Annotated in this window: 103 protein-coding genes and 1 tRNA gene (2 of these 104 running past the window's edge); 47 read left to right on the top strand and 57 right to left on the bottom strand. The window is 66.1% G+C overall.

The genetic code is table 11. From position 1 onward, the window contains the following. The 14 genes from nuoG to AB4Y42_RS28390 all read right to left on the bottom strand — a co-directional run. Positions 1 to 2323 carry the 5' portion of an NADH-quinone oxidoreductase subunit NuoG gene (gene nuoG / locus AB4Y42_RS28455; protein ID WP_368690839.1) on the bottom strand. Its footprint begins 11 nt before the window's first position, so 2323 of the gene's 2334 nt are visible here — the first part of the coding sequence; it begins with the start codon at positions 2321 to 2323; its stop codon lies beyond the left edge, outside the window. A 113-nt stretch (positions 2324 to 2436) separates the two neighbouring features. Continuing rightward, positions 2437 to 3765: an NADH-quinone oxidoreductase subunit NuoF gene (nuoF, locus tag AB4Y42_RS28450; RefSeq protein WP_266230547.1), complete on the bottom strand. Its 1329-nt coding sequence runs from the start codon at positions 3763 to 3765 to the stop codon at positions 2437 to 2439. Further along, a complete protein-coding gene (gene nuoE, locus AB4Y42_RS28445) occupies positions 3762 to 4247 on the bottom strand; it encodes an NADH-quinone oxidoreductase subunit NuoE (RefSeq protein WP_368690840.1) in 486 nt (161 codons plus the stop codon). The genes nuoF and nuoE overlap by 4 nt, the downstream gene beginning before the upstream one ends. Before the next feature lie 129 nt (positions 4248 to 4376). Next, positions 4377 to 5630, bottom strand: coding sequence for an NADH-quinone oxidoreductase subunit D (locus AB4Y42_RS28440; protein ID WP_133182092.1), 1254 nt, complete (start codon positions 5628 to 5630; stop codon positions 4377 to 4379). Between the two features lie 9 nt (positions 5631 to 5639). Beyond that, positions 5640 to 6245: an NADH-quinone oxidoreductase subunit C gene (locus AB4Y42_RS28435; RefSeq protein WP_069265281.1), complete on the bottom strand. Its 606-nt coding sequence runs from the start codon at positions 6243 to 6245 to the stop codon at positions 5640 to 5642. Positions 6246 to 6267: 22 nt separating this feature from the next. Beyond that, on the bottom strand, positions 6268 to 6747 hold the full coding sequence (locus AB4Y42_RS28430; protein WP_027819582.1) for an NADH-quinone oxidoreductase subunit B family protein: 480 nt from the start codon (positions 6745 to 6747) through the stop codon (positions 6268 to 6270). Positions 6748 to 6819: 72 nt separating this feature from the next. Further along, complete coding sequence (locus AB4Y42_RS28425; protein ID WP_028205678.1) at positions 6820 to 7179, bottom strand: NADH-quinone oxidoreductase subunit A; 360 nt, start codon at positions 7177 to 7179, stop codon at positions 6820 to 6822. Positions 7180 to 7343: 164 nt separating this feature from the next. Further along, a tRNA-Leu gene (locus AB4Y42_RS28420) sits at positions 7344 to 7428 on the bottom strand. 110 nt (positions 7429 to 7538) lie between these two features. Then, complete coding sequence (gene secG, locus AB4Y42_RS28415) at positions 7539 to 7943, bottom strand: preprotein translocase subunit SecG (protein WP_133182086.1); 405 nt, start codon at positions 7941 to 7943, stop codon at positions 7539 to 7541. Positions 7944 to 8044: 101 nt separating this feature from the next. Continuing rightward, on the bottom strand, positions 8045 to 8827 hold the full coding sequence (gene tpiA, locus AB4Y42_RS28410; protein ID WP_368695990.1) for a triose-phosphate isomerase: 783 nt from the start codon (positions 8825 to 8827) through the stop codon (positions 8045 to 8047). Positions 8828 to 8980: 153 nt separating this feature from the next. Beyond that, entirely contained in the window at positions 8981 to 9997 is a 1017-nt protein-coding gene (locus tag AB4Y42_RS28405; RefSeq protein WP_368696005.1) for an NAD(P)H-quinone oxidoreductase, read from the bottom strand. Between the two features lie 145 nt (positions 9998 to 10142). Next, positions 10143 to 12290, bottom strand: a complete 2148-nt coding sequence (pnp, locus tag AB4Y42_RS28400) for a polyribonucleotide nucleotidyltransferase (RefSeq protein ID WP_201693548.1) — start codon at positions 12288 to 12290, stop codon at positions 10143 to 10145. A gap of 365 nt (positions 12291 to 12655) precedes the next feature. After that, positions 12656 to 12925, bottom strand: a complete 270-nt coding sequence (rpsO, locus tag AB4Y42_RS28395; protein ID WP_133182080.1) for a 30S ribosomal protein S15 — start codon at positions 12923 to 12925, stop codon at positions 12656 to 12658. Positions 12926 to 13079: 154 nt separating this feature from the next. Continuing rightward, on the bottom strand, positions 13080 to 14372 hold the full coding sequence (locus tag AB4Y42_RS28390; protein WP_368690843.1) for a branched-chain amino acid ABC transporter substrate-binding protein: 1293 nt from the start codon (positions 14370 to 14372) through the stop codon (positions 13080 to 13082). A gap of 231 nt (positions 14373 to 14603) precedes the next feature. Here AB4Y42_RS28390 and AB4Y42_RS28385 point away from each other — a divergent pair, with 231 nt between their 5' ends. After that, the gene (locus AB4Y42_RS28385) at positions 14604 to 15119 is read left to right on the top strand and encodes a hypothetical protein (RefSeq protein WP_368690985.1); all 516 of its coding nucleotides are present in this window, start codon (positions 14604 to 14606) and stop codon (positions 15117 to 15119) included. A gap of 111 nt (positions 15120 to 15230) precedes the next feature. Here AB4Y42_RS28385 and AB4Y42_RS28380 read toward each other — a convergent pair whose 3' ends face one another. The 6 genes from AB4Y42_RS28380 to AB4Y42_RS28355 all read right to left on the bottom strand — a co-directional run bounded on the left by AB4Y42_RS28380 (position 15231) and on the right by AB4Y42_RS28355 (position 22344). Next, a complete protein-coding gene (locus AB4Y42_RS28380; RefSeq protein ID WP_133182076.1) occupies positions 15231 to 16784 on the bottom strand; it encodes a 2-isopropylmalate synthase in 1554 nt (517 codons plus the stop codon). A gap of 342 nt (positions 16785 to 17126) precedes the next feature. Beyond that, positions 17127 to 18002 carry a CDP-diacylglycerol--serine O-phosphatidyltransferase gene (pssA, locus tag AB4Y42_RS28375; protein ID WP_042271776.1) on the bottom strand — a complete coding sequence of 292 codons (876 nt, stop codon included), beginning with the start codon at positions 18000 to 18002 and terminating at the stop codon, positions 17127 to 17129. 12 nt (positions 18003 to 18014) lie between these two features. Then, on the bottom strand, positions 18015 to 18668 hold the full coding sequence (locus AB4Y42_RS28370; RefSeq protein WP_028205688.1) for a phosphatidylserine decarboxylase: 654 nt from the start codon (positions 18666 to 18668) through the stop codon (positions 18015 to 18017). Positions 18669 to 18816: 148 nt separating this feature from the next. Beyond that, positions 18817 to 19833 carry a ketol-acid reductoisomerase gene (ilvC, locus tag AB4Y42_RS28365; RefSeq protein ID WP_028205689.1) on the bottom strand — a complete coding sequence of 339 codons (1017 nt, stop codon included), beginning with the start codon at positions 19831 to 19833 and terminating at the stop codon, positions 18817 to 18819. Between the two features lie 116 nt (positions 19834 to 19949). Then, complete coding sequence (gene ilvN, locus AB4Y42_RS28360) at positions 19950 to 20441, bottom strand: acetolactate synthase small subunit (RefSeq protein WP_027795483.1); 492 nt, start codon at positions 20439 to 20441, stop codon at positions 19950 to 19952. Positions 20442 to 20568: 127 nt separating this feature from the next. After that, a complete protein-coding gene (locus AB4Y42_RS28355) occupies positions 20569 to 22344 on the bottom strand; it encodes an acetolactate synthase 3 catalytic subunit (protein WP_368690986.1) in 1776 nt (591 codons plus the stop codon). Positions 22345 to 22742: 398 nt separating this feature from the next. On the opposite strand from AB4Y42_RS28355, the gene AB4Y42_RS28350 reads away from it, so the two are divergent. The 10 genes from AB4Y42_RS28350 (at position 22743) to AB4Y42_RS28305 (ending at position 30621) form a co-directional block, all read left to right on the top strand. Beyond that, positions 22743 to 23306, top strand: a complete 564-nt coding sequence (locus AB4Y42_RS28350; RefSeq protein ID WP_133182074.1) for an RNA polymerase sigma factor — start codon at positions 22743 to 22745, stop codon at positions 23304 to 23306. Continuing rightward, on the top strand, positions 23303 to 23731 hold the full coding sequence (locus tag AB4Y42_RS28345; RefSeq protein WP_028205693.1) for a DUF3619 family protein: 429 nt from the start codon (positions 23303 to 23305) through the stop codon (positions 23729 to 23731). The genes AB4Y42_RS28350 and AB4Y42_RS28345 overlap by 4 nt, the downstream gene beginning before the upstream one ends. A gap of 26 nt (positions 23732 to 23757) precedes the next feature. Beyond that, positions 23758 to 24585, top strand: a complete 828-nt coding sequence (locus AB4Y42_RS28340) for a DUF3106 domain-containing protein (protein WP_368695989.1) — start codon at positions 23758 to 23760, stop codon at positions 24583 to 24585. A gap of 84 nt (positions 24586 to 24669) precedes the next feature. Then, a complete protein-coding gene (locus AB4Y42_RS28335) occupies positions 24670 to 25254 on the top strand; it encodes an RDD family protein (protein WP_368690845.1) in 585 nt (194 codons plus the stop codon). A 143-nt stretch (positions 25255 to 25397) separates the two neighbouring features. Next, the gene (locus AB4Y42_RS28330) at positions 25398 to 26357 is read left to right on the top strand and encodes a UDP-2,3-diacylglucosamine diphosphatase (RefSeq protein WP_368690846.1); all 960 of its coding nucleotides are present in this window, start codon (positions 25398 to 25400) and stop codon (positions 26355 to 26357) included. A gap of 70 nt (positions 26358 to 26427) precedes the next feature. Next, positions 26428 to 27459 (top strand): glycosyltransferase family 4 protein, encoded by a 1032-nt coding sequence (locus AB4Y42_RS28325; protein ID WP_368690847.1) that lies wholly within the window; start codon positions 26428 to 26430, stop codon positions 27457 to 27459. A 116-nt stretch (positions 27460 to 27575) separates the two neighbouring features. Beyond that, positions 27576 to 28283, top strand: coding sequence for a diacylglycerol kinase (locus AB4Y42_RS28320; protein ID WP_368690848.1), 708 nt, complete (start codon positions 27576 to 27578; stop codon positions 28281 to 28283). Positions 28284 to 28478: 195 nt separating this feature from the next. Then, positions 28479 to 29201: a TetR/AcrR family transcriptional regulator gene (locus AB4Y42_RS28315; RefSeq protein WP_028205698.1), complete on the top strand. Its 723-nt coding sequence runs from the start codon at positions 28479 to 28481 to the stop codon at positions 29199 to 29201. Between the two features lie 13 nt (positions 29202 to 29214). Beyond that, positions 29215 to 29799 (top strand): TIGR00730 family Rossman fold protein, encoded by a 585-nt coding sequence (locus tag AB4Y42_RS28310; RefSeq protein ID WP_368690849.1) that lies wholly within the window; start codon positions 29215 to 29217, stop codon positions 29797 to 29799. Positions 29800 to 29874: 75 nt separating this feature from the next. Continuing rightward, positions 29875 to 30621, top strand: coding sequence for an SDR family oxidoreductase (locus AB4Y42_RS28305; RefSeq protein WP_368690850.1), 747 nt, complete (start codon positions 29875 to 29877; stop codon positions 30619 to 30621). Positions 30622 to 30640: 19 nt separating this feature from the next. On the opposite strand, the gene AB4Y42_RS28300 is transcribed toward AB4Y42_RS28305, so the two are convergent. From AB4Y42_RS28300 to AB4Y42_RS28225, 16 genes are all read right to left on the bottom strand, one after another. After that, entirely contained in the window at positions 30641 to 31228 is a 588-nt protein-coding gene (locus AB4Y42_RS28300) for a DUF924 family protein (RefSeq protein ID WP_368695988.1), read from the bottom strand. After that, the gene (locus AB4Y42_RS28295; protein WP_368695987.1) at positions 31225 to 31962 is read right to left on the bottom strand and encodes an alanyl-tRNA editing protein; all 738 of its coding nucleotides are present in this window, start codon (positions 31960 to 31962) and stop codon (positions 31225 to 31227) included. The genes AB4Y42_RS28300 and AB4Y42_RS28295 overlap by 4 nt, the downstream gene beginning before the upstream one ends. 170 nt (positions 31963 to 32132) lie before the next feature. After that, on the bottom strand, positions 32133 to 32543 hold the full coding sequence (locus AB4Y42_RS28290; protein WP_069265299.1) for a group II truncated hemoglobin: 411 nt from the start codon (positions 32541 to 32543) through the stop codon (positions 32133 to 32135). Positions 32544 to 32639: 96 nt separating this feature from the next. Next, positions 32640 to 35189: an ABC transporter permease gene (locus AB4Y42_RS28285; protein ID WP_368696004.1), complete on the bottom strand. Its 2550-nt coding sequence runs from the start codon at positions 35187 to 35189 to the stop codon at positions 32640 to 32642. A gap of 188 nt (positions 35190 to 35377) precedes the next feature. Further along, positions 35378 to 35992: a DUF4126 domain-containing protein gene (locus AB4Y42_RS28280; RefSeq protein ID WP_368690853.1), complete on the bottom strand. Its 615-nt coding sequence runs from the start codon at positions 35990 to 35992 to the stop codon at positions 35378 to 35380. 210 nt (positions 35993 to 36202) lie between these two features. Beyond that, complete coding sequence (gene sugE, locus AB4Y42_RS28275) at positions 36203 to 36523, bottom strand: quaternary ammonium compound efflux SMR transporter SugE (RefSeq protein WP_028205705.1); 321 nt, start codon at positions 36521 to 36523, stop codon at positions 36203 to 36205. A gap of 128 nt (positions 36524 to 36651) precedes the next feature. Next, entirely contained in the window at positions 36652 to 37350 is a 699-nt protein-coding gene (gene kdpE / locus AB4Y42_RS28270; protein ID WP_028205706.1) for a two-component system response regulator KdpE, read from the bottom strand. Further along, the gene (locus tag AB4Y42_RS28265) at positions 37343 to 40285 is read right to left on the bottom strand and encodes a DUF4118 domain-containing protein (RefSeq protein WP_368695986.1); all 2943 of its coding nucleotides are present in this window, start codon (positions 40283 to 40285) and stop codon (positions 37343 to 37345) included. Before AB4Y42_RS28265 ends, kdpE begins: the two co-directional genes overlap by 8 nt. Before the next feature lie 132 nt (positions 40286 to 40417). After that, positions 40418 to 40996 carry a potassium-transporting ATPase subunit KdpC gene (gene kdpC, locus AB4Y42_RS28260; RefSeq protein ID WP_368695985.1) on the bottom strand — a complete coding sequence of 193 codons (579 nt, stop codon included), beginning with the start codon at positions 40994 to 40996 and terminating at the stop codon, positions 40418 to 40420. A 40-nt stretch (positions 40997 to 41036) separates the two neighbouring features. Continuing rightward, entirely contained in the window at positions 41037 to 43121 is a 2085-nt protein-coding gene (gene kdpB / locus AB4Y42_RS28255) for a potassium-transporting ATPase subunit KdpB (protein WP_133182050.1), read from the bottom strand. Between the two features lie 32 nt (positions 43122 to 43153). Further along, entirely contained in the window at positions 43154 to 44959 is a 1806-nt protein-coding gene (kdpA, locus tag AB4Y42_RS28250; protein ID WP_368690857.1) for a potassium-transporting ATPase subunit KdpA, read from the bottom strand. Next, positions 44956 to 45048: a K(+)-transporting ATPase subunit F gene (gene kdpF, locus AB4Y42_RS28245; protein ID WP_027819619.1), complete on the bottom strand. Its 93-nt coding sequence runs from the start codon at positions 45046 to 45048 to the stop codon at positions 44956 to 44958. The genes kdpA and kdpF overlap by 4 nt, the downstream gene beginning before the upstream one ends. Next, positions 45045 to 45167 carry a potassium ABC transporter ATPase gene (locus AB4Y42_RS28240; RefSeq protein WP_069265305.1) on the bottom strand — a complete coding sequence of 41 codons (123 nt, stop codon included), beginning with the start codon at positions 45165 to 45167 and terminating at the stop codon, positions 45045 to 45047. Before AB4Y42_RS28240 ends, kdpF begins: the two co-directional genes overlap by 4 nt. Positions 45168 to 45432: 265 nt before the next feature. Continuing rightward, the gene (locus AB4Y42_RS28235; RefSeq protein WP_368695984.1) at positions 45433 to 46407 is read right to left on the bottom strand and encodes a quinone oxidoreductase; all 975 of its coding nucleotides are present in this window, start codon (positions 46405 to 46407) and stop codon (positions 45433 to 45435) included. Between the two features lie 57 nt (positions 46408 to 46464). Further along, positions 46465 to 46854 carry a methylglyoxal synthase gene (locus AB4Y42_RS28230; protein ID WP_321929849.1) on the bottom strand — a complete coding sequence of 130 codons (390 nt, stop codon included), beginning with the start codon at positions 46852 to 46854 and terminating at the stop codon, positions 46465 to 46467. 105 nt (positions 46855 to 46959) lie between these two features. Then, entirely contained in the window at positions 46960 to 47739 is a 780-nt protein-coding gene (locus AB4Y42_RS28225) for an SDR family oxidoreductase (protein WP_368690859.1), read from the bottom strand. A 371-nt stretch (positions 47740 to 48110) separates the two neighbouring features. Here AB4Y42_RS28225 and upp point away from each other — a divergent pair, with 371 nt between their 5' ends. From upp to mnmH, 10 genes are all read left to right on the top strand, one after another. Continuing rightward, positions 48111 to 48761 carry a uracil phosphoribosyltransferase gene (gene upp / locus AB4Y42_RS28220; RefSeq protein WP_342921021.1) on the top strand — a complete coding sequence of 217 codons (651 nt, stop codon included), beginning with the start codon at positions 48111 to 48113 and terminating at the stop codon, positions 48759 to 48761. A 372-nt stretch (positions 48762 to 49133) separates the two neighbouring features. Next, positions 49134 to 49862, top strand: coding sequence for a YebC/PmpR family DNA-binding transcriptional regulator (locus AB4Y42_RS28215; protein WP_069265309.1), 729 nt, complete (start codon positions 49134 to 49136; stop codon positions 49860 to 49862). Positions 49863 to 49985: 123 nt separating this feature from the next. Beyond that, positions 49986 to 51260 (top strand): phosphoribosylamine--glycine ligase, encoded by a 1275-nt coding sequence (gene purD / locus AB4Y42_RS28210; RefSeq protein WP_368695983.1) that lies wholly within the window; start codon positions 49986 to 49988, stop codon positions 51258 to 51260. Between the two features lie 312 nt (positions 51261 to 51572). Next, the gene (hemF, locus tag AB4Y42_RS28205) at positions 51573 to 52508 is read left to right on the top strand and encodes an oxygen-dependent coproporphyrinogen oxidase (protein ID WP_368690861.1); all 936 of its coding nucleotides are present in this window, start codon (positions 51573 to 51575) and stop codon (positions 52506 to 52508) included. A 4-nt stretch (positions 52509 to 52512) separates the two neighbouring features. Continuing rightward, positions 52513 to 53244, top strand: a complete 732-nt coding sequence (locus tag AB4Y42_RS28200) for a nicotinate-nucleotide adenylyltransferase (RefSeq protein ID WP_368695982.1) — start codon at positions 52513 to 52515, stop codon at positions 53242 to 53244. 2 nt (positions 53245 to 53246) lie between these two features. Beyond that, positions 53247 to 53714, top strand: coding sequence for a ribosome silencing factor (rsfS, locus tag AB4Y42_RS28195; protein ID WP_368690863.1), 468 nt, complete (start codon positions 53247 to 53249; stop codon positions 53712 to 53714). A 36-nt stretch (positions 53715 to 53750) separates the two neighbouring features. Continuing rightward, positions 53751 to 54221 (top strand): 23S rRNA (pseudouridine(1915)-N(3))-methyltransferase RlmH, encoded by a 471-nt coding sequence (gene rlmH / locus AB4Y42_RS28190; protein ID WP_368690864.1) that lies wholly within the window; start codon positions 53751 to 53753, stop codon positions 54219 to 54221. 136 nt (positions 54222 to 54357) lie between these two features. Then, positions 54358 to 54981, top strand: a complete 624-nt coding sequence (locus AB4Y42_RS28185; protein ID WP_368690865.1) for a nucleoside triphosphate pyrophosphatase — start codon at positions 54358 to 54360, stop codon at positions 54979 to 54981. Positions 54982 to 54989: 8 nt separating this feature from the next. Continuing rightward, complete coding sequence (gene rng / locus AB4Y42_RS28180; protein WP_368690866.1) at positions 54990 to 56459, top strand: ribonuclease G; 1470 nt, start codon at positions 54990 to 54992, stop codon at positions 56457 to 56459. 36 nt (positions 56460 to 56495) lie between these two features. Continuing rightward, complete coding sequence (gene mnmH / locus AB4Y42_RS28175; RefSeq protein ID WP_368695981.1) at positions 56496 to 57596, top strand: tRNA 2-selenouridine(34) synthase MnmH; 1101 nt, start codon at positions 56496 to 56498, stop codon at positions 57594 to 57596. Between the two features lie 50 nt (positions 57597 to 57646). Here mnmH and AB4Y42_RS28170 read toward each other — a convergent pair whose 3' ends face one another. Next, a complete protein-coding gene (locus tag AB4Y42_RS28170) occupies positions 57647 to 57964 on the bottom strand; it encodes a DUF4148 domain-containing protein (RefSeq protein ID WP_324160048.1) in 318 nt (105 codons plus the stop codon). Between the two features lie 178 nt (positions 57965 to 58142). Then, positions 58143 to 59069, bottom strand: a complete 927-nt coding sequence (locus AB4Y42_RS28165; RefSeq protein WP_368690868.1) for a glycosyltransferase family 2 protein — start codon at positions 59067 to 59069, stop codon at positions 58143 to 58145. 377 nt (positions 59070 to 59446) lie between these two features. Here AB4Y42_RS28165 and AB4Y42_RS28160 point away from each other — a divergent pair, with 377 nt between their 5' ends. Continuing rightward, positions 59447 to 60529 (top strand): glycosyltransferase family 9 protein, encoded by a 1083-nt coding sequence (locus AB4Y42_RS28160; RefSeq protein ID WP_368695980.1) that lies wholly within the window; start codon positions 59447 to 59449, stop codon positions 60527 to 60529. A 92-nt stretch (positions 60530 to 60621) separates the two neighbouring features. On the opposite strand, the gene msbA is transcribed toward AB4Y42_RS28160, so the two are convergent. Then, complete coding sequence (gene msbA / locus AB4Y42_RS28155; RefSeq protein ID WP_368695979.1) at positions 60622 to 62406, bottom strand: lipid A export permease/ATP-binding protein MsbA; 1785 nt, start codon at positions 62404 to 62406, stop codon at positions 60622 to 60624. A 280-nt stretch (positions 62407 to 62686) separates the two neighbouring features. On the opposite strand from msbA, the gene AB4Y42_RS28150 reads away from it, so the two are divergent. Both AB4Y42_RS28150 and AB4Y42_RS28145 read left to right on the top strand, forming a co-directional pair. Then, positions 62687 to 63502, top strand: a complete 816-nt coding sequence (locus tag AB4Y42_RS28150) for a glycosyltransferase family 2 protein (RefSeq protein ID WP_368695978.1) — start codon at positions 62687 to 62689, stop codon at positions 63500 to 63502. Continuing rightward, the gene (locus AB4Y42_RS28145; RefSeq protein ID WP_368690872.1) at positions 63499 to 64332 is read left to right on the top strand and encodes a glycosyltransferase family 2 protein; all 834 of its coding nucleotides are present in this window, start codon (positions 63499 to 63501) and stop codon (positions 64330 to 64332) included. The genes AB4Y42_RS28150 and AB4Y42_RS28145 overlap by 4 nt, the downstream gene beginning before the upstream one ends. A gap of 91 nt (positions 64333 to 64423) precedes the next feature. Here AB4Y42_RS28145 and dnaE read toward each other — a convergent pair whose 3' ends face one another. Further along, a complete protein-coding gene (gene dnaE / locus AB4Y42_RS28140) occupies positions 64424 to 67981 on the bottom strand; it encodes a DNA polymerase III subunit alpha (RefSeq protein WP_368695977.1) in 3558 nt (1185 codons plus the stop codon). A 285-nt stretch (positions 67982 to 68266) separates the two neighbouring features. On the opposite strand from dnaE, the gene AB4Y42_RS28135 reads away from it, so the two are divergent. Beyond that, positions 68267 to 69148, top strand: a complete 882-nt coding sequence (locus AB4Y42_RS28135; protein ID WP_368695976.1) for a sulfurtransferase — start codon at positions 68267 to 68269, stop codon at positions 69146 to 69148. 9 nt (positions 69149 to 69157) lie between these two features. After that, on the top strand, positions 69158 to 70108 hold the full coding sequence (gene gluQRS / locus AB4Y42_RS28130; protein WP_368695975.1) for a tRNA glutamyl-Q(34) synthetase GluQRS: 951 nt from the start codon (positions 69158 to 69160) through the stop codon (positions 70106 to 70108). A gap of 70 nt (positions 70109 to 70178) precedes the next feature. Here the strand turns inward: gluQRS and AB4Y42_RS28125 are convergent, their stop codons facing one another. The 5 genes from AB4Y42_RS28125 to purT form a co-directional block, all read right to left on the bottom strand. Beyond that, entirely contained in the window at positions 70179 to 71666 is a 1488-nt protein-coding gene (locus AB4Y42_RS28125) for a DEAD/DEAH box helicase (RefSeq protein WP_368690876.1), read from the bottom strand. A gap of 578 nt (positions 71667 to 72244) precedes the next feature. Further along, entirely contained in the window at positions 72245 to 73681 is a 1437-nt protein-coding gene (locus tag AB4Y42_RS28120) for an aldehyde dehydrogenase family protein (protein WP_368690877.1), read from the bottom strand. Positions 73682 to 73705: 24 nt separating this feature from the next. Continuing rightward, positions 73706 to 75352, bottom strand: a complete 1647-nt coding sequence (locus AB4Y42_RS28115) for an acetolactate synthase large subunit (RefSeq protein ID WP_368695974.1) — start codon at positions 75350 to 75352, stop codon at positions 73706 to 73708. A 115-nt stretch (positions 75353 to 75467) separates the two neighbouring features. Beyond that, positions 75468 to 75863: an MliC family protein gene (locus AB4Y42_RS28110; RefSeq protein WP_368690879.1), complete on the bottom strand. Its 396-nt coding sequence runs from the start codon at positions 75861 to 75863 to the stop codon at positions 75468 to 75470. A gap of 61 nt (positions 75864 to 75924) precedes the next feature. Next, positions 75925 to 77148 carry a formate-dependent phosphoribosylglycinamide formyltransferase gene (gene purT, locus AB4Y42_RS28105; protein WP_368695973.1) on the bottom strand — a complete coding sequence of 408 codons (1224 nt, stop codon included), beginning with the start codon at positions 77146 to 77148 and terminating at the stop codon, positions 75925 to 75927. A gap of 45 nt (positions 77149 to 77193) precedes the next feature. Between purT and AB4Y42_RS28100 the strand changes: the two genes are divergently transcribed. The 3 genes from AB4Y42_RS28100 to AB4Y42_RS28090 all read left to right on the top strand — a co-directional run bounded on the left by AB4Y42_RS28100 (position 77194) and on the right by AB4Y42_RS28090 (position 82496). Continuing rightward, positions 77194 to 77349, top strand: coding sequence for a hypothetical protein (locus AB4Y42_RS28100; protein WP_368690881.1), 156 nt, complete (start codon positions 77194 to 77196; stop codon positions 77347 to 77349). A 31-nt stretch (positions 77350 to 77380) separates the two neighbouring features. Beyond that, positions 77381 to 78004 (top strand): META domain-containing protein, encoded by a 624-nt coding sequence (locus AB4Y42_RS28095; protein WP_368696003.1) that lies wholly within the window; start codon positions 77381 to 77383, stop codon positions 78002 to 78004. Between the two features lie 211 nt (positions 78005 to 78215). Then, a complete protein-coding gene (locus AB4Y42_RS28090) occupies positions 78216 to 82496 on the top strand; it encodes a DNA translocase FtsK (protein WP_368695972.1) in 4281 nt (1426 codons plus the stop codon). Positions 82497 to 82539: 43 nt separating this feature from the next. On the opposite strand, the gene AB4Y42_RS28085 is transcribed toward AB4Y42_RS28090, so the two are convergent. Next, on the bottom strand, positions 82540 to 83838 hold the full coding sequence (locus AB4Y42_RS28085; protein ID WP_368695971.1) for a lactonase family protein: 1299 nt from the start codon (positions 83836 to 83838) through the stop codon (positions 82540 to 82542). Positions 83839 to 84070: 232 nt separating this feature from the next. Between AB4Y42_RS28085 and AB4Y42_RS28080 the strand changes: the two genes are divergently transcribed. The 3 genes from AB4Y42_RS28080 to AB4Y42_RS28070 all read left to right on the top strand — a co-directional run bounded on the left by AB4Y42_RS28080 (position 84071) and on the right by AB4Y42_RS28070 (position 87873). Then, positions 84071 to 84220 carry a DUF3096 domain-containing protein gene (locus tag AB4Y42_RS28080; protein WP_081771773.1) on the top strand — a complete coding sequence of 50 codons (150 nt, stop codon included), beginning with the start codon at positions 84071 to 84073 and terminating at the stop codon, positions 84218 to 84220. Between the two features lie 176 nt (positions 84221 to 84396). Further along, complete coding sequence (locus AB4Y42_RS28075) at positions 84397 to 86259, top strand: glycoside hydrolase family 15 protein (RefSeq protein ID WP_368690884.1); 1863 nt, start codon at positions 84397 to 84399, stop codon at positions 86257 to 86259. 306 nt (positions 86260 to 86565) lie between these two features. After that, positions 86566 to 87873: a polyhydroxyalkanoate depolymerase gene (locus AB4Y42_RS28070; RefSeq protein WP_368695970.1), complete on the top strand. Its 1308-nt coding sequence runs from the start codon at positions 86566 to 86568 to the stop codon at positions 87871 to 87873. A gap of 131 nt (positions 87874 to 88004) precedes the next feature. Here the strand turns inward: AB4Y42_RS28070 and AB4Y42_RS28065 are convergent, their stop codons facing one another. Continuing rightward, on the bottom strand, positions 88005 to 88637 hold the full coding sequence (locus tag AB4Y42_RS28065) for a TetR family transcriptional regulator (RefSeq protein ID WP_069265354.1): 633 nt from the start codon (positions 88635 to 88637) through the stop codon (positions 88005 to 88007). A gap of 443 nt (positions 88638 to 89080) precedes the next feature. On the opposite strand from AB4Y42_RS28065, the gene rsxB reads away from it, so the two are divergent. From rsxB to AB4Y42_RS28050, 3 genes are all read left to right on the top strand, one after another. Continuing rightward, positions 89081 to 89926: an electron transport complex subunit RsxB gene (rsxB, locus tag AB4Y42_RS28060; RefSeq protein ID WP_368695969.1), complete on the top strand. Its 846-nt coding sequence runs from the start codon at positions 89081 to 89083 to the stop codon at positions 89924 to 89926. A 35-nt stretch (positions 89927 to 89961) separates the two neighbouring features. Continuing rightward, positions 89962 to 90606, top strand: coding sequence for an endonuclease III (gene nth, locus AB4Y42_RS28055; RefSeq protein WP_368695968.1), 645 nt, complete (start codon positions 89962 to 89964; stop codon positions 90604 to 90606). A 93-nt stretch (positions 90607 to 90699) separates the two neighbouring features. After that, entirely contained in the window at positions 90700 to 91134 is a 435-nt protein-coding gene (locus tag AB4Y42_RS28050; RefSeq protein WP_324141311.1) for a DUF1841 family protein, read from the top strand. 129 nt (positions 91135 to 91263) lie between these two features. Here the strand turns inward: AB4Y42_RS28050 and AB4Y42_RS28045 are convergent, their stop codons facing one another. Both AB4Y42_RS28045 and AB4Y42_RS28040 read right to left on the bottom strand, forming a co-directional pair. Continuing rightward, on the bottom strand, positions 91264 to 91638 hold the full coding sequence (locus AB4Y42_RS28045; RefSeq protein ID WP_368696002.1) for a cytochrome c: 375 nt from the start codon (positions 91636 to 91638) through the stop codon (positions 91264 to 91266). Positions 91639 to 91677: 39 nt separating this feature from the next. Further along, on the bottom strand, positions 91678 to 92043 hold the full coding sequence (locus AB4Y42_RS28040) for a c-type cytochrome (RefSeq protein WP_158757323.1): 366 nt from the start codon (positions 92041 to 92043) through the stop codon (positions 91678 to 91680). A gap of 419 nt (positions 92044 to 92462) precedes the next feature. Here AB4Y42_RS28040 and AB4Y42_RS28035 point away from each other — a divergent pair, with 419 nt between their 5' ends. The 5 genes from AB4Y42_RS28035 (at position 92463) to AB4Y42_RS28015 (ending at position 97827) form a co-directional block, all read left to right on the top strand. Continuing rightward, complete coding sequence (locus AB4Y42_RS28035) at positions 92463 to 93314, top strand: MoxR family ATPase (RefSeq protein ID WP_324159749.1); 852 nt, start codon at positions 92463 to 92465, stop codon at positions 93312 to 93314. A 34-nt stretch (positions 93315 to 93348) separates the two neighbouring features. Beyond that, positions 93349 to 94521 carry a VWA domain-containing protein gene (locus AB4Y42_RS28030; protein WP_368695967.1) on the top strand — a complete coding sequence of 391 codons (1173 nt, stop codon included), beginning with the start codon at positions 93349 to 93351 and terminating at the stop codon, positions 94519 to 94521. Positions 94522 to 94634: 113 nt separating this feature from the next. Further along, entirely contained in the window at positions 94635 to 95861 is a 1227-nt protein-coding gene (locus AB4Y42_RS28025) for a benzoate/H(+) symporter BenE family transporter (protein WP_368695966.1), read from the top strand. 306 nt (positions 95862 to 96167) lie between these two features. Then, positions 96168 to 97127 carry a transaldolase gene (tal, locus tag AB4Y42_RS28020; protein ID WP_368695965.1) on the top strand — a complete coding sequence of 320 codons (960 nt, stop codon included), beginning with the start codon at positions 96168 to 96170 and terminating at the stop codon, positions 97125 to 97127. A gap of 274 nt (positions 97128 to 97401) precedes the next feature. Continuing rightward, the gene (locus AB4Y42_RS28015) at positions 97402 to 97827 is read left to right on the top strand and encodes a VOC family protein (protein WP_368695964.1); all 426 of its coding nucleotides are present in this window, start codon (positions 97402 to 97404) and stop codon (positions 97825 to 97827) included. Positions 97828 to 97863: 36 nt separating this feature from the next. On the opposite strand, the gene AB4Y42_RS28010 is transcribed toward AB4Y42_RS28015, so the two are convergent. The 4 genes from AB4Y42_RS28010 to AB4Y42_RS27995 form a co-directional block, all read right to left on the bottom strand. Then, positions 97864 to 98979, bottom strand: coding sequence for an FUSC family protein (locus AB4Y42_RS28010; protein ID WP_368696001.1), 1116 nt, complete (start codon positions 98977 to 98979; stop codon positions 97864 to 97866). 217 nt (positions 98980 to 99196) lie between these two features. Beyond that, positions 99197 to 100747, bottom strand: coding sequence for a monocarboxylate uptake permease MctP (gene mctP, locus AB4Y42_RS28005; RefSeq protein WP_368690890.1), 1551 nt, complete (start codon positions 100745 to 100747; stop codon positions 99197 to 99199). Further along, positions 100744 to 100980, bottom strand: a complete 237-nt coding sequence (locus AB4Y42_RS28000; RefSeq protein ID WP_133181977.1) for a DUF3311 domain-containing protein — start codon at positions 100978 to 100980, stop codon at positions 100744 to 100746. The genes mctP and AB4Y42_RS28000 overlap by 4 nt, the downstream gene beginning before the upstream one ends. A gap of 322 nt (positions 100981 to 101302) precedes the next feature. Next, complete coding sequence (locus tag AB4Y42_RS27995; protein ID WP_368690891.1) at positions 101303 to 102241, bottom strand: spermidine synthase; 939 nt, start codon at positions 102239 to 102241, stop codon at positions 101303 to 101305. A 483-nt stretch (positions 102242 to 102724) separates the two neighbouring features. On the opposite strand from AB4Y42_RS27995, the gene AB4Y42_RS27990 reads away from it, so the two are divergent. Together AB4Y42_RS27990 and AB4Y42_RS27985 are read left to right on the top strand one after the other, a co-directional pair. Then, the gene (locus AB4Y42_RS27990; protein ID WP_368690892.1) at positions 102725 to 103258 is read left to right on the top strand and encodes a hypothetical protein; all 534 of its coding nucleotides are present in this window, start codon (positions 102725 to 102727) and stop codon (positions 103256 to 103258) included. Between the two features lie 31 nt (positions 103259 to 103289). Continuing rightward, the gene (locus AB4Y42_RS27985) at positions 103290 to 103877 is read left to right on the top strand and encodes a hypothetical protein (RefSeq protein WP_069265370.1); all 588 of its coding nucleotides are present in this window, start codon (positions 103290 to 103292) and stop codon (positions 103875 to 103877) included. A gap of 69 nt (positions 103878 to 103946) precedes the next feature. On the opposite strand, the gene AB4Y42_RS27980 is transcribed toward AB4Y42_RS27985, so the two are convergent. From AB4Y42_RS27980 to AB4Y42_RS27965, 4 genes are all read right to left on the bottom strand, one after another. Continuing rightward, the gene (locus AB4Y42_RS27980) at positions 103947 to 104447 is read right to left on the bottom strand and encodes a DNA-deoxyinosine glycosylase (RefSeq protein ID WP_368695963.1); all 501 of its coding nucleotides are present in this window, start codon (positions 104445 to 104447) and stop codon (positions 103947 to 103949) included. A 19-nt stretch (positions 104448 to 104466) separates the two neighbouring features. Then, the gene (locus AB4Y42_RS27975) at positions 104467 to 105123 is read right to left on the bottom strand and encodes a chorismate lyase (RefSeq protein WP_368695962.1); all 657 of its coding nucleotides are present in this window, start codon (positions 105121 to 105123) and stop codon (positions 104467 to 104469) included. A 113-nt stretch (positions 105124 to 105236) separates the two neighbouring features. Further along, positions 105237 to 107150: a molecular chaperone HtpG gene (gene htpG, locus AB4Y42_RS27970; RefSeq protein ID WP_368695961.1), complete on the bottom strand. Its 1914-nt coding sequence runs from the start codon at positions 107148 to 107150 to the stop codon at positions 105237 to 105239. Positions 107151 to 107286: 136 nt separating this feature from the next. Then, the gene (locus tag AB4Y42_RS27965; RefSeq protein ID WP_368695960.1) at positions 107287 to 108783 is read right to left on the bottom strand and encodes a PLP-dependent aminotransferase family protein; all 1497 of its coding nucleotides are present in this window, start codon (positions 108781 to 108783) and stop codon (positions 107287 to 107289) included. 194 nt (positions 108784 to 108977) lie between these two features. On the opposite strand from AB4Y42_RS27965, the gene AB4Y42_RS27960 reads away from it, so the two are divergent. From AB4Y42_RS27960 to AB4Y42_RS27940, 5 genes are all read left to right on the top strand, one after another. Continuing rightward, complete coding sequence (locus tag AB4Y42_RS27960) at positions 108978 to 109679, top strand: VOC family protein (RefSeq protein ID WP_368695959.1); 702 nt, start codon at positions 108978 to 108980, stop codon at positions 109677 to 109679. Positions 109680 to 109701: 22 nt separating this feature from the next. Then, positions 109702 to 110607, top strand: coding sequence for a DMT family transporter (locus AB4Y42_RS27955; RefSeq protein ID WP_368695958.1), 906 nt, complete (start codon positions 109702 to 109704; stop codon positions 110605 to 110607). Positions 110608 to 110716: 109 nt separating this feature from the next. Then, positions 110717 to 111916 (top strand): PLP-dependent aminotransferase family protein, encoded by a 1200-nt coding sequence (locus AB4Y42_RS27950; protein WP_069265376.1) that lies wholly within the window; start codon positions 110717 to 110719, stop codon positions 111914 to 111916. 72 nt (positions 111917 to 111988) lie between these two features. After that, positions 111989 to 112453 carry a RidA family protein gene (locus AB4Y42_RS27945; RefSeq protein WP_069265377.1) on the top strand — a complete coding sequence of 155 codons (465 nt, stop codon included), beginning with the start codon at positions 111989 to 111991 and terminating at the stop codon, positions 112451 to 112453. A gap of 133 nt (positions 112454 to 112586) precedes the next feature. Next, on the top strand, positions 112587 to 113215 hold the 5' portion of the coding sequence (locus AB4Y42_RS27940; protein WP_368695957.1) for a PhzF family phenazine biosynthesis protein. It continues 250 nt past the right edge of the window; only the first 629 of its 879 coding nucleotides appear in the window; its start codon is at positions 112587 to 112589; its stop codon lies beyond the right edge, outside the window.

Below are 113215 nucleotides of genomic sequence, written 5' to 3'. Positions count from 1 at the left end.
CCACCAGCAGTTCACCGAACAGGCTGCCGAGTTGCGCACCGGCCGGCGTCGCCGCCGACACGCGCACCACCGTCGGCGCAAGATTCGCATCGCGCGTCGCAGGCGCCGTCACCGACAGATCGCCCTGGCGCACGCGCACGGCGTCGCCTTCCTTCAGGCCGAGCTGGTCGAAGTATGCCGCCGGCAGACCGATCGCGTTCGCCACGCGGGCAGCCATGGTGAGCTGCAGCGCCTCGCCGCGGCGCACGATTTGATCGGCGTGGTAGATCGGCACGTCGGCGATACGTTCGAAGCGGCCTTCCGCGGCCTTCGCGAGGCTGCCGCGCGCAACCGCAGCGCCGGCCTTGTTCGACAGACGGCCTTCGAAGCTGCCGTCGCCCATCGCCTTGCGGCGCACTTCTTCGGCGGTGTCGTATTCGAAACCCTTGGCGCCCAGCAGCGTGCCGAGCACGCGCAAGACCTTCCATGCCGGACGCGTGTCGCCGAGCGGGCGCACGACGCCGTTGAAGGTCTGGGACGTCCCTTCGGCGTTGATGAAGGTGCCCGACGTTTCCGTGTACGGCGCGATGGGCAGCAGCACGTCCGCGTAGTCGAGTCCCGTCTTGTACGGCGAAAACACGGCGACCATTTCGGCCTGCGCGAGCGCGGCGCGCGCGGCGGCCGGGTTGGCCGTATCGAATTCCGGCTCGACGTTGAAGAGCAGATAGCCCTTGCGCGGCTGCTCGAACGCTTCGCGTGCGTTCAGGCCGTCGCGGCCCGGCAGTGCGCCGGCGATATGCGCGCCGACCGTGTTGGCCGCTTCCGTGAGGAAGCCAAGCGTCGCGCCCGTCGTTTCGGCGATGAACTGCGCGGCGGCGTGCAGGCGCGAGAACTCCGGATGCTGGACCGCGGCGTTGCCGAGCAGCACGTAGCGGCGTTCGCCGTTCGCCAGCGACGCGGCGACCTGCTTCGCGGCTTCCGTGGCCTGTGCGCCTGCGAAGCCTTCCGGCACCGCGACACCCTTCGCTTCCGCGACAGCCGCCGCGATCGAAGCGAGTTCGTCGAGCCATGCCGAAGGCGCGGCAACGATGCGCTGTGCGTTCGGGATCAGCGAGCCGTCAGCGGTGGCCTGCAGGAAGCTGACCTGTGCGCCGCCCTTCGCGGCCTGGCGCAGACGCGCGGCGAACAGCGCGTGGTCGCGGCGCAGGAACGAGCCGATCACGAATGCCGAATCGGCATACGAGAGTTCGGCGATCTTCGTGCCGAGCCACGGCGCGCCTTCGAGCGGCGCCGAGAAGTCGCTCTGGCGCAGACGGAAGTCGACGTTCGGCGTGCCGATCGCGTCCGCGAACTGCTTCGCGAGATAGAGTTCTTCGAGCGTGCTGTGCGGGCTCGCGAGCAGCGCGAGCTGGTTCTCGCCATGCTCGTCGCAAATGCCCTTGATGCCCTTCACGACGTATTCGAGCGCGGTCTGCCAGTCGGTCTCGATCCACTCGCCGCCCTGCTTGATCATCGGGCGCGTGAGACGGTCTTCGCTGTTCAGGCCTTCGTACGAGAAGCGGTCCTTGTCCGAGATCCAGCATTCGTTGATGGCTTCGTTCTCGAACGGCAGCACGCGCATCACGCGGTTGTTCTTCACCTGCACGACGAGGTTCGCACCCGTTGCGTCGTGCGGGCTCACCGACTTGCGGCGCGACAGTTCCCACGTCCGCGCCGAGAAGCGGAACGGCTTGCTCGTGAGCGCGCCGACCGGGCACAGGTCGATCATGTTGCCCGAGAGTTCCGAATCGACCGTCTTGCCGACGAACGAGGTGATTTCCGAGTGCTCGCCGCGGCCGAGCATGCCGAGCTCCATCACGCCGGCGATTTCGTCGCCGAAGCGCACGCAGCGCGTGCAGTGGATGCAGCGCGACATCTCTTCCATCGAGATGAGCGGACCGACGTTCTTGTGGAACACCACGCGCTTTTCTTCGCTGTAGCGCGAGGCGGACTTGCCGTAACCGACGGCCAGATCCTGAAGCTGGCATTCGCCGCCCTGATCGCAGATCGGGCAGTCGAGCGGGTGGTTGATCAGCAGGAATTCCATCACGGCTTGCTGACCCTGCACGGCCTTGTCCGACATGGTGCGCACGATCATGCCTTGCGACACCGGCGTCGCGCACGCGGGCACGGCCTTCGGCATCTTCTCGACATCGACGAGACACATCCGGCAGTTGGCCGCGATGGAGAGCTTCTTGTGATAGCAGAAGTGCGGGATGTACGTGTCCACGCGCTGAGCAGCCTGGATCACCATGCTGCCCTCGGGCACCTGCACCTTCTTGCCGTCTATTTCAAGTTCAACCATGATGGTTAATCGTCCCTAACCTGTTACCGCTCAATTTCACAGCGGGATTCCCCGTCACTGCGCCGTTGCGTCGTGCTACGCGGTTCGCGCACAACATGCTGTCTCTTCGCCTGTCAGGCGGCCACCGTTTCCGAGGCCGCGTGCGAGCCGGCATGACCGCCGACGAGACAACGCTTGTTGTGCACGTGATATTCGAATTCGTCCCAGTAATGCTTGAGCATGCCGCGCACCGGCATGGCCGCCGCGTCGCCGAGCGCGCAGATCGTGCGGCCCATGATGTTGCCCGCCACCGAGTTCAGCAGGTCCAGGTCTTCCTGGCGGCCTTCGCCGTGCTCGATGCGGTTCACCACGCGATACAGCCAGCCCGTGCCTTCGCGGCACGGCGTGCACTGGCCGCACGACTCTTCGTAATAGAAGTACGAGAGACGCAGCAGCGAGCGCACCATGCAGCGCGTTTCGTCCATGACGATGACGGCGCCCGAGCCGAGCATCGAGCCCTGCTTGGCGATGGAGTCATAGTCCATGTCGGTCTGCATCATCAGGTCGCCCGGAATGACCGGCGCCGACGAACCGCCCGGAATCACAGCCTTCAGCTTCTTGCCGCCGCGCACGCCGCCGGCCAGCTCCATGAGCTTCGCGAACGGAGTGCCGAGCGGGATCTCGTAGTTGCCCGGACGCTCCACGTCGCCCGAGATCGAGAAGATCTTCGTGCCGCCGTTGTTCGGCTTGCCGAGTTCCATGTACGTCTGCGGACCGACGCTCAGCAGGAACGGGACGGCTGCGAACGTCTCGGTGTTGTTGATCGTGGTGGGCTTGCCGTACACGCCGAAGCTCGCCGGGAAAGGCGGCTTGAAGCGCGGCTGACCCTTCTTGCCTTCGAGCGACTCGAGCAGCGCGGTTTCCTCGCCGCAGATGTACGCGCCATAGCCATGGTGCGCGTGCAGCTGGAACGAGAAGTCCGTGCCGAGAATGTTGTCGCCGAGGTAGCCCGCCTGGCGCGCCTCTTCCAGCGCAGCCTCGAAGCGGCGATACACCTCGAAAATCTCGCCGTGGATGTAGTTGTAGCCCACGGTGATGCCCATCGCGTACGCGCCGATGGCCATGCCTTCGATCACGCTATGCGGATTCCAGCGCAGGATGTCGCGGTCCTTGAACGTGCCGGGCTCGCCCTCGTCCGAGTTGCAGACGAGATACTTCTGCCCCGGGAACTGACGCGGCATGAAGCTCCACTTCAGGCCGGTCGGGAAGCCCGCGCCGCCGCGGCCGCGCAGACCGCTCGCCTTCACGTCGGCGATCACCTGCTCGGGCGGAATCTTTTCTTCGAGAATACGGCGCAGCTGCTTGTAGCCGCCGCGCGCGACGTAGTCTTCGAGATGCCAGTTCTCGCCGTTGAGGCCCGCGAGAATCAGCGGTTTGATGTGACGGTCGTGCAACGAAGTCATTTCGAAAGCTCCTCGAGCAGCTGGTCGATCTTCTCGCGGCTCATGAAGCTGCACATGCGGTGATTGTTCACGAGCATCACCGGTGCATCGCCGCACGCGCCCATGCACTCACCTTCTTTCAAGGTGAACTTGCCGTCGGGCGTGGTTTCGCCGAAGTCGATTCCGAGCTTCTGCTTCAGGTATTCGGCGGCGCTCTCCGAGCCGCCATCCGGGCCGAGCTGGCACGGCAGATTCGTGCAGAGCGTGATCTTGTGCTTGCCGACCGGCGTGGTCTCGAACATCGTGTAGAACGTGGCCACTTCCTGGACCGCGACAGGTGGCATGCCGATATAGTCGGCCACGTACTGCATGATTTCGGGAGACAGCCAGCCATGCTCTTCCTGAGCAACGGCCAAAGCCGCCATCACGGCGGACTGTCGCTGATCGGCGGGGTACTTAGTCAACGCGCGATCGATTTCTTTCAGGCCTTCAGCTGAGATCATTTTCAGACACGACTCTTTCAATTCCTACCGAACGAAAACCTGCCGCGCGTTCTCATACATTCGCTGCGACAGACGTGGCGTTCCATGCTGCGTGCGCCCGGGACCGGGCGTACCTTACTGCGCGCCGCCCTAGCGGTCGATTTCACCGAACACGATGTCCTGCGTGCCGATGATCGTGACCGCGTCGGCAATCATGTGGCCGCGCGCCATTTCATCGAGCGCGGACAGGTGGGCGTAACCCGGCGCACGGATCTTCAGACGATACGGCTTGTTCGCGCCATCTGACACCAGGTAGATGCCGAATTCACCCTTCGGATGTTCGACGGCAGCGTACGCCTCGCCTTCGGGCACATGGAAGCCTTCCGTGAAGAGCTTGAAGTGGTGAATCAGCTCTTCCATGTTCGACTTCATGTTCACGCGCGAAGGCGGCGCAACCTTGTGATTGTCGATCATCACGGGGCCGGGATTCTTGCGCAGCCACTCAATGCACTGTTTCGCGATGCGAGTGGACTGGCGCATTTCTTCGACGCGAACGAGATAACGGTCGTAGCAGTCGCCGTTCACGCCCACCGGAATGTCGAAGTCCATCTGGTCATAGACTTCGTACGGCTGCTTCTTGCGCAGGTCCCACTCGATGCCCGAACCGCGCAGCATCGCGCCCGTCAGGCCGAGCTGCATGGCGCGCTCGGGGCTCACCACGCCGATGCCGACCAGACGCTGCTTCCAGATACGGTTGTCGGTGAGCAACGTTTCGTACTCGTCGACGCAACCTGGGAAGCGCGTGAAGAAGTCGTCGATGAAGTCCAGCACCGAGCCCTGGCGCGCCTCGTTCATGCGGGCGAGCGCCTTCTCGTTGTGAATCTTCGACGCCTTGTATTGCGGCATGGCGTCAGGCAGATCGCGGTACACGCCGCCCGGACGGTAGTAAGCCGCGTGCATGCGCGCACCCGAGACCGCCTCGTAGACGTCCATCAGGTCTTCGCGCTCGCGGAACGCGTAGAGGAACACCGCCATCGCGCCGACGTCGAGCGCGTGCGAGCCGATCCACATGAGGTGGTTCAGCACGCGCGTGACTTCGTCGAACAGCACGCGGATGTACTTCGCGCGGATCGGCACTTCAATGCCGAGCAGCTTTTCGATGGCGAGCACATAGCCGTGCTCGTTGACCATCATCGACACGTAGTCGAGACGGTCCATGTACGGCACCGACTGAATGAACGTCTTGCTCTCGGCGAGCTTTTCGGTCGCGCGATGCAGCAGGCCGATGTGCGGATCGGCGCGCTGGATCACTTCGCCGTCGAGCTCGAGCACGAGGCGCAGCACACCGTGCGCTGCCGGGTGCTGCGGACCGAAGTTGAGCGTGTAGTTCTTGATCTCTGACATGCGACCCTCTTAGTGTTTCTTCAGACCGCCGTAGCGATCTTCGCGGATCACACGCGGCGTGATCTCGCGCGGCTCGATCGTGACGGGCTGGTAGACCACGCGCTTCTGCTCCGGGTCGTAACGCATTTCGACATAGCCCGAAACCGGGAAGTCCTTGCGGAACGGATGGCCGATGAAACCGTAGTCGGTCAGGATGCGGCGCAGGTCGGGGTGGCCTTCGAAGACGATGCCGAACAGGTCGAACGCTTCGCGCTCGTACCAGTTGGCCGAATTCCAGATCTCGACGAGCGAGGGCACGATCGGCACTTCGTCGTCCGGCGCGAACACGCGCAGACGCACGCGCCAGTTGTTCGCGAGCGACAGCAGATGCGACACCGCGGCGAAGCGCGGGCCTTCCCAGGCGCCGTCACCGAAGGTCTGATAGTCGACGCCGCACAGATCGACCAGTTGCTCGAAGCGCAGCGAGGGATTGTCGCGCAGCTCCTTGGCCACCGCGAGGGACTCGCCCGCCTTGACGACCAGCGTCAGCTCGCCGAGCGCCTCGGTGAGGCTGACGATGCGCGCGCCGAGGGCCGCTTCGAGGTTCGCTTTCAGGGTCTCGAGTTTGCTTGCCATATTGTGGGGAGGCTCGCGGCCTTTATTGACGGGCGATGGTGCTGGTGCGGCGAATCTTCGCCTGCAACTGGATCACCCCGTAGACCAGGGCTTCCGCTGTCGGCGGGCATCCCGGCACATAGACGTCGACCGGCACGATGCGATCACAACCGCGCACGACCGAATACGAATAGTGGTAGTAGCCGCCGCCGTTGGCGCACGACCCCATCGAAATGACCCAGCGCGGCTCGGCCATCTGGTCGTAGACCTTGCGCAGCGCCGGCGCCATCTTGTTGCAGAGCGTGCCGGCGACGATCATGACGTCCGACTGACGCGGGCTCGGACGGAACACCACGCCGAAACGGTCAAGGTCATAACGGGCCGCGCCCGCGTGCATCATCTCGACCGCGCAACACGCCAGACCGAACGTCATCGGCCACAGCGAGCCAGTGCGCGTCCAGTTGATCAGCTTGTCAGCCGTGGTGGTGACAAACCCTTCCTTCAAGACCCCTTCGATACTCATGTGCTTTCCACTCCAGACGGACAGCCCACAGTTTCCCCGCAGTGCCGCCCATACAATCCGGCGATTAACCCATTATTCCCAGTCGAGACCACCCTTCTTCCAGATGTAGGCAAAGCCCAGCAGGAATTCGAGCAGAAACAGCATCATCGACAGGAAGCCCGGCCAGCCGATATCGCGCAGGGCCACGCCCCACGGAAACAGGAACGCCGTTTCGAGGTCGAAGATGATGAAAAGGATGGCGACCAGGTAGTAGCGTACGTCGAACTTCATTCGGGCGTCTTCGAAGGCTTCGAAGCCGCATTCGTACGGCGAATTCTTTTCGCTGTCTGGCCGGTTGGGACCGAGGACCTTGCCGATTGTCACTAGCGCTATGCCCAGACCAACACCCACGAGGAGGAACAGAAGGACGGGGAAATAGGCAGCGAGGTTCAAGGCTATCCTCTATATCGGTTGGTTCTGAGGTTCCGCTGGAACTTGCATCGCTCCGCGGGAATCACTTCACGTACTTCGCGCTGCGAACAGAAGACGAACACGACGTAAGAAGCAAAAATGCCAGCCGAAGCTGAAGCAAGCGGCTGGCATTTTTTAGATAACATTGGTGCCGACGGCGAGACTCGAACTCGCACAGCTTTCGCCACTACCCCCTCAAGATAGCGTGTCTACCAATTTCACCACGTCGGCACTACATGCAATCCGGGACAACAAAATCTTGCAACCCGCGAATCGCTTCAAGACTTAGATTCTAACTTGTTTCCGTTCGTTGTTCAACGCACAAAACAAGTTTTTCAATCTTATTTCGGCACGTCGTTGCCAGGTTGCGAGGCTGCTGCAGCCGGCGAAGCCGCCGCCGGAGCGGATGCGCCAGGAGCAGATGCAACCGGCGCCGAAGCTGCCGGCGCCGAGGCTACGACCGGGGCTGGAACCGAAGCGCCAAGCACGCCCGCCGAAGGCTTCGCATGATACGACCCCAGGTAAGTTAACGCAAGGGTGGAGCAGAAAAACACCGTTGCGAGAACTGCGGTAGTGCGCGAAAGGAAGTTCGCGGAACCACTCGCGCCGAACAGGCTGCCCGACGCGCCGCTGCCGAATGCGGCGCCCATGTCCGCGCCTTTGCCGTGCTGCAGCAAGACGAGGCCGATCACCCCGAGCGCCGACAGAAGCTGGACGACGATAATCAACGTTTTCAAATACAGCATCACACTCACCTGAGTCCTGGTTGAACGCCCGCCCCTCCCGGAGCAGACGCATAAGCAGCCCGCACGACGCGTTTTAGTTCGAATGCTTCGTGCGCAAGCCTTTAGCTCGCGACGCTGGCGCCCGCAGCAGCGGCCACGCAGATCGCGAGGAAATCACCCTCTTTCAGCGACGCACCGCCGATCAGGCCGCCGTCGATGTCGGCCTGACGGAAGAGCTCCGCCGCATTTTCCGGCTTCACGCTGCCGCCGTAGAGCAGCGGCACGTCCGCCACTTGCGCGCCCTTGGCTGCGAGGCGCGCGCGCAGGAACGCATGCACCTGCTGAGCCTGCTCCGAGCTTGCGCTCTTGCCGGTGCCGATCGCCCAGACCGGCTCGTAAGCGACGACGATACGCGCCGCCTCTTCGGCCGACAGCGCGGCCAGCACGGCATCGATCTGAGAGCCGACCACGCGCTCGGTCGCGCCCGACTCGCGTTCTTCGAGCGTCTCACCCACGCAGACGATCGGCGTGAGACCCGCCGCAAGCGCGCGCTGCGCCTTCACAGCGACGCATTCGGAGCTCTCGCCGTGGTAAGCGCGGCGCTCCGAGTGACCAACGATCGCAAACGTGGCCTCGAAGTCGGCAACCATGCCTGCCGCGACTTCGCCCGTATAGGCGCCCTGCTCGTGCGCCGAAATGTCTTGCGCGCCCCACTGAACCCGGCTGCCGCCGAGCAGCGCCTGCGCCTGCGCGAGATACGCGAACGGCACACACACACCCACGTGCACATCCCGGGGCAGCGCCTGCGCGCCGCGCGCAACGCCTTCTAGCAGTGCCGCATTGGCCGCGAGGCGGCCATGCATCTTCCAGTTACCGACTACGAGCTTCGATCGTTGTTTCGTCATTGTTCCGGTTGCTGTTAAAAGCGGACGCAAAACACATAATTTTACTGCGTGGAAACCAGGCGGGTCAAACCGCCCCGCCCGGGATGCACAAAAACATGCGAAAAAAAATCCCGAAAAATCAAGCACGAGCGGATCGCTCGTGCCGATGCGCCGTCAGGCCGCGCTGCTCCAGTCGAGCATGATCTTGCCGATATGCTCGCTGCTTTCCATCAGCGCATGGGCTTCGGCGGCCTGCACGGCGGGAAATACGCGAAACACGACCGGCTTGATGCGACCCTCTTCTATGAGGGGCCAGACCTTCGCCTTGAGCTCCTGAGCGATCTGGGCCTTGAACTCGACGGAACGCGCGCGCAGCGTCGAACCGGTCACCGTGAGGCGGCGGCGCAGGATCTCGCCCATGTTGAGTTCGGCCTTGGAGCCGCCGAGCGTCGCGATGAGCACGATGCGGCCACCGGTCGCCAGCGCGGAAAGCTCGCGCGCCACATAGCCGCCGGCCACCATGTCGAGGATCACGTCCACGCCGCGGTCGTTCGTGAGCGCCTTCACGACCTCGACGAAATCGCTGCTGCGGTAGTTGATGGCGCGGTCGGCGCCGAGCGCCTCGCAGGCGTGGCACTTGTCGTCCGAGCCCGCGGTGGCGAACACGCGGAAACCAAGGGCATGCGCGATCTGGATCGCCGTCACGCCGATGCCGCTCGAGCCACCCTGCACGAGCAGCGTCTCGTTCTCGCCGCCCTCGCCCTGGCCGAGGTAGGCGCGCTGGAACACGTTGCTCCAGACCGTGAAGAACGTTTCGGGCAGCGAGGCCGCCTCGACATCGGTGAGCCCCTGCGGCACCGGCAGGCATTGCCCGAGCGGCGCGACCGCGTACTCGGCGTAACCGCCGCCCGCGATCAGCGCGCACACGCGATCGCCGATCTTCAGCCCAAACGGATTGTTCTTCTCTTCGATCGAGCCGCCGACGATCTCGCCCGCCACCTCGAGCCCCGGCAGATCGGAAATACCCGGCGGCGGCGCATACGAGCCCTTGCGCTGGAATACGTCGGGACGGTTCACGCCCGAGGCGCTCACCTTGATCAGCACTTCGCCGGCCTTCGGCTCGGGAGTTGGCCGTTCGGCCAGCTTGAGCACGTCCGGCGCACCGAATTCCGTAATCTCGACTGCCTTCATCTCGCGTCTCCTCAGCGCTTCGCGCCCCGTCTGGATGGCGGTGCGCACGCGACAGGATTGACGCATGCGCACTGCCATTCACCCTCATTGTCATAAAAAACGGCCGGCGCGTTTTGCACGCTGCCGGCCGTTGGAGCTTACCGCTTTACTGCTGCGGCTCGCCTTGCGGTGCGCCGCCATTGGCCTGCTCGTTGAGCAGCGCCTTGGCGGACAGGCGCACGCGGCCCTTCTCGTCCGTCTGGATGACCTTGACCTTCACGACCTGGCCTTCCTTCAGATAGTCGTTGATGTCCTTGATGCGCTCGTTGGCGATCTCGGAGATGTGCAGCAGACCATCCTTGCCCGGCAGCAGGTTCACGATCGCGCCGAAGTCCAGCAGCTTGAGGACCGCGCCTTCGTACACCTGGCCCACTTCGATTTCGGCCGTGATGTTTTCGATGCGCTTCTTCGCTTCGGCCATGCCTTCGCTCGACGTCGAAGCGATGGTCACGACGCCGTCGTCGGAGATGTCGATCGTCGTGCCGGTTTCTTCCGTCAGCGCGCGGATCACCGAACCGCCCTTGCCGATCACGTCACGGATCTTTTCCGGGTTGATCTTGATGGTGATCATGCGCGGAGCGTACGCCGACAGTTCGGTGTTCACGCCCGACACCGCCGAAGTCATCTTGCCGAGGATGTGCATGCGGCCTTCCTTCGCTTGCGCGAGCGCGACCTGCATGATTTCCTTGGTGATACCCTGGATCTTGATGTCCATCTGCAGCGCGGTCACGCCAGCTTCCGTACCCGCAACCTTGAAGTCCATGTCGCCGAGGTGATCTTCGTCGCCGAGGATGTCGGTCAGCACGGCGAACTTGTTGCCTTCGAGGATCAGGCCCATCGCGATGCCGGCGACGTGCGCCTTCATCGGCACGCCGGCGTCCATCAGCGCGAGGCAGCCGCCGCACACCGAAGCCATCGACGACGAACCGTTCGACTCGGTGATTTCCGAAACGACGCGGATCGAGTAGCCGAACTCTTCGGCGCTCGGCAGGCATGCGACCAGCGCGCGCTTGGCGAGACGGCCGTGGCCGATTTCACGGCGCTTGGGCGAGCCAACACGGCCCGTTTCGCCGGTCGCGAACGGGGGCATGTTGTAGTGGAGCATGAAGCGGTCGCGGTACTCGCCTTCGAGCGCGTCGATGATCTGCTCGTCGCCCTTGGTGCCGAGCGTCGCGACGACCAGTGCCTGCGTTTCGCCGCGCGTGAAGAGCGCCGAACCGTGGGTGCGCGGCAGCACGCCCGTGCGGATCTCGATCGGGCGCACCGTGCGCGTGTCGCGGCCGTCGATACGCGGCTCGCCGTTCAGGATCTGCGAACGGACGATCTTCGCTTCGAGGTCGAACACGATGTTGCCGACCGTGGCCTTGTCGGCCGCCGTCGTGCCGGCCGCAGCCGCTTCTTCTTCGAGCTTGGCCGACGTCGCTGCGTAGACTTCCTTCAGCTTGGTCGAACGCTGCTGCTTGTCGCGCAGTTGATACGCGGCGAGCAGGTTGTCGTTGGCGATGGCCGTGACGCGTGCGATGAGCGCTTCGTCCTTCGGCGCCGGCGTCCAGTCCCACTCCGGCTTGCCGCCGTCGCGCACCAGTTCGTGGATCGCGTCGATGGCCGTTTGCATCTGCTCGTGGCCGAACACGACGGCGCCGAGCATCACGTCTTCCGGCAGCTGGTCGGCTTCCGATTCCACCATCAGCACGGCGCGCTCGGTACCGGCCACGACGAGGTCGAGGCGCGATTCCTTGATCTGCGCGCGCGTCGGGTTGAGCACGTACTCGTTGTTGATGTAGGCGACGCGTGCGGCGCCCACCGGGCCGTTGAACGGCAGGCCCGAGATCGCGAGAGCCGCCGACGCGCCGATCAGCGCGGGGATGTCAGCGGGGACTTCCGGGTTGATCGACAGGACGTGGATCACGACCTGGACTTCGTTGTAATAGCCTTCCGGGAAAAGCGGGCGCAGCGGACGGTCAATCAGGCGCGAGATCAGCGTCTCGCCTTCCGACGGACGGCCTTCGCGGCGGAAGAAGCCGCCCGGGATCTTGCCGGCCGAATAGGTCTTTTCGATGTAGTCGACGGTGAGCGGGAAGAAGTCCTGACCCGGTTTGGCGGTCTTCGCGCCGACGACGGTCGCGAGCACGACGGTGTCTTCGACGTCGACGATGACAGCACCGCTGGCCTGACGGGCGATCTCACCCGTTTCGAGGCGCACGTTGTGCTGGCCCCATTTGAATTCCTTCACGACTTTATTGAACATGGTCATGGTCACTCACTCCTTACTCATTTGTTATGCGCCGCCCGCACACGCGGACGATGCGGCAAGACAGGCTCCGGCACCGCGCAGGAAGAGGAGTGTTATGCCATTCCAGCGGATCGCGAGGTTGCAAAACGGTTGCAGTGCGGCTGTGACGCATCGCCGCGTACGATCTGCTGGAATGACACAAAGCTCTGCCCCGAGGCCCGGCCCTGCTGCTTGTACTGCTGGTGCTACGTGGTGATGCCTTGTGTTTCCGACCGGTGTTTCTTGCATCGAAGCGGCCTGAAAAGCAGCATGAAGCGCACCGTTCAAAAAACAAAATGCCTGCATCAGTGGAACTGACACAGGCATCTTTGCGGAAGACCTTCCGATTACTTACGCAGACCCAGCTTCTCGATCAGCGCGCGGTAACGATCAGCATCCTTGCCCTTCAGGTAGTCGAGCAGCTTACGGCGGCGGCTCACCATGCGCAGCAGACCGCGGCGGCTGTGGTGGTCCTTCGCGTGCGACTTGAAGTGGCCAGTCAGTTCGTTGATACGCGACGTCAGGAGTGCAACCTGAACTTCGGGCGATCCCGTGTCGTTGGTGCCGCGCGCGAATTGCGCGACGACGTCGGACTTCTTGATATCTGCTACGGACATTTTGCTTTTCCTTTAAAACAAACGAGCGGTCACGGAAGAAAGGCCGTGCCGTGGCTTGGTTCTGACTGCGTGATTGTCTTGCCGCAGGTTCGCGACAAGGGGCGTATTGTAGCACAGCCCCGATTTGCCGCGAAACCGCTTGTAAGGGACGCTGTCAAGGCCGCTTCATCTGGCAGACCGTGGCGGGCACGGTCTGCTGCGCGGGCAGCGCCAGCACCGTGCGAAAGCCGTAGCCGGAACCCTCGTTGTCGTTGCGCACGCCGGGCGTGCCCTGCCTGTCCATCTCCATGACGTAAAGGGGCTGGATCACCTGGTGGTCGTCGGCGCGCATCCACATGGGGTGGAAGCCATTGTCGAAGCGCATGCCCTCCAGCGCGTTCGCGACCGCCGCGGGGTCGGCCGTGCCCGCCTTCGTCATGGCCTGAGCGAGCATCTCCACCATCATCGACATGCGGAGCACCGGGTAGTCGTCCTTCGCTGCCGGATAGCGTGCCCGGAAGGACTTGTACCACGCGTCGGAAGCCGCACCGCCCGCGTTCGGATGCCAGTCGGCCACGGCGATCACGCGCTTCACGCCCGCGTCGCCCAGCGCCGCCGGCGCGCCGAGGCTGTTGCCGTAGAAGGTGTAGAACTTCGCGTCGAGGCCCTGCTCGCGTGCAGCCTTCACGAGCAGCGTGAGGTCATTGCCCCAGTTTCCCGTGATGACGGCGTCGGCGCCCGCGGCGCGAATCTTGGCGATATACGGCGCGAAGTCCTTCACGCGGCCAATGGGGTGGAACTCGTCGCCGACGATGGCGATGTCCGGACGGTCCTTCGCCAGCGCGGCGCGGGCGAGCGTGCTCACATCGTGGCCGAAGCTGTAGTCCTGGTTGAGCAGATAGACCTTCTTCACCGACTTGTCCGCGGCGATCACGTCCGCGAGCGCGTCCATGCGCATGCCCGCGTGCGCGTCGAAGCGGAAATGCCAGAAGCTGCAATTCGCGTTGGTGAGCGCGGGGTCGTCGGCGGAATAGTTGAGGAAGAGCTCGCGGTTCTGCGGATCGCGCGTGGCCTGGCGATCGACCGCCGACTCGAGCGCAGCCGCCACCGCCGAGCTGTTGCCCTGCATGACATAGCCGATGTGGCGGTCCTGCGCCATGCGCAGTTGCACGAGCGCCGCCTCGGGGCTGCCCTTGCTGTCGAGCGTCACCAGTTCGAGCGGATGCGCCCCGTCACGCAGCACGACGCCGCCGCGCGCATTGACGCGCTCCACGCCGAAGCGCAGATTGCGCTCGACGGCCGCGCCCGCGTCCGCGAACGGGCCGGACATGCCTTCGATGAGCGCGAGCTGGATCGGCTTGCCGGTCGGCACCTCATCCGCCTGTGCGCCGGTTGCGGCCGCAAGGCCTGCCGCCAGCGCCGTCATGGCGACCATGATCGCCGCCGCACGCGCCATGCGTGCCGTCATGCGCTTATCTCTCATTGTTTGATGCCAGCCCGATTGTCATTCGAAGCGCGGATCATAGGCCGCGAGACGGGGCGACGGCAAGGCCGCGATCCACCGCGTGCCCGGACAGGCCCGCCCCGCGAGCGCCTCGCGCCGTGTCAAAATAAGGGTTCCACATTCACGGCGGTCATTGAAACCTTGCCATCGGGGGACATCATGTTCACGCGCCTCTCAACCTCGCTCGCAACGCCCATGCGCCTCGCCTCGCGCCGCCTGCGTCTCGGGCTCCTCGCGGGCGTGGGCGCACTCGCGCTCGCCGGCTGCGCCCAGCCGTGGCAACAATTCCATGCAGGCGACGACGCGCAGTCCGTGATCGCCCGCTTCGGCCCGCCGGCCGAAACCTACGACTTGCCCGACGGCGGCAAGCGCCTGATGTGGCCGACCCAGCCGATGGGCGAAGTCACCACGGCCGCCGACATCGACGCGAGTGGCAAGGTCGTGAACGTGCGCCAGGTGCTGCAGCCCAACGAGTTCTATCGCGCGGAAATCGGCAAATGGACGCGCGCCGACGTGCTCGTGAACTTCGGCCGCCCGGTCGAAACCTCCTACTTCCCGCTGATGAAGAAGGAAGCGTGGACCTACCGCTACCTCGAAGACAACGTCTGGTACATGCTCTACAGCTTCTACTTCGACGACCAGGGCATTCTGCGGCTCACGCAGAAGACGCCCGATCCGCTGCACGATCCGGATCGCCGCAGCCTGTTCTGATTGTTTTGATCGCGCCCCTGGCGCAGCAAAAAACAAAACCCCCGCGCTCTCGCGAGCCGGGGGTTTTTGATAGCCTGGCGATGCGAGCGAGGCAAGATGCCTCGCCACCGCTTACACCGCTTCGGAGCGCTGCGGATTGACCTTGTCGCCCGAGTAGAGCTTGTTGAGCGCCGAGATATATGCCTTCGCCGAAGCGGCGACGATATCCGGATCGGTGCCCACGCCGTTGACGATGCGGCCGGCCTTCGAGAGACGCACCGTCACTTCGCCCTGCGCCTGGGTGCCCGTCGTGATCGCGTTCACCGAGTACAGCAACAGCTCCGAGCCGCTGCCCACTTCGGTTTCGATCGCGTTGAGCGTGGCGTCCACCGGGCCGTTGCCCGCGGCTTCGCCGGTCACTTCCTTGCCGTCGGCCGAGAACACGACGCGCGCGTGCGGACGCTCACCCGTCTCCGAATGCTGCGCGAGCGAGATGAACTTGAAGTGCTCCTGGTCCTGCGCCTGCGCCGACTCTTCCGTGACGATCGCGATGATGTCTTCGTCGAAAATTTCCGACTTGCGGTCGGCCAGTTCCTTGAAGCGCGCGAACGCGTTGTTCAGTTCGCCTTCGCTGTCGAGCTGGATGCCCAGTTCCTGCAGGCGCTGCTTGAACGCGTTGCGGCCCGAGAGCTTGCCGAGCACGATCTTGTTCGCGCTCCAGCCCACGTCTTCCGCGCGCATGATCTCGTAGGTGTCGCGCGCCTTGAGCACGCCGTCCTGGTGGATGCCCGAAGCGTGCGCAAACGCGTTGGCGCCGACCACGGCCTTGTTCGGCTGCACGACGAAACCGGTGATCTGCGAAACGAGCTTCGAAGCCGGCACGATCTGCGTGGTGTCGATGCCGAGATCGAGACCGAAGTAGTCCTTGCGGGTCTTGACCGCCATCACGATTTCTTCGAGCGACGTGTTGCCCGCGCGCTCGCCGAGACCGTTGATCGTGCACTCCACCTGACGCGCGCCGCCGATCTGGACGCCGGCCAGCGAGTTCGCCACGGCCATGCCGAGGTCGTTGTGGCAGTGCACCGAGAACACGGCCTTGTCCGAGTTCGGAATGCGCTCGCGCAGCGTCTTCACGAGGTTGCCGTACAGCTCGGGAATGCCGTAGCCGACCGTATCGGCGATGTTGATCGTGGTCGCGCCTTCGTTGATCACGGCTTCGAGCACGCGGCACAGGAAGTCCATGTCCGAGCGGCTGCCGTCTTCCGGCGAGAACTCCACGTCGTTCGTGAACTTGCGCGCGAAGCGCACGGCCAGCTTCGCCTGCTCGAGCACCTGCTCGGGCGACATGCGCAGCTTCTTCTCCATGTGCAGCGCCGAGGTGGCGATGAACGTGTGGATGCGGAAGTGGTCGGCGGGCTTGAGCGCGTCGGCGGCGCGCTGGATGTCCTTGTCGTTCGCGCGGGCGAGCGAGCAGATCGTGCTGTCCTTCACCATGCCGGCGATCGTGTGGATCGCGTCGAAGTCGCCGTTCGAGCTGGCTGCGAAGCCGGCTTCGATGATGTCGACCTTCATGCGCTCGAGCTGCTTCGCGATGCGGATTTTCTCTTCCTTCGTCATCGACGCACCGGGCGACTGCTCGCCGTCACGCAACGTCGTATCGAAGATGATGAGCTTGTCTGCTGCCATTTCGGGTCTCCAGGGGGACTTGTTCAGTGTCTAAAACGGATTTTGGGTGTTCGCGCCACCGATGGCGACGCTGACAATGAACGAGGCTTACGGAGGGCGAGCGAGATCAGCGCGGCAGGCGCGCTAGCGCTAGCGTGCTTAGTCGCGCGCCGGCTTGAAGGGAGAAGAGGGGGAACTGGATGGTGTCCATGCCGCCGACTATAGCCGGAATCCGCCGATAGCGCAATTGGAGGCAACCGACGTGGACGGCCGGTATAGGCAGACCAGCGTTGGCGCCCGCCAAAAGAAAAAGGGCCGCGCTCGCGCGCAGCCCCTTTTTTGCAGCACTCCCCCACCCGCGCCCTACCGCTCGCGCGGCGACGAACGCGCCGGGTTCGAGCGTCCGCGCACGGCTTGGTACGCCCAGAACACATAGCCCGAGAGGCCGTAGAGCACGAACAGGCCGAACAGCATCAACGGCGGATCGGACGACACGAGCACGAACGCCACCACCACGAGCAGCGTGGCCGCGAACGGCACGCGATGGCGCACGTCGAGCGCCTTGCCGCTGTAGAACGGCGCGTTGGACACCATCGTCACGCCCGCGTAGATCGTCAGCACGAAGGCCACCCACGGCAGCCACGAGAGCTTCACGGGCACGCGGTTGTCGGTGGCGAGCCAGACGAAGCCGGCGATGAGCGCGGCCGCAGCCGGGCTCGGCAGGCCCTGGAAGAAGCGCTTGTCCACCACGCCGATGTTCGTGTTGAAGCGCGCAAGACGCAGCGCCGCGCCCGAACAGTAGACGAAAGCCGCGAGCCAGCCCCAGCGCCCGAGATCCTTGAGCACCCACTCGTACATCACGAGCGCGGGCGCCACACCGAACGACACCATGTCCGAGAGGCTGTCGAACTGCTCGCCGAACGCACTTTGCGAGTGCGTCATGCGCGCCACGCGCCCGTCCATGCCGTCGAGCACCATCGCCACGAAAATGGCGATGGCCGCCACCTCGAAGCGCACGTTCATGGCCTGCACGACCGCGAAGAAGCCGCAGAAGAGCGCCGCCGTGGTGAACGCGTTGGGCAGCAGGTAGATGCCGCGCTTCTTCAGGAACTCCTGGCGCGCCGCGCGCCGGTTCGCGGCGACGCCCATCGGCTCCTGCACGGCCTTGTTGCGCCGGAACGGCCGCGGCAGCGGCGCGCCGGCGGGGTTACGGGGTCGACGCTGTTTGAATCCGGCCATCGCAGCCCTCCTTTATGCCGATTGGGTCGGCAGTTCGGCGAGGATCGTCGACGAGGCGGAAACCTTCTCGCCGATCGACACGCGCGGGCGGCTGCCCACGGGCAGGTAGACGTCGACGCGCGAGCCGAAGCGGATGAAGCCATAGCGCTGGCCGCGCGACAGCGGCTCACCGGCACGCACGTAGCAGAGAATGCGGCGCGCGATCAGGCCCGCGATCTGCACCGAGGTGACGGTCGTGCCGTCGGCCATCGTCAGGACCACGGCGTTGCGCTCGTTCTCGGTCGAAGCCTTGTCGATGGCGGCGTTCAGGTACGCGCCCGGGAAGTACTCGACCTTGGCGACGGCGCCGTCCACGGGCGAGCGTTGCGAGTGCACGTTGAAGACGTTCATGAACACGCTGATCTTGAGCGCTTCACGGTTTGCATACGGGTCGTGCGCGGTTTCCACGGCAACGATGCGGCCGTCCGCCGGGCACAGGACGGCGTTGGCCTGGCTCGGAATCGGGCGCGGCGGATCGCGGAAAAACTGGACGACGAAGATCAGGATCAGCCAGAAGGGCCATGCGAGTCCGAAGCCTGCGACCGCATGGATCAAGAGCGCCACGACGGCCGCAATGGCGATGAACGGCCAGCCTTCGCGCGCGATGATCGGATGAGGGTAATTCATGGTGGCTTCGCTGTTATTTTAAAAACCGTAGGATAGCAAAAGCCGCCCAGGGTTCATCCCACCTGGGCGGCTTTTTCGGGTCTGACTCAGGTCAAACTGATCAGTGCTGGCATAAAACCGTGCACGCGATCAGATTGATACCGTCAGATTAGTTCTTCGACTGGTCGACGAGCTTGTTCGCGGCGATCCACGGCATCATCGCGCGCAGCTTCGCACCGACCACTTCGATCTGGTGCTCGGCGCCGAGGCGGCGGCGCGATTGCAGCGTCGGTGCGCCGGCCTTGTTTTCCAGGATGAAGCTCTTGGCGTATTCGCCGGTCTGGATGTCCTTCAGGACTTCCTTCATGACCTTCTTCGTCTCGGCCGTGATGACGCGCGGGCCCGTCACGTACTCGCCGTACTCGGCGTTGTTCGAGATCGAGTAGTTCATGTTGGCGATGCCGCCTTCATAGATCAGGTCGACGATCAGCTTCAGTTCGTGCAGGCACTCGAAGTAAGCCATTTCCGGCGCGTAGCCTGCTTCGACCAGCGTTTCGAAGCCAGCCTTGATCAGGTCGACCGTACCGCCGCACAGCACGGCTTGTTCGCCGAACAGGTCGGTTTCGGTTTCTTCGCGGAAGTTCGTTTCGATGATGCCGGCACGGCCGCCGCCGTTCGCTGCTGCGTACGACAGAGCGATGTCACGCGCTGCGCCCGACTTGTCCTGGTGGACAGCGATCAGGTGGGGCACGCCGCCGCCTTGCGAGTACGTGCCGCGAACCGTGTGGCCCGGCGCCTTCGGGGCGATCATGATGACGTCCAGATCCGCGCGCGGGATCACCTGGCCGTAGTGCACGTTGAAGCCGTGGGCGAACGCGAGCGCTGCGCCGTTCTTGATGTTCGCGTGGACTTCCTTCGCGTAGACATCGGCGATCTGCTCGTCGGGCAGGAGCATCATGACGACGTCGGCGTTCTTCACCGCTTCGGCCACTTCCTTGACCTGCAGGCCGGCGTTCTCAGCCTTGCTCCACGATGCGCCGTTCTTGCGCAGACCGACCGTGACGTTCACGCCGCTGTCCTTCAGGTTCAGCGCGTGTGCGTGGCCTTGCGAGCCGTAACCGATGATCGTGACCTGCTTGCCCTTGATGAGGGAGAGATCGGCGTCCTTGTCGTAGAAAACTTTCATGTTGGTTCCTTGGCGAGAGTCTGGTGAATTTCGGTACTGCTATTAGCTTTTGCTGCACCGGATGCGATTGAGGACGCATCCGGTCAGGTTCCGGTGCAAGATCGACTGTGGTCGGGTCACACCTTCAGAATGCGCTCTCCGCGCCCAATGCCCGAGCCGCCCGTACGGACGGTTTCGAGAATCGCGGTCGCATCGATCGCTTCGATGAACGCGTCGAGCTTGTCGCTCGCGCCCGTCAGTTCGATCGTGTAGGTCTTTTCGGTGACGTCGATGATACGGCCGCGGAAAATATCCGCCATCCGCTTCATCTCCTCACGTTCCTTGCCGACCGCCCTTACCTTGATCAGCATCAGCTCGCGCTCGATGTGGGCGCCCTCGGTAAGGTCGACCACTTTCACCACCTCGATCAGGCGGTTCAGATGCTTCGTGATCTGTTCGATCACGTCGTCCGAGCCAATGGAAACGATGGTCATGCGCGACAGCGAACGGTCTTCGGTCGGCGCCACCGTCAAGGTTTCAATGTTGTAGCCGCGTGCCGAGAAGAGGCCGACCACGCGCGAGAGCGCGCCCGGCTCGTTTTCCAGCAGAACGGAAATAATGTGTCTCATGATGTGATCCGCGATTTATCCAGTTTTCGCATTTGGCAGATGCGGCTGCCGCCCTTCCCCGCGAACCCGCGCGCCCCTTGTGTGGACGCGCGCCGCGCGAGGTCGGAACGGCGCCGTGCAAATACCGTTACAGGTCTTCCGAGCCGAGCAGCATCTCGGTGATGCCCTTGCCGGCCTGTACCATCGGCCAGACGTTTTCGGAAGGGTCGGTCTGGAAATCGAGGAACACCGTGCGGTCCTTCAAACGCAGCGCTTCCTTGAGCGCCGGCTCGACGTCCGCCGTCTTTTCGATCCGCATGCCGACGTGGCCGTACGCTTCGGCGAGCTTCACGAAGTCAGGCAGCGCATCCATATAGGAATGCGAATAGCGCTTGCTGTATTCGATCTGCTGCCACTGGCGGACCATGCCGAGATAGCGGTTGTTCAGCGAAATGATCTTCACGGGCGTGTCGTACTGCTTGCAGGTCGACAGCTCCTGAATACACATCTGGATCGAGCCTTCGCCCGTAATGCAGAGCACGTCGTCGTCCGGGTGCGCCATCTTCACGCCCATCGCCGCCGGCAGGCCGAAGCCCATAGTGCCGAGGCCGCCGGAGTTGATCCAGCGGCGCGGCTGGTTGAAGCGGTAGAACTGCGCGGCCCACATCTGGTGCTGGCCCACGTCCGAGCACACGAACGCGTTGCCGCCCGTGAGTTCCCACGCCTTCTCCACCACGTACTGCGGCTTGATGATCTCGCTCGAACGGTCGAACTTCAGGCAGTTCTTCTCGCGCCAGCCTTCGATGTCCTTCCACCAGTCGGCGAGCGCGGCCGTATCCGGGCCGTGTTCGGCGTGCTGAAGCTGCTCGATGAGCTCCTTGAGCACTTCCTTCACGTCGCCGACGATGGGGATATCGACCTTCACGCGCTTCGAGATGGACGACGGATCGATGTCGATGTGGATGATCTTGCGCGGACGCGAGGCGAAGTGCGCCGGGTCGCCGATCACACGGTCGTCGAAGCGCGCGCCGATCGCGATCAGCACGTCGCAGTGCTGCATCGCCATGTTGGCTTCGTAGGTGCCGTGCATGCCGAGCATGCCGAGGAACTTGCGGTCGCTCGCGCGGTAGCCGCCCAGACCCATCAGCGTGTTCGTGACCGGGTAGCCGAGCAGGTCGGCGAACTGGTTCAGTTCGCGCGACGCATCCGCGAGGATGATGCCGCCGCCGGTATAGATATACGGACGCCTGGCCGAGAGGAGCAGCGACACCGCCTTGCGGATCTGCCCCGAATGGCCCTTGGTGACCGGATTGTACGAACGCAGCGCGACGTTTTTGATCGGTTCATACGTGCACGGCGTCTTCGACACATCCTTCGGAATGTCGATCAGCACGGGGCCGGGACGGCCGGTGCGCGCAATGTAAAAGGCTTTCTTGACGGTAGCGGCGAGGTCGCGCACGTCCTTCACGAGGAAGTTGTGCTTCACGCAGGGACGCGTGATGCCGACCGTATCGCACTCCTGGAAGGCGTCTTGACCAATCGCGGCGGTAGGCACCTGGCCGCTGATGATCACCATCGGGATCGAGTCCATGTAGGCCGTCGCGATGCCCGTCACCGCATTGGTGACGCCAGGCCCCGAGGTCACGAGACACACGCCGACGTTGCCGGTCGAACGCGCGTAGGCGTCGGCCGCGTGCACGGCTGCCTGTTCGTGGCGCACGAGAACGTGCTGAATCTTGTCCTGCTTGTACAGCTCGTCGTAAATGTAGAGCACCGAGCCGCCGGGATAGCCCCAGATGAATTCGACCTGCTCGTCCGCGAGCGCCTTCATCAGCACGGTTCCGCCGATGGAGGTATGAGCTTGAGGGTCAGATTCTTGCGAAGGGGGGACCGACGTGGAGAATTCCGCGCTGGGCATGTTCATCATTGACCTTTCGAATTTTCGGCAAAAAATTGATCGGGTGCTCTCTGCCGGGCTTGTGGCTCGGGTTCAAGCGGCGCGTCCAGTTGACAGATGAGCTTCTTGGGCCACATCCGAATTGAGACAAGTCACTTATGTTGCGAACCGTCGAAGATAGCGGCTCGATGCCTTTCGGTCAAGCAATTATTAGGAAAGCGGGCACGAACGTTGCGACAGCGCGCACGCCTCGCGGCGCCGGCCAAGGGCAGGCAGGCAAGCCACCAGGGCCGGCGCCTCCATGATGCGAAGCATTCTCACGGCCTTTCCGCTACCCTGTTGGCGCGAAAATTTGCTAGGATCCGCGAGTTTTACGACATTTTTCGAACGATTACGCGTACGCTGGCGGCGGCGCCCTGCAACGGATGGCATCAGACAAGGAACTCGCCGACTTTCTGGCGGGCGTCGAAAGACGCGCGTTCAAGCAGACGGTCTACGCCGTAAGGGACGACGACGCCTCGCTCGACATCGTGCAGGACGCGATGATCAAGCTCGCGGAAAAATACGGAGACCGCCCGGCCGCAGAACTTCCCCTGCTCTTTCAGCGTATTTTGCAAAATACGATGCACGACTATTTTCGTCGGCAGAAAGTACGCAATACATGGGTGAGCCTGTTTTCGTCGCTCGGCAATTCCGAAGACGAGGAGTTCGACCCCCTCGAGACCTTCGAGGCCGAGCAGGGCACGGCTGGCGCCGAGAGCAGCGAGCAGCAGATCGAGCGCGCCCAGGTGCTCCAGATGATCGACGACGAAATCCAGAAATTACCGGCACGTCAACGGGAGGCGTTTCTGATGCGTTACTGGGAGGATATGGATGTCGCCGAGACTGCCGCCGCAATGGGCTGCTCCGAAGGCAGCGTGAAAACGCACTGCTCTCGGGCCACCCACACGCTGGCTCAAGCGCTCAAGGCCAAAGGAATCACCCTATGAGCTCCGCCCTCGAAAATAAAGAACTGGCGTTCGTGCGGGAAATGCGTCGTGCGCTCGACGAGAGCGCCGCCAACCTGCCCGCTGCTACCACCGCGCGACTCGCCGCCGCACGCAAGACCGCACTCGCCCAGAAAAAGGCCGAGGTCGTGCTCGTGCGCGCCCCGGCGCTCGCCGCGGCCGGCGTCGGCAGTCTGTCCGGCGCCCCCACGCACCGGCCCGCGCGGCGCCGTTCGGCACTTGCGCGCTTCGCGCTCGCCTGGCCGCTCGCGGCACTCGTGGCGGGCCTCTTTGCCATCGCGTACTTCGAAGATCAGCAACGCACCGCTGAACTCGCCGATATCGACGCGGCCATGCTGAGCGACGACCTGCCGCTCACGGCCTACCTCGATCACGGGTTCAACGCGTATCTGACGCGCGCGCACTAAGGAAATCTGAGCAGGAGACTGACGGGGTGAGTTACAAGCGCGGCCTGGCCGTTGTCATTGGATGTGTGGTCGCGGCAGTCGTGTCGTATGTGGCGACCTACCCGCGCTTTCATCCCGAGCCCACTGGTGAAAACACCGCTGGCGCGCCCGCGCAGGTGAAAGCGCCCGCGGTCGATAATTCGGTCACGACCACGTTCGCGCCGTTGCCGGGCCAGTCCAATCCGCTCGCGTGGGCGCATCTGAGCGATGCGCAGCACGCCGCGCTCGCGCCGTTCGCCGTCGAATGGGACCGCTTCAGCGACGAGCGCAAGCGCAAATGGCTGAAGATCGCCGCCCGTTACCCGAAAATGTCGCCCGAAGCGCAGAAGCGCCTGCATGAGCGCATGGCGGAATGGGTCGGCATGACGCCGGAGCAACGGCGTGTCGCGCGCGAAAACTACCAGGTATCCAAGGAATTGCCGGCGCAGGCGCGCCAGCGCGCCTGGAAGGCTTACCAGCAACTCCCCGAAGAACAGAAAGAACGCCTTGCCCAGAGCGAGCACAAGCGCCGGCCCACCGTCGTGAGCGCCCCGCCCAGCGGCAACAAGAGCGAGATTCGCGATATCCAGCGCCTCGTCAACGAGCGCGATCACCGCGGCCTGCCACATGCGCCCGCAGGCGTCACCGGGGCATCGGGCGCGGCTGGCGCGAGCAGCACGGGCTCGGGTCTCGCACCCGCCTCGCCTGGCGCGCCGAGCGAGCCGGCCGTGGCTTCGTCGTTTGCGGCGGGCATTCCCGCCGCCGGCAGCTTCGTGCCGGCCACGCCCATCCCTGTCTCGCCCGCCGAAGCCCCCGCGGCGTTCAAGGGCTCCTGAAGCCTCTACCAAGGCGCTCGCAGCCCCCCCTCGTTAACCCCGCCGCGGCGTTGCGGTCACTTCGCCGCGCGCGTGTTCGAGGTTATGCTTGGGACGTCCCGTCCCCGAACTGACGCCATCGTGTCCGAAAGCGCCCAAGCCGCCGCCCTGCCGTCTGCCGCCGTCTTCCCGGTTGAACCTGCGCCCGTTTCGATTCGCCGCCGCCTCGCCGCATTCGTCTACGAAAGCGTGCTGCTGTTCGGCGTCGTCTTCGCCGCCGGGCTCGCGTTCAGCCTCGTCCTGCAGCAGCGCAACGGCTACACGCATCACAACGCGATGGCGGCCTGGATCATCTTTGTGGTCGGCGCATACTTCGTCGGCTTCTGGCACAAGGGCGGCCAAACGCTGCCGATGAAGACCTGGCGCCTGCGTGTGGTCGGCCCGGACGGCGGGCCGCCCACGCTCGCGCGAGCGACGCTGCGCTACCTCGCCGCGTGGCTCTGGTTCCTGCCGCCGCTCGTGCTGCATTCGCCGCTCGAACTTTCGATTCCGCACACGCTTGCGCTCGTTGCCTGCTGGTTCGTGACCTGGGCCGCGAGCGCCCGCTTCTCCCACGACCGCCAGTTCCTTCACGACCGCATAGCGGGCACGCGCATTGTCGCAATCGCGCCACAGGGCGCGAAGGCGTAGCCGCCGCACGACATCCCCCGCCGCGCCGGAAAAGCGGCTGCACGGTGCCCCCTGGGACTGCGTAACGAGACCTTCTCGTGACTGTCATGTTGCCGTCACGGCGGCATGGCGCAATGCGCGTATTACAACCTGCCGCGCGCGCCATGGCCCAAAAGACGTCAGCGACCCCCCTGTTCCGGCAGACCACCGGACGAGGCACCGACTCCGCCACGTTCCACCCCTCTCCCGGCGGAGCCACCTTTCCCGTCCCGCCCCTGCCGCCCTCGTCGATCGACGACGCCCCCACCACCGGCTCCCACGACGACGACCATCCCGATCCCACCCGCTACCGCACGATCTGGCTCTCCGATATCCATCTCGGCACGGGCGGCTGCCAGGCGTCGTATCTGCTCGATTTTCTGCGCCACAACGAGTCGGAGTATCTGTACCTCGTGGGCGACATCATCGACGGCTGGCAGTTGAAGAAGGGCTGGTACTGGCCCCAGGCGCACAACGACGTCGTGCAAAAGGTGCTGCGCAAGGCGCGCAAGGGCACCCAGGTCATCTACATCCCGGGCAACCACGACGAGAGCGCGCGCCAGTTCTGCAATCTCGCGTTCGGTGACATCCACGTGCGCGAGGAAGCCTTTCACACGACGCTCACCGGCAAGCGCCTGTGGGTCGTGCACGGCGATCTCTTCGACGGCGTGATCCAGCACGCCAAGTGGCTCGCCTATCTCGGCGACTCGGCCTACACGCTGATCCTCCTGCTCAACCGCTGGTTCAACCGCGTGCGCGCGAAGCTCGGCTTCCAGTACTGGTCGCTCTCGCAGTACCTCAAGCATCAGGTCAAGAACGCGGTGAACTTCATCTCCTCGTTCGAGCGCGTGATGACCGACGAAGCGCGCCGCCGCGGCTGCGACGGCGTGGTCTGCGGCCACATCCACAAGGCCGAGATCCGCGACATCGACGGCATCCTGTACTGCAACGACGGCGACTGGGTGGAGAGCCTGTCCGCGCTCGTCGAGACGTTCGAGGGCGAGTTGCGCATCGTCTACTGGACCGTGAAGCGCGCGCCGGAAGCGCAGGTCTCGACGCGCAAGGCGCGCGTGAGCGCCGCCTGAGTGTCGACTGATACCGCTACGCAGCAACTGCCATAACCGCACTACCGAACGACGAGAGGGCCGACGACCGATGAAAGTAATGATCGTGACCGATGCATGGGAGCCGCAGGTCAACGGCGTAGTTCGAACGCTGAAGAACACGACGCGCGAACTCATCGCGCTCGGGCATCAAGTGGAACTGCTCACGCCGCTGGAGTTCCGCACGATACCGTGCCCCACCTACCCGGAAATCAAGCTCTCGCTGTTTCCCAGGCGCCATCTGAAGGAACGCATCAGCGCGTTCGGGCCCGATGCGATCCACATCGCGACCGAAGGTCCGCTCGGACTCGCCGCACGCCGCTATGCGATCGACCACGACCTGCCGTTCACGACCGCATATCACACGCGCTTTCCCGAGTACGTGCAGGCGCGCTTCGGCATTCCGCTCGCGGCGACCTACCGTTTCCTGCGCTGGTTCCACAAGCCTTCGCTCGCGGTGATGGCGCCCACGCCCGTCGTGAAGACCGACCTCGAGAAGTTCGGCTTCACGAACGTCGTGCTGTGGACGCGCGGCGTGGACCTCGACATCTTCCGGCCGATGGATTCCAAGGTGCTCAACACGGCGCGTCCCATCTTCCTGTATGTGGGGCGCGTAGCCGTGGAGAAGAACGTCGAGGCGTTTCTCAAGCTCGATCTGCCTGGCTCGAAATGGGTGTGCGGCGAAGGCCCGGCGCTCGCCGAGCTGAAGTCGCGCTATCCCCAGGCGAATTACCTGGGTGTCCTGAGCCAGCCCGAGCTCGCGAAGGTCTACGCCGCCGCCGACGTATTCGTGTTCCCGAGCCGCACCGACACCTTCGGTCTCGTGCTGCTCGAAGCGCTCGCATGCGGCACGCCGGTGGCCGCCTACCCGGTGACGGGCCCGATCGATGTACTGGGCACGGGCGGCGCGGGCTCGATGAACGAAGACCTGCGCGAAGCGTGCCTCGAAGCGTTGAAGATCGACCGCGCCGAGGCGCGCGCCTGGGCCGAGCGCTTCTCGTGGCGTGCGGCCTCCGAGCAATTCGCGGCGCATCTCAAGCCGCGCTCGCGCGCGACGATGGAGCCGTCCAGCGCCGCTGCCTGAGCGCGAGACCGGCTATGGTGCGCGCTTCGACTGTCCGCGAGCGCGCCGGGGACACGGACGGCCCCGGCGCAACCGTCTCACACGCGTGCGATACTGGGGTTCTACCTGGCACCACCATGACGCCACGTCCTCCGTTACCGCCGCATAGCGCCCAGGGCGCACGCAGTCCCAATGCGCCAGCCAGCCAGCGTGCCGGCGGCTCTACGCGCGCCGCACGCGCCGCCGAAGCGCTCGATCCGCGCGCGAGCGCTGCCGCCGCTGCGGCACCTGGCGTTGCGCCGCCAGCCGCACCCGCGTCGGCGAGCGAGCCCGCCAAGCCCACTGCACCCATTGGGTCGCGCGCGGCCGCACCGGAACCGCCCGAGCCGCCGCATCTGCACGAACCGCTCGGCCCCGACGATCCGCTCGCCCCGCTGCCCTTCAACCCCTACAAGGGCAACCGCGGCATCACCCGCGCCTGGAAAGCGCTCAAGTACTCGATCAAGGGCTTTCGCGCCGCCATCCGCGAGGAAAGCGCGTTTCGCCAGGAACTCACGCTCTCGGCCATCCTCGTGCCGATCGGCGTGTTCATTCCGGTCGAACCTGTCGAGCGCGTGCTGCTGCTTGGCTCGGTGATCCTCGTGCTGATCGTCGAGCTGCTCAATTCGAGCATCGAGAACGCGGTGGACCGCATCGGCCTCGAGCGCAACGAGCTCTCGGGCCGCGCCAAGGACCTGGGCAGCGCGGCGGTTACGCTCGCCTTGCTGCTCTGCGTCCTGACCTGGGGGCTGATTCTCGTACCCCGTTTCGGCCCGTTGCTGCTGCACGGAATCGGCGTACTCTAGCGCCACGCGCCCCCCAGTCAGGGGGGCCTCGCCACGCTCCCCGGCATCTGACAGGCGCAAGCTGTCGGTGCGCGCGGGCCGTCGGTTTATAATCGAACGACAGTCTTATAAACGACCAACCGCGTCCGGGCCGCGCGCACCGCAACATACGAGCGGGCGCCTGAGCCCGGCACTGCATTTTCAGGGCCGGACGACATGGATGCCAAACCTCCCCGCCGTACACGCGAACGGATTCTCGAGCTGTCGCTGAAGCTGTTCAACGAGATCGGCGAGCCGAACGTCACCACGACGACCATCGCCGAGGAAATGGAGATCAGTCCAGGCAACCTGTACTACCACTTCCGCAACAAAGACGACATCATCAACAGCATCTTCAGCCAGTTCGAGCAGGAGATCGAAAAGCGTCTGCGCTTCCCCGAGGACCATCGCGCCACCATCGACGAGATGTGGGCGTACCTGCAGTACATGGTCGACTTCACGTGGCGCTACCGCTTTCTCTATCGCGACCTGAACGACCTGCTCGCGCGCAACCGCACGCTGGAGATGCACTTCAAGCAGATCATCAGCCACAAGGTGCACTTCGCGAAGCAGTTCTGCGAGCAGCTCATGGAAGACGGCGACATGGTCGCCACGCCCGCCGAGATCGACGTGATCTCCACCAATATCGGTGTGATCGCCACCTACTGGCTCTCGTACCAGTTCGTGATGAATCCGCGCAAGTACAACGACCAGGAAGCGATTCGCGACGAGCTGCACCAGGTCAGCGTGCAGATCGTCTCGCTGATGGCGCCGTATCTGCGCGGCCGCGCGCGCGAGCTGTTCGACGATCTCGTCTCGGGCAAGCTCGCCAAACGCGAGTTCTACGACTATCTGCCGCCGCGCGAAGGTGCGGGCGCCGCGAAGGACAACCGCGAATAAAGGCCAAAGCCGAATGAAAGCAGTCTGCGTATATTGCGGCTCCTCGCCCGGAGCCAATCCGGTTTACACCGAAGCCGCACAGGCATTCGGCCGCGCGCTCGTCGCCTCGAACCTCGCGCTCGTCTATGGCGGCGGCAAGGTCGGCCTGATGGGCGTGATCGCCGACACCGTGATGGAGGGCGGCGGCCGCGCCATCGGCGTGATCCCCAAGCTGCTGGTGGACAAGGAAGTGGGCCATGTGGGCCTGACCGAGCTGCACGTCGTGCCCGACATGCACCACCGCAAGAAGATGATGGCCGACCTCTCCGACGCCTTCGTCGCGATGCCGGGCGGCGCGGGCACGCTCGAAGAGCTGTTCGAGGTCTATACGTGGGCGCAGCTCGGCTATCACCGCAAGCCGGTGGGCGTGTTGAACATCGGCGGCTTCTACGATCCGCTCATGGCGCTGCTCGATCACACAGTGCGCGAAGGCTTCATGCGTCAGACCTACCGCGACATGCTGCAAACCGACGGCGATCCCGTGGCGCTGATCGCCAGGCTCAAGCGTTACCACGCGCCCGAGAAGGACAAGTGGGCGGACTTGCGCGAGAACGTCTGACCCGGCCGCCGCGCACCGTTCGCCCGACGATCCGCAGTCACCACGCGCAGTTACCTTCATGACGAGTCCATCGCGATGAGCAAGGTTGTCCTGATCACCGGCGCAAGCCGCGGCATCGGCCGCGCGACGGCGCGTCTGCTTGGCGCACACGGCTGGACCGTGGGCGTCAACTATCTGCACAACGAACCGGCCGCCGACGAAACCGCCGCCGAAGTGGGCCGCGCAGGCGGCCACGCGCGCGTGCTGCGCGGCGACGTCGCGAGCGAGGCGGACGTCGTCGCGATGTTCGACGCGCTCGAATCGGCCTATGGCCGCATCGACGCGCTTGTGAACAACGCGGGCATCGTGGCGCCCGGCAGCCCGGTCGCCGACATGAGCGCCGAGCGTCTGAAGCGCATGTTCGACGTGAACGTGTACGGTGCGTTTCTGTGCGCACGCGAAGCGGCGCGGCGCATGTCGAAGGATCGCGGCGGCGACGGCGGCTCGATCGTCAATGTCTCTTCGGCTGCCGCGCGCCTTGGCTCGCCCAACGAATATGTGGACTATGCGTCGTCGAAAGGCGCGGTCGACACGATGACGATCGGGCTCGCCAAGGAACTCGGTCCGCAGGGCGTGCGCGTGAACGCGGTGCGCCCCGGCCTCATCGACACCGAAATCCACGCGAGCGGCGGCCGCCCCGATCGCGCGGCCGTGCTCGGCGCGCAAACGCCGCTCGGCCGGCCCGGCAGCGCCGACGAAGTCGCACAAACGATCGTGTGGTTGCTGAGCGACGCGGCCTCGTATGTCACAGGCGCCCTGCTCGACGTGAGCGGCGGACGCTGAGCCCGCGCGCCGGACCCGGCTAGAACGACGAACCCCGCTCGCGCAAGAATGCGGCTTCTTCGTCGGTGGAATCGCGGCCCAGTTGTGCGTTGCGATGTGGATAGCGCCCAAAGCGCTCGATGATCTGCGCGTGGCGCACCGCGTAATCGTAGTAGCCCTTCCCTTCGGGATCCTTCGCCAGTTCGCCGAACAGACGCAACGATTCGTGCTGCGCTTCGGCGCTTTCGGCGTGTTCGAACGGCAGATACGCGAAGGAGCGGTGCTGCAGCGTGGGCAGGCGCTGATCTGCGCCGCTCGCCACCATCATGCGTGCGATGCCGAGCGCCTTGTCGTCCGCGGAGAATGCGCGCGGCGTGCCGCGGTGGCAGTTGCGCGAGAACTGGTCGAGCACGATCAGAAGCGCGAGCGCGCCTTCGGGCGTCTCGCACCATGTGTCGAGTTCGCCCGCACACGCGGCGTCGAGCAGCGCGCCGAAGCGTTCGCGCAGTTTGGCGTCGAACGCGGCGCTCTTGCGGAACCACATCTTGCGCTCGCGGCCGAACTCCTCCGAACCCGGCGCGCCGAACCAGAAGTCGAGCACCTCGCGCGCACGCGCGTCGAGAGTCATGACGCCAGTTCCAGCACGAGACGCCGCGTGCGCGCGCTCTTCTTCTCGAGCTTCGCCACGCGCAGCGCGCCGATCTCCTGCGTGCTGCGCACGTGCGTGCCGCCGCAGGGTTGCAGATCGACGTTATCGATACGCAAGAGCCGCACACGGCCCAGGCCGATAGGCGGCTTCATGCTCATCGTGCGCACGAGTTCTGGGCGTTGCGCCATTTCCTCGTCGGTGATCCATTCGGTCGCCACCGCGTGCGCGCCCGACACGAGCTCGGCGAGCCGCGCCTCCACCATCTCGCGCTCGATCGGCTCGACGGTCGCGAAATCGAGGCGCGCATAGTCGGCCGTGATGCTGCAGCCGTCCACCGGATATGGCAGCACCGCGCACATCAAATGGCTCGCCGTATGCAGGCGCATGTGCCGGTGACGGCGCGTCCAGTCGATCTCGGCGCGCACGCGCTCGCCCGCGGCGAGACGCGCGAGCAGCGAGTCCTGGCCGGGCGCGGGAACGTGGAGCGCGTCGTCGGGCGTCGCGCCTTCGAACTTCGCCTTGCGCGTGTCGGCGATCTCGATGCGCGTGCCGTCAGCGAGCACCAGCGCGCCGGCGTCGCCGGCCTGGCCGCCGCCGAGCGGATAGAACACGGTCTGGTCGAGCCGCACGCCGTCCTCGCCAACGGCAAGCACGGTCGCTTCGCACTGCGTGAGATAGGCGTCTTCGCGAAAGAGCGCGCGGGTGGTCGTCATCGTGGGTGTCTCCTTGTTTGCGTACGGCGGGCCGCGTGAAGCCGGCCGCCCGCCAAAGGCCCATTATGGCCGCGAGGCGAAACGCCCCGCCGGACGGCCGCGATGCGTGAGCGCCTGACTGTACCGGCCCGCGGACCGGAACAATCCCGCGCCGTGACTCGGGCAGTCAATCAGCCCGGATGATTGCGCATCCAGTCGGCGGTATCGAAGAACGAGTGCAGCAGGCGCTCGCGCAGCGGCTCCGCCAGGCCCACGTCTTCCATCGCCCAGGCCATGCAGCGCAGCCACTGGTCGCGCTCCGACGAGGCGATCGCGAACGGCAAATGGCGCGCGCGCAGGCGCGGATGGCCGAAGCGCTCGATGTAGTGGTCCGGGCCGCCAAGCCAGCCGCAGAGGAACCAGAACAGCTTGTCGCGCGAACCGTCGAGCGTCTGCGGATGCATCGCGCGGATGCCCGCGAAATCGGCTTCGAGGTCCATCAGGTCATAGAAACGGTCGACGAGTTCGCGCACGCGCGCCTCGCCGCCGACGAGTTCGAAGGCCGTGGGTTTCTGCGGCGCTTCGTCGGCTGGATCGGTCATACGGTTGAATCAGGAAAAAAGAGGGACGGCAGCGCACTGCCGTAGACCGATGATTTTCGCACAGCGGCGCGTGGCGGGTGGCCGCGGGTTGCTGCACTACGCGTCGCGCAGCGACTGCAGCGCCGGCCGCGCGAGCACGTGCCGCAAGCTGATCCAGCCGCCCACGCCCGCGCACACCACGCCCGCGGCGATGCCGGCAGGCAGGAGCCACGGATCGAACGGAAGATAGAAGAGAAACACGTGCGTGGCGAGCACCGAGCCCACCGCCTGCGCGCCGATTGCCGCCATGAGCCCCGCGAGCGCACCCACGGAAATGAATTCGGCCACCTGCACCGCGCGCACCTGCTGGTGCGATGCCCCCAGCGCGCGCAGCAGCGCCGACTCGCGCATGCGTTCGTCGCGCGTGCCCGCGAGCGCCGCGTAGAGCACCAGCACGCCGGCGGCGAGCGTGAAGAGAAAGAGGAACTGCACGGCGCCGATCACCTGCTCCAGCACGCGCTCGATCTGCGCGAGAATCGGCGCGATGTCGATCGCGGTGACGTTGGGATAGCGGGCCACGAGGCCGTCCACGACCTGGCGCTGTCCGGGCGCAAGATGAAAGCTCGTGATGTACGTCGCCGGAAAATCGCGCAACAGTTCGGGCGCCATCAGCACGAAGAAGTTGACCTTGAACGAGCCCCAATCGAGCTTGCGCACGCTCGTCACGGGCGCCGTGACTTCCAGACCCGTCACGTCGAACTTGAGCACGTCGCCGGGCTTCACGTTGATGAGCTTCGCGAGTCCCTGTTCGATCGACAGCTGCGGCGTGGCCGAATCGCCATACCAGCTGCCGGCCTCGATGCGATTGTCGTCGGGCAGCTTCGTCGTGTACGAGAGATTGAACTCGCGATCGACGAGCCGGCGCGCGTCCTCGCTCTGGTACGAGTCGGGATTCACGGGCTTGCCGTTGATCGAGATGAGGCGCCCGCGCACCATCGGCTGGAGATCGCTGTCGGCAGCCCCGGCGATGCCATGTGCGCGCAGCCAGGCGGCCACGGCGTCGCGCTGATCGGGCTGGATGTCGATGAGGAACTCGTTGGGCGCGTCGGGCGGCGTGGACTTGCGCCAGCCTTCGACGAGGTCGTTGCGCGTCATCGCGATCAGCAACAGACACATGAGGCCGATGGCGAGCGCCGTGATCTGCAGCGCGCTTGCGCCCGGCCGCCGTTCGAGCGACGCCAGGGCATAGCGCCAACCCACGCCCGCGCGCGCCTGGCCGGAGAGACGTCCGCTGCGCGCCACGCGCGCCGCGCACCAGAGCGCTACGCGCGCCACGCCGGCAAAGACGAGCAGCCCGATCGCGAAACCGCCGGCGACGATGCCGCCGAGCTTGAGTTCGCCCGCCGCGATCACGAGCAGCCCCGCGAACAGCGCGATGCCGACGCCGTAGGCCGCCCACGCGGCACGCCCTTCATCGCCCCACTCGCGGCGCAGTACGCGCATCGGCGGCACGCGCGTGAGCGGCAGGAGCGGCGGCAGCGCGAAGCCGAGCAGCAGCACTAGGCCCGCGGCGATGCCTTCGAGCACGGGCAGCGGACCGGGCTGCGGCAGCACGACGTCGATGAGATTGCCGAGCCACGCCAGCAGCGCGAGATGCCCTGCATAGCCGAGCGCCACGCCCGCCGCGCCGCCCGCGAGCCCGAGCCCCGCGAACTCCAGCACGAACAGCGTGCGCAGCGTGCGCTGGCTCGCGCCCAGGCAGCGCATCGCGGCGCAGGCGTCGAGATGGCGGCGCGTGTAGCGATGCGCGGCCATGGCGATCGCCACCGCCGCGAGCAGCGCCGTCAGGAGCGAAACGAGCGTGAGGAAGTGGCGCGCGCGGTCGAGCGTCTGGCGCACCTGAGGCTGGCCGTCCTGGAGCGATTCGAGCGCGACGCCGCGCATCTTGCCGCCATCCACGCGCGCACGCGCCCACGACGCGAACTGCGCGACGGCCGGATCGGCGCCCGCCACGAGCAGGCGGTAAGTCACGCGGCTGCCATAGCCGAGCAGACCGGTCGACGCGACTTCGTCGGCGCGCATCATGAGGCGCGGCGAGAAGTTCACGAACGAAAAGCCGCGGTCGAGTTCTTTCGTGATGAGCGCGTTGACGGTGAAGGTGCGCGTGCCGACCTTCACCGTGTCGCCGACATGGAGCTTGAGCGCGTCGAGCAGTTCGTCGTCCACCCAGACGGTGCCGGGCGGCGGAATGCCTTGCGCCGCGTGATCGGGCGCACCCGGCGCCGCGGCGATGCGCAGCGCGCCGCGCAACGGATAGTCCGCCGAGACGGCCTTGACGGCGGCAAGACGCGTGGCCGTTGCGCCCGCGGCGGCGGAAGCGCCCGCCGCTGCCGCAGCTTGCGGCGCCCCCGAACTCACCATGCTTGGGAAAATCGCCGTGGTCGCCGTGCGCAGCGAGAGCGACTGCGCCTCGCGCGCAAACATGGGATCGACGGGGTGATCGGCGCGCACGATGAAATCGGCGGCGATCATGCGCCGGGCATCGCGCTCGAGGCCGCGCTGCAGCCGGTCGGCGAGAAAACCGACGCTGGCGAGCGCCGCCACGGCCAGCACGAGCGCGAACAGCAGCATGGTGAGTTCGCCCGCGCGCCAGTCGCGCGCGGTCATGCGCGCCGCAAGATGCACGAGATCGGACCAGCCTGGCGTGGTACGCACGGCCACCGGTGCGCGCGGGCCGTCCGTGCTACCCGGGCCGCCCGGGCCACCAGCCGCACCCGGCGGCTCAGCCTGCACGAACCCTGGGCCGCCTTCGCTGCGCGGAGGCCTGGCGTTGGAGGAAGAAGGCGCGCCGCCGCTCAATCGTGACGACCCCGCAGCGAAAGCCGCGAAACCATGTGCGTCGCCATGCCGCGAAAACCGCCCTGCACGCCGCGCCATAGGCGCGGCAGCGCCCAGGCCGCGAGCACGAGAAACGCCACGAGCATGACGAGGAAGAGCAGCGGCACGAAGAGCGCGAGCAGCACGCCGACGAAGGTCATGCCGTCTTCGGCGCTCGATGCGACGACGTTCGACACCGGCTCAGGCGACAGATTGATGAGCGCGCGGGTGCCCGCCTTGGCGAGATGCGCCGTGCCCGCGAGCGTGCCGCCCGCCAGCGCGGCGACGGTCAACAGCGCCGGATCGGCATGGCCGAGCGCGCCGGCCGCGAGCACGGCCCCGGCCGGAATGCGGATGAAGGTATGCACCGCGTCCCAGAGCGAATCGAACGCGGGAATCTTGTCGGCGAGGAATTCGAGCACCGTGAGCGCGGCGGCGATGCCGATCACCCACGGCGAAGCGAGCACGGCGAGCGTGTCAGGCAGGTGAATCAGGCCGAGACGTTGCAATACGCCGGCGATCAGCACCGTGAGATAGAGGCGCAGGCCGCTGCCCCAGGACAGGCCCGCTGCTAGCGAAAGTGGTTCCAGCATGGCTGCCTCCTCGCGCGGCGCGGCCGGGGCGCCGGCGCTCCACGCGCAAAGCGGGAGAGCAGGCGCTGTGCGCACACGCTCGCCGCTCATGCGGCGCGGAGTGTTATCGGGTTATGACCGTTCCATTATAGCCACGCTCGCTGCGGTGCCGCAGCGGTGTTGCGCGGCCGCGGCACGGGATAGGCATCGAGGTATGCGCAGCGAATTTGATCAGGCGGCCGAAGAAAGCTTGAGTCCGATGAGGCCGAGCACGATCAGCGCGGCGCTCGCCACACGCGCGGCGCTCACGGCCTCGCCCATCATGACGATGCCGAACACGAACGCGCCGACCGCGCCAATGCCCGTCCACACCGCATAGGCGGTGCCGAGCGGCAGTTGACGCATGGCCATGGCGAGCAGGACGAAACTGCCCAGGGCCGTGACCACGGTGAACACCGAGGGCCAGAGCCGCGTGAATCCTTCGGAAGATTTGAGACCGGCGGCCCACGCCACTTCGAGCAGGCCGGCGACAAGAAGAAGAAACCAGGACATGAGGGACGCTCCATTTGAAAAAATGGGGCCGTCCCCGATGACATCAAAATCTGCAAGGCCGTCCTTACAGAATCGTAATGATAGCACCAGCGCGGTGCAGGCGCGCCGTGAGGGCTCGCCGTGCAGCCTTACTGCACGCCGACCAGCCGGTACCCCACGCCCGTCTCCGTGATGATGTGCTCCGGCTGTGCGGGATCGCGCTCCAATTTCTGCCGCAGATGCGCCATGTAGATGCGCAGGTAATGGCTGCTCTCCACGTGCGACGGCCCCCAGACCTCGCGCAGCAGTTGCCGGTGCGTGAGCACACGCCCCGCGTCGCGCACGAGGGTGGCGAGCAGGCGGTACTCGATCGGCGTGAGATGCACGGGCGCGCCTTCGCGCGTGACCTGGCGCAGGCCGAGATCGACGTTCACGGCGCCGAAACTCACCTGCGGCGCCTCGTTCGCGCCACCGCGGTTGCGCCGCCGCAGCTGTGCGCGAATGCGCGCGAGCAGCTCGGACACGCCGAACGGCTTCGTGAGGTAGTCGTCGGCGCCGGCGTCGAGCGCGGCCACCTTCTCGCTTTCCTGGGTGCGGGCCGAAAGCACGATCACGGGCAGATCGCTCCAGCCGCGCAGTTCGCGGATCACGTCGAGGCCGTCGGTGTCGGGCAGGCCCAGGTCGACGATCACGAGGTCGGGCTTGCGCGTGGCGGCCTCGACGAGGCCCTGCTTGCCGGTCTCGGCGTCGTGCACGACGATGCCCTCGCCCTCCAGCGTTGCGCGCACGAATCGGCGAATCTGTTTTTCGTCTTCGATTAGAACGACGGCGATGCTCGGGTCACTCATTTGCGGGTTTGGGATCGACGTTTTCTTGAGGGGCGGCCATGCGCGGGACGGATTCGCCTCTGACAGGTTCGGCGGCGCTCACATGTTCTGCGTCGCCGGCGGCCTCAACCGGCTCAACCGGCTCGAGCGCTTCGTGTGCCTCTGGCGCATCGGTCACATCGGCGGGCAGCGGCGGCGGCGACTCCACGGGCAGCGCGAACCAGAACGTCGCGCCTTGCACATGGCCGTCGGCGGCAACGCGATTGGCTGCACCGATTGTACCCCCGTGCGCCTCCACGATCGCGCGGCAGATGGCGAGTCCGAGCCCGATGCCGGGCTTGGCCGACTCCTTCTCGCCGCGCGTGAACTTCTCGAACACGCGCTCGCCCATGCCGGGCGGCAGACCCGGCCCGTTGTCCTCGATCGAGACGCGCACAAACGGCTGGCCGCCCTCCTCCACGCGCCGCGCCGCGATGGTGAGCGACGCGTCGGCCGGCGTGTACTTGGCCGCATTCTCCAGCAGGTTCGAGAAGAGACGCTCCATCAGCACGGCGTCGAGCTGGAGCAGCGGCAAGCCCTCTTCCAGCTTCACCCGCACGGGGTGGCGCGCGAGCACGCGGCGGCAAGCGGCGAGCGCGGCGCCCACGGTTTCCTCGAGCAGCGTCCACTGACGATTGAGATTGAGGCTGCCCGCCTGCAGCCGCGCCATGTCGAGCAGGTTCGTGACGATGCCCGTCATGCGCAGCGCCTCGTCGTGAATCGCCTCGATCAGTTCGCCCGAGCGCGCATCCTGCGCATCCCCCGGCTCGTGGGTTTGCGCGAGCATCGACGAGAAGCCGACGATCGTCGTGAGCGGCGTGCGCAGGTCGTGCGAGATGGCCGAGAGCAGCGAGTTGCGCAGCCGCTCCGACTCCATGTTGACGAGCGCGTCGCGCGCGATGTCCACGTAGTGCACGCGTTCGAGCGCGAGCGCGATTTGCGCGGCGAACGCGTCGAGCATGCGCTGCTGCTCGGGCACCTGCAGCTCGCGCGCGTCGCGCGTCACGACGGCGAGCACGCCGCGCGTGCGCATCGGCGCTTTGAGGGGCAAGTAGCGCGCGACAGCCGCTGGCAGCGTGTCGGTGCCGCTGCCCGCCGGCTTTTGCTGGTCGTACACCCACTGGCCCACGTCGATGTCGACGTTTTCGCCGTCGAGCATGATCTTCGGATCGGGCTCCTCGATCTTCTGCTGCACCTTGTCGGCGCTATCCGGCAGCAGCAGCGCCACGCGCGCGCCGAACACCTCGCTCACGTGGCGGCTGCCGATCGCGACGATCTGCTCCGTGGTGAGCGCCGCGGCCAGCTCGCGCGCCATCGCGTACATCGCGCCGGTGCGCTGTTCGCGCCGCTGCGCGACGCTCGCCTCGCGGCGCAGGCTCGACGTCAGATGGCTGATGACGAGCGAAGTGAGCAGCATGCCGACGAACGTCAGCAGATATTGCGTATCGGAGACCGAGAACGACATGCGCGGCGGCACGAAGAAAAAGTCGTACGCCGCAACGCTTGCAAACGAGAGCATCACGCCCGGCCCGCGCCCGAGCCTGGTCGCCGTGAAGATCACGCCGAGCAGATACAGCATGACGAGATTCGCGAGGTCGATGCGGTCGATCAGCTGGTTCGCGACGAGCGTCACGCAGGCGCAGATCACGAGCGCGGCCGCGTAGGCGCGCGGGGGCGAGCGTTCGGCGCCCCCTGCCGCAAGCGCATCGCGCCAGGCGTTCGCAGCGCGCGTGGCGGCACTGGCCGCGCCTCCGGGCTCGCTGCCCCCGCGCACGGCTTCGCCCGCGCTCGCGCGCACAAGCGTGAGATCGACATCGCCGGCTTTTTCGGCTAGGCGCTCGCCGAACGGGCGCTTCACCCAGCGTGACAAGCCCGTGCGCAGCGAGCCGCCCGCCACGAGCTTCGAGACATTGCGCAGCCGCGCGTAGCCGACCAGCGTGGTCGCGGCGTCCTCGCCCGCGAGCGTCGCCGTTTCGGCGCCGAGTTCGGAGGCGAGCTTGAGCGCGCCGAGCGTGCGCTCGCGTACGGCATCGGGCAGACGCTGGAGCTTCGGCGTCTCCACGTACACGGCGATCCAGTCGGCCTTCAGGCTCGCGGCGAGCCGCGCCGCGGCGCGCACCAGCGCGTTCGCCTCGGGCCCCGGCCCCACGCAGACGACGAGCCGCTCGCGCGCCTGCCACACATGCTGGATCGAGCGGTCGGCACGATACTCGCGCATCTGCGCGTCCACGCGATCGGCGGTGCGGCGCAGCGCAAGTTCGCGCAGCGCGATCAGGTTGCCCTTGCGAAAGAAGTTGCGCACCGCGCGCTCGGCCTGCGCCGGCATGTAGACCTTGCCGTCGCGCATGCGGTCGAGCAGTTCTTCGGCGGGCAGGTCGACGAGCGTGACTTCGTCGGCGCGGTCGAACACACGGTCGGGCACGGTTTCCCAGACGCGAATGCCCGTGATCTGCCCCACTACGTCGTTGAGACTTTCGAGGTGCTGCACATTGACGGTCGTGTAGACGTCGATGCCCGCGTCGAGCAGTTCGTACACGTCCTGCCAGCGCTTCATGTGGCGCGCGCCGGCCACATTCGAGTGCGCCAGTTCGTCGACGAGCACGAGCTGCGGCTTGCGTTCGAGCGCGGCGTCGAGATCGAACTCTTCGAGCAGTCGCCCGCGGTAGGCAATGCGCTGGCGCGGCATCACTTCGAGGCCGGCGGTGAGCGCGGCGGTCTCGCTGCGCCCATGCGTCTCGACGATGCCGACCACCACGTCCACGCCTTCCTCGGCGCGGCGGCGCGCGGCCTGCAGCATTGCATAGGTCTTGCCAACGCCGGCTGACGCGCCGAAGAAGATCTTCAGCTTGCCGCGGCGGCGTTTTTCTTCGTCGCGCTGCAGCCGGTCGAGCAGTTCGTCGGGATCGGGGCGGTTCATGCGGAAGTCGGGATGAGTTTCTCGTGGGTGGCACCTGGCGCACGAAAGATCGTCTCACCGTGGCGCGGAAATGGCAAACCGCACGCTCGACGCGCCAGGCGTCGAGCGTGCGGTGCGGCTCAACGTTCCCGCTCAGCTAACCTCTTTGCCGTCGAGCGCGAGGTTCAACTCGAGTACGTTCACACGCGGCTCGCCAAAGAGGCCGAACTGGCGACCTCTCGTATGACGCTCCACGAGCGTCTGCACGTCGCTCGGGCTCATATGGCGCGCCTGCGCCACGCGCGCCACCTGGTAGGCGGCGGCGGCCGGCGAGATCTCGGGATCGAGCCCGCTGCCCGACGACGTCACGAGGTCGGCCGGAATGGGCTGCGAGACATCGGTGCCCGCGGCCTTGAGGGCGGCGGTGCGGCCTTTGATCTCGTCGGCGAGCGCCGGGTTGGTCGGCCCGAGGTTCGAGGCACCCGAGCTCGTCGCGTTGTACGGCATCGGCGAGGTGGCCGACAGACGGCCCCAGAAGTACTGGGGTGCGTCGAACTGCTGGCCGATGAGCGAGCTGCCCACCACCTTGCCGTCAACTTCGACGAGACTGCCGTTGGCCTGGTGATGGAACGCGGCCTGGCCGAACGCGGTCATCACGGCCGGATACACGAGGCCGGTGATGACCGTCAGTACGGCGAAGATCACGATCAGAGGACGAAACTGCGATTTCATTTTGGCTTCCTATGTATCTATCCGTGTAGGTCGGCGCGGATCAAACCCAGCCGAACGCGGCGAGCACCATGTCGATCAGCTTGATGCACGGGAACGGCAGAAGAATGCCGCCGAGGCCGTAGATCAGCAGATTGCGGCGCAGCAGCGTCGCGGCGCCGAGCGGACGGTACTTCACGCCCTTGAGCGCGAGCGGAATCAGCATCACGATGATGAGCGCGTTGAAGATCACCGCCGAGAGGATCGCCGACGACGGCGACGTCAGATGCATCACGTCGAGCACGCGCAGTTGCGGATAGGTCGAGGCGAACGCCGCCGGAATGATCGCGAAGTACTTCGCGACGTCGTTGGCGATCGAGAACGTCGTGAGCGAGCCGCGCGTCATGAGCATCTGCTTGCCGATCTCGACGATCTCGATGAGCTTGGTCGGGTTCGAGTCGAGGTCGACCATGTTGCCCGCTTCCTTCGCGGCCTGGGTACCCGTGTTCATCGCCACGGCCACGTCGGCCTGCGCGAGCGCCGGGGCGTCGTTGGTGCCGTCGCCCGTCATCGCCACGAGCTTGCCTTGCGCCTGGTGCTCACGAATGGTCGCGAGCTTGGTTTCAGGCGTGGCCTGCGCGAGGAAGTCATCCACGCCGGCTTCGGCGGCGATCGCGGCGGCGGTCAGGCGGTTGTCGCCCGTCACCATCACGGTCTTGATGCCCATCTTGCGCAGCTCGGCAAAACGCTCCTTGATACCGCCCTTCACCACGTCCTTCAGCTCGATCACGCCGAGCACGCGCGCGATGCCGTCATGCAACTCGGCGACCACGAGCGGCGTGCTGCCGCGGCGTGCCACATCGTCCACGGCGTTTTCGACTTCGCCGGGGAAACGGCCGCCGTGCGCTTGAACGTAGTTCTTCACGGCATCGGCGGCACCCTTGCGGATCTCGCGGCCGGGCATGTCCACACCGCTCATGCGCGTTTGGGCGCTGAAAGCGAGGAACTCAGCGTGCAGCGAGTGCATATCGCGCTGGCGAATGTTGAAGCGCTGCTTCGCGAGCACGACGATGCTGCGGCCTTCCGGCGTTTCGTCGGCGAGCGACGAGAGCTGCGCGGCGTCGGCGAGCACTTCTTCGGTCACGCCGGGCGCCGGCAGGAACATCGACGCCTGACGATTGCCGAGCGTGATCGTGCCGGTCTTGTCGAGCAGCAGCACGTCCACGTCGCCGGCGGCTTCCACCGCGCGCCCCGAAGTCGCGATCACGTTGGCCTGCATCATGCGGCTCATGCCGGCCACGCCGATCGCCGAAAGCAGACCGCCGATGGTCGTCGGAATCAGGCAGACGAGCAGCGCCACGAGCGCCGTGATCGTGACCACGTGGCCCATCTTCGCGGCATCGACCGAGAACATCGAGAACGGCAGCAGCGTCGCGGTGGCGAGCAGCAGCACGATGCTCAGAGCAACGAGCAGGATCGTGAGCGCGATTTCGTTCGGCGTTTTCTGGCGCTTCGCGCCTTCGACCATCGCGATCATGCGGTCGAGGAACGCTTCGCCCGGGTTCGCGGTGACGCGCACGACGATCCAGTCGGAGAGCACGCGCGTGCCACCCGTCACCGAAGAAAAGTCACCGCCCGACTCGCGGATCACCGGCGCCGATTCGCCCGTGATGGCCGATTCGTCCACCGATGCCACGCCTTCGATCACTTCGCCGTCCGCCGGAATGGTGTCGCCGGTCTCGACGAGCACCACGTCGCCGCGACGCAGGTCGGACGCCGTCATGATGCGGATCGGCGCCTTCGGATGCGGCTCGTTGAGCTTCTTGGCCATGACGTCTTTCTTGGCCTGGCGCAGCGACGCTGCCTGCGCCTTCGAGCGACCTTCGGCGAGCGCTTCCGCGAAGTTCGCGAACAGCACCGTGAACCACAGCCAGAGCGCGACCGCGAGGATGAAACCCGCGGGCGCTTCGGCCTGGCCCACCAGCGCCGCGACCCAGAGGATCGTCGTGAGCACGCTGCCCACGTAGACGCAGAACATCACCGGGTTGCGCAACTGCGTGCGCGGATTGAGTTTTCTGAACGAGTCCACGATGGCCGGACGCACCAGCGCCGGATCGAACATGGACCGAGTTGCACTATGCTGATTCATTTTCGTTTCGCTCATGTTGCGAAGGCCCCCGTTCAATGCACGCCCATCATGATCAGATGCTCGACACCGGGACCGAGCGCGAGCGCGGGCACATAGGTGAGCGCACCGACCAGCAGCACCGTGCCGAGCAGCAGCACGACGAAGAGCGGACCATGCGTGGGCAGCGTGCCGCCCGTTACCGCAATACGCTTCTTGCTTGCGAGCGAACCCGCGATGGCGAGCACCGGAATGATGGTGCCGAAGCGGCCGAACCACATCGCAATGGCGAGCAGCCAGTTATAGAACGGCGTGTTCACGGTCAGGCCTGCGAACGCGCTGCCGTTGTTGTTGGCGGCCGAGCTGAACGCATACAGGATCTCGGAGAAGCCATGCGCGCCCGGATTGGCGATACCGGCCTTGCCCGCGTCGGCGAGCACCGCGATCGAGGTGCCGACCAGCACGAGCAGCGGCGTGAGCAGCACGACGATCGACACCATCTTCATTTCGAACGACTCGATCTTCTTGCCGACATATTCCGGCGTGCGGCCGATCATGAGCCCCGCCACGAACACCGCGAGCAGCGCGAATACGAGCATGCCGTAGAGACCCGAACCGACACCGCCGAAGATCACCTCGCCGAGCTGGATGAAGAGCATCGGAACGAGACCGCCAAGCGGCGTGAGCGAGTCGTGTGCAGCGTTCACGGCGCCGCACGAAGCCGCCGTGGTCGCGACCACGAAGATGCCCGTCTGCGCGATGCCAAAGCGCGTTTCCTTGCCTTCCATGTTGCCGCCGGCCTGCAGCGCGCTGGCGTGCTGGTCGACGTTGAGCGTCGTGAACATCGGATTGCCCGACTGCTCGGCGGACAGCACGCCGCCCACGGCCACGGCGAACGCCACCGTCATCACCGCGAGCACCGCGACGCCCTGCCTGCGGTCGCCCACCACGTTGCCGAACACGAGACACAGCGCGGCCGGAATGATCAGGATCGCCAACATTTCGATGACGTTCGAGGCCGGCGTGGGGTTCTCGTACGGATGCGCCGAGTTCGCGTTGAAGAAGCCGCCGCCGTTGGTGCCGAGCATCTTGATCGCGACCTGCGAGGCGACCGGACCCATGGCGAGCGTCTGCGACGTGACCTTCGTGTCCACCGTTTCAGGATTGCCCTTCGCGTCCTTCACCGGGTTGCCCTGGGCGTCGAGCTTCGGCGCGGCGTAGGTCGTGGTTTGCAGCACCGGCACGTCCTGATACGCCTTGAAGTTCTGGATCATGCCCTGGCTCATCAGGAGCGCAGCGATGATCGCCGACATCGGCACGAGGATGTAGAGCGTCGTGCGCGTGAGGTCGACCCAGAAGTTGCCGATGGTCTGCACCGAGTGGCGCGCAAAGCCGCGAATCAGCGCGATCACAACCACGATGCCCGTCGCCGCCGACAGGAAGTTCTGCACGGTGAGGCCGAGCATCTGCGTGAGATAGCTCACCGTTTGCTCGGGCGTGTAGTCCTGCCAGTTGGTGTTGGTGACGAAACTCACGGCCGTGTTGAACGCGCCGTCCACCGTCATCGCACCGAACTGCTGCGGGTTGCCGGGCAGCCAGCCCTGAATGCGCAGCAGCACATAGAGAAAGCCCACGCCGAGCACGTTGAACGAGATGGTGGCGAGCGCATAGCGCTTCCAGTTCATCTCGGCCTGCGGATCGACGCCGGCAATGCGATAGAGGAAGTTTTCGAGCGGCGCAAAGAGACGCACGACGCGCGAGCGCCCGTCGAGCACGCGCGTCATGTAGCCCGATACGGGCACCGCGAGCGCGAGCAGAACGACGAGGAAAATCCCCGCCTGGAGCAGATTGTTGGCGTTCATTCGATATCCTCCGCGCGCAGCAGCGCATGGACGAGATAAACGAACAGCAACAGCGTTGCCGCCCCCGATAGCCAGAAGATCCAGGTCATGGGCGCACCCCCTTCGCACCTTGATCGCGGCGGTACTGCATGAGCTTCTCGCAGCCCGCGATCAACGCGTATGTGAGCGCGGCGAAAACCACCAGCCCCCCGATATACAGCACATCCATTGTCGTGTTCTCCATTCGCGGATGACGGATGGCAGAAAGTTACCCGCTAAGGCATTAAATCCGGATCAAAGGTTTTGGCGCGCGTATAAAAAGCGCGTAAACGCGGGCGAGAACACGAGACGGCGCACGAGGAAAAAAGGCGCGCAACATTGGCGTTGCGCGCCTTTTGGGGCTCCATGACGGAGTCAAGGAACGTAAAGAACAGATCAATGCGCCAGCGCCGATGGCATGCCCCGTGCGCCGCGGCGGTGCATCAAGTGTCAGGTCACGGGATCAGCACGGTCGAACCGGTGGTCTTGCGCGCTTCGAGGTCGGCATGCGCCTGCCCGACGTCCTTGAGCGCGCAGCGCTGGTTGATCGACGTCTTGACCTTGCCCGACGACACCACGTCGAACAACTCGGCGGCCATCGCTTCGTAGTCGGCGCGCTTCGCGATATAGGTGAAGAGCGTCGGGCGCGTGAAGAAGAGCGAGCCGCGCCCGGCGAACTCCGACGAATCGATCGGCGGCAGCGGCCCCGAAGCATTGCCGAAGCTCACGAACATGCCGAGCGGCGCAAGACAGTCGAGCGATTTCGTGTAGGTGTCCTTGCCGATCGAGTCGTACACCACGGGCACGCCCGCGCCGTTCGTGATCTCGCGCACGCGCGCCGTGAAGTCCTCGCGCGTGTAGACGATCGGATGATCGCAGCCGTGCGCCTTCGCGATCGCGGCCTTCTCGTCCGAGCCCACGGTGCCGATCACGGTCGCGCCCAGCGCCTTCGCCCACTGGCACACGAGCAGGCCCACGCCGCCCGCCGCCGCCTGAATGAGGATGGTGTCGCCGGCCTGCACGCGATACGTGCGACGCAGCAGGTATTGCGCCGTAAGACCCTGCAGCATGATCGAAGCGGCGGCTTCGTCGCTGATCGCGTCGGGCAGCTTGATCAACTGGTCGGCGCGCAGCACGCGCTCCTGCGCGTAGGCACCCGGCGGGCGCGCGACATACGCCACGCGGTCGCCCACCTTCAGCGTGCTCACGCCGCGGCCCACCGCCGTCACCTCGCCGGCTGCCTCCATGCCGAGCCCGGCGGGCAGCGCCTGCGGATAGAGCCCCGTGCGGAAGTACACGTCGATGTAATTGAGGCCGCACGCGCTCTGGCGCAGGCGCACCTCGCCCTCGCCCGGCTCGCCCACGTCGACATCCACCCACTTCATCACTTCGGGGCCACCGGTCTTGTCGTATCGGATTGCCTTGGTCATCACGTCTCCTTGGTGTTGTCCTGGCTGGTTTCCTGAAATCGGGCTACGCGGCAGGCTTCAGACCGCGTTTTTCTGGCGCAGCGTGAGCACGTCGAGCAGCATGCGCGCCGTCGAGATGTTCGTCGCGCACGGCACGTCGTGCACGTCGCATGCGCGCACGAGCGCGTTGATGTCGGGTTCGTGCGGCTGCGGAGTCATCGGGTCGCGCAGGAAGATCACGATGTCGACGTTGCCTTCCGCGAGCCGCGCGCCGATCTGCAGGTCGCCGCCGTGCGGGCCCGAGAGCATGCGCTCGACGTTCACGCCCGTCGCGGCCTCGATGCGCGAGCCGGTCGTGCCGGTCGCGATGATCTCGCAGTGGCGCAGCGTATCGACGTATTCGGTCGCCAGCTTGACGATGTCATCCTTCTTGTGGTCGTGCGCGATCAGTGCGACGCGGGTTGGCATGGCGTAAGTCTCCTTGACGTGGGGTTTGCGTGCGTAATTGTCGTGATGCGTGTCGTGCTGCGTGTCGTGGTGGCGGCGCCGCGGCTGCCCAACGCTGACTCGATATCAGTAGGTGCCGGGATAGGCCCCGCCGTCGATCAGCCAGTTCTGCCCGGTGATATAGCCCGCGTGCACGCTGCACAGGAACGCGCAGGCGCGGCCGAATTCCTCGGGCGTGCCGAAACGTCCGGCCGGAATCGACTTCATGCGGCGCGCACGCGCTTCTTCTTCCGAAATCTGGCTCGCCTTCGCCTGCGCGACGATGGTGGCCTGGATGCGGTCGGTGTCGAACGCGCCCGGCAGCAGGTTGTTGATCGTGACGCCGGTGGCCGCGACCTGGCGCGCCACGCCCGCGACGAAGCCCGTGAGCCCCGAGCGCGCGCCGTTCGAGAGGCCGAGCACGTCGATCGGCGCCTTCACCGAGGAACTCGTGATGTTGACGATGCGCCCGAAGCCGCGCGCGATCATGGCGTCGATGGTGGACTGGATCAGCGCGATCGGCGTGAGCATGTTCGCTTCGAGCGCCGCGATCCACGCCTCGTGGGTGTACTTGCGGAAGTCGCCCGGTGGCGGGCCGCCCGCGTTGTTCACCAGAATGTCCGGCGACGGACACGCCGCAAGCGCGGCGGCCCGGCCCGCTTCGGTCGTGATGTCGCAGGCCACCGCCTTGACGTCCACGCCCGTGCTCTTGCGGATCTGCGCGGCGGTTTCCTCCAGTGTCTGCGCGGTGCGCGCGACGATCGTCACGTTGACGCCTTCGGCGGCGAGCGCCTCGGCGCAGCCGCGCCCAAGTCCCTTGCTGGCCGCGCACACCAGCGCGTTGCGTCCTGCGATGCCCATGTCCATCGTTTTTGTGTCCTTTTTGCGTGGATGACCGTCCTGTGACAGGGCGGACACGGCCAGGCCTTGCGCCGCGCCGCCCTGCGACCTTTTTGGGATTCTAGAAGAATCGGGCGCGACGCGTGGAAGGCCGCTGGCGCGGGACCCGGCAACCGGTGAGCGAAGTCGCCTCGCCACGCGCCATGCGCGCGCCGATGGGTGCATGCTTACCGTATACTTGCGCCTGTAGCGCGGCCCGGCGCCCTCGCAAGCCTTGAGCGCTTGCCGCGCGGCGGGCCGTGCTCGCCGCCACCGCGCAACCCGGGCGTGAGCTTCGGGCTCGCGCGGCAACGGCACGACCGCTTCTCCGATTCCCTTGCAGCCTTGTGCGCCCCGCCATGAAACAGGACAGCCGTTTCCCGAATCTCTTCATCCTCGATCACCCGCTGATCCAGCACAAGCTCACGCATATGCGCGACAAGGACACGTCCACGCGCACGTTCCGCGAGCTGCTGCGCGAGATCACGCTGCTGATGGGCTATGAAATCACGCGCGACTTGCCGGTCGCGTCGCGCCGCGTGCAAACGCCGCTCGTCGAAATCGATGCGCCGGTGATCGCGGGCAAGAAGCTCGCCATCGTGCCGGTGCTGCGCGCGGGCGTGGGCATGTCCGACGGCCTGCTCGAGCTGGTGCCGTCCGCGCGCGTCGGCCATATCGGCGTGTATCGCGCCGACGACCATCGCCCGGTCGAGTATCTCGTGCGGCTGCCCGACCTCGAGGACCGCACCTTCATCCTCTGCGATCCGATGGTCGCGACGGGCTACTCGGCGGCGCACGCCATCGACGTGCTCAAGCGCCGCGGCGTGTCCGGCGAGCGCATCCTGTTCCTCGCGCTGGTGGCCGCGCCCGAAGGCGTCGACGTGTTCCAGAAGGCGCACCCGGACGTGAAGCTCTACGTGGCGTCGCTCGATTCGCATCTGAACGAGCACGCCTACATCATTCCGGGCCTCGGTGACGCCGGCGACCGGCTCTTCGGCACGAAGAACTAACCGCCGCGCCGCGGTTGTTCAGGGGCGGCCGGGGAAAACGGGCCGCCCTCGCCCCATCCCCGCCTTGCGCGGGCACACCCGATCCTGCCCCCTTAGCGCCCTCAGCGGCCGGCGTAAGCGGCAATCGTCTGGCGTTGCGTTACGAAGGCAGGCGAAGCCGGTCGGTCCCGGCGTGATAAAATTCAGATCCACCTGAACGGGGGCTGCGTCCCGTCCTGCCGGCACATCGTGCTGCGCGGGCATGACGCGCGAGGCACGCGCGAAAATCACGCGCGCCGCGCGAACGACGCGCGAAGGCCGCACCCGGGAACATCGCAACGACAACAGCACATTGCACACTGCACGCGCATGGCGCGTGAGACGGAGAAAGGTATGGCGGGTCATTCGAAATGGGCCAACATCAAGCACAAGAAGGCTGCTGCTGACGCGAAGCGCGGCAAGGTCTGGACGCGGCTCATCAAGGAAATCCAGGTCGCGGCGCGCATGGGCGGCGGCGATGCCGATACGAACCCGCGCCTGCGTCTGGCTGTGGACAAGGCGTACGACGCCAACATGCCCAAGGACAACATCAACCGCGCCATCCAGCGCGGTGTGGGTGGCGTCGATGGCGCGAACTACGAGGAAATCCGCTACGAAGGCTACGGCATCGGCGGCGCGGCCGTCATCGTCGACACGATGACCGACAACCGCACCCGCACGGTCGCGGAAGTGCGCCACGCGTTCTCGAAGTTCGGCGGCAACATGGGCACGGACGGCTCGGTTGCGTTCATGTTCGATCACGTCGGCCAGTTCGTGTTCGCGCCGGGCACGCCCGAAGACGAGCTCATGAACGCCGCGCTCGAAGCGGGCGCCGACGACGTCGTGACGAACGACGACGGTTCGATCGAAGTGGTCTGTCCGCCGTTCGACTTCACGAAGGTAAAGACCGCCCTCGAAGCCGCGGGCTTCAAGGCCGAAATGGCCGAAGTCACCATGAAGCCGCAAAACGAGGTCGAATTCACGGGCGACGACGCCGTGAAGATGCAAAAACTGCTCGACGCTCTCGAAAACCTGGACGACGTCCAGGATGTGTACACCAACGCGTCGATCGCCGAGGAATAAGGCGTCGGCCCGGGAGGCCGCGTCGAGGTCTGCTTTGGCCCCGCCTCCTGCTCGCGATTTTCACGGCCGGCGCACTGCGCGCCGGCCGCAACTGTTTCTGGTCTTGGTCTCTCGGGGATTCTCATGAAGTTACTCGTCGTCGGTTCTGGCGGCCGCGAACATGCGCTGGCGTGGAAGCTCGCGCAGTCGCCGCGCGTGCAGCTCGTCTACGTCGCACCCGGTAACGGCGGCACCGCGCAGGACGAGCGGCTCGCCAACGTCGACATCACGGATATCCACGAGCTCGCCGATTTCGCCGAGCGCGAAGGCGTCGCCCTCACGGTGGTCGGCCCCGAAGCGCCGCTCGCCGCGGGCATCGTCAACGTGTTCCGCCAGCGCGGCCTGAAGGTGTTCGGCCCGTCGAAGGAAGCCGCGCAGCTCGAAAGCTCGAAGGACTTCGCCAAGGCGTTCATGAAACGCCACAACATCCCGACGGCGGCCTACGAGACCTTCTCGGACGCCGCCGCGGCGCACGCCTACGTCGAGAAGAACGGCGCGCCCATCGTCATCAAGGCCGACGGCCTGGCTGCCGGCAAGGGCGTGGTCGTGGCGATGTCGCTGGAAGAGGCGCACCAGGCCATCGACATGATGCTCGCCGACAACAAGCTCGGCGACGCCGGCGCGCGCGTGGTGATCGAGGAATTCCTCACGGGCGAGGAAGCGAGCTTCATCGTCATGGTGGACGGCAAGCACGTGCTCGCGCTCGCATCGAGCCAGGACCACAAGCGCCTGCAGGACGGCGACCAGGGCCCGAACACGGGCGGCATGGGCGCCTACTCGCCCGCGCCGATCGTCACGCCGCAGCTGCACGCACGCGTGATGCGCGAAATCATCCTGCCGACCGTGGCGGGCATGGAGAAGGAAGGCATCCGCTACACGGGCTTCCTCTACGCCGGTCTGATGATCGACGCGCAGGGCAACCCGAAGACGCTCGAATTCAACTGCCGCATGGGCGACCCCGAAACGCAGCCGATCATGGCGCGCCTGAAGGGCGACTTCTCGAAGGTCGTGGAGCACGCCATCGCCGGCACGCTCAACCAGGTCGAGCTCGAGTGGGACCGCCGCACGGCGCTCGGCGTCGTGCTCGCCGCGCACAACTATCCGGACACGCCGCGCAAGGGCGACCGCATCAGCGAGATCCCCGCGGAAACCGCCGATTCGGTGACGTTCCACGCGGGCACGCAGATGGTGGACGGCAAGCTCGTGACCTCGGGCGGCCGCGTGCTGTGCGTGGTGGGTCTCGCCGATTCGGTGCGCAGCGCGCAGAACGTGGCGTACGAGACCGTGAACCGCATCTCGTTCGACGGCATGCAGTATCGCAACGACATCGGCTATCGCGCCGCGGGGCGCAAGCAATAAGCGCAGTGCTTTGCCGGGGCCGCCACGATGCGGCCCCAAAGGCAGCGAACGGCCATGCGCCGCCGCGCAAAGGCGCGCTCACGGCATTTTCGCCTGGCCGGTTCGCGCGCCGAAAAGCCAACCTCCGCGCAGCAGTCCGAAGTGCGCGCAGACCGGCAGCCCGCGCGGCCGCCGTTAGCGCCGGACGTCGCGCCAATCGGCGCTACACTGCCGGTGTCAGGCCGCGCCAGGCGGTCTGTCCGAGTAACCCAACGCATAGCCCGACGAATAACCCGATTACAGCGCCGGTGCGCTGCCGTCCCCATTCCATCGATGACCGACACCCCTAACCGCGCCTACCCCGACAGCGCCGCCGTCCGCGCCTGGCTGGCCGGCCTGCAGACGCAGATCGCCGACACGCTCGGCGCCTTCGACGGCAAGCCGTTCGCCACCGACAACTGGCAACGCGGCCCCGGCGAGAAGCTGCGCGGCGGCGGTTGCACGCGCATCATCGAAGGCGGCGAGTTCTTCGAGCGCGGGGGCATCGGCTTTTCCGACGTTTCCGGCGACGCCCTGCCGCCCTCGGCAACGGCGGCGCGCCCCGAACTGAACGGCCGCGGCTTCGAGGCGATGGGCGTGTCGCTCGTGCTGCATCCGCGCAATCCGTACTGCCCGACCGTGCACATGAACGTGCGCATGCTGCTCGCCACCAAGGCGGGCGAGGCGCCGGTGTTCTGGTTCGGCGGCGGCATGGACCTCACGCCCTTTTACGGCTTCGAGGAAGACGCGCAGCACTTTCACGGCGTGTGCCGCGACGCGCTCGCGCCCTATGGCGAAGACCTGTACCCGCGCTTCAAGCGCTGGTGCGACGAGTACTTTTTCCTCAAGCACCGCAACGAAGCGCGCGGCGTGGGCGGCATTTTCTTCGATGACTACGCCACTGGCGGCTTCGACGAGGCGTTCGCCATGCTCCGCAGCGTGGGCGACGGCTTCCTGAAGGCGTATCTGCCGATCATCGAAAAGCGCCGGGCGACGCCCTACGGCGAAGCCGAACGCGAGTTCCAGGCGTACCGGCGCGGCCGCTACGTCGAATTCAATCTGGTCTGCGACCGCGGCACGCATTTCGGCCTGCAAAGCGGCGGCCGCACGGAATCGATCCTCATGTCGATGCCGCCGGCCGCCACCTGGCGCTACGACTGGCAGCCACGGCCGGGCACGCCGGAAGCGCGCCTCTACAGCGACTTCCTGCCCGTGCGCGACTGGGTCTGACGCCGTGACGCAAGCTTTCACCGTCCCGCCCAACGCGCTCGCACGGCGCGTCGGGCTGCTCGGCGGCACCTTCGATCCGATCCACGAGGGCCACCTCGCGCTCGCGCGCCATTTTGCGCGCGTGCTGGGCCTGAACGAGCTGATCCTGCTGCCCGCCGGGCAACCGTGGCAGAAGCCGGGCGTGACCGCGGCGCAGCATCGGCTCGCCATGACGCGTGCCGCCGCTGCCTCGCTCGCGCTACCGGGCGTGACGGTGACGGTGGACGCCGACGAAATCGGGCACAACGGCCCGACCTACACGGTCGAAACGCTGCGCCGCTGGCGCGCGCGGCGCGCCGTCGACGGCGGCGACAGCAACGCGCAAGCGGCGCTCACGCTGTTAATGGGCGCCGATCAACTGCTGCACCTCGATTCGTGGCACGAATGGCGCGAGCTTTTCGCGCTCGCGCATCTGGCCGTGGCGAGCCGCCCCGGCTTCGGCTTTGCGGCGCTGCCGCCCGAAGTTGCGCGCGAAGCCGCCGCGCGCCGTGCCGGCGCTGTCGCGCTTGCGACCACGTCGCACGGTCACCTGCTGGTCGACGAAACGCTCGCGCTCGACGTTTCGGCGACCGAAATCCGGCGCGACCTGCCGGCCTGCGTGGCAAGCGGGCAACGTCGCGGCACCGCCGCCGACAAGCTTCCCGCGGCCGTGTGGGACTATATCCTTCAACATCATCTCTATCTGCAACACGAGTAACTATGGACATCCGCAAACTTCAACGCGCCATCGTCGACGGTCTCGAAGACGTCAAGGCCCAGGACATCCGCGTCTTCAACACGAGCCATCTGACCGAGCTGTTCGACCGCGTGGTCGTCGCGAGCGGCACCTCGAACCGCCAGACCAAGGCGCTCGCCAACAGCGTGCGCGAGAAGGTCAAGGAAGCCGGCGGCGACATCGTCAGCACGGAAGGCGAGGACATCGGCGAATGGGTGCTAGTGGATTGCGGCGACGCGGTCGTCCACATCCTCCAGCCCGCGCTGCGCCAGTACTACAACCTCGAGGAAATCTGGGGCGACAAGCCGGTGCGCGTGAAGCTCGCGGCCAGCACGGGCTTCGTGGGCGCGCGCCCGAGCGAGCCGATGGACGACGAGGACGAAGAAGAAGTAGCCGCGCCGGCCGTCAAGAAGCCCGCGCGCAAGAGCGCCGCGCGTAAGACCGCGAAGTAAGCGCGGCGCGTTCGCGAACGACCATCGACCCGCACGATGAAACTGCATATCGTCGCCGTCGGCCACAAGATGCCGGACTGGATCGCCGCGGGCTTCGAGGAATATACGAAGCGCATGCCGCCGGAGCTGCGCATCGAGCTGCGCGAGGTGAAGCCCGAGCAGCGTTCGTCGGGCCGCTCGGCCGAGAGCGTCATGGCGGCCGAGCGCACGCGCATCGAGGCCGCGCTGCCGAAGAACGCGCGCATCGTCGCGCTCGACGAACGCGGCAAGGACTGGACCACGATGCAGCTCGCCCGTGCGCTGCCGCTGTGGCAGCAGGACGGCCGCGACGTGGCGTTCCTGATCGGCGGCGCAGATGGCCTCGACCCCGAACTCAAGGCGCGCGCCGACACGCTCCTGCGCCTGTCCTCCCTCACGCTGCCGCATGCGATGGTGCGCGTGCTGCTCGCCGAGCAGCTTTACCGCGCGTGGACCATCACGCAGAATCACCCCTATCATCGCGTGTGATGCAGGTTTAAAGCGCGAGGGCGCCGCCTTTCGTCGTGCGCCGGCGCCCCGCTTGCGCCCCCGCTCGAGCCCCGCTTGCGCCCGAAATGGCGGCCGCGCACGTCAACCCGAAGTCCGTAACGACAAAGACGCTCCGATGCCCACCAACGCGCCCTATCCGTTCGTCTATCTCGCCTCGCAGAGCCCGCGCCGCCAGGAGCTGCTGCAGCAGCTCGGCGTGCGCTTCGAGCTGCTGCTGCCGCGCCCCGACGAAGACGCCGAAGCGCTCGAAATCGCGCTGCCCGGCGAGCAAGCCGCCGTCTATGTCGAGCGCGTGTGCGCCGCGAAAGCCGACGCCGCCCGCGCGCGCCTCGTCGCGGGCGCGCACAAGCATGCGCCGATTCTGACCGCCGACACCACGGTCTCCATCGACGGCCATATTCTCGGCAAGCCGCACGACGCCGCCGAAGCCTACGCGATGCTCGAGCGCCTCGCCGGACGCGAGCACGAAGTGCTCACGGCGGTGGCCGTGGTCAACGCCGAAGGGGTCTGTCTGCCCGTCGCGGTCTCGCGCTCGCACGTGCGCTTCGCCCCGGCGCTGCCCGCCGCGATCGCGCGTTACGTGGCGAGCGGCGAGCCGTTCGGCAAGGCCGGCGCGTACGGCATACAGGGCCGCGCGGCGGAATTCGTCGAGCGAATCGACGGGTCCTATTCGGGTATCATGGGTTTGCCACTATTCGAAACGGCCGCCCTCCTGCGCGCCGCGGGCATCGACTTCTAGAACAAATCATGAACGAAGAAATCCTGATCAACGTCACGCCCCAGGAGACGCGCGTCGCATTGGTCCAGCAAGGCGCAGTACAGGAGCTTCACGTCGAGCGCACGCTGTCGCGCGGGCGCGTCGGCAACGTCTATCTCGGCAAGGTCGTGCGCGTGCTGCCGGGCATGCAGTCCGCGTTCATCGACATCGGTCTCGAGCGCGCCGCGTTCCTGCATGTGGCCGATATCTGGCATCCGCGCATTGCCGGCGAAGCGCATACGAGCGTGCATCATCAGCCCATCGAAAAGACCGTGTTCGAAGGGCAAACGCTCATGGTGCAGGTCGTGAAGGATCCTATCGGCACGAAGGGCGCGCGCCTTTCCACGCAGGTGAGCATCGCGGGGCGCACGCTGGTCTATTTGCCGCAGGAACCGCACATCGGCATCTCGCAGAAGATCGAGAGCGAGGCCGAGCGCGAAGCGGTGCGCGCGCGCCTCACGGCCGTGCTGCCCGCCGACGAAAAAGGCGGCTATATCGTGCGCACGATCGCCGAAGACGCCACGAGCGAAGAGCTTGCCGCGGACGTCGCGTATCTGCGCAAGACGTGGGCGACGATACTCGCCCAAGCGCAGCGCGTGCCCGCCACGAGCCTGCTCTATCAGGACCTGAATCTCGCGCAGCGCGTGCTGCGCGACTTCGTGAACGACGAGACCTCGCGCATTCAGGTCGATTCGCGCGAAACGTTCCAGAAGCTTACTGAGTTCGCCACCGAATTCACGCCCGCCGTGCAGCCGAAGCTGCATCACTACTCGGGCGAGCGGCCGCTCTTTGACCTCTACAACATCGAGGCCGAGATCCAGCGCGCGCTCTCGCGCCGCGTGGACCTCAAGTCGGGCGGCTACCTCGTGATCGACCAGACCGAGGCGATGACGACCATCGACGTGAACACCGGCGGCTACGTCGGCGCGCGCAACTTCGACGACACGATCTTCAAGACCAATCTCGAAGCGGCGCATACGATCGCGCGGCAACTGCGTCTGCGCAATCTGGGCGGTGTGATCATCATCGACTTCATCGACATGGAGAACGTCGAGCATCGCGACCAGGTGCTCGGCGAGCTGAAGAAGGCGCTTTCGCGCGACCGCACGCGCGTGACCGTGAACGGCTTCTCGCAGTTGGGCCTTGTGGAGATGACGCGCAAGCGCACGCGCGAATCGCTTGCCCACGTGCTGTGCGAGCCCTGCCCGACTTGCCTCGGCAAAGGCCAGGTGAAGACCGCACGCACCGTTTGCTATGACGTGCTGCGTGAAATTCTGCGCGAGTCGCGCCAGTTCAATCCGCGCGAGTTTCGCGTGGTCGCTTCACAGCAGGTCATCGACCTTTTTCTCGAGGAAGAGTCGCAGCATCTTGCCATGTTGATCGACTTCATCGGCAAGCCGGTTTCGTTGCAGGTGGAGTCGAATCTGAGTCAGGAACAGTACGACATCGTGCTCATGTAGCACGACGCCGTGGCAGGCATCACCGGAGCATCGCAGTTGAATCACCAGCGCGTCACCATTGAACAGATCGGCGAATTCGACGAGATCGTCGACGTCAGAACGCCGCTCGAATTTGCCGAGGACCACATTCCCGGCGCGATCAACGCGCCCGTGCTCAGCAACGAAGAGCGCGTGATCGTCGGGACGATGTACAAGGACTCGCCCTTCGAGGCGACCCGCGTGGGCGCGGCCATGGTGGCGCGCAATATCGCCATGCATCTCGACACGCTGTTTGCCGACCGTCCGCGCAACTGGCGCCCGCTCATCTACTGCTGGCGCGGCGGCAAGCGCTCCGGCTCGATGACGGCCTGGTTCAACATGATCGGCTGGCGCGCGCGTCAACTGGACGGCGGATACAAGGCGTACCGGCATACGGTCGTCGAGGCGCTCGGCACGCTGCCCGAAGGGTTTCGCTATATCGTGCTGGCCGGGCCGACCGGCAGCGGCAAGACGCGCCTCTTGAAGGCGCTGGGTCAAGCGAACGCGCAGATGCTCGACCTCGAAGGGCTCGCCGCGCATCGCGGTTCGTTGCTGGGCGCGCTGCCCGAGCGGGCGCAGCCGTCGCAAAAGTCGTTCGATACGGCGCTCGTAGAGACGCTGCGCGGCTTCGACGCCACGCGCCCCGTGTTCGTCGAGGCCGAAAGCCGGCGCATCGGCATCATCACGCTGCCGCCCGCGCTCGTCGAACGTCTGCATGCAGCGCCGTGTGTCGTACTCGATGTCGCGCGTAAAGAACGCATCGACTTGCTGCTCGAGGAGTACGGGCACCTGTTCGACGAACGTACCTATTTCCGCGAGCAACTGGACAAGCTCACGCCGCTGCATGGGCGCGAGCGCATCGAATCGTGGTGCAAGCTGCTCGACGAAGATCGCAGGGCAGAGCTTTACGAGGCGCTCGTCGCGCAGCACTACGATCCCGCCTACACGCGCAGCACGCGGCGCAACTTCGCGAAGCTCGAAAAATCGCTGCACTTCGCGTTCCAGCCGATGACGGGCGACACGCTCGCGCAAGCCCGCACGCTGCTCGTGCGGCTGGAGGAAACGGCCTACGCCGCGGAACCCGCGGACAGCGAAGCCGAAGCGCCTCGCACCGTCTGACGTATCCCTTCCCCTTCGCGGACTTCACAAAAGGCGCGCGCCGCGATGGCTTAGCGCGAGTACATCGCGTTCCAGTCTTCAGGTGAAACCGTGGCGCGGCCGCCCGATTGCGAGGCGTTCGCCACGCCGCCGTAGCTGCTGTTTGCGCCATTCAGCGCGGCGACCTTCGCCTGGGCGGCCTGGATTGCTTCGGGATAGTGAGCGTTGTCGCCATCACCGACGCGGTAGCCGACCTGCTGAAGCTGCACGAGTTCGGCGCGCACCTGGGCGCGGGTGATGGTCGAGTGCGACTGCGCGAACGAAGCGGTGGGCAGGGCGGCAGCGGCAAGAACGGTGGCGACGGCAACGGCTTGAATCAGGGACTTCATGGAAACGACCTCCAGTTGGATAGGCGGCCGACGTGCGACTGTGTGTGCATGCGACCGATGTACGCATCGTATGCTCACGAATCCCTAGGGTTAACCCCTGGAATCCTAAGGCACTGTTCCAATTCGAGGCAAAGTCCGCGCGAGCCGGCGCCGAAAGGCGCCGTCGGCGTTGGCGCGATTACGTACGCGGCGTGGCGTTTTGAGTCAACGAAGCGGTGTGCAGGAGCTGCGCAGGCAGATCGGGCTCCCACGCTTCGAGATCCTGCGTCGGGTAAAGGCCGAACGCGTAGATCACCCGCTTGAGACGGCTCACGAAGTTGGGGCGCGGCACGTTGGGCAGCGTGCCCGGCGCGGCGTCGGCCGTGCGGGCCATGTAGTTGTACTTGAAGTCGCGCTGCGTCACGCCCCACTTCAGGAGGAATTCGCGGCCGCCGCGGTTGCGGCGAATGCGTCCCGTCGTCCGGCAGCCGAAATGGTAGATGCGGCTCGCGCCCACCGAGCGGAACGTGCGACAGCCGACCAGCCAGAGCTTCATCAGGAAGTCGTCGTCGCTGCTCATGCCCGGCCCGAACTCGATGCTATAGCCACCCACGCGCAGCCAAAGCTCGCGGCTCACGAGCGTCGGCTGCAGCGCGATGCCGTTGCGGTCGGCCGTGTTCATCTTCGCGGCGAATTCGAGCAGCCCCGCCTCGTTGAAGTCGGCAGGACCCGTGCCGAAGTGGGCGACCGTCACGAGGCCGTTGCCGGTGTCGGTCGGCTCGATGATCTGCGAGGCGAGATAGGCAGGCGCCTGGCCGATTTCGCGCAATGCGTCGACGAAGGCCGAATCCCAACCGGGCGTGCAGAACATGTCGTCGTTCATGAACAGGATCCACTCGGTCGTGGCGAGGCGCGCCACGTCGTTCACGGCGAGGCAGACGCCCACGTTGCCTTTGCTCCACGTATGGCGGATACCCTGCTCACGGACCCAGTCGAGCGTGCCGTCGCTGCCGTCGTTGACGTGCACGAGAATCTCGTGCTCGAACGAAGAATGGCGCCGGATGCTGTCGACGCACATCTTGAGGTACGGCAGGTTGTTCCAGGTCGGGATCAGAATACTGAACATGAAGATTTGCCCTAGAAAGGGTCAGATTTGGCATCCGTGCGTTCCGTGCCCGCCGCGAGAACGGCCAGCATGGACACGTGGAAAATGGGTTCTTTCATAACGTCCTGACTACGCGGCTTTTTGGGTGCGAAGCATGACGAGAGACGCGATATTGTACGCATACATTCTTCTTACCCGAACCCGCCGCGGAAGTTCGTATCCTGCAGCGCCCGCCAAGGCAGCCGTCCCCGATCCTTCGTCAAGCGCGCGAGCCGCTATCGTGTGATAATAAGAGGTTATCTTGAAGAGCAAGTAGACCCGTGTTTCAGCAGACCAACTCAAACACTTCGTGGGTTTCGCCGGCAAGCTGGCTCGATCGCGCCGTTTCGCGGTCCTGCATGATCCCCTACCCGGGCGTGCCTTACGAGCCGGAGCCGTTTCTTCGCAGCACCAGCCGCATCAAGATCGCGAAGAAATACCTGCACAAGCAGTTTCTTTTGAAGGCGCACAGCCAGATGCGCCTCGAACAGGCGCATCTGGACCCTTCGCAGCGCATCCTCTGGGTCTACGCCAAACGCAATTTCGGCGACGCGACGATGGACATGGCCGGCCGCGCGCTGCTCAAGGACCTGGGCATGCGCATCGATCTGCTCGCGCTGCCGTCGCTGGTGCCGCTTTTCAGCGAAGACGACGTGTTCGGCAAGGTCTACGGCGACCCGGACGAAGTCGATGCGAGCCGCTACGACGCGATCCTGCTCTCCGAGTACAACCTGCCCTCGATTCGCATCAAGACCCGGCACTTCGCGAAGCTGCCGTACGCGGGCCTGTTCCGTTACTTCAACGGCCCCGACCGCAACCAGACCCGCTTCAGCTTCGCGAGCGTCAACGACGTGTTCTCGCTCGGTCACGACGCCGACACGCTCGCCGAAATCAGCAAGCCCTATCTCGCCAGCAAGCCGGCAACGCGCGAGTCGGTGCGCGGCCTCCTGCCGGCGCGTCCGTTCATCGCGATCGCGGCGGGCGGCGTCGACCCCGATCGTACCTACAACCGCTGGCCCGAAGTCGTCGAATTGCTGAACAAGTACGACAACGTGGGCGCCGCGAAGGAAATCGTCGTGCTCGGCTCCGACAACGGCACGCAGATCGCGGAGCAGTTGTGCGCGAGCGCGCCCGCTGGCGTACATATCCGCTCGTTGACCGGCAAGCTCGCGTTCCTTCAGGCACGCGAGATCGTCGCGCACGCCGAACTGTTCGTGGGCGCGGACGGCGGCCTGATGCACGTCGCCCACACCACGCAAACGCCCAGCGTCTCGCTGTTCAGGGAGCAAGAGCCGCCCGCGCTGCGGCTGACCGAAGCCTGCCGGTCCATCGGCCTGCAGGGCAGCGGCAACGTGGATACCATCCCGCCCGCGCAAGTCGTCGGCGCGGTGCTGCGCCAACTCGCCGCTCACGCGCCCGCTACGGCGCCCGCGGCGGCCTGATCACTCCAGACGTAGCGGCTCAGGCCCACGCCGGCGCACTTTCATGACCGCGGCGCGCCTGAACGCGCGCGCCGCGTCATCGCCCGGAAGACTCAGGCGGCGCTCTGCTGATACTGGATCTTGTGCAGGTGCGCGTACATGCCGCCCTTCTCGAGCAGTTGCTGGTGCGTGCCCGATTCGACGATATGGCCGCCATCCATCACGAGGATGCGGTTCGCGCGCTCGATCGTCGACAGGCGGTGCGCGATCACGAGCGTCGTGCGTCCGCGCATCAGCGTTTCCAGCGCCGCCTGCACGTGGCGCTCCGACTCCGAATCGAGTGCCGAGGTGGCCTCGTCGAGAATCAGGATCGGCGCATCCTTGTAGATCGCACGGGCGATCGCCAGGCGCTGGCGCTGGCCACCCGAGAACTTCATGCCGTTATCGCCGATCAGGGTGTCCATGCCCTCGGGCAGCGCCGAGATCGTCTCCCACAGGTTTGCGGCGCGCAGCGCGCGCTCCACGCGCTCGCGGTCGGCCGTCTGGCCATAGGCGACGTTGTTCGCGACCGTGTCGTTGAACAGCACCACGTCCTGGCTCACCATCGCGATCTGGCTGCGCAGCGCATGCACGTCGTAATCGGCGATCGACACGCCGTCGACCATCACCTGGCCGCCGCTCGGATCGAAAAAGCGCGGCAACAGATTCACGAGCGTGGTCTTGCCGCTGCCCGACGGGCCGGCGAGCGCCACCATTTCACCAGGGTTGATGCGGAACGACACATGGTCGAGCGTCACGCGGTGACTCGCTCCATAGGCGAACGACACGTCGCGGAACTCCACTTCGCCGCGCGCGCGTTCGAGCGGCAAGCCGCCGCCCACGGGCTCGGGCGGCTCGTCGATCAGCCCGAAGATCAGCTCGGCGGCGGTCATGCCGCGCTGCAGCGGCTGATTCACGTCGATCAGGTGCTTAAGCGGCGAGATCACGAGCAGCATCGACGTGACGAACGCCACGAAGCCGCCGACCGTCGTCTGGTCGTTCGAGGCCTGCACAACGGCAATGGTGATGACGATCGCCAGCGCGATCGAAGCGAGGAACTGCGTGAGCGGCTGCGCGAGCCCGCCCGACACCGTCATGCGCATCTGGTAGCCGCGCAGGCGCCGGCTCATTTCGCCGAAGCGGTCCTTTTCGTAGCGCTCGCCGTTGTGAACCTTGACGACCTTGTAGCCGCCCACCGTCTCCTCGACGATATAGGACAGGTCGTTCGTGAGCATCTGATGCTCGCGGTTCAGGCGGCGCAGACGCCGGTTGATCTTGCTGACGAGCCAGCCGATCGCCGGCAGCAGCACCGCGACGATCAACGTGAGCCGCCAGTTCAGATAGAACAGGTAGCCGAGCAGGAAGATCACCGTGAGCGAGTCGCGCACGAGCGTGACCAGCACGCCGAGCAGCACGCCGAGAATCTGGTTGACCTCGAACACGATCGCGTTGATGACCGTACTCGCGGTTTCGCGCTGAAAGAAGCCGACGCTCGCGTGAATCATGCGCTCGAACATCTTCAAGCGCAGCGCGAGCAGCACGCGGTTCGACACGTACTGCAGCAGGTAGCCGGACGCGTATTGCGCGAGGCCGCGTACGAGCGCCAGCCCGATGACCGCGATAGGCACCAGCCACTTCGCTTGCGGAGCGCCGCGCGTGCCGAAACCGTGATCGAGCAGCGGCTTGAGCAGTGCGGGAATACCGGCTTCGGTGGCCGCCACCACAGCCATCGCGAGCACGCCTGCGAGGAGCACCCACATTAGCGGCTTCACATACGGCCACAGCCGCCGGCCAATCACGAGCGGCGACGACTTGGTGTCGGAGCCGATCGGCTTGCTCAAGGTTGATCTCTCGCCCAAAATTTCCTCGAAAAAAATGCGGGTAATCTGCCCGCCCCCCGGCAAACAGGTACGCCATTGTAAACGTTCGGCCCAGGAGGCGATGTATCCGTCCGGACGGGCCCGGCGCCGGGGCGGTTTCGTCGCCGCCGGCGTTTTTGTATATACTCAGCGACTCGGCTTCGGGGCACGAACGCGCGCGCAGCAAGCGTCTGCGCGAAGCGCTCTCCGAACGCGAGGCCGGCTCCAGCCGGCCGTCCCGCCCTCTTCACCTTCTTCCAGCCATCGCGAGCCAGCGCCGATGAACGACAGCGCCAAACCCGATGCGATCAGCGTCATCGTCATCGTCAAAAACGAAGCACACGATATTCGGGACTGCCTTGCTTCCGTGCACGGCTGGGTCGACGAAATCGTCGTGCTCGATTCGGGCAGCACGGACGGCACCCAGGCCATCTGCCGCGAGTTCGGCGCGACGGTCGTCGAAACCGACTGGCCCGGTTTCGGCCCGCAAAAGCAGCGCGCGCTCGACGCGGCCCGCGGCCCGTGGATTCTCTCGCTCGACGCCGACGAGCGCGTTTCCCCCCTGCTTCGCGACGAGATTCTCGCAAGCGTGAAGACGAACGGCGCCGACCTGTTCCGCGTGCCTCGCCAGTCGAACTACTGCGGCAAGTGGATCCGCCATTCCGGCTGGTCGCCCGACTATGTGACGCGGCTCTTTCGCCGCGACGCGGCGCGCTTCTCGAACGATCTCGTGCACGAACGCGTGATCGCCGCGCCCGAGGCGCGCATCGGCACGCTCGCTCAGGCGCTGATTCACTACAGCTTCCGCGACTTCTCCGAAGTGCTCGGGAAAATCGACAGCTATTCGACCTACGGCGCGACCCAGGGCGCAGCGCGCGGCAAGCGCGGCGGCCTGCGCAAGGCGCTGCTGCACGGCTTCTGGTCCTTCGTGCGCAGCTGGATCATCCAGCGCGGCTTCCTCGACGGCAAAATGGGCTTCGTGCTGGCGATCTCCAACGCCGAAGGCACCTACTACCGCTACCTGAAGCTCATGCTCCTCGAGACCCAGCAGTCCGCCGCCGCAAAAACCCGCGACGCCGCACCGGAGAGCCGATGAACGCGCGTCGCGACATGCTGGTTTCGGTGATCGTCAGCACCTATAACCGGCCCGATGCGCTCGAACGGGTACTGGCCAGCCTGAGCGCGCAGTCCGACACGCGCTACGAAATCATCGTCGCCGACGACGGCTCGGCCGATGCGACACGCGCAACCGTCGAGCGCTGCGCGGCGTCGAGCCCGGTGCGCATGGAGCACGTGTGGCACCCGGACGACGGCTTTCGCCTCGCCGAGATTCGCAACAAGGGCATCGTGCAGGCCCGCGGCGATTACCTGATCTTTCTCGACGGCGACTGCGTCGCGCAGCACGATTTCGTTGCGCGCCATCGGCAGCTCGCAAGCGTGCACGCCATCATCACCGGCAGCCGCATCCTGCTCGACGAAACGCTCACGCAACAGGTGATCGCGCAGACGATTCCGCTTGCGGATAAGGGCTTCGGCTTCTGGGTGCAGCAACGCCTCGCTGGCCACGTCAACAAGATCGCGCCCCTCTTCGTCAAGCTGCCGGATCGCAAGTGGCGTGTGATCGAGCAGTTCAAGTGGCGCGGCATCAAGGGCTGCAACATGAGCGCCTGGCGCAGCGACATCGAGCGCGTGAACGGGTTCGACACCAGCTTCACCGGCTGGGGGCACGAGGACGCCGATTTCGTGGCCCGGCTCGCCAATTGCGGCGTGCACCGCAAGCTCGGCGCCTATGCGACGGAAATCTTCCACCTGTGGCACCGCGAGCAGCCGCGTGCGCAGGCAAACTCCAACGAGCAACGGGTCAAGGTGCGTATCGCGGACGGCACCGTGCGCGCCGAACGCGGTCTGGCCGAACTCGCGAGCTAAACGCGCGTTTGGCCGAACGACGGCATGGCATGGCATGGCATGGCATGGCATGGCATGGCAGCAGTGAAAACTGCCACGCCGCCCCATCCCGTCAATAAACGATCTCGATTTCGCTGCCCGCGAACTCGCCGCGCAGCGCGGCGAGCAGGTCGTCGGTGGGCTTGACGCGCCAGGCGTCGCCCAGACGCACTTCGCCTTCCGCCCGATCGTTGCGATAGGCGATCTGCACCGCGAGCCCGTTCGGAATGGCCGCTTGCGCGCGCTCGCCGCGATCGCGCCCGAAGCCGCCGCGGCCGCGCGTTTCCGTGGCAGGCGCCGGCAGCGAGTCGTCGGGCTTCGCGCGATACGCTTCGAGCACCGTGCGCAGCGCACCGGCATTGGCGTTGCCGTTCATCTGCAGCTTCACGGCTTGCGCGTAGCGGCTGCGCGCGCGCTCGAGATCCATCACGGTATCCACCGTGAAGCGGATGCCGCCCGTGAACGCGTCGTTGCGCGCCCCGCCCTGCACGACGAGCAACTCGTCTTCCTTGAAGAGCGCCTTGTGCGCCTCGAACTGCTCGTTGAACACCGTCACTTCGCACTGGCCGGTGCCGTCGTCGAGCAGTGCGATCAGCATCTTGCCGCGCTGGGTCATTTGCGTGCGCAACGAGGCGATCACGCCCGCGATCAGCTTGTCGCGCCCTTCTTTCAGCTCGCCGATCTTCTGGCGCACGAAGCGGCGCACTTCGTCCTTGTAGGCGTCGAACAGGTGGCCGGAGAGGTAGAAGCCCAGCGCCGCCTTTTCTTCCTGGAGCTTGCGCTTCTCGCCCCACGCCGGCTCGTCCACCAGTTCGTGCGCGGCGAGCGGCGCGTCGCCCATGTCGAAGAGGCCGGCCTGCATGGCGTTGGCGCTCGCCTGGTCGGCGGCTTCCATCGCCATCGGCACGGAGGCGAGCAACTGCGCGCGGTTCGCGTGAATCGTGTCGAACGCGCCGGCGCGGATCATCGCTTCGATGGTGCGGCGGTTCACGAGACGACGGTCGATGCGCTCGCAGAAGTCGAACAGGTCCTTGAACGGGCCGCCCTCTTCACGCGCGCGCAAGATTTCTTCGATGGCGTTCTGGCCGCTGCCCTTGATCGCGCCGAGACCGTAGCGGATCGTGCGCGAGCGCTTGCCTTCGGCCACGCTGGCATCGGCCACCGGCTCGAAGCGATACGCCGAGGCGTTCACGTCCGGCGGCAGCACGACCATCTTGTTGGTCAGGCAGTCCTCGAAGAGGATCTTCACCTTGTCGGTGTCGTCCATGGCGAGCGACATATTCGCCGCCATGAATTCGGCCGGATGGTGCGCCTTGAGCCATGCCGTGTGATAGGCGAGCAGCGCGTAAGCGGCCGCGTGCGACTTGTTGAAGCCGTAGCCCGCGAACTTCTCCATCAAGTCGAAGGTCTCGTCGGCCTTCTCGCGCGTGAGGCCGTTCTTCGCCGCGCCTTCCGCGAAGATCTCGCGGTGCTTGGCCATTTCCTCGGGCTTCTTCTTGCCCATCGCGCGACGCAGCAAGTCCGCGCCGCCGAGCGAGTAGCCGCCGATGATCTGCGCCATCTGCATCACCTGCTCCTGGTAGACCATGATGCCGTAGGTCTCTTTCAGAACAGGTTCGACGCGCGGATCGGGATACTCCACCACTTCGCGGCCGTGCTTACGCGCGCAGAAGCTCGGGATCAGGTCCATCGGGCCCGGACGATACAAGGCCACGAGCGCGATGATGTCCTCGAAGCGGTCGGGCTGCGCGTCTTTCAGCATGCCCTGCATGCCGCGGCTTTCCAGCTGGAACACGGCAACCGTATTCGCTTTCTTGAGGATCTGGAACGACGGCGCGTCGTCGAGCGGCACCTGGGCGAGCGACCAGTCCTGCTTCGACGGATCGAGCATGCGGATATAGCGCTCGGCCCAGTCGAGAATCGTGAGCGTAGTCAGGCCCAGAAAGTCGAACTTCACGAGGCCGACGGCTTCCACGTCGTCCTTGTCGTACTGGCTCACGACGCCGCTTTCGTCGCCCTGCGTGTAGAGCGGGCAGAAGTCGGTGAGCTTGCCCGGCGCGATCAGCACGCCGCCCGCGTGCATGCCCACGTTACGCGTGAGACCTTCTACGAGTTGCGCGAGGTCGAGCAGCTGGTGCACTTCGTCTTCGTTGTCGTAGCGCTCCTGCAGGAGCGGCTCTTCCTTCATCGCGTCGGCAATGGTGACGTGCTTGCCCGGCTTGAAGGGGATGAGCTTGGCGACGCCGTCGGTGAAGTTGTAGCCGAGATCGAGCACGCGGCCGATGTCGCGCACCGCGGCCTTTGCGGCCATGGTGCCGAAGGTGGCGATCTGCGAGACGGCATCCGCGCCGTACTTTTCCTTCACGTACTGAATGACGCGGTCGCGCCCGTGCTGGCAGAAGTCGATATCGAAGTCGGGCATCGACACGCGTTCCGGATTCAGGAAGCGCTCGAACAGCAGGTTGTAGCGCAGCGGATCGAGGTCGGTAATGCCGAGCGCGTACGCGACCAGCGAGCCCGCGCCCGAACCCCGGCCCGGTCCCACCGGAACGCCGTTGTTCTTCGCCCAGTTGATGAAGTCCGCAACGATCAGGAAGTAGCCCGGGAAGCCCATCTTGATGATGGTCCCGCACTCGAATTCGAGCCGCTCGTTGTAACGCGCGCGCTCCTGTTCGCGTTCGGCTTCGTTCGGATACAGCTGCACGAGGCGCTTTTCGAGACCTTCTCTCGACAGCTGCACGAGATAGTCGTCGAGCGAGAGGCCGTCGGGCGTCGGGAACAGCGGCAGCTTCGGCTTGCCGAGTTCGAGCGTGAGATTGCAGCGCCGCGCGATTTCGATGGTGTTCGCGATTGCCGACGGAATGTCCGCGAACAGCGCGGCCATTTCTTCCTGCGTGCGAAAACGCTGATCGGTCGTGAAGCGCTTCTGGCGGCGCGGATTCGCGAGGATGTCGCCTTCCGAGATGCACACGCGCGCTTCGTGCGCGGTGTATTCCTCGTCGGTCATGAACTGCATGGGGTGCGTGGCGACCACCGGCAGCTTCAGTTGCGACGCGAGCGCCACCGCCTGCTCGACATACTGCTCGCCGCCGGGCTGGCCGCAGCGCTGCAGCTCGATGTAATACGCGTTCGGGAACAGCTTCGCCCAGCGCTGCGCATGGCGCTTCGCACTTTCCGCATTGCCCGCCGCGAGCGCGAGCCCCACGTCGCCCTGTTGCGCACCCGAGATCGCAAGCAGGCCCTCGCCGAGTCCTTCTTCGAGCCAGGCAACGTCGACTTCCGCGCGGCCGCGATACTGGTTCGTGAGCCACGCCTTGGAAAGCAGCTCGCACAGATTCAGGTAGCCGCGCTTGTTCTTCACCAGCAGCAGGAGGCGCGACGGCTTGTCGCGGTCGTCGGGATTCGTGATCCAGACGTCGCAGCCGGCGATGGGTTTGACCCCTTTGCCGCGGGCTTCGGTGTAGAAACGGACGAGGCCGAATGCGTTGCCGAGGTCGGTGAGCGCGAGCGCGCCCTGGCCGTCTTTGGCGGCCGCCTTGACGAGGTCGTCGAGGCGCACGATGCCGTCGGCAATCGAGAATTCGGAGTGGACGCGGAGATGGACGAAGCGGGGATCTGACATGGCCGTCATTGTACCTTCAGGGGCACGCGATTTTCGGCACACGCTCGCATGAGCAGGTGATGCTGGCCGTCTGGCCAGGACCTTGCGCGGGCGCGGGGCCGCCGCACCGCATGTCGACTACGCCGCAGGCGGCGCGAGGCGCGATTGAGGGATAATAGCGGATTGCGCCCGCCGCGCGCCCTGCCCCAATTCCCGTTTTCGGGGGACCGCAGTTTGGCCCCGACATTGACAGGCAAGCACGCGCGCCCGGCTCCGGTTTCACGCGCGCTTTTATGGCGCTTTTCCAGTTGCACCATGCGTATCCTCAATCTCTCCGCTTACCAGTTCGCCACGCTCGAGAAGACCGCCGAGTGGCGTCCGCTCGTGCTCGAGCGCTGCCAGTCGCTCGATTTGCGGGGCACGATCCTGCTCGCGCCGGAAGGCATCAACCTGTTCGTCGCCGGCGATGAAGGCAACGTGCGCGCCTTCATGGACTACATCAACCACGATCCGCTCTTCGAGGGCAAGTTCGCGACGCTGCGGTTCAAGGAAAGCCTCTCCGAAACGCGGCCCTTCAACCGCATGCTCGTGCGCCTGAAGCGCGAGATCATCACGATGAAGAAGCCCGCGATCCGCCCCGAGGAAGGCCGCGCGCCTTCCGTGGCGCCCGTCGTGCTCAAGGAGTGGCTCGACCGCGGCTTCGACGACGCAGGCCGCCCCGTCGTCATGCTCGACACGCGCAACGCGTTCGAAATCGACCTCGGCACGTTCGACAAGGCGCTCGACTACCGCATCGACAAGTTCAGCGAATTCCCCGGCGTGATCGAGGCGAACCGCGCCGACCTCGAAGGCAAGACGGTCGTGTCGTTCTGCACGGGCGGCATCCGCTGCGAAAAGGCGGCCATCCACATGAAGGAAGTGGGCATCGAGCACGTGTACCAGCTCGAAGGCGGCATTCTCAAGTACTTCGAGGAAGTGGGCGGCGCGCACTACAACGGCGACTGCTTCGTGTTCGACCAGCGCACCGCGCTCAATCCGCAGCTCGAACCGACGGACACCGTGCAGTGCTTCGCGTGCCGCGCCGTCGTGACGCCGCAGGAGCAGGCTTCGCCGCTCTACGTGGTGGGCAAGAGCTGTCCGGCGTGCCATCCGGAGCGCGCGGGCGCGACGGATGCGGCGGCTCAGGCTGCCGCTTAAGCCGCGCGCGTGAGCGCAACGCCGCAAAGGTATCGCGGGCGCTTCGCGCCCTCGCCCACTGGCCCGCTGCATTTCGGCTCGCTCGTTTCGGCGCTCGCGAGCTGGCTCGACGCGCGGGCGCACGGCGGCGCCTGGCTCGTGCGCGTGGAGGACATCGACGGCCCGCGCACGGTGCCGGGCGCAGCCGAAGACATTCTCGCGACGCTTGCGGCCTTCGGCTTTCACGCCGACGAACCACCCGAATGGCAAAGCCGCCGCACCGGTCTTTACCGCGCGGCACTCGACCGGCTGATTGCCTCGGGCCACGTCTACCCGTGCGGCTGCACGCGCAAGGAAATCGCCGATTCGCAACTGCGCGCGCATCAGCGCAACACCACGCTGATCTATCCGGGCACCTGCCGCGACGGCCTGCATGGCAAGCGCGCCCGCGCGTGGCGGCTGCGCGTGCCTGACGATGAAACCGCGGACGAAACTGACCGCGAACCTGCCGGCCCGCACGCCAATCCCGCACTAATCTGCTTTGACGACCGCTGGCAAGGCCCACAGGAGCAGGACCTCGCTACCGAGGTTGGCGATTTCGTGCTGCTCCGAGCGGACGGCCAGTGGGCCTACCAGCTCGCCGTCGTCGTGGACGACGCCGACCAGCGCATCACACACGTGGTGCGCGGCGCGGACCTGCTCGACTCGACGGCGCGGCAGATCTGGCTCCAGCAGTGTCTCGGCGTGCCGACGCCCGCGTATCTGCATGTGCCGGTCGTGACGAACGCGGATGGCGAAAAGCTCTCGAAGCAGACCGGGGCGCAGGCGCTCGATGCATCACGCCCTCTGGAAGCGCTGATGGTCGCGGCGCGGCACCTGGGCCTCGCATTGCACGATCCCGCGCCCGCGACGCTCGCAGCGTTCCAGCTCGACGCGATCGAAGCATGGAAGCGGCGGCTCGCGCAATTGCCGGCCGCATAAACAAAAACGGCATGCCGCCTGGAGCGACATGCCGTTTTTTCTGCGCCGCGCGAATCTTTCGCGCGCGAACTCAGCTCGACGAAGACGACGTCGGCTTGTTGCGCCACGACGACCCGAGGCCGCCCAGCAGCGCCGCGAGCGGCTGCTTCGATTGCTGCTTTTGCGGCGCGGCGTTCGCGGGCTTGTCTTCGGCCTTGCTGCGCGCAGCCGCCGAGGGCTCGTAGGGCTTCAGGAAAAAGTCGTCGATCGGCTGCGAACGATGATGATGCGGGCGCTCGAACGACGCCGCGCGGCGGTGCGTACCGCGCTCGCCACGCTCGCCGCGGCCTTCGCGGCTTTCATAGCCGTCGCGCTCGCGGCGGCGGCCGCCACCCTCGTGATGCGGCACCGGCACGTCGACCACGAGGCGCTCCACGGTCAGCGGACGCTTGATGAGCTTCTCGATATCGGCGAGCTGCTTCTTCTCGTTCGGGCTGCACAGCGACAGCGCGTCACCCGAGGCGCCCGCGCGGCCGGTGCGGCCGATGCGGTGCACGTAGTCTTCGGCGTTGAACGGCAGGTCGAAGTTGATGACGGCGGGCAGTTCGGCGATGTCGAGGCCGCGCGCGGCCACGTCGGTCGCCACGAGCGCTTCGATCTCGCCGCGCTTGAAGGCGTCGAGCGCCTGCATGCGCTCGTTCTGCGTGCGGTCGCCGTGGATCGCGGCCGCGACGATGCCCTGCTTTTCGATCTGGCGCGCCAAACGGCTCGCGCCGATCTTGCTGTTACAGAATACGATCACCTGCTTCAGGCCCCGGTCGCGGATCAACTGAACGACCGCGCCGGTCTTGTCGCCCTCGGCGACTTCGTACACCACCTGGGTGACGTTGGTTGCGGTGGAGTTGCTGCGTGCCACCTCGATGGTCTGCGGCGTGCGCAGATAGGTCGCGGCAAGCTTCTTGATCTCGCCCGAGAACGTGGCCGAGAACAGCAGCGTCTGGCGCTCCTTCGGCAGCAGGTTCAGGATGCGCTGCAGGTCGGGCAGGAAGCCCATGTCGAGCATGCGGTCGGCTTCGTCGAGCACGAGCATCTGCACCTGACCCAGGTTCGTGGTCTTTTGCTGCACGTGGTCGAGCAGGCGGCCAGGCGTCGCGATCAGGATTTCCACGCCGCGGCGCAGCTCGTCGGACTGCGGATTCATGTCGACGCCGCCGAACACCACCGCGCTGCGCAGCGGCGTGTGCTGGGCATAGGTGCGCACGTTGTTGGCGACCTGGTCGGCCAGCTCGCGCGTGGGCGTGAGAATCAGCGCGCGCACGGGATGGCGGGCGGGCGAGGCGCTCGTGCTCGCCATCGGCAAGAGGCGTTGCAGGATCGGCAGCGAGAAACCCGCCGTCTTGCCCGTGCCAGTCTGCGCTGCAGCCAGCACGTCGCGGCCCGTGAGCACCACGGGAATCGCCTCTGCCTGGATCGGCGTGGGCGTCGTGTAGCCCTGCTCCTTGATGGCCCGGAGAATTTCGGGGGCCAGACCAAACTGGTCAAAGTTCGCAGTGCTGGGCGTGACGGCTGTGTCGGACATGGTGGCTTCGCTATAAAGGCGCTATTCGCGCAAGGCGCGGGAGCGCCTCAAAAGGTCACTGCTGGGCATTGCAGGTCGATGCAAAGGCGCCGGACAACACGTCAGGCGCCCTGCGGCGACGGGCGGAACACACGCCCGCGAGGGCCTCCCGGCAAACGGATGGCCCGGGACGGCCCGTGGACGACGAGACAATCTGCCGGGGGGACGGGGCGCTGGCTCCATCGCCGCGCTCGCTCGGGTTCAACCCAGCCAGACTCGCTCGATTCCAGATGGTTCCGGCGCCGTCCTCGTCTATTGACGGGCGTGTGCACCGGAAATGTCAAAACGGCTCGATCGGCGATTCAGGCCGATCCAGCAAGCCTCGGGGCGGCTTGCTGCCTGCTTGCTGCTTGCTTTCTGCCGGCGTTCTGCCCGCCCTTTGTGGCAGGCGCAAAGGGCCGAAAGGCCGGTATTGTAGCACCTTGGCATAAATCCCTATGGCAGCGGGCCACGCGTTCTGCAAAGCGGCGCATGGGAAATCCTCAGGCGCCATGCGGCGAAGCATCGCACCCTTTTTCCGCCAGCCCGCTGCTCCCTGCTCACCACGTCTCGCGCATCACCATCAACCGCAGTTCGGTCATATCCTCGATCGCGTAGCGCACGCCCTCGCGCCCGAGGCCCGAGTCCTTCACGCCGCCGTACGGCATGTTATCGACGCGAAATGACGGAATGTCGTTGATCACCACACCGCCCACGTCGAGGCCGTCCCACGCGCGGTGCGCGTTGGCGAGCGAATCCGTGAACACGCCGGCCTGCAGGCCGAAATCGCTGTCGTTGACGATGTCGAGCGCTTTGCCGAAGTCGTCGAAGCGCTCGAGGATCGCGACCGGCCCGAACGCCTCCTTGCGGTAGAGGTCGGTGTCGCGTCGCACGTCTTCGAGCAGCGTGGCCTCGAACATCGCGCCGTCCACCTTGCCGCCCGCGACGATCTTCGCCCCCGCGAGCACTGCGCTCTCCATCCAGCCCGCGAGGCGCTTCGACTCGGACTCGGAGATCATCGGCCCGACGAAGGTTTTCTCGTCCTTCGGGTCGCCCATCTTGAGCGTCTTGACCTTGGCGATGAGCTTCTCGCGCAGCGTGTCGTAAATCGACGCGTGCACGAGAATGCGCTGCACCCCGATGCAGCTCTGCCCCGACTGGTAATACGCCCCGAACGCCAGCCGGTCCACGACGTAGTCGAGCTTGCCGCCCTGATCGCCGTCGACGATGGCCGCCGCATTGCCGCCCAGTTCCAGCACCACCTTCTTCTTGCCGGCCTTCTTCTTGAGGTCCCAGCCCACCGCGGGCGAGCCCGTGAACGAGAGCAGCTTGAAGCGCTCGTCGGTGGTGAAGAGGTCGGCGCCGTCGCGGTGCGCCGGCAGGATCGAGAACGCACCCTTGGGCAGGTCGGTTTCCGCCAGCACCTCGCCGATGATGAGCGCCCCCACCGGCGTGCGGCTCGCGGGTTTGAGCACGAACGGCACGCCCGCAGCGAGCGCCGGCGCGACCTTGTGGGCCGCCAGATTGAGCGGGAAGTTGAACGGCGAGATGAACGAGCACGGCCCGATCGGCACCCGCTTCACGTAGCCGTGATAGCCCTTCGCACGCGCCGAAATCTCGAGATTCACGATCTCGCCGTCGATGCGCACGCTCTCTTCGGCGGCCACACGGAACGTGTCGATCAGGCGGGTGGCCTCGCCGCGCGAATCGTTGATCGGCTTGCCCGCCTCGATGCACAGTGCCATCGCCAGCTCGTCGAAGCGCTCGCGAAAGCGCGCCACGCAATGATCGATCACGGCCTGGCGCTTGTACGGCGGGAACGCGCGCATGGCGGGCATGGCGGCCTCGGCCGCCGCGATGGCCTGGTCGATCGCCTTCGCGTCGGCGAGCGCGACGCGCGTGGCGACTTCGCCGCTGTATTTGTCGGTGACTTCGAGGTCGGTGTTGGCCGCGACGGCCTCGTTGGCCAGATAGTACGGATAAGTCGGTTTGAGCATGACGGGTTCTCCGTAAGTGCGGCGTCAAAGCTGCGCGCTCAGGCGCTTGATGTCGCGATTGAGCACGCGCTCGTTGTCCGAATAGTCGATGGGCACGTCGATCACATGCACGCCCGGTTGCGCCAGGCACTGCTCGACGAGCGGCTTGAGTTCGTCCGCCGAGCCCACGCGGTGGCCATGCGCGCCGTAGCTCTGCGCATAGTCGACGAAATCGGGGTTCTGCAGCGTCATCCCGTAATCGGGGAAATTCATGTTTTCCTGCTTCCAGCGGATCATGCCGAACGCGTCGTCGCGCAACAGCAGCACGACGAGATCGAGCTTCAGGCGCACCGCCGTCTCCAGTTCCTGCGAATTCATCATGAAGCCGCCGTCGCCGCACACCGCCACGACCTTGCGCTGCGGATGCACGATCTTCGTGGCGATGGCCGAGGGCAGCCCCGCGCCCATCGAGGCGAGCGCGTTGTCGAGCAGGATCGAATTGGGTTCACGCGCGCGGTAGTAGCGCGCGAACCAGATCTTGTACATGCCGTTGTCGAGGCACAGGATGCCGTCCTCGGGCATCGCGCCGTACACGTCGTGCACGAGCCGCACCGGGTACATGGGGAAGCGCTCGTCGTGCTGGCCTTTGGCGAGATGCGCCTCGAAATGGCGCTTGATCTCCTCGAAGCGCGCGAAGTCCCACGCGTGCTCGCGCGGTTTCAGGCTTTCCTTGAGCTGCCACACGGCGTTGGCGATGTCGCCCACCACCTCGATCTGCGGGAAATACACGGGGTCGACTTCCGCGCCGAGAAAATTCACGTGGATGACGGTTTTCTCTTCCGCGCTGCGCATGAAGAACGGGGGCTTTTCGATCACGTCGTGGCCGACGTTGATGATGCAGTCGGCGTGCTCGATCGCCCGGTGCACAAAGTCGCCGTCCGACAACGTGGCGTTGCCGAGCCAGAGCGGATGCGACTCGTCGATCACGCCCTTGCCCATCTGCGTGGTGAAGAACGGGATGCCGGTCTCGTCGACGAATTCGCGCAGCACGTTGCGCGTGGTCTTGCGATTGCCGCCCGCGCCGATCATGAGAAGCGGATGGCGTGCCTTGCAGATCGCCCCGACCGCGTGCGCGACGGCCTTTTCCTCGGCCACGGGCCGGCGGCTGAAGCTCTTGGGAATGGGCTTGCCGTCGCCCTCTTCGTCGGCCACGTCTTCGGGCAGCTCGAGATGCACGGCACCGGGCCGCTCCTGCTCGGCCTGGCGAAACGCCTCGCGCACGAGCGCCGGAATGTTGCCGATGGAAACGATCTGCCGCGCGTACTTGGTGAGCGGCTCCATCATGCGCACCACGTCGACGATCTGGAAGTGGCCCTGCTTGCTCGACTTGATGGGCTTCTGGCCCGTGACCATCAGCATGGGCATGCCGCCCAGCTGCGCGTAGGCCGCGGCGGTCACGAAGTTGGTGGCGCCGGGCCCGAGCGTGGCCAGACACACGCCGGTGCGGCCCGTCAGCCGTCCGTAAGTGGCAGCCATGAAGCCTGCGGCCTGCTCGTGGCGCGTGACGATCAGACGAATCTTCGAGCGCCGCAGCGATTCGAGCAGATCTAGGTTCTCTTCCCCTGGAATACCGAACACATAATCGACGCCTTCTGCTTCGAGCGCCTTCACGAACAGATCCGATGCTTTCATCGACCACCTCGCTGGCAAGAGCGTGGCCGGCGGCGCGGGCGGCAGCCGGCCTTCGCGAACAGGCCGTCAGGTTACTCCCGCGAGGCGGAATGCGTCGTGAAGCGTGCGTTCGGCGTCAGCGCATGATCGTCGCGCAGCCCGAGAGCACCGGCTTCGGACTCGCGTCGGACGTGACGTCGTAGAGATCGGCGCCGGGACCCTTGGTCCACCACGTGTAGCGGTCGGCGACATACTTCACGCCCGAGGCCGCGATCACGCCGACGAAAAGGAGCTTGCGGCCTGCCACGGGCACGAGGGCGAAGCTCTGGCCGTTGGCCGCGTTCAGATAGGTGACCTTGAAAGTCTTGCTGTTGGCGCAGGTGTAGCTGAACGTGTGGCGCGACTGCACCTGGATGTCACGCACTTCGAGCGGGGCTGCCGCATTTGCCGCGCTCGCCGCGCCCACGTGCAGCGCGGCGGCGAGACCGCACGCCGCCGCCAGCCGGATTGCACCGCTTCGAGCATCGATCATCGTGTTCTCCGTAGGTTGCGTTGGCGCCGCGCTATACGCTCACTGCGCGCTCACTGCGCGCTCACTGCGCAGTGTCGCCCGGCACCGGACGCACCGCCGCGGCCGCTTCGCGGGCGCGCGAGCGGGCCTCGTCGGTGTCGGCGCCGGTGGCGAGCGCGACGCCCATGCGGCGCTTCACGAAGCTCTCGGGCTTGCCGAACAGGCGCAGATCCGCGCCCGGCACGGCCAGCGCCTGAGCGACGCCCTCGAACGCGATGCCGCGCGCGTCCATGCCGCCGTAGATCACCGCCGAGGCGCCCGGACCGCGCGCCGTCGTATCGACGGGCAGGCCGAGAATCGCGCGCGCATGCAGTTCGAACTCGGAGAAGCGCTGCGACGCGAGCGTGACGAGCCCCGTGTCGTGCGGGCGCGGGCTCACTTCCGAGAACCACACCTCGTCGCCGCGCACGAACAGCTCGACGCCGAAGAGACCGCGCCCGCCCAGCGCCTCGGTCACCTTGTGCGAGATTTCGCGCGAGCGTTCGAGCGCCTTCGCGCTCATCGGCTGCGGCTGCCACGATTCGACGTAGTCGCCGTCCACCTGGAGGTGGCCGATCGGATCGCAGAAATACGTTTGCACCTGGCCGCTGGCCGGGTCGATGGCGCGCACGGTGAGCTGGGTGATTTCATAGTCGAAGTTGATGAAGCCCTCGACGACCACGCGACCGCGGTTCACGCGGCCGCCCGCCAGCGCATATTCCCAGGCGCGCTCGACGTCGGCGTCGCTGCGCACGACCGACTGCCCCTTGCCCGACGACGACATCACCGGCTTCACCACGCACGGATAGCCGACCTTGGCGACGCCCGCCTTCAGCTCGTCGGGCGAATCGGCGAACGCGTAGGGCGAGGTGGCGAGGCCGAGTTCCTCGGCGGCGAGGCGGCGGATGCCCTCGCGGTTCATCGTGAGTTGCGCGGCGCGCGCGGTGGGGATCACCTCGGCGACACCCTCGGCCTCGACGGCGGCGAGCGCGTCGGTGGCGATCGCTTCGATTTCGGGCACGACGAGATGCGGGCGTTCGGCGTCGATGAGCGCGCGCAGCGCCTTGGGATCGGCCATGTCGATCACGTGCGCGCGATGCGCGACCTGATGGCCGGGCGCATTTTCGTAACGATCGACGGCGATCACCTCAACGCCGAGACGTTGCAGCGCGATGATCACTTCCTTGCCAAGCTCGCCCGCGCCGAGCAGCATGACACGGGTGGCGGAAGCGGAAAGCGGCGTGCCGATGCGGGGGCGGGTTTGCATGATGTCTCCAGAATGGCGGTATGGCGCAAATGCGTAAGAGCGCCGATGTTAACACGCGACCCCGCCGCGGCGCGGCGCTTTGGCGCGTCGGCGGCCGCCCGTTTCCAGCACGGCGCGCGCACGTTTGCGCTCGCATGCTGCAGCGCGGTGCGTTACGCTTACGCCTTCGTCGATTACGAGGAACGATGCGATGCCTATTAGCCAGACGCCGAGCGAGAGCCCGCGCATGAATATGCGCCCGCGCCTGCGCCCTGCCCGAGGCGAATTCGCGCGAAAGCTGGCCTCGCGCACGGCGATGCTCGCTGCGGCCCTGCTGGTGTGCGCGTGCAAGCTGCCTGTGCACACGGACGCCTCCGCGCCGCTGCCCGATCCGTTCAACCCCGCCACGACGCAGCTGCTCGACAACACCCACTGGCAGCTCGTGGAATGGAAGCGCGCCGACGGCACGATGCGCGCCCTGCCGGGGCGCAACGCCGATGCCGGCAACGCCGAAAACCCCGACGCCCGCCCCATTACGCTCGACCTCTCGACCGAGAACGGCCAGCGCCGCGCAAGCGGCTTTTCGGGCTGCAACCGCTACTTCGGCGCCTACAGGCTCAAGAACGGCCTGCTCTCGTTCAGCCAGCTCGGCGGCACGCGCATGGCGTGCATCGGCGCAGGCGGCGATATCGAGGGCGCCTATCTCGAAGCGCTCTCGCATATCGCGCGCTCGGGCGTGCAGATGCGCCATCCGCAATCGCTCTTTCTCGTGCTCGAAAATGGCGACCGCCTGACGTTCGCCGAGCAGGGCGCCGAGCCAGGCACGGGCCCGGCCGCGATGCCCGGCGCCGCCTCCGACGCCAAACCGGCGCAGTGAACGCTGCGCGCATGAGCCGCCGCGCCCTTACCCGGCGCGGCGCTTTTTTTGTTGCGCGCGAACCAAAGCGGCGCGCGCAGGGTCTCTGGCGTGTCGGCCGCGCAACGCCCGCCGTACCGCGCGCAACACGACCCTCATGTGGATGGCGGCGCGCAGAGGCCGAGCGGTTACACTCCACACGTCGCACACCTTCTCTACGTACATCTTTGGCATGCACACGGTAGTTCCTGGCTGGTTCGGCGTTTCGGCCGTCTGGTTCATCCCTCTGATCTGGCGTCTCGTCAAGTCCGTGCTGCCGGGCGGCGCGGGCCTGCGCGGCCCGGGCACGATCAGGCTCTGGCTCGGCTTCGTCGGCGTGCTCGTGGCGAGCTGCGCGCTCGAGGCGACGCTCATCGACATCGCCGGTTTCAACGGGCTCGGCCACGCGCTCGCGGGCGGGCTCGGCAAGCTCATCGGCCACGTGGCCGCGCCGCTCGCGATGACGGCGCTCCTCCTCGTGAGCTTGCCGTGGCTGCTCGACTTCCATTGGCGCGAATTCCTCGCGTGGGCCGACATCTCGCTCGGCCTCGGCCTGAACATCCGCGCCGCGCGCGACACCGAAGACAGCCCGCGCCGCGAACGCCGCAGCCGCCGCGCCGCGGCCGAAGAGGGACTGCCCGCGCATAGCGCCGCCATCTTCAATCCACCGATGCCTGGCGACGGCGCGCGACGCAAACGGCCGACGATCTGGCGCCCGCCGGCGCGTGACGCGCGCGAGGGTCGCGATAACCCGCGCGCAGCCGGTGCGATGGCTGCGGGACTTGGCGCAGTGTCGGCCGCTGCCACCGCACAGGACGCTTTTGCCGATGCTGGGTCGTGGCGTGCCGAACCGGGCTTCCGTGGTCCCGCCGATCCCTCCGCGGCGTGGGCGCGCACCGAACCGACCGCGACCGCCGACTGGCTGCGCGGCACGCGTGCGCCGGGGCCAACGCCGCCTGCGGGCGCGTCGCGAGCCCCGATGGAGCCGCCGCGCGCGCCGTTGCAGACAGGCGCGCCGCTTGGCGACGCGCGCCGCCAGCCGGCGCGCGGTGCGGGCGCAGCGCAGGACGTAGCGCTTGCGCATGGGGCGCAAGGCTTCCCCGCGCAACCCAATGCGCCGTGGCGGGCGGAGACGGCTCACACGCGACCGGCCATGGCCACCGCGATGACCGGCGCGGGCGCGCGCACAGCTTCGGCGGCGGCAGTGCACGCTGCGCCGCTCGCGGCCGGTGCCGCAGCAGCCGCGGCCGCCGCGCGTAGTGCCGCGTTCGGCACGACGCCGGCGCCGCTCGATCCGCTGACTTCGCCGTTCGCGCAACCCGTCATGCCGCGCCGCACGGCGCCACCGCCCGCGGCGGGCAGCACGGCCGCGCGCGCAGCGGCCGCCGCGCCGCCGCGCGTCGCGAAGCCGCCTAAGCCGTACGTCTGGCAGGGGCAGCCCGCGCGCGTGAACCCTCGCCCGCCCATGAGTGCGCCGCGCACGGCGCCGTTCGGTTCGCATCCAGCCGAAACGCCGCCCGCGACGCCGGCCTACTCGCGCCCCGCCCCCACCAGCGCGCCGCAGGCGGAGGCGCCGCTCTCGACGAGCGTGCTCGAAACGTTGCGCTCGATCGAAGAAAACGCCGCGCGCTGGACCACGCTCGCCGGCGCGAGCCTCGCACGCCGCACCCTGGACGAAGCGAGTGCGCTCACGGGCGAGGAACAGACGCACGCGCAATTCCCGAGCGCATCGCCGGACATCGCGACGGCGGCGCTCCCGGTGATGCCGTCGGCCGGGTCGCTGGACGCGACGTCCACTCCGGTCACGCAGCCGGACGGCGATTACGTTTCGCCAAACGCGGGTGTGCAGTCGTTCGTGGAAACGCAGGCCTCGGCGCAACCGGGCGACACGACGCCGGGCGCGACGTCCGCTGCCTCCTACCCTGCCGTGGCTCAGAACCCGGCATCGTTCGAGCCGAATCCGGTCAGCGCCGGCTACACGGCTGCGCCGACTGCCTGGCAACCGATGGCTGCGCACGTGGACGAAGCCGCGCAAGGCGCTTCGAGCGAGGCAACGCATGTCGAGCCGGTGCAAGCTGCAGCGGAGGAAGCCGCAACGCCCTCGGCGTGGCCAATGCTCGATCACGGCATGCCGTGGATCCTGCTCGACGACGAACCGTCCACCGCCCCCGCCGAGACGCGCGCCGCCGAACCGTTCTTCACGTTCAGCCCGTCGACGGTGCAGGAGCAGGTGCCTGCGCCTGCAGCGGTTTCTCCCGTTGTGGCACCGGCGCCAGTGCCAGTGCCAGTGCCCGCAGCGACGCAAACGCCGGTCGCGGCAAGCGCGCAGGCCGAGCAACCCGCTCCGGCCGAATCGCACGATGCGCACGAAGCAGACGATCAGCTCGACACAGCGGCCGCGTCGGACATCGTGCACTTCCCCCGCTTCGCACGCGACGCGCAACCCGACGACGCCGCGACGCCGTTCGACGTAGCGCCTTCACCGGTGGCAGAGCAGAAGGCGAGCGAGTCTTTCGCGCCCGTCGCGCACAGCGAATCCGCCAGCGTCGGCGAGCAACCCCCGTCGATGGACGAAGCGCAGGGCGTTGCGAACGAAGCCGCTGAGGCCTTGCCGGCACCTGGCGCGCCGCCAACCCAGACACCGGCTTTTGACGCGACGCCCCTGCCCGCAGCGCAAGCGCCCGCACCCACAGCAACGCCGCCATGGGTTGCCGAATCGCAGCCGGTAAGCCATCCTGCCGTTGCCGAGCCCACGCTCACGCCGACTCCCGCGCAGCCCGCGACGCCGGTTGCCACGCCGATCGCGGCGCCCTACCCCGCCATCGCGACCGATCCCGGCGCCGCGAGCCCCGACTTCGAGTCCGCATCCGAAGCACCCGAAGCCATCGAAGCCCCCGAGCTGGTCGAAGCCCCCGAGCCCGTAGTCCAGCGCACTTCCGTGCGCGGCCACGCGCCCACGTCCTTCGCGTTCGAGCCGCTCAGCGCATCGGCGGTCGAGCTGCCGGGCCTCGATCTGCTCGAGCGTGCATCGTCAGAGATCGAGCCCGTCTCCGAGCAGAAGCTCGCAGAGACGAGCCAGCTCATCGAGCAGCGTCTCCAGGAGTTCAAGGTCCCCGTGACGGTGGTCGGCGCCTCGGCGGGCCCGGTCATCACGCGCTTCGAAGTCGAACCCGCGCTCGGCGTGCGCGGCAGCCAGATCGTCGGCCTCATGAAGGATCTCTCGCGCGGCCTCGGCCTCACGTCGATCCGCGTGGTGGAGACGATCCCCGGCAAGACCTGCATGGGCCTCGAACTGCCGAACGCGCGCCGCCAGATGATCCGCCTTTCAGAGATCCTCGAATCGGCGCCCTACCATCGCTCGCAGTCGAAGCTCACGATCGCGATGGGCAAGGACATCGTCGGCCATCCGATCGTCACCGATCTCGCCAAGGCGCCGCACATGCTCGTGGCGGGCACGACCGGTTCGGGCAAGTCGGTCGCGATCAACGCGATGATCCTCTCGCTCCTCTACAAGGCGACGCCCGAGGACGTGCGGCTCATCATGATCGACCCGAAGATGCTCGAACTGTCCGTCTACGAAGGCATTCCGCATCTGCTCGCGCCGGTCGTGACCGACATGAAGCTCGCCGCCAACGCGCTCAACTGGTGTGTGGGCGAGATGGAGAAGCGCTACCGGCTGATGTCGGCGGTGGGCGTGCGCAATCTCGCGGGCTTCAACCAGAAGATCCGCGACGCCGAAGCGCACGAAAAGAAGATCGGCAACCCGTTCTCGCTCACGCCGGAAGCCCCCGAGCCGCTCTCGCCGCTGCCGATGATCGTGGTCGTGATCGACGAGCTCGCCGACCTCATGATGGTTGCGGGCAAGAAGATCGAAGAATTGATCGCGCGTCTCGCACAGAAGGCACGCGCCGCCGGCATTCACCTGATTCTCGCGACCCAGCGTCCTTCGGTGGACGTCATCACCGGTCTCATCAAGGCGAATATTCCGACGCGCGTGGCGTTCCAGGTGTCGTCGAAGATCGACTCGCGCACGATTCTCGACCAGATGGGCGCCGAGTCGCTGCTCGGCCAGGGCGACATGCTGTTCCTGCCGCCGGGCACGGGCTACCCGCAGCGCGTGCACGGCGCGTTCGTCGCCGACGAGGAAGTGCACGCCGTGGTGGAGTATCTGAAGCAGTTCGGCGAGCCCGAGTACGTCGAAGGCATTCTCGACGGCCCGGCTGCCGAAGGCGCGCCGCAGGACCTGTTCGGCGACTCGCCCGACGCCGAAGCCGACCCGCTCTACGACGAGGCCGTCGCGTTCGTCGTGCGCACGCGGCGCGCATCGATCTCGTCGGTGCAGCGGCAACTGCGCATCGGCTACAACCGCGCCGCGCGTCTGGTCGAACAGATGGAAACGGCGGGGCTCGTTTCGCCGATGGGCATCAACGGCAGCCGCGAAGTGCTCGTGCCCGGCGGCGGCCAGGGCGAGTGAGGAAGAAGGCGCGCCGCGCGCCTTCTTTCGTCATCTCGAGCCGTTACTGCGCGACGAACTTGAAATCGACCGGTGAGCCGATCTCGATGCGCTTCGGGTTCGGCGCGAGCAACCCAGTCTGCTGATCGCGGCGGAACACGTAGGCGGTATCGCTGTTCTGGTTGCCGACGATGAGCCACTGCCCGGTCGGATCGATCGCGAACTCGCGCGGCGACTTGCCGAGGCTCGACTGGCGCCCCACGCGCCTAAGCTTGCCGCTGTCGCCATCGACGGCAAAGATCGAGATGTCGTTGGCGTCGCCGCGATTGGAAACATAGAGGAACTTGCCGTCCGGCGACAGATGGAGTGCCGCCGCGCCCTGGGTTCCCTTGAAGCCCGGCTCCGCGAGCTTCTCCACTTGCTCCGGCTTCATGTGGCCATCGTGATACGCAAACACCGTCACGGTGGCGGCCAGTTCGCTCGTGAGATACGCGTGACGCCCGTCATTGCCGAAGATCAGGTGACGCGGACCGCTGCCTGACTTCACATCGGTATAACGCCACTCGGTGGGGCTCACCAGGCCGCGGCTGCCGTCCGGCGTGTAGAGATACGTCCACAGCTTGTCGGTGCCGAGATCCTGGGTGAAGAGATAGTGCCCGTCTGGCGAAAACACCGTCGAGTGCACGTGCGCGTTGTCCTGACGCCCCTTCACGGGGCCGCCGCCCTCGTGGTGCACGGTGAGCACGGACTCGCCCAGCTTGCCGTCCTGCTGCACGGGCAGGACCGCGAAGCTGCCGCCCGGGTCGGCGGCGACCGAGTAGTTCGCCACGAACAGATAGCGCCCGTCCGGCGAGAGGCTCAGGTAGCACGGATCGTTGCCCTGCGCAGACACCTTGTTGAGAAACGTGAGCTGACCGCTTGCGGCATCGAAGCCGAACGCGCTCACGTCGCCGCGCAGGCTCGCGGGACCGTTGTCGCCGGGCAGCTCGTTCACCGCATAGACGAAGCGGTTGTCCTTGCTCACCACGAGAAACGACGGGTTCACCGTCTTCGCCACGCTGACCGGCTGCATGTCGCCCGTCTGCGTATCGAAGTGGTAGACGTAGAGGCCCTCGCTTTTGCCGCTCGTATAGGTGCCGACGATCAGGTTGTAGACGCCACCCGCGGGCGCGGTCGTGGAAGCGGATTGCGCGAACGCATGCGTCGCGGCGACGGAAGCCATGATGACAACACCTTTGACGAGCTGGGTGAGGAGATGCGCGGGTCGGCGCTCAGTCCGGCGCGACCGGGAAAGGCTACCTGAATCGGCGGAGGAGCGGGAGGGCGTGGGCACGGCGTTTGCGGCGGCACGGCGAAGGAACATGTCGACCTCCTTTTTCTTGTCGATCCAGGGGAGCGAGTCGGCCCTCGTCGCCATGCCGACCGTATTCGTCCCGCTTTCGTCTGATAACTGGGACACCGGCCCAGTATAGGAGAGGTCGCGAGCGCTCGCCCCGCAAGCGCGCAGCGACGAGTCCAGACCTAGGTCGAAGCAACAACAAGCCACCAGGGCATCAACGCAAAGGTTCGAAACCCGCCGCCACCAGGGAGCCGTCATGAACATTCACGTCGCCATCGGGCCGCTCGTCGCGCTCATCGCAGGCATTCTGATTCTCGCCGTGCCGCGTCTGCTCAACTACATCGTCGCGCTGTATCTGATCATCATCGGGGTCATCGGGCTGTTCGGCGTGGGCGGGCATCTGTGACCCGCTCAGGTCGCGCCCGACGGCGTTTGTTGACGCAGGCGAGATGAGTATTTGCGCGTGCTGCTGCGCAAAACGCATTGCGCAGGCGGCCCCGCTGCCACTACTCTTGTGCGTGCATGCCGCGCCGCTGCGGCAAGCGGCTTTCGTTTTCGAGCAACGCTGTCAATCTGCTTACTATGCCCGCACCCATTGAAGACTACGCACTGATCGGCGACGGCCACACGGCCGCGCTCGTTTCCCGCGCCGGATCCATCGACTGGCTCTGCTGGCCGCGCTTCGACTCCGGCGCCTGCTTCGCCGCCCTCCTCGGCACGGAGGAAAACGGCCGCTGGCTCATCGCGCCCGCGCAGCCCGAAGAGGGCGCGAAAGTCGAGATCAAGACCACGCGCCGCTATCGCGGCGACACGCTGATCCTCGAAACCGACTTCGAAACGCCGGAGGGCGCGGTGACGCTCATCGACTTCATGCCGCCCGGCAACGGCTGGTCCGAACTCGTGCGCATCGTCGTGGGCCGGCGCGGCACCGTGCGCATGGAAAGCCAGTTCGTGCTGCGCTTCGACTACGGTTTTTCGGTGCCGTGGGTGAGCCGCCTCACCTACGAGAGCGGCATCAAGGCCACGGTGGGCCCGGACACGGTCGTGCTGCGCACGCCCGTGGACCTCCAGGGCGAGAACATGCACACGGTGGCGCAGTTCGACGTGAAGGAAGGCGAGCGCGTGCCGTTCTCGCTTTCGTATGCGGCCTCGCACCTGCGGCTGCCGCCGCCGCGCGACCCGTTCACGGCGCTCGCGCGCACCGAGAACTTCTGGACCGAATGGGCCTCGCGCAGCACCGTAGAAGGCCGCTGGGCCGAACCCATCCGCCGCTCGCTCATCACGCTCAAGGCGCTGGCCTACGAGCCCACCGGCGGCATCGTCGCGGCGCCCACCACGTCGCTGCCCGAGCAGCTGGGCGGCACGCGCAACTGGGACTACCGCTACTGCTGGCTGCGCGACGCGACCATCACGCTGCTCGCGATGATGCGCGGCGGCTACTACGACGAAGCCCGCGCCTGGCGCGCATGGCTCGGCCGTGTGATGGCAGGCTCGCCCTCACAGTTGCAGATCATGTACGGGCTCGCCGGCGAGCGCCGTCTGCCCGAATTCGAACTCGACTGGCTGCCCGGCTACGAAGGCGCCAAACCGGTGCGCGTGGGCAACAACGCGGTCGGCCAGCTGCAGCTCGACGTGTACGGCGAAGTGATGAACGCGCTGCACCTCGCGCGCGTGGGCGGCCTGCAGGCCGACGACACCGCATGGTCGATCCAGTGCGCAATGCTCGAGCACCTGGAGACGATCTGGACCAAACCCGATGAGGGCATCTGGGAAACGCGCGGCGGCCGCCAGCATTTCACCTTCTCGAAGGTGATGGCGTGGGTCGCCTTCGACCGCGCCATCAAGTCGGCGGAAAAATTCGAGCTGCCCGGGCCGCTCGATCACTGGCGCGAACTGCGCTCGACGATCCACGCGACCATTTGCGAGCGCAGCTTCAACAAGGATCTGAATTCCTTCACGCAGATCTACGGCGGCACCGATCTCGACGCGAGCCTGCTGCTCATGCCGCTGCTCGGCTTCCTGCCCGCGGCGGATCCGCGCATCGCCGGCACGGTCGCGGCGATCGAGCGCGATCTCATGTGTGAAGGTTTTGTGATGCGCTACCGCACCACCGAATTCAACGATGGACTGCCGCCGGGCGAAGGCACCTTCCTTGCGTGCAGCTTCTGGATGGTCGACAACCTGGCCCTGCAAGGCCGCATGGACGACGCACGCCGCATGTACGAGCGCCTGCTTTCGCTCGCCAACGACGTGGGATTGCTCGCCGAGGAATATGACCCCATTGCGGGGCGTCTGGTCGGCAACTTCCCGCAGGCGTTCTCGCATGTGGCGCTCGTGCATACGGGCCTGAATCTCATGCGGCACGAACAGGAAATGGCGAAGGAGACGGGGCACCCCGCGGTCGGCGGCGCGTCGGCCGAGCCAGCTGTTGTATCCGCATCGTGAATGTTCGAAAGCGCCTGGACGTTTTCGCGGGCTGGGGTACACTAGGGATGCTGCGTTGCACAACAACCGGGCGGAACAGTACCGCCCGCGCCGCCTGGCAACGGGGCGAAACGCGTGTACCGCCTTGCAGCGCGCTTGCAGCCACAAGCCGCGAGACGCCTGCGGGTGTGTCCGCGCTAAAGCCCTCCGGGCGGCGGCCGATAAACAACCTGACTGACCGACCAACCTTGCCGGCCCGCATCTGCTCCGCGCCTCATCCGCGCGCGACCCGGGTGCGAACCGCTCCTTGAAGATGCCGGAGCGCCCATGCTCTATCAAATCCGTGAATTCCAGCGCGCGTTGCTCAGCCCGCTGACCGCCTGGGCCCAGGCCGCCTCGAAATCGTTCTCGAATCCGACGAGCCCGTTTTCACTCGTGCCGGGCGCCACGCGCTTCGCCGCAGGCTACGAACTGCTGTATCGCCTTGGCAAGGACTACGAGAAGCCCGAGTTCAACCTTCGCCAGATCGTGAAGGACGGCTTCAATATTCCGATCGTCGAGCAGACCATCATCGAGAAGCCATTTTGCCGCCTGCTGCGCTTCAAGCGCTACGCCGACGACACCGGCGCCGTGGCCGCGCTCAAGGACGAGCCGGCCGTGCTCGTGTGCGCGCCGCTCTCGGGCCACCACGCCACGCTCCTGCGCGACACCGTGCGCACGCTGCTGCAGGACCACAAGGTGTACATCACCGACTGGGTCGACGCGCGCATGGTGCCGCTCGAAGCCGGTCCGTTCCATCTCGACGACTACGTGGCGTATATCCAGGAATTCATCCGCCATATCGGCGCGAAGAATCTGCATGTGCTGTCGGTTTGCCAGCCTACGGTGCCCGTGCTCGCGGCCATCTCGCTGATGGCGAGCCGCGGCGAGGACACCCCGCTCACGATGACGATGATGGGCGGCCCGATCGACGCGCGCCGCAGCCCCACCGCCGTCAACTCGCTCGCCACCGAGCATTCGCTCGACTGGTTTGCGAACAACGTGATCCACCCCGTGCCGGCGAACTATCCGGGCGAAGGACGCGAGGTGTATCCGGGCTTCCTGCAGCACGCGGGTTTCGTCGCGATGAATCCGGGCCGCCACACCACCGCGCACTGGGACTTCTACAAGAGCCTGCTGCGCGGCGACGAAGAGGACGCCGAAGCACATCGCCAGTTCTACGACGAATACAACGCGGTGCTCGACATGGCCGCCGAGTATTACCTCGAGACCATCCGCACCGTGTTCCAGGATTTCAGCCTCGCTGAAGGCACGTGGGACGTGGCCGGCGAACGCGTGCGTCCGCAGGACATTCGCGACACGGCGCTCTTCACGATCGAAGGCGAACTCGACGACATTTCGGGCGCAGGCCAGACGCGCGCCGCGCACGATCTGTGCACGAGTATTCCCGAGACGAACAAGCATCATCTGACTGCCGAGAAATGCGGCCACTACGGCATCTTCTCGGGCCGCCGCTGGCGCACGATCATCTATCCGCAACTGCGCGATTTCATCCGCCAGCACCAGCAGGCCGCCAGCCACACGGGCAAGGAAGCGTCTGCCCGCGGCCGCTCGGCACAAGGCGTCGTCGCCTGACCAAGGCTTGCGCTTCACGCGAGCGCACGCAGTCCGCACCAGCAACACAATCCGCGCGCCGTCCCAGGACGGCGCGTGGCGTTTGTGGAGCGTGAAACGGCTTCGCGAATCTGCCGCGTGCGAGTCGTGCGCTATTTGCGCATGAGATACGCGAGCAGCATCTCCGTGTTGAGCTGAATGACTTCCGCGCGTTCGGCCGTTGTGCTGAAGTCGCGACCGAGCGTGGCGTTGAGCGTGTAGCGGTTCGAGACGATGTAATAGCCCATGCCCGAAAGCGTCACGTAGAGGCGCAATGGATCGATGCTCGGGCGGAACAGTCCCGCAGATTCACCGCGCGTGAGAATCGAACCGAGCGTCGCCACGATCGGCGAGATCATCTCGCGAATTCGTGTGGACTTCTGCATATATCGCGCCTCGTGCAGATTCTCATTGTTCACGAGCCGCAGCAGTTCGGGATTGTCGCGATAGTAGTCCCACACGAAATGCGCGAGCCGCGTGATCGCCTCGACGGGTGCGAGCCCCGAGAGATCGAGCGCGCGCTCGGCTTCATTGAGCGCGCCGAATGCGTGCTCGAGAACCGCCGTGAATAGTTGCTCCTTGCTGCCGAAGTAGTAATAGAGCATGCGCTCATTGGTTTCCGCGCGTCGCGCAATCTGGTCGACGCGTGCGCCGAACAGGCCGCCATTGGCGAATTCTTCCGCCGCGGCAAGCAGAATGCGGCGGCGTGTGCCTTCAGGATCTCTTTTGATTTTTGGCTGATTCATGGTGGCAGGATCTCGTTAAGCCGCGTTGTCCGGTTTACGTTGTCGGGCAATACTGCGCCGGGCCTCTCCTCGCCCTGGTATCGACAACGTTGTGCGGGGCGCGCCAGGTTAATGGACAGACACCCTCCGACCTACGGTCTTGCGTTCCTTCTTGTTTGTTTGATGTCGTTGCGAGCCGACATCGTTCTTCCCCCTGTCTGCCTCCTGCGAAGCACGTTGCCTGCCGTGCCCGACATGTACCGCTTACGTCTATTGATTTCCCCTGGACTGCACGGTGCTTCGCATTAAGCGCTTTGATTATGGCACATGGCCCGCCGATGGCAATGCGGGAAATCGGCGATAATGCAGGCTTTGGCGCTGTGCATGTGCGCGCCTTGAGACCCGGTGCGAAGCCCTGCGCCGCAAGGTCACGCCACCGCCCGCCCCGCCCCGATGTAGCGAACGTGAACGATCCCAAAACACTCGCAGATCGCATCGAAGATCTGCTGCCCCAGACCCAATGCACGAAGTGCGGCTATGACGGCTGCCGGCCCTACGCCGAAGCCGTCGCCGCCGGCACCGCCAACTACAACCAGTGCCCGCCAGGCGGCCTGGAAGGCGTCGAGCGTCTCGCGACGCTGCTCGGCAAACCCGTCATCCCGATCAATCCGGACAACGGCGTGGAGCGCGCACGTCCGGTGGCGTTCATCGACGAACAACTGTGCATCGGCTGCACGCTGTGCATGCAGGCGTGCCCCGTCGACGCGATCGTGGGCGCGCCCAAGCAGATGCACACCATCGTCAAGGATCAGTGCACGGGGTGCGACCTGTGCGTCGCGCCCTGCCCGGTCGACTGCATCGCAATGATTCCCGTTACGGGCGAGGCGACCGGCTGGGACGCATGGACACAGCAGCAGGCCGACGAAGCCCGCGTGCGGCATGACCGGCGCGCCGCGCGCCAGGCCGCCGAACGCAATGCGGCCGAGGCGCGCGCCGCCGCACGCCGCGCCGCCACGAGCGCGCCGCAGGCCCACGCACCGCAAGCGCCGCAAGACGCCGCCACGCCACCCGCAAGCGCCCCCGCCGACGACGCCGAAGCGAAGAAGAAAGCGATCATCCAGGCCGCGCTCGAACGTGCCCGCCGCAAGAAGGCGGAATTGGCCGAACAGGGTGTGGGACCGCGCAACGTCGAACACGTGAGCGCCGATGTGCAGGCGCAGATCGACGAGGCCGAGGCGCGCCGCAAGCGCATCGGCATCGAGTCGAATACATCGGACTCGACGCCCGACGACGACAAATCCGCGCGATAGCGCTCCGCAACGCAACGGCCCCACGCACAACGAGCATGAATGCCACCAAGCGCCGCGCCATCTACGAAACGCTGCAAAGCCTCAATCCACATCCCACCACCGAGCTGGAATTCAACACGCCGTTCGAACTCCTGATCGCCGTGATGCTCTCGGCGCAGGCCACCGACGTTTCGGTGAACAAGGCCATGCGCCGGATGTTTCCGGTCGCCAACACGCCGGAAACGGTGCTCGCGCTGGGCGAGGAAGGAGTGGCCGATTACATCAAGACGATCGGCCTTTATCGCACCAAGGCCAAGAACGTCATCGCGACGTGCCGCATTCTCATCGAGCAATACGGCGGCGAGGTGCCGCCCACGCGCGAGGCGCTCGAAGCCCTGCCCGGGGTTGGACGCAAGACCGCGAACGTGGTGCTCAACACGGCCTTCGGCCAACCGACCATCGCCGTCGACACGCATATCTTTCGGGTTGCGAACCGAACGGGACTCGCGCCCGGCAAGGACGTGCGCGCCGTCGAACTCGCACTGGAAAAATTCACGCCGGCCGAGTTCCGCCAGGACGCGCATCACTGGCTCATCCTGCATGGCCGCTATGTGTGCAAGGCGCGCCGGCCCGAATGCTGGCATTGCGTGATCGAGCCGCTGTGCGAGTTCAAGCCGAAGACGCCCCCGCCGGAGCTCTGAGCGAGCGCGAGCGCCCCGGCGTAAAATGATCGATCCAGGCGTCGCAGCGCGACGCTGCACGATTTGGCGCCTCACCCCTACGACCGACTCACGATGTTCAATCCCAGCCGCGACGAAGTCCGCCGCTTTTTCACCGAGACCTGGCGCAAGCAGCGCGCGGGCGAAATCCTCACGCCGCTCGAGGCGATCGCCGCCGACTGGATCGTCGAGCACCCCGAATATCACGCCGAACTCACCGACGCCGATGCGGCCGCCGCGCAGGACTACTCGCCCGAGCGCGGCCAGAGCAATCCGTTCCTGCATCTGTCGATGCATCTGGCGATCAGCGAGCAGCTTTCGATCGACCAGCCGCCCGGCATCCGCGCCGCGCACGACCGGCTCGCCGCGCGTCTCGGCTCCACGCACGACGCGCAGCACGCGATCATGGAATGCCTCGGCGAAACGATCTGGGAAGCGCAACGCACGAACACGCCGCCCGACACCGACGCCTATCTGATGCGCATCGAGCGCCGCGCTTCCCGCGATTGAAGCGCGACTGCAGCACATCTAAAAGCAATCAGGCCGCAAAAAAACACCCCGCGAACGCCTCGCCGAAAACGAGACCCACGCGGGGTGTTTCACATGATGCGGCACGCATGGCGCGCGCCGCGCTAACGCTTATTTCTTGTTGACGAGGTCGCCGCCGAGCGACTCGATGTACGCAGCGAGATCCTTCATGTCGCTCTGCGAAAGGCTCTGCACCTGCGCCTGCATGATCGGATTGTTGCGGCCGAGGTGCGGATTGCTCGTGCCCATCTGGTACTGGCGCAGCGCCCAGTAGATGTAGTCGGCGTGCTGGCCGGCGAGCTTCGGATATTCGGGGCTCACGGGCTTGTTCAGGCCCGGGCCGTGACAGGCCGCGCAGTTGTGGCTGTCGGCGAGGATCTTGCCGTTGGAGGCGTCGGCCGCGTGTGCGGGATTGAGCGCGAGCGCGGCGGCCAGTGCGAGCCCGGCGCCCGCGAGCTTGATGGTTGCACCGGCAAACGAAGGCATAGCCGTGTAGGGCTTGTTCATGGGTTCTCCACCTGCCGGTTATTTATTCGGATTGTCTTTCGACGCGGCCGTTTGCGACGCATAGTAGGCCGCGATGTCGGCGATGTCCTGTTCGGTGAGCGAGGACGCGATCGCGTGCATCGTCTCGAAATGCCGGTCGCCCTTCTTGTAGGCGAGCAACGCGTTCATGATGTACTGCGCGTTCTGGCCGCCCAGAATGGGCACGTGGTAGACCTCGGGGTAAGCGGTGCGGTAGTCGGGAATACCATGACAGCCGATACACATCGCCACCTTGTCCTGACCCGCCTTCGCGTTGCCCACGACGTCCGCGTGAGCCGTGACCGCGAAGCACGCCAGCATGGTGATTGCGCCCGTGATGACGTGCTTGCCGACAATTTTTTTCATAGCATCCAACCTGGCTTGAGGGGATTCGAACGCCCGAACCGCAGGCCACGGCCTGCGCCGCATTACTGCTGTTTTACTTTTGGGGTCGCCGTGCAGGCCGAAAAAAATCGGTCCGAGTATACCGCGACGCCGCGCCGCCCGTCCACCGGCCGCGCCACGCCTGGCGGGCCTCGGAGCGCCTCGCGAGGCCCCGCGGCGGGCTTGCGGCGGCCACGCAGCGCCCTGCCGCGCCGCCTCGCCCGCAGACAACCCGGAGGAACCCTGGCACGCGCAACGGACTCGCCGCACACCGTCGCGAGACGGCTGGCAGCGCTTGCGACCGTGCCCCAAAGAGCGGACCCAACGATACGCGGTGGCGCGCCGACGCAACACCCCATCTGACTTATACTGGGATTTTTTTCCCAGCGAGCGGATTCACCATGCGCGCCACGCGTTTCGAAGGCTCATCGCAGTACGTCGCCACCGACGACCTCAAGCTCGCGGTCAATGCCGCGATCACGCTGAAACGCCCGCTGCTCATCAAGGGCGAGCCCGGCACCGGCAAGACCATGCTGGCCGAAGAAGTGGCTGCGGCACTGGATATGCCGCTCATGCAGTGGCACATCAAGTCCACCACGAAGGCGCAGCAAGGGCTCTACGAGTACGACGCGGTCTCGCGCCTGCGCGACTCGCAGCTCGGTGACGAACGCGTGAAGGACATCGCCAACTACATCGTCAAAGGCGTGCTGTGGCAGGCGTTCGAGTCGGACGAGCAAAGCGTGCTGCTGATCGACGAGATCGACAAGGCCGACATCGAGTTCCCGAACGACCTGTTGCGCGAACTCGACCGCATGGAGTTCTATGTCTACGAGACTCGCCAGCTCATCAAGGCGAAACAGCGTCCGCTCGTCATCATCACGTCGAACAATGAGAAGGAGCTGCCCGACGCTTTCCTGCGCCGCTGCTTCTTCCACTACATCAGCTTTCCCGATCCGGCGACGATGCAGCGCATCGTCGAGGTGCACTATCCGGGCATCCGCAAGGAACTGCTCAACGCGGCCATGGAAAGCTTCTTCGAACTGCGCAACGTCGCGGGCCTGAAGAAGAAGCCTTCTACTTCGGAACTGCTCGACTGGCTCAAGCTCCTGCTCGCCGAAGAGATCCCGCCCTCGGCGCTGCGCGCGGTCGACGGCTCGAAGTCCATGCCGCCGCTCGCCGGCGCGCTGCTCAAGAACGAGCAGGACATGACGCTGTTCGAGCGCCTCATCTACATGAACCGCCACAACCGTTGACAGGAAAACCGCGCGCGAAAGCCGGAGACACCGCATGCTGATCGACTTCTTCTACACGCTGCGCGACGCGAAGCTGCCGGTTTCCGTGAAGGAGTACCTCACGCTCGTCGAAGCGCTCAAGGCGCGTGTGATCGCGCCCTCGCTCGACGACTTCTACTACCTCGCGCGCATGACGCTCGTGAAGGACGAGCAGTACTTCGACCGCTTCGATCAGGCGTTCGGCGCGTATTTTCGCGGCATGGAGAAGAAGTCGGAACTGGCCTTCGAGATCCCCGAAGACTGGCTCAAGAAGCGGCTGGAGCGCGACTTCACGCCCGAACAGCGCGCGCAGATCGAGGCGATGGGCGGCCTCGACAAGCTCATGGAACGCCTCAAAGAGCTGTTCGAAGAACAGAAGGAGCGCCACGAGGGCGGCAGCAAGTGGATCGGCACGGGCGGCACGTCGCCCTTCGGCCACGGCGGCTATAACCCCGAAGGCATCCGCATCGGCGGCGAAGGCGGCCAGCGCAGCGCCGTGAAAGTGTGGGATGCGCGCGCATACCGCGACTACGACGACCAGGTCGAAATCGGCACGCGCAACATCAAGGTCGCGTTGCGCCGCCTGCGCCGCTTCGCGCGCGAAGGGGCGGCGGAAGAACTCGACCTCGGCGACACGATCCGCAGCACCGCCGCGAACGCGGGCTGGCTCGACCTCAAGATGGTGCCGGAGCGCCACAACAACGTGAAAGTGCTGATGCTGCTCGACGTGGGCGGCTCGATGGACGATCACATCAAGCGCACCGAAGAGCTGTTCTCGGCCGCCAAGGCCGAGTTCAAGCATCTCGAGTTCTATTACTTCCACAACTGCGTGTACGACCACCTGTGGAAGAACAACCGCCGCCGCCACGCCGAGCGCACGCCGACGTGGGACCTGCTGCACAAGTTCACACCCGACTACAAGCTCATTTTCGTGGGCGACGCCACCATGAGCCCGTATGAGGTGCTGCAGCCGGGCGGCTCGGTCGAGTACAACAACCCCGAAGCGGGCGCCGTGTGGCTGCGCCGCCTCGCCGACCAGTTCCCGCATTTCGCCTGGCTCAACCCCGAGCCCGAGCGACTATGGGAGTACCGCCAGTCGGTGTCGATCATCCGCGAGATTCTCGGCCACCGCATGTACCCGCTCACCGTCGCCGGGCTCGAAACGGCCATGCGCGTGCTGAGCAAATAGGCGCCCGCACTCCCGCCCTTTTCCGCTTGTTCGAGGCGGCGCGTGCCTGAAGGTGTCTTCAGGCCGCGCCGCCCGAAGCCGTCATACCTAAGCAAAAACTGGAGACCACCCGCATGACCGCCCCCTCTTCCCCCGACCTGCCAGCGGCGTTCAGGCCGGGACCGCTGCGGCCCTTCGCCGACACCTCGGTCGCCACGATCGTGGCCGGCTTCGTCGCGATGATGACCGGCTACACCAGCTCGCTCGTGCTGATGTTCCAGGCCGGCCAGGCTGCGCATCTGTCCGACGCGCAGATCTCCTCGTGGATCTGGGCGCTGTCCATCGGCATGGCCCTGACCACCATCGGCCTGTCGCAGTGGTTCCGCGCGCCCATCGTGATCGCGTGGTCCACGCCGGGCGCGGCGCTGCTCATCAGCTCGCTGCCGCACGTGCCGTATGCCGAGGCGATCGGCGCCTATCTCGTCTGCGCCGTGCTGCTCACGGCCGTGGGCCTCACCGGCTGGTTCGACACGCTCATGAAGCGCGTTCCCGCCGGCATCGCGGCGGCGCTGCTCGCGGGCATCCTGTTCGAGATCGGCATCGAGATCTTCCACGCCGCGCAGGTGCAGACGCCGCTCGTGCTCACGATGTTCTTCGGCTATCTGATCGTGAAGCGCTTCGTGCCGCGCTATGCGATCGTCGCGACGCTCATGATCGGCATCGCCGCCGCGGCCATGCTCGGGCTGCTCGACTTCAGCCACTTCCGCGTGGCGGTGGCCAGACCCGTGTTCACCATGCCGGCGTTCTCGCTCACCGCGGTGGTGAGCATCGGCATTCCGCTCTTCGTCGTGGCGATGGCCTCGCAGAACGTGCCCGGCATCGCCGTGCTGCGCGCCGACGGCTACGACCACACGGCCGCGCCCTCCTCGCCGCTGATCGCCACCACGGGCATAGCCTCGCTCGTGCTCGCGCCGTTCGGCTCGCACGGCGTGAACCTCGCCGCGATCACGGCGGCGATCTGCACCGGCCCGCACGCCCACGAAGACGGCACGAAGCGCTATATGGCGGCCGTGTGGTGCGGCATCTTCTACCTGATCGCCGGCACCTTCGGCGCGACCATCGCGGCACTGTTCGCGGCGTTCCCGCAGGCGCTCGTGGTGTCGATCGCGGCGCTCGCGCTGTTCGGCTCGATCATGAGCGGCCTCACCAACGCCATGCAGAACCCCAGCGAGCGCGAAGCCGCGCTCATCACCTTCATGGTGACGGCCTCCGGGCTCACGCTGCTTTCCATCGGCGCGGCGTTCTGGGGACTCGTGGCGGGCGTCATCACGCAGTTCGTGCTCAACGCGCGGCGCGCCTGACCCGTGTGAGCCGCCGCCGCATGCGCCCGCCAGCCCCGCTGGCACGGTGTGTGCGGCGCGTTTGCCATGCCCCATGCCCGCGCGAAACGCAACGCCATGCGTTTCCGCCATAAAATGACGATGTGAGCCGCGCCCACACGCGCGGCAAGATGCGCCCCACCCGGCTTGCCGCCCAATCCGCGCGGGCCAAGCCGGCAGGCGCAGCGCCTTTCTGGTTCCGCCCGGCGCGCCCTAGGTTCACGCCTGGAGCGCGCCGGCCGTTCAACTCTCACCGATGCAGGCGCGCACGCGCCCACAAGGCCTGACATGACTACCGCACTCGACCAGCTCAAGCAGTACACCACCGTCGTCGCCGATACGGGCGACTTCCAGCAATTCGTGCAGTACAAGCCGCAGGACGCGACGACCAACCCGTCACTGATCCTCAAGGCGGTCCAGAAAGCCGAGTACCGTCCGCTGCTCGAAAAAACCGTGCGCGATCACGCGAGCGAGTCGCTCGAGTCGATCATCGACCATCTGCTGATCGCGTTCGGCACCGAAATCCTCAAGATCATTCCGGGCCGCGTCTCGACCGAAGTCGACGCCCGCCTCTCGTTCGACACGAAAAGGTCGATCGACAAGGCGCACCACATCATCGACCTGTACAAGCAGGCCGGCATCGGGCGCGAGCGCGTGCTGATCAAGCTCGCCTCCACCTGGGAAGGCATCCGCGCCGCCGAAGCGCTGCAAAAGGACGGCATCCACTGCAACATGACGCTGCTGTTCTCGCTCGCGCAGGCCGCCGCGTGCGCCGAAGCGGGCGCGCAGCTCATCTCGCCGTTCGTGGGCCGCATCTACGACTGGTACAAGAAGGCCAAGGGCGCCGACTGGGACGACGCGAAGGACGGCGGCGAGAACGACCCGGGCGTGCAGTCGGTGCGCAAGATCTACGCGTACTACAAGAAGTTCGGCCACAAGACCGAGGTGATGGGCGCGAGCTTCCGCAACACGAGCCAGATCGTCGAGCTGGCCGGCTGCGACCTGCTCACCATCAGCCCGGACCTGCTGCAGAAGCTCCACGACAGCAACGAGAAGGTCGAGCGCAAGCTCTCGCCGGAAGCGTTCAAGGACGCGAAGATCGAGCGCGTGGCCGTGGACGAGCCGTCGTTCCGCTTCCAGCTCAACGACGACGCCATGGCGACCGAAAAACTCGCTGAAGGCATCCGTGCGTTCGCCGCTGACGCAATCAAGCTCGAAAAGATGATCGAAGAGCTGCGCGCGAAGTAAAGCGCCGGCGCGCCATGCAGCGCGCATCGCAGTATCGATGACCGAGGGCCGCACATGGCGCATGTGCGGCCCTTTGTGTTATGGCGCGGACTGCAACGACCGTTCCCGTCTGCACTCTCGCAAACCCTGACGACACACCGCTCGGTCACGTCATCGTGCGCGCCTAGAATCAGGGCAGCGGCGCAACCCGCCGCACGATCCGGCCCCGTGCACACCCTCGCACGGAATCGCATGATAAAGGCCGGCCAACGTCCCGTCCGCAAGGAAACCGACGATGCAAATCCAGCCCTATCTCTTTTACCCCGGCAACTGCGACGAAGCGATCGCGTTCTATGGCGAAGCGCTCGGCGCAAAAGAAGTGATCAAGATGCGCTTCAAGGAAGCGCCGCCGGACCCCGCGCGCCCCATGCCGCCCGAATTCGCCGAAAAGATCATGCACGCGACGCTCCAGATCGGCGACGCGCAAATCATGGTGTCCGACGGCGGCTGCATGACGCAGAACGACAAGTTCCTCGGCTTCGGCGTCTCGCTGACCGGGTCCGACATCGCCACGGCCGAACGCTACTTCGACGCGCTGTCCAAAGGCGGTACGGTCACGATGCCGTTCCAGAAGACCTTCTGGTCGCCCGGCTTCGGCATGCTGACCGACAAGTTCGGCGTGCCGTGGATGGTCTCGGCGCCGCACGACCAGCCCGCCTGATCCATCGCTGCCACGCCTGGAGGAGCGCGCCCGGCGTCACACCATGCGGTGTGTCGCGGCGCGCTCGATGTTCCAGCGCGGCTCGGTCTCGAGCAGGAGCGCGCGCAGGCGCTCCACCTGCTCCTCCACACGCAGGCTGAGCCAGTAGGGTCCCTGCATCCGCGGCTCGGGGCAGCCCTGCGGCTCGCCCTGCATGCTTTCGTTGACGGGCTCGCCCGCCCGGTCGCCCTCGCCACTGCCCTCTCCCCGCGCCGCCACCGTGCGCAGCGCCTGCTGCGCCGCCTCGGGGTGACGCCCGCCGCCAAAGCGCAGCGCCCGCGCCGTGGCGAGCAGCGCCCGGCGCACGGTCTCGCTGCGCTCGGCGAACGCCACGCGCACGAGCGCCTGCTCGTAGCTGCCCGTGCCCGTACAGAGCATCTCCAGCGCGCTCAGCAGCGAGCGATGCAGACGCTGCACCTGTTCGAGCCGCGCGAGCGGCACGTCGATCTCCTTGGCGACCGAGGGCATCAGCGCGCGCAGTTGCACGAGCCGCGCGTTCAGGCGCATGAAGGTCTGCACCTGCTCGTCGGTGTCGACGTGCACGCCGCCCGCCACCCGCGCGTAAACGCGCGCGCATTCGCGCAGATTGTCGGCGAGGCTGTAGCGCCACGAATACGTCGCGTGCAGCGGCAACGCAAACGAAAACACGAGCGCGATGACGATGCCGAGAATCACGTTGAGCGTGCGCCAGAGGCCCGTATCGATGAGGTTGTCGCCGTGCCCCGCGACGATGCACATGGTGATGGCGGCCAGCAGCGCGACATAGCCCGGCTTGCCGATGGCGTAGTAGCCGCACACGGCGGCGACGAGCGACATCAGCACGTAGGTGAGCCACACGGAACCGGTAACGGCCTGCACGACGATGAGCACGAGCCCGATCACGGCGCCGAGCAGCGTGCCGAGCGCGCGTTCGGCGGCCTTCTTGCGGATGTTGCCCTGGTGCTGCAGCCCGCCGATCACGACGAGCAGCGTGACCGACGCCCAGATGCCGTGCGGAATATGGATGCCCGACGTCGCAAGAATCGAGGCGAGCATGGCGAGACCCACGCGCACGCTGTGGATCACCTTGGCGTTGCGGTAGCGATAGTACGGCGAGGCCAACGCGCGCCACATGCGCGCGAGACGCGAGCGGCGGCGCGGCGCTCGCAGGCGTTGCGCGCCGCTGCGCCCGGATCGGGAACGGGATTCGGTTTGGGACGAGGCCATGGCACGGGCTGGACGTGAGCCGGATCAGCGATCATCGTGCACCAGAAAAACAAATGCCCGCAACTGTGTGTTGCGGGCATCGGGTACGACACTGGCCCGGCGGCATGCGCCGGGCATGAGCGGATCAGCCCTCGACGACGTCGAGATAGTCTTCCGGCCGCGTGCGATCCGCGCCCTTTTGCATGCCGACCACGTGCACGAGCGCCGACACGACGATCGCGACCACGAGGTTCACGATCAGCGACCACACCGCGGCGTAGCCCGGAATCGCCATGCCGAACAGGTGGATCGTGAAGATCGAGCCCTTCAACTGCAGCGAGATCGCCATCCACGTGCCCGTGGCAATGCCGGCCGCCCACCCGATCAGCAAACCGCGGTAGTCGAGCATGCGCGTGTAGAGACCGAGCACGATGGCGGGCAGCGTCTGGATGATCCAGATACCGCCGAGCAGCTGCAGCTGGATCGCGTACGTGAGCGGCAGGCCCAGGATGAACGCCACCGCACCGACCTTCACGATCAGCGAGACCAGCTTGGCGATGTTGGTCTCCTGCTCGTGATTCATGTTGCGGTTGATGAACTCCTTGTGGATGTTGCGCGTGTAGAGGTTGGCCGCCGCAATCGACATGATCGCGGCGGGCACCAGCGCGCCGATACCGATGGCTGCGAACGCCACGCCCACGAACCACGACGGGAAGAAGTGCAGGAACAGCGCCGGCACCGCGAAGTTCGGACCGAAGGCCTTGAAGTACGGCGCGAACTCCGGCATGTCCTTCACGCCCGCGGCGAGCGCCATGTAGCCGAGCAGTGCGAGCAGACCGAGCACCAGCGAGTACGCCGGCAGCATCGCCATGTTGCGGCGGATGGTGTTGCCCGACGACGACGACAGAATTGCCGTGACCGAGTGCGGATACAGGAACAGCGCGAGCGCCGACCCTACCGCGAGTGTCGCGTAGGCGCTATAGCCGTTCAGACTCGTGGCGTCCGGCGACTTGAGCAGCAGCTTGGCCGGCGGCACCGCGCCGAAGATGTGGCCGAAGCCGCCCATCTGCGCGGGAATCACGATGATCGCGACGATGATCGTGATGTAGATGAGGATGTCCTTCACCACGGCGATCATGGCCGGCGCGCGCAGGCCCGACGTGTACGTGTAGGCGGCGAGAATCGCGAACGCGATGATGAGCGGCAGGTCGCCGACGAAGCCCGTCGTGTCGAAGCCGAGTGCGCCGATCACCACTTCGATACCCACCAGCTGCAGCGCGATATACGGCATGGTCGCGACGATGCCCGTCACGGCGATGGCTAGCCCGAGCATGCGGCTGCCGTAGCGCGCGCTCACGAAGTCGGCCGAGGTCACGTACTGATGGCGTTTAGCGACGGCCCAGAGCTTCGGGAACACGACGAACGCGAACGGATAGATCAGGATCGTGTACGGCAGCGCGAAGAAACCCGTTGCGCCCGCACCGAACACGAGCGCCGGCACAGCGACGAAGGTGTACGCGGTGTAGAGATCCCCGCCGAGCAGGAACCAGGTGACGATCGTGCCGAAGCGGCGGCCGCCGAGGCCCCACTCTTCGAGATGCGCGAGATCGCCCTTGCGCCAGCGTGCGGCAAAGAAGCCGAGCACCGTGACGCCGAGGAAGAACAGAATAAAGACTGCGGTTGCTGTGACGTTCATTGCGCGCCCCCTTCATCGCCCTTGTTGCGGGTCTTCGTCTTGAAGTAGACGAGCGCGGTAATGGCAGCGCTGATCAGCACCCAGAGAAGCTGATACCAGTAGAAAAACGGGAAGTCCCACAAAGTGGGCTCGATCTTGTTGTACGACGGCACCCAGATCATCGCGATCCAGGGCAGCAGCAAAAGCCACAGCCAATGCTTGCTTGGTTTTCCGGCGTCGGCGTCGTGAGCCATGACGTCTCCTCGTTGCTTATGTAGTTATGCGGCCTTGCTTTGTCTGCGGTCCGCCGCCCGGCGTGAGGCGGCCGATGGCCTCACGGACGGATAATCCGCAAGGTCCCCGAAAGCGCTGAAAAGAGTATCGAGGCCACGCCGCACGGTCAAGCAGGGCGGACCCCAATTCCGAGGACGTTGTCAAGAGCCAACGGCTTGCGCCGCGTCGTGATAATTGCCCGGAAATGCGCTATGCAGGCGAGCAGGCGAAAAAAAACCGGCCCAGGGATGCCCCTGAAGCCGGTTTTCCGTGCCGCAACGGCATTGCTGCCGTTCGCGCGGATCAGATCGAGAACGTTGCGCCGTGCTGGCCGCTCGATTCGCGCAGCGCCTTGACCCACTGGTGCGCCGGCAGGCCGAGCTTGCTTTCGAGCAGGCGCGCGCGCTTTTCGAGCGCATCGAAGGAGACCTCGAGCGCCGGGCCCGAGAACGCGAGCGCGACGCGATTGCCTTCGTGCACTTCGGGCAGCGCGATCACGCGGCCTTCGAAGGCTTCGTTCAGGCGCTTCATGTTGCGCACGAAGCTCGGGTGGTCGCCGAACAGGTTGATGGTCGCGACGCCGGCATCGGTCAGGCAGGCGCGCACGGCGCGGTAGAACGCCACGCTGTCGAGCACCGGGCCGCGCGCGGTCGCGTCGTACACGTCGATCTGCAGCGCGCCGATAGTGCCGTGATTGGCGCGATCCTGCACGAAGTCCCACGCGTCGAGTTCGCGCACGGTGAGGCGCGCGTCGTCGTACGGCAGGTCGAACATCGTGCGCGCGGCCACCACGACCGCCGGATTCAGCTCGATCGCCTCGACCTTCGCGGGACGCAGATAGCGGTGCGCGAACTTGGTGAGCGCGGCGGCGCCCAGACCCAGTTGCACGATGCGCTCGGGCGTGGCGAGGAACAGCAGCCAGGCCATCATCTGCTGCGCGTATTCCAGTTCGATGTGCAGCGGCTTTGCCAGACGCATCGCGCCCTGCACCCACTCCGTGCCGAAGTGCAGATAGCGCACACCGTTCTCTTCCGAGAACGTGACCGGCGCGAAACGCGGCTTGCGCGGCGCTTCGATGACCGGGGCGTTGTCGAGTTCGTCGGCGTCGGCAGCGGCCGCGGCGCGGCGCGGGCGCTTCGTGACCTTTGCGGTCTTGCTCGCGGTCTCGCCCGATTGCGTCGCGTTGGCGGTTTGCTTGAATGCGCGGGCCTCGGCGGAGGCGCGCTTGATGAGAGTCGTCATGTAGAAAATCGCTTGCTGTGAGGACGCAAATGCAGGTGCATTTGCTCAGGCGACCGAGAGCATAGCATTCGCGGCGCTTCGAGCCGGATTTGGCAGGCACTTCGAGCGCCTGGCCCACGCGCTGCGCGAGTCAGTGACTGTCGCCTGGGCAGGCGCCTGGCATGTGCGTCATGGGCAAAATGATCAGGGGCAGACGTTTCTTGTTCGTTATGGTCCCGTGTCCCGACGGGATCAGCGCGCGCCGCAGCGTGCTGCGGAACCATGCTAGCGCGGCGAGTTTGCAGCGCGCTTAGGTTTGTGTGCACCAGCACTCGTAGGCGCATCGGTGCGCAGTCTCGCAGACTCAAGATTCGCAATTCAGCGCCGATATTCCTCCAGGAGACCAAAACTGATCCGGCGCACAAGACCGAAAGTCTCCGAGGCAGCAGAGTTCCGCAATCACAAGGTAAAACAAATATGTTCAACACCGTGCGAACCATCGGCGTGATCGCGCCGCTCCTGTTTCTGACCGCATGTGCTGTGGTCGCTCCGCCGTACTCTCCCGACGTCGACAATATCCAGTCGCTCAAGAACGTGACCGCTGCGCACGCGAAAGTCGGCGCATTCGATTCCCAGGCAGACGCAAAAAATCCGTATCCGGTTCCCTTGCGTGCAAATAGCTTGAAGTCGCCGGTCGGCAATTCATTCGGCGCCTATCTTGCCGATGCAATGACGAAGGAATTGCAGATGGCCGGCAAGCTTTCTCCGGAAAGCGATGTCGAGATCAAGGCGACGCTACTGGAAAACGACATCGACGTCGGCGTTGCAACCGGCGCTGCACGACTGTCGGCACGCTTCATCGTGATGCGATCGGGCAGCGTGCGTTATGACCAGGTGAAATCCGCGCACACGCAATGGGATTCGGCGTTCGCGGCCATGATCGCAGTACCGAAGGCGCGCGAAGAATATCCGCTCGCCGTGCAGAAGTTGCTCGGCGAACTCTACGCCGACCCTGCCTTCATTCAGGCAATCCAATAACTCAACCAGCCTACACCGGGGAACGAACACCATGACAATGATTCGAATGATCGCAGCGGCAAGCGTGGTCGCCGCACTTTCAGGCTGTGCGCACGAAATTTCGCTGACCGGCGACGCAAGCAAGATTCCGACGCTCTCGACGCAACCGCTCGACAAGTCCGTGGGTCTCGTGATTACGGACGACGAGTTGTCGAAGGAAGTGATCACGCCCGGCGGCGGCGGCGACAAGGTGAGCTATCACCCGTACCACGACCTCGAACTGCCGATGTACGTTGGACTCGGTCACGTGTTCAAGAACGTGACCAAGCTCAAAAGCGCACCGGATGCGGCAACGATTCAGGCCAAGCATCTCGACTACGTGATCACGCCGACGATCAAGACGACGTCGTCGTCCCCTAGCCTTCTCACCTGGCCGCCCACGGATTTCTCGGTCACGCTTGCCTGCACCGTCACGGACCCGAGCGGCCAGACCGTGACCACAACGGACGTGACGGGAACCGGCCACGCGGAGTTTAGTGAGTTCAAGCGCAACTTCAGCCTGGCTGGCCAGCTTGCAACGGCCGATGCGGTGACCAGGTTGCAGTCTGCGCTCGCGACGGCGCCCGAATTGCAGAAGTAACGCTTCGACGGCGCGGCTGGAGCGACTATCCGGCCGCGCACTTTTGCCGTGTATTGACAGGCGCAGCGGTCACGGCGCAACCCACTTGCGCAGCTTCTCCCACTCGCGCAACTTTCCCGCATAAGGCACGGCCGCATACGCCGGGCTGCTCGACGGTAGCTTGACGAGATCGAGCGATACGCGGCTCACCGCCAGCGCCTGCGTGCCGATCTTCGCAGCCGTCCCGCCGTTGAACGCAATACACGCCAGATTGGGCAACGTGGCGATCAGTGCCACGAGATCGTTCGCCGCGTGGTCGCGAATGCGGCTATCGAGACTGCCTTCGCGTTTCGCTTGCGCAATGACGTCCCACAGCCCCACGCGATGCTCGAGCAGCGCTTGCAGTCGCGCTTCGTAGTTCATGCCCGGCAGCGCTTCGCCAATCACATCGCCGATCAAATGCCAGAACTTGTTCTGCTTATGCGCGTAATACTGCTGATGCGCGAGCGACGCCTCGCCCGGCAAGCTGCCGAGAATGAGCACACGCGTATGCGCATCGACGACGGGATCGAAGCAGCGCTTGAAAGTCATGGCAACGGATGCGGCACGTTCAACGCGGCGCGTGATGCGCGCGCGAGGCGGTGTGATCGAGCGGGCCGCGTTCGCGTCCGAGATGCACGCCGGTTTCTTGCGCCAAAGGCCCGCTTGCAAGGCGCGACCACAGCGCGGGCAGCATGCATTCGGTCACGAGCAGCGGCGCGCCTGCGCGCTCGAATACCGAGCGGCGCGCGACGAACGCATGCGGCGTGTGCTTCGGCTCGAGCATGAGCTCGCGCGCCGCGAGTGGGTAGAGCGGATGCCGCGCGCTCACGCGCCGGCTCACGAGCGCGGAGCGCGCCACACCACTGTCGCTATAGAGCAGCTCCGCGAGCGGCCGCGTGCGCAAGCGGCGCATGGCCTGCCACACGCCTTGACTCGCGGCGAGCGGCGTCACGCTGTGCGCGGCGACGAACGGCACGCCATCGACTTCGAGCACGATCTCGCGCACCCACGCGCGCTCGCGCAGCGCGAGTCCAAGTGCGGCGCACTCATCGGGCCAGGGCAGGTCGACGGTTTCGCGCGTGACCCGCACCACGACGCGGCCGAGCGTGCGCAAATGCGCCGTGAGCGAACCGCCGCGCGTGAGCCAGTCCTTCTGGTCGGCGCTCAAGGCGGGCAAGGGCGTAACGCGCCAGTGCGCGTTAGCGGCATCGAATCGAAGAGGCATGGCGCGCATTATAGGCTGCGAGGATTTCAGTTCGCTGCGAGCGCGGCGCGCAAAAGAAAAACCCCTTGCAGCGCTTAGCCGCAAGGGGTTTCGCTCATGCAAAACCGCGCGCGTTAACCGGCGCGGGCAATCAGCAATGCGTTCGTACGCTTGACGAAGCTGGCCGGATCTTCCAGCGCGCCGCCTTCCGCCAGCAACGCCTGATCGAACAGGAGATTGCACCAGTCGCCGAAGTCCGCGCTATCGGTGCGCAGCGCCTTCACGAGCGGATGCTCCGGGTTCACTTCGAGGATCGGCTGCATCTGCGGCGCCTGTTGTCCCGCCGCCTTCAGCATGCGCTGCAGGTAACCGCTCATGTCGCCTTCGTCGGCCACGAGGCACGAGGGCGAATCGGTCAGGCGGAACGTGAGGCGCACGTCCTTGGCCTTGTCCTTGAGCGCTTCCTTCATGTGCTCGACGAGCGGCTTGAGTTCTTCGCTCACCTTCTCCTGCTGCTGCTTTTCCTCGTCGTTGAGCGCGCCCAGGTCGAGGTCGCCGCGCGCCACGCTCGCGAGCGGCTTGCCGTCGAACTCGTTGAGGAACGACAGCATCCACTCGTCCACGCGGTCCGTGAGGAGCAGCACTTCCACGCCCTTCTTGCGGAACACTTCGAGGTGCGGGCTGTGGGTCGCGCCTTGCCACGTGTCGGCGGTGACGTAGTAGATCTTCGTCTGCTCGGGCTTCATGCGTGCAACGTAGTCGGCGAGCGTGACGGTCTGCTCGTTCGTGTCGTTGTGCGTGGACGCGAAGCGCGCCAGCTTCGCCACGCGCTCGCGGTTGGCGTGATCCTCGCCGATGCCTTCCTTGAGCACCTGGCCGAACTCGGCCCAGAACGTGGCGTACTTCGCCTTGTCCTCTTCGCTTGCTTCGGCGTCCGTCACAGCGTTGGCCATCTCTTCGAGCATCGACAGCACGCGCTTGGTCACGCCGTCGCGAATCGCCTTGACGTCGCGGCTTTCCTGAAGGATTTCGCGCGAGACGTTGAGCGGCAGATCGCTCGAATCGACCACGCCCTTCACGAAGCGCAGATAGTTCGGCAGCAACTGCTCGGCGTCGTCCATGATGAACACGCGCTTCACGTAGAGCTTCAGACCGCTCTTGTGATCGCGATTCCACAGGTCGAACGGCGCATGCGACGGCACGTAAAGGAGTTGCGTATATTCGCTGCGGCCTTCCACGCGGTTATGCGTCCACGCGAGCGGATTCTGATGGTCGTGCGCGAGGTGCTGATAGAACTGCTGATACTGCTCGTCGCTGATCTCGCTCTTCGAACGCGTCCACAGCGCGCTCGCCTGGTTGATGGTCTCGTACTCGTCCTTCGTGACCATCTCGCTCTTTTCGGCGTCCCATTCTTCCTTCTTCATCTCGATGGGCAGGCCGACGTGATCCGAATACTTCTGGATGATCGACTTGATCTTCCAGGCGGAAAGCAGTTCGTCCTCGCCTTCGCGCAGATGCAGCGTGATCGTCGTGCCGCGCTGCGCGCGCTCGATCGTCTCGACGGCGAACTCGCCCTCGCCCGCGCTCGTCCAGCGCACGCCTTCGGCGGCCGTCAGGCCCGCGCGGCGGCTTTCCACGGTGATCTTGTCCGCGACGATGAAGCCCGAATAGAAGCCCACGCCGAACTGGCCGATCAGCGCCGCGTCCTTCTGCTGGTCGCCCGAGAGCCTGCCGAAGAATTCCTTCGTGCCCGAGCGCGCGATCGTACCGAGGTGCGACACGGCTTCGTCGTGGCTCATGCCGATGCCGTTGTCGTCGATCGTGATGGTGCGCGCTTCCTTGTCGAAGCCCACGCGGATGCGCAGGTTCGGATCGTTCTCATAGAGCGCGCTGTTGGCGATCGCCTCGAAGCGCAGCTTGTCCGCCGCGTCCGATGCGTTCGAGATCAGCTCGCGCAGGAAGATTTCCTTGTTGCTGTACAGCGAATGGATCATGAGGTGCAGAAGTTGTTTCACTTCTGCCTGGAAGCTCATGGTTTCTTGTGCCATGGTCGAGAGTCCTCTTTCGTTGCAGTTCTAGTCTGACAAATTTGTGGCCGCGAGTTCGAGGCAATTCGCATCGCGGCGCGCCGCCCGCCCAGTTGGGGACAGACGGCGCCGGTTTCAAGAGCCGCCGACCGCGAATTCACGTTTGCGCGCCGCCGCCGCGCCGCGCCGCGCCCTCGAGGTAGTCGGCGAGGAACGCGGGCAGCGCCGGGTCGCCGCAGTTGGCGATGTTGAAGCGCATCCACGTGGTGGGCGACTGGTGCGGCGAGAACAGGCTCCCCGGCGTGAGCAGAAAGCCCGCTTCGTGGCCCGCCGCGGTGAGCGCGTCCGCGTCGACGCCGGTGTCGGCCCACAGGAACATGCCGGCGCCCGGCGCCGCGAAGAGGCGCAAGCCGGCGCGCTCGAGCATGCGCGCGGCCTTGTCGCGCACGCCATCGAGCCGGCCGCGCAGGCGCTCCACGTGACGCCGGTAGTGGCCCTCCGTGAGCACGCGGTAGAGCACGCGCTCGTTGAGCTCCGGACTCGTCATGCCGACGAGCATTTTCTGGTCCGCCACCGCCTGGGTCACGTCGAGCGCACTCGCGATATAACCCACGCGCAGGTTCGGCGCGAGCGTCTTCGAAAAGCTGCCGAGGTAGATCACGCGGCGAAGCTGGTCGAGACTCGCGAGGCGCGTGGCCGGGTAGCCCGCCGGGCAGAGGTCGCCGTAGATATCGTCTTCGACGACGATGAAGTCGTACTGTTCGGCAAGCCGCAGAATGCGGAACGCCTGTGCGGCGGTCAGCGAGGTGCCCGTGGGATTTTGCAGCACCGAATTGATGACGAGCATTTTCGGCCGCCAGGTCTCGACCAGCGCTTCGAGCGCGTCGAGGTCCGGACCTTCGGGCGTGTACGGCATGCCGACGAGCCGCGCGCCCTGCGAGGCGAAGCGCCCGAACATCTGGAACCACGCGGGGTCGCCCACGATCACCGTGTCGCCGGGCTGCACGTAGATGCGCGCGAGCAGGTCGATCGCCTGGGTGATGCCCGACACGAGCACGATCTGCTCGGGCGTCGCGCCGATCTCGAGTTCCGCCATGCGCGTCTGGAGCTGCTGGCGCAGCGGCAGGAAGCCTTGCGGCGAGCCGAAGCCGAGCAGCTGCGTGCCGCTCTGGCGGCCAAGCGAGCGCATCGCGCCGGTCAGCAGCTCGCCGTCCAGCCAGCGCGCGGGCAGATAGCCCAGACCCGGCCCTTTTTCCGGCCGCGTGGACGTGTGAAGCATGTTGCGCAGCAGCCAGACCACGTCGATGGTGGGCGGCGCGGGGGCGGCAACCGCGTCGGCGCGCGCCGGGACGCCCGCGGCCACCGGCTGGCGTTCGCCGCCCGTCACGAGTGCCAGGCGCTCGCGCACGTAAAAGCCGGAGCCGCGCCGCGAGTCGAGGTAGCCCTGCGCGACCAGACGCTCGTACGCCTCGACCACGGTGAAGCGCGACACGCCCTTGTCGAGCGCGAGCTTGCGAATGGACGGCATGCGCATGCCGGGGCGGAACACGCGCTCCTCGATGCGGCGGCGGCCCCACTGCACGAGCTGGTCGACGAGCGTGAGCGTAGCCGCGTCGTGCGGGGCGGGAATCTGGTCTAGCGGTACGGAGGACATGAGGACTCCCTGAACTTGAACTGTACAGAGCACTATCGGGCCGATTGTACCGTTACTGTCTGCAGCCATACCGGTACATTTGATCGCATGCGTACCGGTAAGGATGCGGTTGCGGCGTCGGCACACTGTTCAGGCGCGCACCCCTGCCCTCCTCGTTCCGGCCCCTGGAAACTTCTGGCTCCGATCGCCCGCCCATGAACGCCTCGCCGCTTCGCCTCGATCATCTCGTCGTTGCCGCGCGCACGCTGGAAGAAGGCGTGCAGTACGTGAGCGACGCGCTCGGCGTCGCGCCCTCGGGCGGCGGCGCTCACCCGCTCATGCGCACGCACAACCGTCTGCTCGGGCTGTGGGGTGGCGCGTATCTGGAGGTCATCGCGGTCGATCCGGCGGCGAAGAGTGGAACAAGCAGCGACGCGAACGCCCGCGCGCGCCTGTTCGCGCTCGATGACCCGGCCGTAGAGGCACGCCTCGAACAGGGGCCGTACCTCTCGCATTGGGTGGCACGCGTCGATCCGCCGAAGAGCCTCGCGCGCTGGCGCGAGCAGTATCCCCAGCGCATTCCCGCGCTCGTGCCGATGACGCGCGGCGACTTCTCGTGGCAGCTCACGGTGCCGGAGGACGGCGCCTTCCCATCCTGGCAAGGCGCGGGCGACGGCATTCTGCCCTCGCTGATCCAGTGGGACACGGCGCATCATCCGTCGCTGGTGCTGGCCGACACCGGCATCGCGCTCACCTCGCTCACCGGCTTTCACCGCGCGGCGCAAGCGGCGCGCGAGCAGCTTCAGTGGCTCGGCGCGGCGCACCTGATCGCCGTGGAGGAAGCCCTCTCGCCCGCGCTCGTCGCGCAGTTCGAAACCCCGTCCGGTCCGCGCACGCTCGGCGCGCCGGCACGCTGATCCGTCGAGCGCAAAGTCCCGCATGAAAGCACGCGAAACCCAAGGCATGCTGCTCGGCCTCGTCGGCGTCATGATCTTCAGCCTGACGCTGCCGATGACGCGCATCGTCGTCGCCGAATTCCACCCGCTCCTGAACGGCCTCGGCCGCGCGCTCGCCGCCGCCGTGCCGGCCGCGCTGCTGCTCGCCATCCGCCGCGAGAAATGGCCCACGTGGCCGCAGGTCAAGAGCCTCGCTGTGGTGTCGCTTGGCGTGATCGTCGCGTTTCCGGTGTTTTCCGCCTTCGCGATGAAGACCGTGCCGGCCTCGCACGGCGCCATCGTCAACGGCCTGCAGCCGCTCGCCGTGGCGATCTACGCCGCGTGGCTCTCGCACGAGCGGCCCTCGAAGGCGTTCTGGGCCAGCGCGCTGATCGGCAGCGCGCTCGTGGTCGCGTTCGCGCTCCAGGCGGGCGGCGGCTCGCTGCACGCGGGCGACGCGTGGATGCTCATCGCGGTGGGCATCGGTGCGCTCGGCTACGCCGAAGGCGCGCGCCTTGCGCGCCAGCTCGGCGGCTGGCAGGTGATCTGCTGGGCGCTCGTGCTCTCGGCGCCGTTCCTCGTGTTGCCGGTGGGCGGGCTCGCGTGGGCCCATCACATGGCGCATCCGGGCCCCGTCGCACTCAAGACCTGGCTCGCCTTCGGCTACGTCACGCTGTTTTCGCAGTTCATCGGCTTTTTCGCGTGGTACGCGGGGCTCGCCATGGGCGGCACGGCACGCGTGGGCCAGGTGCAGCTGCTGCAGATTTTCTTCACGATGGCGTTCTCGGCGCTCTTTTTCGGCGAGCAGGTCGCGCCCTCGGCATGGCTCTACGCCGCCGCGGTGATCGCCACGGTCGTGCTGGGCCGCCGCGCGACGATCCGCACGGCCCCCGCGCCAGCACGCGCATGAGCCGGTTTCGCGTCATAATTCAAGGTTTTCGGCGGCATCCGGCGGCACGCGATCGCGCCCCATGCCGCCACTGAATCCGTCACTCGCCTCACCCCAACAAGGAGACCCCATGGACCAGAGCGATCTCAAGGCCGCGCCCGCGTGGCAACTGTCCGAGCGTGCAATCAAGCTGACCAGCTCGGCGATTCGCGAAATCCTGAAGGTCACCGAGCGTCCCGAAGTCATTTCGTTCGCGGGCGGCCTGCCCGCGCCGGCCAGCTTCCCGGCCGAGGAAATGCGCGCCGCGGCCGACCGCATCCTGCGCGACGACCCCTCGGGCGCCCTCCAGTACAGCGCGACCGAAGGCTATATGCCGCTGCGCGAATGGATTGCCGCGCGCCACTCGGTGGGCGGCGTGACAGTGCGTCCCTCGCAGGTGCTCATCACCACGGGTTCGCAGCAGGCGCTCGACCTGATCGGCAAGGTGCTGGTCTGCCCCAATAGCCCGGTGCTCGTCGAAACGCCCACCTACCTCGGCGCGCTGCAATCGTTCTCGCTTTACGAGCCGAAGTACGTCCAGGTCCCGACCGACGAGAAGGGCCTCGTGCCCGAAGGCCTGACGCCCGAGCTCACGGCCGGCGCACGCCTGCTCTACGCGATCCCGAACTTCCAGAACCCCACGGGCCGCCGCCTGCCGCTCGAGCGCCGCCAGGCGCTCGCGGAATTCGCGAAGCACTCGCCCTTCCCCGTGATCGAAGACGACCCCTACGGCGCGCTGCTCTACGCGGGCGAGCCGCTGCCGACGGTGCACTCGCTCGCTCCCGAGCATGTCGTGCATCTGGGCTCGTTCTCGAAGATCCTGGCCCCGGGCCTGCGCGTGGGCTACATCATTGCGCCCGAAGACCTGCACTTCAAGCTCGTGCAGGCCAAGCAGGCCACCGATCTGCACACGCCGAGCTTCACGCAGCGCATCGTCTACGAGGTGGTGAAGGACGGCTTCCTCGACACGCACATCCCGAAGGTGCGCGCGCTCTATCGCGACCAGTGCGAGGCGATGCTCGACTCGCTCAAGCGCAACATGCCCGAAGGCGTGAGCTGGAACCGCCCCGAAGGCGGCATGTTCATCTGGGTGACGCTGCCCTCGAACATCGACAGCATGAAGCTGCTGGCCGAAGCCGTCGCGCAGAACGTGGCCTTCGTGCCCGGCGCGCCGTTCTTCGCCGACGAGCCGCAACACAACAAGCTGCGCCTGTCGTTCGTCACGGTGCCGCCCGCGAAGATCGAAGAAGGCGTCGCGAAGCTCGCGGCCCTGATCCGCGCGCACGCCTGACACAAGCCCGGCGAATGCCTGGCGTCACGCCAGGCCTTTTCCGACTCAACACCCGAACGAGGAATCCTGATCATGGCTGACATCAACATTTACGACCGTCTCGAACAGCTCGGCATCACCCTGCCCCAGGCAGGCGCGCCCGCCGCGGCCTACGTGATGAGCGCCCAGAGCGGCAACACGGTGTATCTGTCGGGTCACATTGCCAAGAAGGACGGCAAGGTGTGGGCCGGCAAGCTGGGCGAGTCGCTCACGACCGAAGAAGGCAAGGCCGCCGCGCGCTCGATCGCGATCGACCTGCTCGCCACGCTGCACGCCCACACGGGCGACCTCAACAAGGTCAAGCGCGTGGTCAAGCTGATGAGCCTCGTGAATTCGACGCTCACCTTCACCGAGCAGCACGTCGTCACGAACGGCGCTTCGGAGCTGATCGCCGACGTGTTCGGCGAGAAGGGCAAGCACGCGCGCTCGGCCTTCGGCGTCGCGCAGATTCCGCTTGGCGCATGCGTCGAGATCGAGCTGATCGCCGAAGTCGAGTAAGCCGCATCGGCGACCTTTGGTAACGTGCGCGGACCGGCATCGAGGTCCGCGCGCGGCCCCGCATTTTCTGTTGTGCGTTCGCGCAACCTGGCGCGCCGCTTGCGCCGCTCTCCCCTTCCACGATCGTCCCGCCATGACCCAGCCCAGCGTCCGCTTCAAACAGGTCGACGTCTTCACGTCGGTACCCTTCAAGGGCAACCCGCTCGCCGTGGTGTTCGACGCCGACGGCTTGAGCGGCGACGAGATGCAGGCCATCGCGCGCTGGACCAATCTTTCGGAAACGAGCTTCCTGCTCGCCCCCGCCGACGCGCGCGCCGACTATCGCGTGCGCATCTTCACGACCAAGGGCGAACTGCCGTTCGCGGGCCATCCGACGCTCGGCACGGCGCACGCGTTTCTCGAAAGCGGCCGCGCGCCGAAGACGCCCGGCCGCCTCGTGCAGGAATGCGGCGCGGGTCTCATCGATCTGGCCGCCGCGGAGAACGGCGCATGGGCCTTCGCCGCGCCGCCCGCGCGCGTGACGCCGCTCGCCGCCGCACAGTTCGACGCATTGCGCACGGCGCTGCGCTCGGAAGCCATCGACTTCTCAGCGGCGCCCTGCGGCGTCGACAACGGCGCGCCCTGGCTCGTCGTGCGCCTCGCGTCGGCGCAAGCGGTGCTCGCGCTCGACGTCGACTCCGAAGCGATCGAAGCCGTTGCCGCGAGCGTGGGTACACATGGCGTGGCCGCCTACGGCCCGCACGAGGCCGATGGTCCCGCAAC

It is taken from the genome of Paraburkholderia sp. EG286B, from assembly GCF_040965655.1.
Classification (GTDB): Bacteria; Pseudomonadota; Gammaproteobacteria; order Burkholderiales; family Burkholderiaceae; genus Paraburkholderia.
The sequence above is the reverse complement of the archived record's forward strand: the minus strand, read 5'-3'. Positions and strand labels throughout refer to the sequence as shown.

Coding starts and splice junctions, on each gene's coding strand:
- AB4Y42_RS28265 (WP_368695986.1), bottom strand. CDS start 40,285: ATGAACCGCCCCGATCCCGACGAACTGCTCGACCGGCTGCAGCGCGAC.
- AB4Y42_RS28225 (WP_368690859.1), bottom strand. CDS start 47,739: ATGGACATGGGCATCGCAGGACGCAACGCGCTGGTGTGCGCGGCCAGC.
- AB4Y42_RS28065 (WP_069265354.1), bottom strand. CDS start 88,637: ATGAATCAGCCAAAAATCAAAAGAGATCCTGAAGGCACACGCCGCCGC.
- AB4Y42_RS28075 (WP_368690884.1), top strand. CDS start 84,397: ATGCCCGCACCCATTGAAGACTACGCACTGATCGGCGACGGCCACACG.
- AB4Y42_RS28100 (WP_368690881.1), top strand. CDS start 77,194: ATGTTAACACGCGACCCCGCCGCGGCGCGGCGCTTTGGCGCGTCGGCG.
- AB4Y42_RS28325 (WP_368690847.1), top strand. CDS start 26,428: ATGAAAGTAATGATCGTGACCGATGCATGGGAGCCGCAGGTCAACGGC.
- AB4Y42_RS28355 (WP_368690986.1), bottom strand. CDS start 22,344: ATGAACATGCCCAGCGCGGAATTCTCCACGTCGGTCCCCCCTTCGCAA.
- AB4Y42_RS28335 (WP_368690845.1), top strand. CDS start 24,670: ATGCTTGGGACGTCCCGTCCCCGAACTGACGCCATCGTGTCCGAAAGC.
- AB4Y42_RS27995 (WP_368690891.1), bottom strand. CDS start 102,241: ATGACGACTCTCATCAAGCGCGCCTCCGCCGAGGCCCGCGCATTCAAG.
- AB4Y42_RS28050 (WP_324141311.1), top strand. CDS start 90,700: ATGTTCAATCCCAGCCGCGACGAAGTCCGCCGCTTTTTCACCGAGACC.
- AB4Y42_RS28235 (WP_368695984.1), bottom strand. CDS start 46,407: ATGACCAAGGCAATCCGATACGACAAGACCGGTGGCCCCGAAGTGATG.
- rlmH (WP_368690864.1), top strand. CDS start 53,751: ATGAAACTGCATATCGTCGCCGTCGGCCACAAGATGCCGGACTGGATC.
- AB4Y42_RS28145 (WP_368690872.1), top strand. CDS start 63,499: ATGAACGCGCGTCGCGACATGCTGGTTTCGGTGATCGTCAGCACCTAT.
- kdpA (WP_368690857.1), bottom strand. CDS start 44,959: ATGAACGCCAACAATCTGCTCCAGGCGGGGATTTTCCTCGTCGTTCTG.
- AB4Y42_RS27955 (WP_368695958.1), top strand. CDS start 109,702: ATGAAAGCACGCGAAACCCAAGGCATGCTGCTCGGCCTCGTCGGCGTC.
- AB4Y42_RS28305 (WP_368690850.1), top strand. CDS start 29,875: ATGAGCAAGGTTGTCCTGATCACCGGCGCAAGCCGCGGCATCGGCCGC.
- purD (WP_368695983.1), top strand. CDS start 49,986: ATGAAGTTACTCGTCGTCGGTTCTGGCGGCCGCGAACATGCGCTGGCG.
- AB4Y42_RS28025 (WP_368695966.1), top strand. CDS start 94,635: ATGACCGCCCCCTCTTCCCCCGACCTGCCAGCGGCGTTCAGGCCGGGA.
- AB4Y42_RS28215 (WP_069265309.1), top strand. CDS start 49,134: ATGGCGGGTCATTCGAAATGGGCCAACATCAAGCACAAGAAGGCTGCT.
- AB4Y42_RS28085 (WP_368695971.1), bottom strand. CDS start 83,838: ATGTTCCTTCGCCGTGCCGCCGCAAACGCCGTGCCCACGCCCTCCCGC.
- rsfS (WP_368690863.1), top strand. CDS start 53,247: ATGGACATCCGCAAACTTCAACGCGCCATCGTCGACGGTCTCGAAGAC.
- AB4Y42_RS28015 (WP_368695964.1), top strand. CDS start 97,402: ATGCAAATCCAGCCCTATCTCTTTTACCCCGGCAACTGCGACGAAGCG.
- htpG (WP_368695961.1), bottom strand. CDS start 107,150: ATGGCACAAGAAACCATGAGCTTCCAGGCAGAAGTGAAACAACTTCTG.
- AB4Y42_RS27945 (WP_069265377.1), top strand. CDS start 111,989: ATGGCTGACATCAACATTTACGACCGTCTCGAACAGCTCGGCATCACC.
- nuoF (WP_266230547.1), bottom strand. CDS start 3,765: ATGACTTCGTTGCACGACCGTCACATCAAACCGCTGATTCTCGCGGGC.
- pnp (WP_201693548.1), bottom strand. CDS start 12,290: ATGACCATGTTCAATAAAGTCGTGAAGGAATTCAAATGGGGCCAGCAC.
- AB4Y42_RS28165 (WP_368690868.1), bottom strand. CDS start 59,069: ATGTTCAGTATTCTGATCCCGACCTGGAACAACCTGCCGTACCTCAAG.
- AB4Y42_RS28435 (WP_069265281.1), bottom strand. CDS start 6,245: ATGGCAAGCAAACTCGAGACCCTGAAAGCGAACCTCGAAGCGGCCCTC.
- rng (WP_368690866.1), top strand. CDS start 54,990: ATGAACGAAGAAATCCTGATCAACGTCACGCCCCAGGAGACGCGCGTC.
- secG (WP_133182086.1), bottom strand. CDS start 7,943: ATGCTGTATTTGAAAACGTTGATTATCGTCGTCCAGCTTCTGTCGGCG.
- purT (WP_368695973.1), bottom strand. CDS start 77,148: ATGCAAACCCGCCCCCGCATCGGCACGCCGCTTTCCGCTTCCGCCACC.
- AB4Y42_RS28345 (WP_028205693.1), top strand. CDS start 23,303: ATGAGCTCCGCCCTCGAAAATAAAGAACTGGCGTTCGTGCGGGAAATG.
- nth (WP_368695968.1), top strand. CDS start 89,962: ATGAATGCCACCAAGCGCCGCGCCATCTACGAAACGCTGCAAAGCCTC.
- sugE (WP_028205705.1), bottom strand. CDS start 36,523: ATGTCCTGGTTTCTTCTTCTTGTCGCCGGCCTGCTCGAAGTGGCGTGG.
- mctP (WP_368690890.1), bottom strand. CDS start 100,747: ATGAACGTCACAGCAACCGCAGTCTTTATTCTGTTCTTCCTCGGCGTC.
- upp (WP_342921021.1), top strand. CDS start 48,111: ATGAAACAGGACAGCCGTTTCCCGAATCTCTTCATCCTCGATCACCCG.
- kdpE (WP_028205706.1), bottom strand. CDS start 37,350: ATGAGTGACCCGAGCATCGCCGTCGTTCTAATCGAAGACGAAAAACAG.
- kdpF (WP_027819619.1), bottom strand. CDS start 45,048: ATGACCTGGATCTTCTGGCTATCGGGGGCGGCAACGCTGTTGCTGTTC.
- AB4Y42_RS27985 (WP_069265370.1), top strand. CDS start 103,290: ATGACAATGATTCGAATGATCGCAGCGGCAAGCGTGGTCGCCGCACTT.
- kdpB (WP_133182050.1), bottom strand. CDS start 43,121: ATGAATCAGCATAGTGCAACTCGGTCCATGTTCGATCCGGCGCTGGTG.
- AB4Y42_RS28330 (WP_368690846.1), top strand. CDS start 25,398: ATGGCCCAAAAGACGTCAGCGACCCCCCTGTTCCGGCAGACCACCGGA.
- rpsO (WP_133182080.1), bottom strand. CDS start 12,925: ATGTCCGTAGCAGATATCAAGAAGTCCGACGTCGTCGCGCAATTCGCG.
- AB4Y42_RS28280 (WP_368690853.1), bottom strand. CDS start 35,992: ATGCTGGAACCACTTTCGCTAGCAGCGGGCCTGTCCTGGGGCAGCGGC.
- dnaE (WP_368695977.1), bottom strand. CDS start 67,981: ATGACGGCCATGTCAGATCCCCGCTTCGTCCATCTCCGCGTCCACTCC.
- AB4Y42_RS28125 (WP_368690876.1), bottom strand. CDS start 71,666: ATGTCCGACACAGCCGTCACGCCCAGCACTGCGAACTTTGACCAGTTT.
- AB4Y42_RS28170 (WP_324160048.1), bottom strand. CDS start 57,964: ATGAAGTCCCTGATTCAAGCCGTTGCCGTCGCCACCGTTCTTGCCGCT.
- AB4Y42_RS27950 (WP_069265376.1), top strand. CDS start 110,717: ATGGACCAGAGCGATCTCAAGGCCGCGCCCGCGTGGCAACTGTCCGAG.
- AB4Y42_RS28045 (WP_368696002.1), bottom strand. CDS start 91,638: ATGCCTTCGTTTGCCGGTGCAACCATCAAGCTCGCGGGCGCCGGGCTC.
- AB4Y42_RS28295 (WP_368695987.1), bottom strand. CDS start 31,962: ATGACGACCACCCGCGCGCTCTTTCGCGAAGACGCCTATCTCACGCAG.
- AB4Y42_RS28440 (WP_133182092.1), bottom strand. CDS start 5,630: ATGTCAGAGATCAAGAACTACACGCTCAACTTCGGTCCGCAGCACCCG.
- AB4Y42_RS27965 (WP_368695960.1), bottom strand. CDS start 108,783: ATGTCCTCCGTACCGCTAGACCAGATTCCCGCCCCGCACGACGCGGCT.
- tal (WP_368695965.1), top strand. CDS start 96,168: ATGACTACCGCACTCGACCAGCTCAAGCAGTACACCACCGTCGTCGCC.
- AB4Y42_RS28090 (WP_368695972.1), top strand. CDS start 78,216: ATGCACACGGTAGTTCCTGGCTGGTTCGGCGTTTCGGCCGTCTGGTTC.
- AB4Y42_RS28035 (WP_324159749.1), top strand. CDS start 92,463: ATGCGCGCCACGCGTTTCGAAGGCTCATCGCAGTACGTCGCCACCGAC.
- pssA (WP_042271776.1), bottom strand. CDS start 18,002: ATGGCCGGATTCAAACAGCGTCGACCCCGTAACCCCGCCGGCGCGCCG.
- AB4Y42_RS28385 (WP_368690985.1), top strand. CDS start 14,604: ATGCGCCTCGCCTCGCGCCGCCTGCGTCTCGGGCTCCTCGCGGGCGTG.
- AB4Y42_RS27980 (WP_368695963.1), bottom strand. CDS start 104,447: ATGACTTTCAAGCGCTGCTTCGATCCCGTCGTCGATGCGCATACGCGT.
- AB4Y42_RS28370 (WP_028205688.1), bottom strand. CDS start 18,668: ATGAATTACCCTCATCCGATCATCGCGCGCGAAGGCTGGCCGTTCATC.
- AB4Y42_RS28010 (WP_368696001.1), bottom strand. CDS start 98,979: ATGTGGCGCGCGTTGGCCTCGCCGTACTATCGCTACCGCAACGCCAAG.
- AB4Y42_RS28240 (WP_069265305.1), bottom strand. CDS start 45,167: ATGGATGTGCTGTATATCGGGGGGCTGGTGGTTTTCGCCGCGCTCACA.
- kdpC (WP_368695985.1), bottom strand. CDS start 40,996: ATGAAATCGCAGTTTCGTCCTCTGATCGTGATCTTCGCCGTACTGACG.
- AB4Y42_RS28315 (WP_028205698.1), top strand. CDS start 28,479: ATGGATGCCAAACCTCCCCGCCGTACACGCGAACGGATTCTCGAGCTG.
- AB4Y42_RS28350 (WP_133182074.1), top strand. CDS start 22,743: ATGGCATCAGACAAGGAACTCGCCGACTTTCTGGCGGGCGTCGAAAGA.
- ilvN (WP_027795483.1), bottom strand. CDS start 20,441: ATGAGACACATTATTTCCGTTCTGCTGGAAAACGAGCCGGGCGCGCTC.
- AB4Y42_RS28290 (WP_069265299.1), bottom strand. CDS start 32,543: ATGACCGATCCAGCCGACGAAGCGCCGCAGAAACCCACGGCCTTCGAA.
- AB4Y42_RS28380 (WP_133182076.1), bottom strand. CDS start 16,784: ATGGCAGCAGACAAGCTCATCATCTTCGATACGACGTTGCGTGACGGC.
- AB4Y42_RS28320 (WP_368690848.1), top strand. CDS start 27,576: ATGACGCCACGTCCTCCGTTACCGCCGCATAGCGCCCAGGGCGCACGC.
- AB4Y42_RS28030 (WP_368695967.1), top strand. CDS start 93,349: ATGCTGATCGACTTCTTCTACACGCTGCGCGACGCGAAGCTGCCGGTT.
- AB4Y42_RS28110 (WP_368690879.1), bottom strand. CDS start 75,863: ATGATCGATGCTCGAAGCGGTGCAATCCGGCTGGCGGCGGCGTGCGGT.
- AB4Y42_RS27975 (WP_368695962.1), bottom strand. CDS start 105,123: ATGCCTCTTCGATTCGATGCCGCTAACGCGCACTGGCGCGTTACGCCC.
- AB4Y42_RS28310 (WP_368690849.1), top strand. CDS start 29,215: ATGAAAGCAGTCTGCGTATATTGCGGCTCCTCGCCCGGAGCCAATCCG.
- AB4Y42_RS28000 (WP_133181977.1), bottom strand. CDS start 100,980: ATGGCTCACGACGCCGACGCCGGAAAACCAAGCAAGCATTGGCTGTGG.
- AB4Y42_RS28135 (WP_368695976.1), top strand. CDS start 68,267: ATGCGTATCCTCAATCTCTCCGCTTACCAGTTCGCCACGCTCGAGAAG.
- AB4Y42_RS28115 (WP_368695974.1), bottom strand. CDS start 75,352: ATGAAAGCATCGGATCTGTTCGTGAAGGCGCTCGAAGCAGAAGGCGTC.
- AB4Y42_RS28150 (WP_368695978.1), top strand. CDS start 62,687: ATGAACGACAGCGCCAAACCCGATGCGATCAGCGTCATCGTCATCGTC.
- tpiA (WP_368695990.1), bottom strand. CDS start 8,827: ATGACGAAACAACGATCGAAGCTCGTAGTCGGTAACTGGAAGATGCAT.
- AB4Y42_RS27960 (WP_368695959.1), top strand. CDS start 108,978: ATGAACGCCTCGCCGCTTCGCCTCGATCATCTCGTCGTTGCCGCGCGC.
- AB4Y42_RS28300 (WP_368695988.1), bottom strand. CDS start 31,228: ATGACTCTCGACGCGCGTGCGCGCGAGGTGCTCGACTTCTGGTTCGGC.
- AB4Y42_RS28430 (WP_027819582.1), bottom strand. CDS start 6,747: ATGAGTATCGAAGGGGTCTTGAAGGAAGGGTTTGTCACCACCACGGCT.
- AB4Y42_RS28185 (WP_368690865.1), top strand. CDS start 54,358: ATGCCCACCAACGCGCCCTATCCGTTCGTCTATCTCGCCTCGCAGAGC.
- AB4Y42_RS28095 (WP_368696003.1), top strand. CDS start 77,381: ATGCGCCCGCGCCTGCGCCCTGCCCGAGGCGAATTCGCGCGAAAGCTG.
- AB4Y42_RS28070 (WP_368695970.1), top strand. CDS start 86,566: ATGCTCTATCAAATCCGTGAATTCCAGCGCGCGTTGCTCAGCCCGCTG.
- AB4Y42_RS28160 (WP_368695980.1), top strand. CDS start 59,447: ATGATCCCCTACCCGGGCGTGCCTTACGAGCCGGAGCCGTTTCTTCGC.
- AB4Y42_RS28120 (WP_368690877.1), bottom strand. CDS start 73,681: ATGCTCAAACCGACTTATCCGTACTATCTGGCCAACGAGGCCGTCGCG.
- nuoE (WP_368690840.1), bottom strand. CDS start 4,247: ATGATCTCAGCTGAAGGCCTGAAAGAAATCGATCGCGCGTTGACTAAG.
- ilvC (WP_028205689.1), bottom strand. CDS start 19,833: ATGAAAGTTTTCTACGACAAGGACGCCGATCTCTCCCTCATCAAGGGC.
- AB4Y42_RS28230 (WP_321929849.1), bottom strand. CDS start 46,854: ATGCCAACCCGCGTCGCACTGATCGCGCACGACCACAAGAAGGATGAC.
- AB4Y42_RS28390 (WP_368690843.1), bottom strand. CDS start 14,372: ATGACGGCACGCATGGCGCGTGCGGCGGCGATCATGGTCGCCATGACG.
- AB4Y42_RS28080 (WP_081771773.1), top strand. CDS start 84,071: ATGAACATTCACGTCGCCATCGGGCCGCTCGTCGCGCTCATCGCAGGC.
- AB4Y42_RS28040 (WP_158757323.1), bottom strand. CDS start 92,043: ATGAAAAAAATTGTCGGCAAGCACGTCATCACGGGCGCAATCACCATG.
- AB4Y42_RS28405 (WP_368696005.1), bottom strand. CDS start 9,997: ATGAAGGCAGTCGAGATTACGGAATTCGGTGCGCCGGACGTGCTCAAG.
- hemF (WP_368690861.1), top strand. CDS start 51,573: ATGACCGACACCCCTAACCGCGCCTACCCCGACAGCGCCGCCGTCCGC.
- AB4Y42_RS28285 (WP_368696004.1), bottom strand. CDS start 35,189: ATGACCGCGCGCGACTGGCGCGCGGGCGAACTCACCATGCTGCTGTTC.